The 113,802-nt window shown below is 71.1% G+C and carries 105 protein-coding genes, 2 pseudogenes and 1 riboswitch (1 of these 108 only partly in view); of the genes and pseudogenes, 64 read left to right on the top strand and 43 right to left on the bottom strand.

Features of this window, described 5'->3' with window-relative positions:
• Together IEZ25_RS07645 and corA are read right to left on the bottom strand one after the other, a co-directional pair.
• On the bottom strand, window positions 1-168 hold the beginning of the coding sequence (locus IEZ25_RS07645) for an MFS transporter (protein WP_318152102.1). The gene continues 1,101 nt to the left of window position 1, outside the view; 168 of the gene's 1,269 nt are visible here — the first part of the coding sequence; it begins with the start codon at window positions 166-168; the stop codon falls past the left edge of the window.
• Window positions 165-1,142: a magnesium/cobalt transporter CorA gene (corA, locus tag IEZ25_RS07640; RefSeq protein ID WP_191198826.1), complete on the bottom strand. Its 978-nt coding sequence runs from the start codon at window positions 1,140-1,142 to the stop codon at window positions 165-167. Before corA ends, IEZ25_RS07645 begins: the two co-directional genes overlap by 4 nt.
• A gap of 52 nt (window positions 1,143-1,194) precedes the next feature.
• Here corA and IEZ25_RS07635 point away from each other — a divergent pair, with 52 nt between their 5' ends.
• Genes IEZ25_RS07635 through mshC form a run of 4 tightly spaced genes read left to right on the top strand, consistent with a single transcriptional unit; the run spans window position 1,195 to window position 4,576 of the window.
• On the top strand, window positions 1,195-1,923 hold the full coding sequence (locus tag IEZ25_RS07635) for a histidine phosphatase family protein (protein WP_191198825.1): 729 nt from the start codon (window positions 1,195-1,197) through the stop codon (window positions 1,921-1,923).
• A gap of 10 nt (window positions 1,924-1,933) precedes the next feature.
• Window positions 1,934-2,518, top strand: coding sequence for a DUF3090 family protein (locus IEZ25_RS07630; protein WP_191198824.1), 585 nt, complete (start codon window positions 1,934-1,936; stop codon window positions 2,516-2,518).
• On the top strand, window positions 2,508-3,302 hold the full coding sequence (locus IEZ25_RS07625; RefSeq protein WP_318152101.1) for an SCO1664 family protein: 795 nt from the start codon (window positions 2,508-2,510) through the stop codon (window positions 3,300-3,302). Before IEZ25_RS07630 ends, IEZ25_RS07625 begins: the two co-directional genes overlap by 11 nt.
• A gap of 35 nt (window positions 3,303-3,337) precedes the next feature.
• The gene (mshC, locus tag IEZ25_RS07620) at window positions 3,338-4,576 is read left to right on the top strand and encodes a cysteine--1-D-myo-inosityl 2-amino-2-deoxy-alpha-D-glucopyranoside ligase (protein WP_191198823.1); all 1,239 of its coding nucleotides are present in this window, start codon (window positions 3,338-3,340) and stop codon (window positions 4,574-4,576) included.
• Window positions 4,577-4,871: 295 nt separating this feature from the next.
• Here mshC and IEZ25_RS07615 read toward each other — a convergent pair whose 3' ends face one another.
• Window positions 4,872-5,717 carry a PAC2 family protein gene (locus IEZ25_RS07615; protein WP_191198822.1) on the bottom strand — a complete coding sequence of 282 codons (846 nt, stop codon included), beginning with the start codon at window positions 5,715-5,717 and terminating at the stop codon, window positions 4,872-4,874.
• Window positions 5,718-5,893: 176 nt separating this feature from the next.
• Between IEZ25_RS07615 and metH the strand changes: the two genes are divergently transcribed.
• The 11 genes from metH (at window position 5,894) to IEZ25_RS07560 (ending at window position 21,775) form a co-directional block, all read left to right on the top strand.
• The gene (gene metH / locus IEZ25_RS07610; protein WP_318152100.1) at window positions 5,894-9,661 is read left to right on the top strand and encodes a methionine synthase; all 3,768 of its coding nucleotides are present in this window, start codon (window positions 5,894-5,896) and stop codon (window positions 9,659-9,661) included.
• A gap of 108 nt (window positions 9,662-9,769) precedes the next feature.
• Window positions 9,770-10,906 carry a GtrA family protein gene (locus IEZ25_RS07605; protein WP_191198821.1) on the top strand — a complete coding sequence of 379 codons (1,137 nt, stop codon included), beginning with the start codon at window positions 9,770-9,772 and terminating at the stop codon, window positions 10,904-10,906.
• 9 nt (window positions 10,907-10,915) lie between these two features.
• Entirely contained in the window at window positions 10,916-12,829 is a 1,914-nt protein-coding gene (locus IEZ25_RS07600) for a hypothetical protein (RefSeq protein ID WP_191198820.1), read from the top strand.
• A gap of 51 nt (window positions 12,830-12,880) precedes the next feature.
• A complete protein-coding gene (locus IEZ25_RS07595) occupies window positions 12,881-13,555 on the top strand; it encodes an HAD family hydrolase (protein WP_318152099.1) in 675 nt (224 codons plus the stop codon).
• A 142-nt stretch (window positions 13,556-13,697) separates the two neighbouring features.
• Complete coding sequence (locus IEZ25_RS07590) at window positions 13,698-15,371, top strand: ABC transporter substrate-binding protein (protein ID WP_191198819.1); 1,674 nt, start codon at window positions 13,698-13,700, stop codon at window positions 15,369-15,371.
• An 88-nt stretch (window positions 15,372-15,459) separates the two neighbouring features.
• Window positions 15,460-16,470 (top strand): ABC transporter permease, encoded by a 1,011-nt coding sequence (locus IEZ25_RS07585; protein WP_191198818.1) that lies wholly within the window; start codon window positions 15,460-15,462, stop codon window positions 16,468-16,470.
• Window positions 16,471-16,475: 5 nt separating this feature from the next.
• Complete coding sequence (locus IEZ25_RS07580) at window positions 16,476-17,477, top strand: ABC transporter permease (RefSeq protein WP_191198817.1); 1,002 nt, start codon at window positions 16,476-16,478, stop codon at window positions 17,475-17,477.
• Window positions 17,478-17,481: 4 nt separating this feature from the next.
• A complete protein-coding gene (locus IEZ25_RS07575; RefSeq protein ID WP_191198816.1) occupies window positions 17,482-18,498 on the top strand; it encodes an ABC transporter ATP-binding protein in 1,017 nt (338 codons plus the stop codon).
• Window positions 18,495-19,643 carry an ABC transporter ATP-binding protein gene (locus tag IEZ25_RS07570; protein WP_191198815.1) on the top strand — a complete coding sequence of 383 codons (1,149 nt, stop codon included), beginning with the start codon at window positions 18,495-18,497 and terminating at the stop codon, window positions 19,641-19,643. The genes IEZ25_RS07575 and IEZ25_RS07570 overlap by 4 nt, the downstream gene beginning before the upstream one ends.
• Before the next feature lie 75 nt (window positions 19,644-19,718).
• Window positions 19,719-20,399: a response regulator transcription factor gene (locus IEZ25_RS07565; protein WP_191198814.1), complete on the top strand. Its 681-nt coding sequence runs from the start codon at window positions 19,719-19,721 to the stop codon at window positions 20,397-20,399.
• The gene (locus IEZ25_RS07560) at window positions 20,399-21,775 is read left to right on the top strand and encodes a HAMP domain-containing sensor histidine kinase (protein WP_191198813.1); all 1,377 of its coding nucleotides are present in this window, start codon (window positions 20,399-20,401) and stop codon (window positions 21,773-21,775) included. The genes IEZ25_RS07565 and IEZ25_RS07560 overlap by 1 nt, the downstream gene beginning before the upstream one ends.
• Window positions 21,776-21,791: 16 nt before the next feature.
• Here IEZ25_RS07560 and IEZ25_RS07555 read toward each other — a convergent pair whose 3' ends face one another.
• Complete coding sequence (locus tag IEZ25_RS07555) at window positions 21,792-22,748, bottom strand: TAXI family TRAP transporter solute-binding subunit (protein ID WP_191198812.1); 957 nt, start codon at window positions 22,746-22,748, stop codon at window positions 21,792-21,794.
• Between the two features lie 133 nt (window positions 22,749-22,881).
• Here IEZ25_RS07555 and dctA point away from each other — a divergent pair, with 133 nt between their 5' ends.
• A complete protein-coding gene (gene dctA / locus IEZ25_RS07550) occupies window positions 22,882-24,306 on the top strand; it encodes a C4-dicarboxylate transporter DctA (RefSeq protein ID WP_191198811.1) in 1,425 nt (474 codons plus the stop codon).
• Between the two features lie 79 nt (window positions 24,307-24,385).
• Here the strand turns inward: dctA and IEZ25_RS07545 are convergent, their stop codons facing one another.
• Window positions 24,386-24,760, bottom strand: coding sequence for a hypothetical protein (locus tag IEZ25_RS07545; protein WP_191198810.1), 375 nt, complete (start codon window positions 24,758-24,760; stop codon window positions 24,386-24,388).
• Window positions 24,757-25,698 (bottom strand): RecB family exonuclease, encoded by a 942-nt coding sequence (locus IEZ25_RS07540; RefSeq protein WP_191198809.1) that lies wholly within the window; start codon window positions 25,696-25,698, stop codon window positions 24,757-24,759. The genes IEZ25_RS07545 and IEZ25_RS07540 overlap by 4 nt, the downstream gene beginning before the upstream one ends.
• A 72-nt stretch (window positions 25,699-25,770) precedes the next feature.
• On the opposite strand from IEZ25_RS07540, the gene IEZ25_RS07535 reads away from it, so the two are divergent.
• The 4 genes from IEZ25_RS07535 to IEZ25_RS07520 all read left to right on the top strand — a co-directional run bounded on the left by IEZ25_RS07535 (window position 25,771) and on the right by IEZ25_RS07520 (window position 30,158).
• On the top strand, window positions 25,771-26,940 hold the full coding sequence (locus IEZ25_RS07535; RefSeq protein WP_318152098.1) for a site-2 protease family protein: 1,170 nt from the start codon (window positions 25,771-25,773) through the stop codon (window positions 26,938-26,940).
• A 35-nt stretch (window positions 26,941-26,975) separates the two neighbouring features.
• Window positions 26,976-27,950, top strand: coding sequence for a tRNA (adenine-N1)-methyltransferase (locus tag IEZ25_RS07530; RefSeq protein ID WP_191198808.1), 975 nt, complete (start codon window positions 26,976-26,978; stop codon window positions 27,948-27,950).
• Between the two features lie 98 nt (window positions 27,951-28,048).
• Complete coding sequence (gene arc / locus IEZ25_RS07525; protein ID WP_191198807.1) at window positions 28,049-29,794, top strand: proteasome ATPase; 1,746 nt, start codon at window positions 28,049-28,051, stop codon at window positions 29,792-29,794.
• Window positions 29,795-29,813: 19 nt separating this feature from the next.
• On the top strand, window positions 29,814-30,158 hold the full coding sequence (locus tag IEZ25_RS07520; protein WP_191198806.1) for a hypothetical protein: 345 nt from the start codon (window positions 29,814-29,816) through the stop codon (window positions 30,156-30,158).
• A gap of 166 nt (window positions 30,159-30,324) precedes the next feature.
• On the opposite strand, the gene IEZ25_RS07515 is transcribed toward IEZ25_RS07520, so the two are convergent.
• The gene (locus IEZ25_RS07515; protein WP_191198805.1) at window positions 30,325-30,948 is read right to left on the bottom strand and encodes a class I SAM-dependent methyltransferase; all 624 of its coding nucleotides are present in this window, start codon (window positions 30,946-30,948) and stop codon (window positions 30,325-30,327) included.
• A gap of 3 nt (window positions 30,949-30,951) precedes the next feature.
• Between IEZ25_RS07515 and dop the strand changes: the two genes are divergently transcribed.
• The 4 genes from dop (at window position 30,952) to prcA (ending at window position 34,728) form a co-directional block, all read left to right on the top strand.
• Window positions 30,952-32,472, top strand: coding sequence for a depupylase/deamidase Dop (gene dop / locus IEZ25_RS07510; RefSeq protein ID WP_191198804.1), 1,521 nt, complete (start codon window positions 30,952-30,954; stop codon window positions 32,470-32,472).
• A 170-nt stretch (window positions 32,473-32,642) separates the two neighbouring features.
• A complete protein-coding gene (locus tag IEZ25_RS07505) occupies window positions 32,643-32,840 on the top strand; it encodes a ubiquitin-like protein Pup (RefSeq protein WP_191198803.1) in 198 nt (65 codons plus the stop codon).
• Window positions 32,841-32,845: 5 nt separating this feature from the next.
• Complete coding sequence (gene prcB, locus IEZ25_RS07500; RefSeq protein WP_191198802.1) at window positions 32,846-33,676, top strand: proteasome subunit beta; 831 nt, start codon at window positions 32,846-32,848, stop codon at window positions 33,674-33,676.
• Window positions 33,677-33,696: 20 nt separating this feature from the next.
• Entirely contained in the window at window positions 33,697-34,728 is a 1,032-nt protein-coding gene (gene prcA, locus IEZ25_RS07495) for a proteasome subunit alpha (protein WP_191198801.1), read from the top strand.
• On the opposite strand, the gene IEZ25_RS07490 is transcribed toward prcA, so the two are convergent.
• Together IEZ25_RS07490 and IEZ25_RS07485 are read right to left on the bottom strand one after the other, a co-directional pair.
• Window positions 34,680-35,168 carry a hypothetical protein gene (locus tag IEZ25_RS07490; protein ID WP_191198800.1) on the bottom strand — a complete coding sequence of 163 codons (489 nt, stop codon included), beginning with the start codon at window positions 35,166-35,168 and terminating at the stop codon, window positions 34,680-34,682. The two genes, prcA and IEZ25_RS07490, sit on opposite strands and share 49 nt — an antisense overlap.
• Before the next feature lie 59 nt (window positions 35,169-35,227).
• Complete coding sequence (locus tag IEZ25_RS07485; RefSeq protein WP_191198799.1) at window positions 35,228-35,638, bottom strand: hypothetical protein; 411 nt, start codon at window positions 35,636-35,638, stop codon at window positions 35,228-35,230.
• Between the two features lie 105 nt (window positions 35,639-35,743).
• Between IEZ25_RS07485 and pafA the strand changes: the two genes are divergently transcribed.
• From pafA to IEZ25_RS07430, 11 genes are all read left to right on the top strand, one after another.
• Window positions 35,744-37,105, top strand: a complete 1,362-nt coding sequence (gene pafA, locus IEZ25_RS07480) for a Pup--protein ligase (protein WP_191198798.1) — start codon at window positions 35,744-35,746, stop codon at window positions 37,103-37,105.
• A gap of 92 nt (window positions 37,106-37,197) precedes the next feature.
• Window positions 37,198-38,157: an FKBP-type peptidyl-prolyl cis-trans isomerase gene (locus IEZ25_RS22185; protein WP_191198797.1), complete on the top strand. Its 960-nt coding sequence runs from the start codon at window positions 37,198-37,200 to the stop codon at window positions 38,155-38,157.
• A gap of 82 nt (window positions 38,158-38,239) precedes the next feature.
• Window positions 38,240-39,196 carry a helix-turn-helix transcriptional regulator gene (locus tag IEZ25_RS07470; protein WP_224748666.1) on the top strand — a complete coding sequence of 319 codons (957 nt, stop codon included), beginning with the start codon at window positions 38,240-38,242 and terminating at the stop codon, window positions 39,194-39,196.
• Window positions 39,193-40,185 (top strand): helix-turn-helix transcriptional regulator, encoded by a 993-nt coding sequence (locus IEZ25_RS07465; RefSeq protein ID WP_191198795.1) that lies wholly within the window; start codon window positions 39,193-39,195, stop codon window positions 40,183-40,185. The genes IEZ25_RS07470 and IEZ25_RS07465 overlap by 4 nt, the downstream gene beginning before the upstream one ends.
• Window positions 40,186-40,258: 73 nt before the next feature.
• Window positions 40,259-40,555 carry a Sec-independent protein translocase subunit TatA gene (tatA, locus tag IEZ25_RS07460; protein WP_224748665.1) on the top strand — a complete coding sequence of 99 codons (297 nt, stop codon included), beginning with the start codon at window positions 40,259-40,261 and terminating at the stop codon, window positions 40,553-40,555.
• An 18-nt stretch (window positions 40,556-40,573) separates the two neighbouring features.
• Window positions 40,574-41,410: a twin-arginine translocase subunit TatC gene (tatC, locus tag IEZ25_RS07455; protein WP_191198794.1), complete on the top strand. Its 837-nt coding sequence runs from the start codon at window positions 40,574-40,576 to the stop codon at window positions 41,408-41,410.
• 37 nt (window positions 41,411-41,447) lie between these two features.
• Window positions 41,448-41,840, top strand: coding sequence for a hypothetical protein (locus IEZ25_RS07450; protein WP_191198793.1), 393 nt, complete (start codon window positions 41,448-41,450; stop codon window positions 41,838-41,840).
• Between the two features lie 36 nt (window positions 41,841-41,876).
• Window positions 41,877-42,794, top strand: coding sequence for a diacylglycerol kinase (locus IEZ25_RS07445; protein WP_191198792.1), 918 nt, complete (start codon window positions 41,877-41,879; stop codon window positions 42,792-42,794).
• Complete coding sequence (locus IEZ25_RS07440; protein WP_191198791.1) at window positions 42,791-45,595, top strand: DEAD/DEAH box helicase; 2,805 nt, start codon at window positions 42,791-42,793, stop codon at window positions 45,593-45,595. The genes IEZ25_RS07445 and IEZ25_RS07440 overlap by 4 nt, the downstream gene beginning before the upstream one ends.
• Before the next feature lie 52 nt (window positions 45,596-45,647).
• Entirely contained in the window at window positions 45,648-46,583 is a 936-nt protein-coding gene (locus tag IEZ25_RS07435) for a 5'-3' exonuclease (protein WP_191198790.1), read from the top strand.
• A gap of 10 nt (window positions 46,584-46,593) precedes the next feature.
• On the top strand, window positions 46,594-47,046 hold the full coding sequence (locus IEZ25_RS07430; RefSeq protein ID WP_318152097.1) for an Lrp/AsnC family transcriptional regulator: 453 nt from the start codon (window positions 46,594-46,596) through the stop codon (window positions 47,044-47,046).
• A gap of 138 nt (window positions 47,047-47,184) precedes the next feature.
• On the opposite strand, the gene IEZ25_RS07425 is transcribed toward IEZ25_RS07430, so the two are convergent.
• Both IEZ25_RS07425 and IEZ25_RS07420 read right to left on the bottom strand, forming a co-directional pair.
• Window positions 47,185-48,141, bottom strand: coding sequence for a type IV toxin-antitoxin system AbiEi family antitoxin domain-containing protein (locus IEZ25_RS07425; RefSeq protein WP_191198789.1), 957 nt, complete (start codon window positions 48,139-48,141; stop codon window positions 47,185-47,187).
• A 190-nt stretch (window positions 48,142-48,331) separates the two neighbouring features.
• On the bottom strand, window positions 48,332-49,798 hold the full coding sequence (locus tag IEZ25_RS07420; protein WP_191198788.1) for a KamA family radical SAM protein: 1,467 nt from the start codon (window positions 49,796-49,798) through the stop codon (window positions 48,332-48,334).
• A 153-nt stretch (window positions 49,799-49,951) separates the two neighbouring features.
• Here IEZ25_RS07420 and kdd point away from each other — a divergent pair, with 153 nt between their 5' ends.
• The 4 genes from kdd (at window position 49,952) to kal (ending at window position 53,847) form a co-directional block, all read left to right on the top strand.
• Window positions 49,952-51,019: an L-erythro-3,5-diaminohexanoate dehydrogenase gene (gene kdd, locus IEZ25_RS07415; protein ID WP_191198787.1), complete on the top strand. Its 1,068-nt coding sequence runs from the start codon at window positions 49,952-49,954 to the stop codon at window positions 51,017-51,019.
• Window positions 51,019-52,617, top strand: coding sequence for a lysine 5,6-aminomutase subunit alpha (kamD, locus tag IEZ25_RS07410; protein ID WP_191198786.1), 1,599 nt, complete (start codon window positions 51,019-51,021; stop codon window positions 52,615-52,617). Before kdd ends, kamD begins: the two co-directional genes overlap by 1 nt.
• Before the next feature lie 76 nt (window positions 52,618-52,693).
• Window positions 52,694-53,446: a lysine 5,6-aminomutase subunit beta gene (gene kamE / locus IEZ25_RS07405; protein ID WP_191198785.1), complete on the top strand. Its 753-nt coding sequence runs from the start codon at window positions 52,694-52,696 to the stop codon at window positions 53,444-53,446.
• A complete protein-coding gene (kal, locus tag IEZ25_RS07400) occupies window positions 53,443-53,847 on the top strand; it encodes a 3-aminobutyryl-CoA ammonia lyase (RefSeq protein WP_191198784.1) in 405 nt (134 codons plus the stop codon). Before kamE ends, kal begins: the two co-directional genes overlap by 4 nt.
• 3 nt (window positions 53,848-53,850) lie before the next feature.
• Here the strand turns inward: kal and IEZ25_RS07395 are convergent, their stop codons facing one another.
• Complete coding sequence (locus IEZ25_RS07395) at window positions 53,851-54,753, bottom strand: NAD(P)H-binding protein (protein ID WP_191198783.1); 903 nt, start codon at window positions 54,751-54,753, stop codon at window positions 53,851-53,853.
• Window positions 54,754-54,815: 62 nt separating this feature from the next.
• On the opposite strand from IEZ25_RS07395, the gene IEZ25_RS07390 reads away from it, so the two are divergent.
• From IEZ25_RS07390 to IEZ25_RS07375, 4 genes are all read left to right on the top strand, one after another.
• Window positions 54,816-55,529, top strand: a complete 714-nt coding sequence (locus IEZ25_RS07390; protein ID WP_191198782.1) for a helix-turn-helix transcriptional regulator — start codon at window positions 54,816-54,818, stop codon at window positions 55,527-55,529.
• A 403-nt stretch (window positions 55,530-55,932) separates the two neighbouring features.
• Window positions 55,933-57,474, top strand: coding sequence for an apolipoprotein N-acyltransferase (gene lnt / locus IEZ25_RS07385; RefSeq protein WP_191198781.1), 1,542 nt, complete (start codon window positions 55,933-55,935; stop codon window positions 57,472-57,474).
• 36 nt (window positions 57,475-57,510) lie between these two features.
• Window positions 57,511-58,233 carry a polyprenol monophosphomannose synthase gene (locus tag IEZ25_RS07380; RefSeq protein WP_191199221.1) on the top strand — a complete coding sequence of 241 codons (723 nt, stop codon included), beginning with the start codon at window positions 57,511-57,513 and terminating at the stop codon, window positions 58,231-58,233.
• A complete protein-coding gene (locus IEZ25_RS07375) occupies window positions 58,230-58,793 on the top strand; it encodes an FxsA family protein (RefSeq protein ID WP_318152096.1) in 564 nt (187 codons plus the stop codon). The genes IEZ25_RS07380 and IEZ25_RS07375 overlap by 4 nt, the downstream gene beginning before the upstream one ends.
• 25 nt (window positions 58,794-58,818) lie before the next feature.
• On the opposite strand, the gene IEZ25_RS07370 is transcribed toward IEZ25_RS07375, so the two are convergent.
• The 3 genes from IEZ25_RS07370 to IEZ25_RS07360 form a co-directional block, all read right to left on the bottom strand.
• Window positions 58,819-59,199, bottom strand: a complete 381-nt coding sequence (locus IEZ25_RS07370; protein WP_191198780.1) for an RNA polymerase-binding protein RbpA — start codon at window positions 59,197-59,199, stop codon at window positions 58,819-58,821.
• 234 nt (window positions 59,200-59,433) lie between these two features.
• The gene (locus tag IEZ25_RS07365) at window positions 59,434-60,786 is read right to left on the bottom strand and encodes an MFS transporter (protein WP_191198779.1); all 1,353 of its coding nucleotides are present in this window, start codon (window positions 60,784-60,786) and stop codon (window positions 59,434-59,436) included.
• On the bottom strand, window positions 60,783-61,607 hold the full coding sequence (locus IEZ25_RS07360) for a glycerophosphodiester phosphodiesterase (protein WP_191198778.1): 825 nt from the start codon (window positions 61,605-61,607) through the stop codon (window positions 60,783-60,785). The genes IEZ25_RS07365 and IEZ25_RS07360 overlap by 4 nt, the downstream gene beginning before the upstream one ends.
• Before the next feature lie 44 nt (window positions 61,608-61,651).
• Here IEZ25_RS07360 and IEZ25_RS07355 point away from each other — a divergent pair, with 44 nt between their 5' ends.
• Window positions 61,652-61,903, top strand: a complete 252-nt coding sequence (locus IEZ25_RS07355) for a TFIIB-type zinc ribbon-containing protein (RefSeq protein ID WP_191198777.1) — start codon at window positions 61,652-61,654, stop codon at window positions 61,901-61,903.
• 11 nt (window positions 61,904-61,914) lie between these two features.
• Here the strand turns inward: IEZ25_RS07355 and IEZ25_RS07350 are convergent, their stop codons facing one another.
• Window positions 61,915-63,438: a helix-turn-helix domain-containing protein gene (locus IEZ25_RS07350; protein ID WP_191198776.1), complete on the bottom strand. Its 1,524-nt coding sequence runs from the start codon at window positions 63,436-63,438 to the stop codon at window positions 61,915-61,917.
• An 83-nt stretch (window positions 63,439-63,521) separates the two neighbouring features.
• Between IEZ25_RS07350 and IEZ25_RS07345 the strand changes: the two genes are divergently transcribed.
• Window positions 63,522-64,538 (top strand): zinc-dependent alcohol dehydrogenase family protein, encoded by a 1,017-nt coding sequence (locus IEZ25_RS07345; protein ID WP_191198775.1) that lies wholly within the window; start codon window positions 63,522-63,524, stop codon window positions 64,536-64,538.
• The gene (locus IEZ25_RS07340) at window positions 64,535-66,310 is read left to right on the top strand and encodes an alkaline phosphatase D family protein (RefSeq protein ID WP_318152095.1); all 1,776 of its coding nucleotides are present in this window, start codon (window positions 64,535-64,537) and stop codon (window positions 66,308-66,310) included. Before IEZ25_RS07345 ends, IEZ25_RS07340 begins: the two co-directional genes overlap by 4 nt.
• Here IEZ25_RS07340 and IEZ25_RS07335 read toward each other — a convergent pair.
• A complete protein-coding gene (locus IEZ25_RS07335) occupies window positions 66,297-66,443 on the bottom strand; it encodes a hypothetical protein (RefSeq protein ID WP_191198774.1) in 147 nt (48 codons plus the stop codon). The genes IEZ25_RS07340 and IEZ25_RS07335 overlap by 14 nt on opposite strands.
• Window positions 66,444-66,643: 200 nt before the next feature.
• On the opposite strand from IEZ25_RS07335, the gene IEZ25_RS07330 reads away from it, so the two are divergent.
• Window positions 66,644-67,753, top strand: a complete 1,110-nt coding sequence (locus IEZ25_RS07330; RefSeq protein ID WP_191198773.1) for a DNA glycosylase AlkZ-like family protein — start codon at window positions 66,644-66,646, stop codon at window positions 67,751-67,753.
• A gap of 4 nt (window positions 67,754-67,757) precedes the next feature.
• On the opposite strand, the gene IEZ25_RS07325 is transcribed toward IEZ25_RS07330, so the two are convergent.
• Complete coding sequence (locus tag IEZ25_RS07325; protein WP_191198772.1) at window positions 67,758-68,558, bottom strand: SRPBCC family protein; 801 nt, start codon at window positions 68,556-68,558, stop codon at window positions 67,758-67,760.
• A 10-nt stretch (window positions 68,559-68,568) separates the two neighbouring features.
• Window positions 68,569-69,075: a pyridoxamine 5'-phosphate oxidase family protein gene (locus IEZ25_RS07320; protein ID WP_191198771.1), complete on the bottom strand. Its 507-nt coding sequence runs from the start codon at window positions 69,073-69,075 to the stop codon at window positions 68,569-68,571.
• 141 nt (window positions 69,076-69,216) lie between these two features.
• Here IEZ25_RS07320 and IEZ25_RS07315 point away from each other — a divergent pair, with 141 nt between their 5' ends.
• Complete coding sequence (locus IEZ25_RS07315) at window positions 69,217-71,580, top strand: ATP-binding cassette domain-containing protein (RefSeq protein ID WP_191198770.1); 2,364 nt, start codon at window positions 69,217-69,219, stop codon at window positions 71,578-71,580.
• Window positions 71,581-71,589: 9 nt separating this feature from the next.
• Here IEZ25_RS07315 and IEZ25_RS07310 read toward each other — a convergent pair whose 3' ends face one another.
• The 4 genes from IEZ25_RS07310 to IEZ25_RS07295 all read right to left on the bottom strand — a co-directional run bounded on the left by IEZ25_RS07310 (window position 71,590) and on the right by IEZ25_RS07295 (window position 74,709).
• The gene (locus tag IEZ25_RS07310; RefSeq protein ID WP_191198769.1) at window positions 71,590-72,381 is read right to left on the bottom strand and encodes an Fpg/Nei family DNA glycosylase; all 792 of its coding nucleotides are present in this window, start codon (window positions 72,379-72,381) and stop codon (window positions 71,590-71,592) included.
• A gap of 64 nt (window positions 72,382-72,445) precedes the next feature.
• Entirely contained in the window at window positions 72,446-72,760 is a 315-nt protein-coding gene (locus IEZ25_RS07305) for an ATP-binding domain-containing protein (protein ID WP_224748664.1), read from the bottom strand.
• Window positions 72,761-72,938: 178 nt separating this feature from the next.
• Window positions 72,939-74,048 (bottom strand): threonine aldolase family protein, encoded by a 1,110-nt coding sequence (locus IEZ25_RS07300; protein ID WP_318152094.1) that lies wholly within the window; start codon window positions 74,046-74,048, stop codon window positions 72,939-72,941.
• A 79-nt stretch (window positions 74,049-74,127) separates the two neighbouring features.
• The gene (locus tag IEZ25_RS07295; protein WP_191198768.1) at window positions 74,128-74,709 is read right to left on the bottom strand and encodes a lytic polysaccharide monooxygenase auxiliary activity family 9 protein; all 582 of its coding nucleotides are present in this window, start codon (window positions 74,707-74,709) and stop codon (window positions 74,128-74,130) included.
• A 232-nt stretch (window positions 74,710-74,941) separates the two neighbouring features.
• On the opposite strand from IEZ25_RS07295, the gene IEZ25_RS07290 reads away from it, so the two are divergent.
• The 3 genes from IEZ25_RS07290 to IEZ25_RS07280 are packed head-to-tail and all read left to right on the top strand — an operon-like array spanning window position 74,942 to window position 78,273.
• A complete protein-coding gene (locus tag IEZ25_RS07290; protein WP_318152093.1) occupies window positions 74,942-76,657 on the top strand; it encodes a cation:proton antiporter in 1,716 nt (571 codons plus the stop codon).
• Window positions 76,658-76,679: 22 nt separating this feature from the next.
• Window positions 76,680-77,519 carry an aldo/keto reductase gene (locus IEZ25_RS07285; RefSeq protein WP_191198767.1) on the top strand — a complete coding sequence of 280 codons (840 nt, stop codon included), beginning with the start codon at window positions 76,680-76,682 and terminating at the stop codon, window positions 77,517-77,519.
• A 25-nt stretch (window positions 77,520-77,544) separates the two neighbouring features.
• A complete protein-coding gene (locus IEZ25_RS07280) occupies window positions 77,545-78,273 on the top strand; it encodes a peptidylprolyl isomerase (RefSeq protein ID WP_191198766.1) in 729 nt (242 codons plus the stop codon).
• Between the two features lie 9 nt (window positions 78,274-78,282).
• Here IEZ25_RS07280 and IEZ25_RS07275 read toward each other — a convergent pair whose 3' ends face one another.
• Window positions 78,283-78,726 carry an OsmC family protein gene (locus tag IEZ25_RS07275; protein WP_191198765.1) on the bottom strand — a complete coding sequence of 148 codons (444 nt, stop codon included), beginning with the start codon at window positions 78,724-78,726 and terminating at the stop codon, window positions 78,283-78,285.
• A 71-nt stretch (window positions 78,727-78,797) separates the two neighbouring features.
• Between IEZ25_RS07275 and IEZ25_RS07270 the strand changes: the two genes are divergently transcribed.
• The gene (locus IEZ25_RS07270; protein WP_191198764.1) at window positions 78,798-80,858 is read left to right on the top strand and encodes a carboxypeptidase regulatory-like domain-containing protein; all 2,061 of its coding nucleotides are present in this window, start codon (window positions 78,798-78,800) and stop codon (window positions 80,856-80,858) included.
• 101 nt (window positions 80,859-80,959) lie between these two features.
• Here the strand turns inward: IEZ25_RS07270 and IEZ25_RS07265 are convergent, their stop codons facing one another.
• Complete coding sequence (locus IEZ25_RS07265) at window positions 80,960-81,103, bottom strand: hypothetical protein (RefSeq protein ID WP_191198763.1); 144 nt, start codon at window positions 81,101-81,103, stop codon at window positions 80,960-80,962.
• Between the two features lie 184 nt (window positions 81,104-81,287).
• On the opposite strand from IEZ25_RS07265, the gene IEZ25_RS07260 reads away from it, so the two are divergent.
• The 5 genes from IEZ25_RS07260 (at window position 81,288) to IEZ25_RS07240 (ending at window position 89,642) form a co-directional block, all read left to right on the top strand.
• The gene (locus tag IEZ25_RS07260; RefSeq protein ID WP_191198762.1) at window positions 81,288-82,115 is read left to right on the top strand and encodes a formate dehydrogenase accessory sulfurtransferase FdhD; all 828 of its coding nucleotides are present in this window, start codon (window positions 81,288-81,290) and stop codon (window positions 82,113-82,115) included.
• A 92-nt stretch (window positions 82,116-82,207) separates the two neighbouring features.
• Window positions 82,208-83,407 carry an exonuclease SbcCD subunit D gene (locus IEZ25_RS22180; protein ID WP_191198761.1) on the top strand — a complete coding sequence of 400 codons (1,200 nt, stop codon included), beginning with the start codon at window positions 82,208-82,210 and terminating at the stop codon, window positions 83,405-83,407.
• A complete protein-coding gene (locus tag IEZ25_RS07250; RefSeq protein ID WP_191198760.1) occupies window positions 83,404-86,484 on the top strand; it encodes an AAA family ATPase in 3,081 nt (1,026 codons plus the stop codon). Before IEZ25_RS22180 ends, IEZ25_RS07250 begins: the two co-directional genes overlap by 4 nt.
• Before the next feature lie 240 nt (window positions 86,485-86,724).
• Window positions 86,725-88,245 (top strand): TldD/PmbA family protein, encoded by a 1,521-nt coding sequence (locus IEZ25_RS07245; protein WP_191198759.1) that lies wholly within the window; start codon window positions 86,725-86,727, stop codon window positions 88,243-88,245.
• Window positions 88,245-89,642: a metallopeptidase TldD-related protein gene (locus tag IEZ25_RS07240; RefSeq protein ID WP_191198758.1), complete on the top strand. Its 1,398-nt coding sequence runs from the start codon at window positions 88,245-88,247 to the stop codon at window positions 89,640-89,642. The genes IEZ25_RS07245 and IEZ25_RS07240 overlap by 1 nt, the downstream gene beginning before the upstream one ends.
• A gap of 25 nt (window positions 89,643-89,667) precedes the next feature.
• Here IEZ25_RS07240 and IEZ25_RS07235 read toward each other — a convergent pair whose 3' ends face one another.
• From IEZ25_RS07235 to IEZ25_RS07150, 18 genes and pseudogenes are all read right to left on the bottom strand, one after another.
• The gene (locus tag IEZ25_RS07235) at window positions 89,668-89,946 is read right to left on the bottom strand and encodes a hypothetical protein (RefSeq protein ID WP_224748663.1); all 279 of its coding nucleotides are present in this window, start codon (window positions 89,944-89,946) and stop codon (window positions 89,668-89,670) included.
• Window positions 89,943-91,208: a TFIIB-type zinc ribbon-containing protein gene (locus IEZ25_RS07230; protein WP_191198757.1), complete on the bottom strand. Its 1,266-nt coding sequence runs from the start codon at window positions 91,206-91,208 to the stop codon at window positions 89,943-89,945. Before IEZ25_RS07230 ends, IEZ25_RS07235 begins: the two co-directional genes overlap by 4 nt.
• 1 nt (window position 91,209) lies before the next feature.
• Complete coding sequence (locus IEZ25_RS07225; RefSeq protein ID WP_191198756.1) at window positions 91,210-92,400, bottom strand: SHOCT domain-containing protein; 1,191 nt, start codon at window positions 92,398-92,400, stop codon at window positions 91,210-91,212.
• Between the two features lie 51 nt (window positions 92,401-92,451).
• Complete coding sequence (locus IEZ25_RS21345; RefSeq protein WP_191198755.1) at window positions 92,452-93,486, bottom strand: peptidoglycan-binding protein; 1,035 nt, start codon at window positions 93,484-93,486, stop codon at window positions 92,452-92,454.
• A gap of 32 nt (window positions 93,487-93,518) precedes the next feature.
• A pseudogene (locus IEZ25_RS22455) lies at window positions 93,519-93,668 on the bottom strand (hypothetical protein); the annotation flags it as partial.
• Between the two features lie 208 nt (window positions 93,669-93,876).
• Entirely contained in the window at window positions 93,877-95,145 is a 1,269-nt protein-coding gene (locus IEZ25_RS07210; protein ID WP_191198754.1) for a serine hydrolase domain-containing protein, read from the bottom strand.
• Window positions 95,146-95,161: 16 nt separating this feature from the next.
• Window positions 95,162-97,930 carry an aminomethyl-transferring glycine dehydrogenase gene (gene gcvP / locus IEZ25_RS07205; RefSeq protein WP_224748700.1) on the bottom strand — a complete coding sequence of 923 codons (2,769 nt, stop codon included), beginning with the start codon at window positions 97,928-97,930 and terminating at the stop codon, window positions 95,162-95,164.
• Between the two features lie 157 nt (window positions 97,931-98,087).
• A riboswitch (glycine riboswitch) is annotated at window positions 98,088-98,194 on the bottom strand.
• A 97-nt stretch (window positions 98,195-98,291) separates the two neighbouring features.
• Entirely contained in the window at window positions 98,292-98,861 is a 570-nt protein-coding gene (locus IEZ25_RS07200) for a MerR family transcriptional regulator (RefSeq protein ID WP_191199215.1), read from the bottom strand.
• Window positions 98,862-99,122: 261 nt separating this feature from the next.
• Window positions 99,123-99,590, bottom strand: coding sequence for a bifunctional nuclease family protein (locus tag IEZ25_RS07195; protein ID WP_191198752.1), 468 nt, complete (start codon window positions 99,588-99,590; stop codon window positions 99,123-99,125).
• 51 nt (window positions 99,591-99,641) lie between these two features.
• Window positions 99,642-100,382, bottom strand: coding sequence for a transcriptional regulator FtsR (ftsR, locus tag IEZ25_RS07190; RefSeq protein ID WP_191198751.1), 741 nt, complete (start codon window positions 100,380-100,382; stop codon window positions 99,642-99,644).
• 3 nt (window positions 100,383-100,385) lie between these two features.
• Window positions 100,386-100,913, bottom strand: coding sequence for an FHA domain-containing protein (locus IEZ25_RS07185; RefSeq protein ID WP_191198750.1), 528 nt, complete (start codon window positions 100,911-100,913; stop codon window positions 100,386-100,388).
• Between the two features lie 110 nt (window positions 100,914-101,023).
• Window positions 101,024-101,410, bottom strand: coding sequence for a glycine cleavage system protein GcvH (gene gcvH / locus IEZ25_RS07180; protein ID WP_191198749.1), 387 nt, complete (start codon window positions 101,408-101,410; stop codon window positions 101,024-101,026).
• Window positions 101,411-101,461: 51 nt separating this feature from the next.
• Window positions 101,462-102,238: a DUF881 domain-containing protein gene (locus tag IEZ25_RS07175; RefSeq protein ID WP_191198748.1), complete on the bottom strand. Its 777-nt coding sequence runs from the start codon at window positions 102,236-102,238 to the stop codon at window positions 101,462-101,464.
• Window positions 102,231-102,563, bottom strand: coding sequence for a small basic family protein (locus tag IEZ25_RS07170; RefSeq protein ID WP_129427940.1), 333 nt, complete (start codon window positions 102,561-102,563; stop codon window positions 102,231-102,233). Before IEZ25_RS07170 ends, IEZ25_RS07175 begins: the two co-directional genes overlap by 8 nt.
• Complete coding sequence (locus IEZ25_RS07165; protein WP_191198747.1) at window positions 102,560-103,453, bottom strand: DUF881 domain-containing protein; 894 nt, start codon at window positions 103,451-103,453, stop codon at window positions 102,560-102,562. The genes IEZ25_RS07170 and IEZ25_RS07165 overlap by 4 nt, the downstream gene beginning before the upstream one ends.
• Window positions 103,446-104,045 (bottom strand): CDP-alcohol phosphatidyltransferase family protein, encoded by a 600-nt coding sequence (locus IEZ25_RS07160; protein ID WP_191198746.1) that lies wholly within the window; start codon window positions 104,043-104,045, stop codon window positions 103,446-103,448. The genes IEZ25_RS07165 and IEZ25_RS07160 overlap by 8 nt, the downstream gene beginning before the upstream one ends.
• A gap of 20 nt (window positions 104,046-104,065) precedes the next feature.
• Window positions 104,066-105,127, bottom strand: coding sequence for a hemolysin family protein (locus IEZ25_RS07155; protein ID WP_191198745.1), 1,062 nt, complete (start codon window positions 105,125-105,127; stop codon window positions 104,066-104,068).
• The gene (locus IEZ25_RS07150) at window positions 105,117-106,502 is read right to left on the bottom strand and encodes a hemolysin family protein (RefSeq protein WP_191198744.1); all 1,386 of its coding nucleotides are present in this window, start codon (window positions 106,500-106,502) and stop codon (window positions 105,117-105,119) included. The genes IEZ25_RS07155 and IEZ25_RS07150 overlap by 11 nt, the downstream gene beginning before the upstream one ends.
• 236 nt (window positions 106,503-106,738) lie before the next feature.
• On the opposite strand from IEZ25_RS07150, the gene IEZ25_RS07145 reads away from it, so the two are divergent.
• The 7 genes and pseudogenes from IEZ25_RS07145 to IEZ25_RS07115 all read left to right on the top strand — a co-directional run bounded on the left by IEZ25_RS07145 (window position 106,739) and on the right by IEZ25_RS07115 (window position 113,682).
• Window positions 106,739-108,250 (top strand): sulfatase family protein, encoded by a 1,512-nt coding sequence (locus tag IEZ25_RS07145; RefSeq protein ID WP_191198743.1) that lies wholly within the window; start codon window positions 106,739-106,741, stop codon window positions 108,248-108,250.
• A 5-nt stretch (window positions 108,251-108,255) separates the two neighbouring features.
• Window positions 108,256-109,344 carry an ArsB/NhaD family transporter gene (locus tag IEZ25_RS07140; RefSeq protein ID WP_191198742.1) on the top strand — a complete coding sequence of 363 codons (1,089 nt, stop codon included), beginning with the start codon at window positions 108,256-108,258 and terminating at the stop codon, window positions 109,342-109,344.
• A gap of 32 nt (window positions 109,345-109,376) precedes the next feature.
• Window positions 109,377-110,309, top strand: a complete 933-nt coding sequence (locus IEZ25_RS07135; protein WP_191198741.1) for a threonine/serine dehydratase — start codon at window positions 109,377-109,379, stop codon at window positions 110,307-110,309.
• 1,032 nt (window positions 110,310-111,341) lie between these two features.
• A pseudogene (locus IEZ25_RS22450) lies at window positions 111,342-111,428 on the top strand (NAD(P)-binding protein); the annotation flags it as partial.
• A 264-nt stretch (window positions 111,429-111,692) separates the two neighbouring features.
• A complete protein-coding gene (locus tag IEZ25_RS07125; RefSeq protein WP_191199282.1) occupies window positions 111,693-112,553 on the top strand; it encodes an FAD-dependent oxidoreductase in 861 nt (286 codons plus the stop codon).
• Complete coding sequence (locus IEZ25_RS07120; RefSeq protein WP_191198740.1) at window positions 112,550-113,062, top strand: MarR family winged helix-turn-helix transcriptional regulator; 513 nt, start codon at window positions 112,550-112,552, stop codon at window positions 113,060-113,062. The genes IEZ25_RS07125 and IEZ25_RS07120 overlap by 4 nt, the downstream gene beginning before the upstream one ends.
• On the top strand, window positions 113,059-113,682 hold the full coding sequence (locus IEZ25_RS07115) for a VC0807 family protein (RefSeq protein ID WP_191198739.1): 624 nt from the start codon (window positions 113,059-113,061) through the stop codon (window positions 113,680-113,682). The genes IEZ25_RS07120 and IEZ25_RS07115 overlap by 4 nt, the downstream gene beginning before the upstream one ends.
• Window positions 113,683-113,802: the final 120 nt, after the last annotated feature.

Genomic DNA, 113,802 nt, shown 5'->3' with positions numbered 1-113,802 from the left:
GGCCTCGCCCGCCCCCGTCACCAGCCCGACGACGAGTGCGGAGGCGCCCAGCGCGGCCAGGACGGGCCCGTAGACCGAGCGGGCTCCCTCGTAGACCATGTCGGCGGCCAGGCTGACGAAGCCGAACCACCAGACCACGCGCCACGCGCTCGGAGGCGTGCGGCTCACAACCACCCGGACTTCTTGAAGAACCACAGCAGCACCGCGGACGCCGCCACCATCAGGAGCAGGGCATAGGGGTAGCCGTAGGTCCAGTGCAGCTCGGGCATCCGGTCGAAGTTCATGCCGTAGACGCCGGCGATGAGGGTCGGCACCACCACGAGGGCCGCGCCGGCGGAGATCTTGCGCATGTCCTCGTTCTGCTGCACCGAGATGCGAGCGAGGTGGGCGTCGAAGGCCGTGGACAGCAGCTGGTCGAGGTTGTCGATGACCTCCGAGACCCGCTGGAGGTGGTCGGCGACGTCGCGGAAGTACGTCGCGGTCTCGGCGGGCACGTGCTCGCCCGGCATCGCGAACTTGCGCATCGGCTCACGCAGCGGCAGCACGGCGCGCCGCACCTCGGCGATCTCGCGCTTGAGGACGTAGATCCGGGTCGAGTCGTCGGTGCGAGCGGGGGAGAAGACCGACTCCTCGACCTCGTCGACGTCCACCTCCAGGGCGTCGCCGACCTTCTCGTACTCGTCGACGACCCGGTCGCAGATGGCGTACATCACCGCCATCGGTCCGTGCTCGAGCACCTGAGCGCGCTGCTCGAGGTCGCGGCGGGAGGCGGCCAGGTCGATGCCCTCGCCGTGGCGCACCGTCACCACGAAGTCGCGGCCGATGAACATGTTGATCTCACCGGTCTCGACCGCGTCGTCCTCGTCGACGTACCAGAGCGTCTTCAGCACCAGGAAGAGCGTGTCGCCGTAGCGCTCGAGCTTCGGCCGCTGGTGGGAGTCACCGGCGTCCTCGACGGCGAGCGGGTGCAGGTCGAAGGTGGCGGCGATCAGGTCGAGCTCGTCGGGGCTCGGGTCGTGGATGCCGATCCACTGGAAGTCGCCCGGGTCGCACGGCACGCGCGCGTGCCCCAGGCTCTGGTCGTCCCCGTCGCCGACCGGGACCCGCCTGCCCTGGTGGTAGAGCGCGTTGTCGACGATCACAGGCCGAGGCTAGTCCCACTCCGGCCTAGTGGGGGGCGACTAGGGTCGTGACGTGCCCACTCTCATCCTTGTCAGACACGGCCGTTCGACGGCGAACACCGCGGGTGTGCTGGCCGGGCGGACCCCGGGCGTCCACCTCGACGAGGCCGGGGTGAAGCAGGCCGTCGCGGTCGGCGAGCGGCTCGCCGGCGTACGCCTCGCGGCGGCGGTCACGAGCCCGCTGGAGCGCTGCCGGGAGACGTCGAAGGAGATCACCTCCCGCCAGGCCGAGCGGCTCCGGGCGAGCGCCGACAAGCAGCTGTCGGAGTGCGACTACGGCGAGTGGCAGGGTCGACCGCTCAAGGACCTGGCCAAGGAGAAGCTCTGGAAGACGGTGCAGGCCCAACCGTCGGCCGTGACGTTCCCCGGCGGGGAGTCCATGAGAGCCATGCAGGACCGCGCCGTCGCCGCCGTCCGCCGCCACGACGCCCGCATCGCCGCCGAGCACGGGGAGGACGCGGCCTGGCTCGCCGTCAGCCACGGTGACCTCATCAAGTCGATCCTGGCCGACGCCCTCGGCACCCACCTCGACCTCTTCCAGCGCATCCATGTCGACCCGGCGTCGGTGTCGATCATCCGCTACACCGAGAGCCGCCCGTTCGTGATCGGCACGAACACCCACGCCGGCGACCTGGCCTGGCTGACGCCGCCGAGGAAGTCGCGGCGCCGATCGACGCGTGCCTCCTCCGACGCCGCCGTCGGTGGGGGAGCGGGCCCCGGGGCCCAGACGGCGACGTCCTAGGGTGAGTGACATGCCTGTCGTGCACCGATTCGACCCACCTGAGCGCTTCGTCGCCGGCACCGTTGGCGAGCCCGGCCAGCGCACGTTCTTCCTCCAGGCCCGCGAGGGTGCCCGCCTGGTCAGCGTCTCCCTCGAGAAGCAGCAGGTCGAGGCCCTGGCCGAGCGGATCGACGAGCTCCTCGACGAGCTGATGCGCGCGGCGGGCGACGAGCTGCTGATCCCGGCGATCGCGCCGCGCGACCTCACCGACGGCCAGCCGCTCGAGCAGCCGATCGAGGAGGAGTTCCGCGCCGGCACCATGACGCTGTCCTGGGACGGCGCCGACGAGCGTGTCGTGATCGAGGTCTTCCCGTTCACCGAGGCCGCCGTGGTCTCGCCCGAGCAGCTCCAGGAGGACCTCGAGGACCTGCTCGAGCCGGAGCCCGAGGAGATCTTCCTCGTCCGCATCACCGCCGCCTCGGCGCGGTCCTTCGTCGAGCGGTCGCGCAACGTGATCGGCGCCGGACGTCCCGACTGCCCCTTCTGCGGCGAGCCGGTCGACCCCGACGGACACCTCTGCGTCCGTGCCAACGGCTTCCGGCGCCGTGATCCCTGAGTCGTCCCTGCCGGGCGGCATGCCCGACGGCTTCCCCACCGGCGAGCTCACGCTCCACGGCCGGGTGCTGCCCGCCTCCAACGCGACCTTCGTCGGCGAGATCGCCGGTGTGCGCGTGGTCTACAAGCCGATCGCGGGGGAGAAGCCGCTGTGGGACTTCCCCGACGGCACGCTCGCCGCGCGGGAGGTGTCGGCGTACGCCGTCTCCCAGGCGCTGGGCTGGGACGTCGTCCCGCCCACGGTGCTCGGTGACGGACCTCACGGACCGGGGATGGTGCAGCTGTGGCGCGACGAGGTCGACGACCAGTCGCCGGTGGACATCGTCGCGGAGGGACAGGTGCCCGCCGGCTTCCGCCACGTCTTCGACGGTCTCGACGCGCACGACCAGCCGGTGTCGCTGGTCCACGAGGACTCCGACGCCCTGCGCCGGATGGCGCTGTTCGACGTGGTGGTCAACAACGCCGATCGCAAGGGCGGGCACGTGCTCCCGATGGCCGACGGCCACCGCCACGGTGTCGACCACGGCCTGACCTTCAACCTGGAGCACAAGCTGCGCACCGTGCTCTGGGGATTCGTGGGGGAGCCCGTCACCGAGGACGAGGCGGCCGGCCTGGGTCGGCTGGGTGCCGCGCTCGACGGCGAGCTCGGTGCGAGGCTCGTGGAGATGCTGTCCGAGGACGAGGTCGCCACGACGGCGAAGCGGCTCGCCCGCCTCCTGGGTCGCGGGACCTTCCCGGAGCCCGCCTCCTCCCGCTACCCCGTGATCCCCTGGCCGCCCTTCTGAGCAGGCACGTGACACCCGGCCGATAGGCTGCGGTCATGCGCGCCTGGTCGTCCCCCGACGTTCCCCCTCTGCCCGTCACCGGCCCCGCCGTGCGGGTCCACGACACTGCCAGCGGGAACCTCGTCGAGACCACGCCCGAGGGCCCGGCCCGGATGTACGTCTGCGGCATCACCCCCTATGACGCGACCCACATGGGCCACGCGGCGACCTACGTCGCCTTCGACCTGCTCAACCGGGCGTGGCGCAACGCCGGCCACGAGGTCACCTATGTCCAGAACGTCACCGACGTCGACGACCCGCTCCTCGAGCGGGCCACGAAGGTCAAGGTCGACTGGGTGGAGCTGGCCGAGCGCGAGACGCAGCTCTTCCGCGACGACATGGAGGCGCTGCGGGTGCTCCCGCCGGCCCACTACATCGGCGCGGTGGAGTCGATCCCGCAGGTCATCGAGCTGATCCAGCGACTCGACGAGGCGGGCGCGGTCTACAAGGTCGAGGACGATCTCTACTTCTCCGTCACCGCCGACGACGCCTTCGGGTCGGTGTCCGGCTTCGACCGCGAGACGATGCTCGAGATCTTCCCCGACCGCGGCGGCGATCCCGACCGCGAGGGCAAGAAGGACCCGCTCGACTGCCTGCTGTGGCGCGCCGAGCGTCCGGGCGAGCCCGCGTGGGAGAGCCCCTTCGGCCCGGGCCGGCCCGGGTGGCACATCGAGTGCACCGCCATCGCGCTCGACCACCTCGGCACGGGGTTCGACGTGCAGGGCGGCGGCAGCGACCTGGTCTTCCCGCACCACGAGATGTCCGCGGGCCACGGTCAGGTCGCCCACCCGGGCCACAGCTTCGCCCGCACCTACGCCCACGCCGGGATGGTCGCCTACGACGGCGAGAAGATGTCGAAGTCCAAGGGCAACCTGGTCTTCGTCTCCGCGCTCCGGCTGAGCGAGGTCGACCCGATGGCGATCCGGCTGGTGCTGCTGCGGCACCACTACCGCAGCGACTGGGAGTGGACCGACGACCAGCTGTGGAACGCCGTCGACACGCTCGCCGACTGGCGTCGTGCCCTGGCCCTCGGCTCCGGAGCCGACGCCGCGCCGGTCGTGTCCGCCGTGCTCGCCGCCCTCGCCGACGACCTCGATGCCCCGACCGCCGTCGATGCCGTGCAGGCGTGGGTCGACGCGACCCTCGGCACCACCGGACTGGCCGACACCTCCGACCGCGACGCCGCGACGACCGTCCACCGCCTCCTCGACGCGGCTCTCGGCCTGTCCCTCTGACCTACGCCGCGCCCGTGGGCGGTGCGTGAGACAGGTTCTCGGGCGCAAAACATGTCCCACTCACCGGCCTGACCAGGCGCCTGCTCCGAGCGGTCCGTGAGACACCTTCGCGGGCCAAAAAACATGTCCCACTCACCGCTCGGCCGCGCGGGAGGTGGTCCACCTACATGTCAGCGCTCGCGAAGGTCGCTTGGTCACCGCTCGCCTGCGTGTCGGTGTACGCCGCGCCCGTGGGCGGTGGGTGAGCCACATCCGAGCGCTCAGGAATGTGGCTGGACCACCGCTCGGAGGTGCGTCAGTCGGTGTCGCGGCGCTTGAGGTAGCGCTCGAACTCGCGCGCGATCGCCTCTCCCGAGGCCTCCGGGAGGTCGGCGGTGTCGCGGGACTCCTCGAGCGCGCGAACGTAGTCGGCGACGTCCTCGTCCTCGGCGGCGAGCTCGTCGACACCGCGCTCCCACGCCTTGGCGTCCTCGGGAAGGTCGCCGAGCGGCATCGGCGTCTCCAACAGCTCCTCGAGGTGCCCGAGGAGCGCGAGCGTGGCCTTCGGGCAGGGCGGCTGCGCGACGTAGTGGGGGACCGCGGCCCAGTAGGACACCGCGGGGATGTCGAGCTGGAGGCAGGCGTCGTTGAATACCCCGACGATGCCGGTGGGCCCCTCGTACGTCGACTGCTCCAGGTCGAGGCGGTCGACCAGCTCGGGCTCGGAGGCGGTGCCGGTCACCGGGATCGGGCGCGTGTGCGGGCTGTCGGCCAGGAGCGCACCCAGGGTGACGACGAGCTCGGCGCCGAGGTCGTCGCAGGCCGCGAGCAGCTCGGCGCAGAACTGGCGCCACTTCATGTTGGGCTCGATCCCGCGCACCAGGATGATGTCGCGGTCCAGGCCGGCGGGCCGGGCGACGGCGATCCGGGTGGTCGGCCACGTCAGGCGACGATGCCCGTTCACGTCGGTGGAGATGATCGGCCGGTTCACCTGGAAGTCGTAGAACTCCTCGGGGTCCACCGCGCCGATCACCTCGGCGTTCCACTGCTCGATGAGGTGGTCGACGAGGCCGGACGCGGCATCCGCAGCGTCGTTCCAGCCCTCGAATGCTGCGATCACCACAGGGGACACGAGGTCCTGCACGTCGTCGAACTCGATCACCTGCCCAGCCTAGGGCGATCCACCCAGCGCCACGTCGGGTCGGGGTCGACGAGACGGCATCGTGATGATTTCGCCGCCGCTCGACCGGGTGCCACGATGTGGGAACCCAGTCCACGCACCGGACGGCCTTCCTAGGCTGACTCGTACGTCGGCACCGACAACAGGAGGGCACACCCGTGCAGCCGCAGCACCGACCGGACGCCACCGACGCCCTGACGTCGATCCTCAGCGAGCGGATCATGGTGCTGGACGGCGCGATGGGCACCGCGATCCAGCGGGACCGACCCGACGAGGCGGGCTACCGCGGGGAGCGGTTCGCCGACCACCCGAGCGACCTGGTCGGCAACAACGACCTGCTGACGATCACGCAGCCGCAGATCATCCGGACCATCCACGAGGAGTACCTCCGCGCCGGGGCGGACGTGATCGAGACGAACACGTTCAACGCCAACGCCGTGTCGCTGGCCGACTACGGCCTGGAGGAGCTGGCCTACGAGCTCAACTACGAGTCGGCCCGACTGGCCCGTGCGGCCGCCGACGCCGTCGCCTCCGACGGTCGACCCCGCTGGGTCGCCGGCGCGCTGGGCCCCACGACCCGCACCGCCTCCATCTCGCCCGACGTCAACGACCCCGGTGCCCGCAACGTCTCCTTCGACCAGCTGGCCGACGCCTACCTCGTCGCCGCTCGCGGCCTCGTCGACGGCGGCTCGGACCTGCTGATGATCGAGACGATCTTCGACACGCTCAACGCCAAGGCCGCGATCTTCGCGGTGGAGACGCTCTTCGAGGAGCAGGGGCGCCGCTGGCCGGTGATCATCTCCGGCACGATCACCGACGCGTCCGGTCGTACGCTCTCGGGCCAGGTCACCGAGGCGTTCTGGGACTCGGTGCGTCACGCGCGCCCCCTGGCCGTCGGCCTCAACTGCGCCCTCGGGGCACGCGACATGCGCCCCTACGTCGCCGAGCTCTCGCGCCTCGCCGACTCGTTCGTCAGCGTCTACCCCAACGCGGGGCTGCCCAACGCGTTCGGCGAGTACGACGAGACCCCCGACCAGACCGCGGCGGTCCTCGCCGAGTTCGCCGAGGCCGGCTTCCTCAACCTGGTCGGTGGCTGCTGCGGCACCACTCCCGACCACATCGCTGCCATCGCCGGTGCGGTGGCGGGCCAGGACCGACGTGACCCGGTCGCCCATGAGCCGGTGATGCGCCTGTCGGGCCTCGAGCCGCTGACCATCACCCCGGAGAGCCTCTTCGTCAACGTCGGCGAGCGCACCAACATCACCGGCTCCGCCCGCTTCCGCAAGCTGATCAAGGACGGCGACTACGACGCCGCTCTGGCCGTCGCCGCGCAGCAGGTCGAGGCCGGGGCGCAGGTCATCGACGTCAACATGGACGAGGGCATGATCGACGGCGTCGCCGCGATGGACCGCTTCCTCAAGCTCATCGCCGCCGAGCCCGACATCAGCCGCGTGCCGGTGATGGTCGACTCCTCGAAGTGGGAGGTCATCGAGGCCGGCCTCAAGTGCGTCCAGGGCAAGGCGATCGTCAACTCCATCTCGATGAAGGAGGGGGAGGAGGCGTTCCGCGCCCACGCGCGGCTGTGCCGCAAGTACGGCGCGGCGGTCGTGGTGATGGCGTTCGACGAGGACGGCCAGGCCGACAACCTCGAGCGCCGCAAGGCGATCTGCGAGCGGGCCTACCGGATCCTGGTCGACGAGGTGGACTTCCCGCCCGAGGACATCATCTTCGACCCCAACGTCTTCGCCGTGGCCACCGGCATCGAGGAGCACGCCACCTACGGCGAGGACTTCATCGAAGCCACCCGCTGGATCAAGCAGAACCTGCCCGGCGCGAAGGTCAGCGGCGGCATCTCGAACGTCTCCTTCTCCTTCCGCGGCAACAACCCGGTCCGTGAGGCGATCCACGCCGTCTTCCTCTTCCACGCGATCCGGGCCGGTCTCGACATGGGCATCGTCAACGCCGGTGCGCTGACGGTGTACGACGAGGTGGACGCCGAGCTGCGCGAGCGCGTCGAGGACGTCGTGCTCAACCGGCGTCCCGACGCCGCCGAGCGGCTGCTCGAGATCGCCGAGCGCTACAACGTCGCCGCCGACGCCGTGGAGCAGACCGAGGACGAGTGGCGCGCCCTCCCGCTCCGCGAGCGGATCACCCACGCACTGGTGAAGGGCATCGACGCGCACGTCGAGTCCGACACCGAGGCCCTGCGAGCCGAGATCGCCGAGGCGGGCGGTCGTCCGATCGAGGTCATCGAGGGCCCGCTGATGGACGGGATGAACGTCGTCGGCGACCTGTTCGGCGCCGGCAAGATGTTCCTCCCGCAGGTCGTCAAGAGCGCCCGGGTGATGAAGAAGGCGGTCGCCTACCTCATCCCCTACATCGAGCAGGAGAAGCTCGACAACCCGGCACTGGCCACGGCCAAGGACACCAACGGCACGATCGTGATGGCGACCGTCAAGGGCGACGTCCACGACATCGGCAAGAACATCGTCGGCGTGGTGCTCCAGTGCAACAACTACGAGGTCATCGACCTCGGCGTCATGGTGCCGGCCCAGAAGATCCTCGACACCGCCACCGAGGTGGGCGCGGACATCATCGGCCTGTCCGGTCTCATCACGCCCTCGCTCGACGAGATGGTCAACTTCGCCACCGAGATGCAGCGCCAGGGCCTGACGATCCCGCTGCTGGTCGGCGGGGCCACGACCTCCCGGGCCCACACGGCGGTGAAGGTCGACCCGAAGTACGACGGTCCCGTGGTCTGGGTCAAGGACGCGTCCCGGTCGGTGCCCACCGCCGCCGCGCTGCTCCACGAGACCGGCCGCGCGAAGCTGATGGCCGACGTCCAGGCCGACTTCGACTCCCTGCGCACCCGTCACGCCGCGAAGAACGACCGGCCGATGACGACGCTGGAGCAGGCTCGGGCCAACGCCACCCCGGTCGACTGGACCGACTACCAGCCGCCGGCCCCGCGGCTCCTGCTCAATGACCCCGGCACGGACGTCGGCACCCCGGCCGGCCGGCACGTCCGGGTGCTCCGCGACCACGACCTGTCGGTCCTGCGGGGCTACATCGACTGGCAGCCGTTCTTCAACGCCTGGGAGATGAAGGGCTCGTTCCCCGACATCCTCAACAACCCGAGCTCCGGGCCTGCCGCCCGCAAGCTCTACGACGACGCCCAGGCCATGCTCGACCGGGTGATCGAGGAGAAGTGGATCCGCGCCCACGGCGTGGTGGGCTTCTTCCCCGCCGCGTCGGTCGGTGACGACGTCGAGCTCTACCTCGACGACGACCGCAGCCAGGTCCACGCCACGCTGCGCCACCTGCGTCAGCAGGGCCAGCACCGCGACGGCGTACCCAACCGCTCCCTGGCCGACTTCGTCGCGCCGAAGGAGACCGGGCTGCGCGACCACGTCGGCGGGTTCGCGGTCACGGCCGGCGACGGCCTCCACGAGCGGGTCGCGGCCTTCCGGGCCGAGCTCGACGACTACAACGCGATCCTGCTGGAGTCGCTGGGCGACCGGCTCGCCGAGGCCTTCGCCGAGCACCTCCACGAGCTCGTCCGCAAGGAGCTGTGGGGCTACGCGCCCGACGAGCAGCTCGACAACGTCGGGCTCATCAAGGAGCAGTACGACGGCATCCGGCCCGCGCCGGGCTACCCGGCGTGCCCCGAGCACACCGAGAAGAGCACTCTGTGGGACCTGCTCGACGTCCGGGAGCACACCGGCATCGAGCTCACCGAGTCGATGGCGATGTGGCCGGGCGCCTCGGTGAGCGGCTTCTACTACTCCCACCCGCAGTCGCAGTACTTCGTCGTCGGCCGGCTGACCCGCGACCAGGTCGCCGACTACGCCGAGCGCAAGGGCTGGACCCTGGCCGAGGCCGAGCGCTGGCTCTCGCCGAACCTCGGCTACGACCCCGAGGACTGACACACCCGCCCGCGTCGATCGCTGCAACGGCCGACTCCCACGATAGTGTCGGGCCTTCCATTACAGACCTGAAGCAAAAGGGATGAGTCGTCCCTCGGGGGCTTGGCCGTGAACTACCTGTCGTCGTACGCCGTCGTCGTGCCGTCGCTCCACCCGGTCCGCAAGCACTTCTTGCCGTTTCTCGAGGAGCTCGTGCGGAAGTCACCCGGTGCGGTGGTCGTCATCGACGACGGATCGGGCGAGGAGTACCGCCCGATCTTCGCGCAGGCCGAGAGCCTCGGCTGCATCGTCCTGACGCACCCGGAGAACAAGGGCAAGGGTCGCGCCCTGAAGACCGGGCTGCGGCACTGCGTCGACCAGCTTCCGCATCTCTCCGGCGTCATCACGGCCGATTCAGACGGCCAGCATGCAGTGGACGACATCGAGCGAGTGGCAGCGGAACTGGACCGGCTCGCAGGTGCCGGGACTCCGGCAGTCGTATTGGGCTCACGCACCTTCGACGCCGCCGACGTCCCTCCCCGGAGCCGGATGGGGAACACCATGACGACCTCGGTCATCAAGGCCCTGTTCGGTCGCAGGGTGTCGGACACCCAGACGGGGCTCCGCGGTCTTCCACTTGGCGTGGCCGCGCGAGCGGTCGACATCAAGGGGGAGAAGTTCGACTACGAGATGAACCAGCTCATCTGGCTCATCACGATCCGCCACCAGGTGGTCGAGGTGCCGATCCGGACGATCTACCACGACACGGACAACAGCATCAGCCACTTCCGTCCGATCCGTGACTCGCTGTGGATCTACTTCCTGATCCTGCGCCAGTTCCTGGTTTTCATCGGGGTCTCCGCGGCGTCGGCCATCATCGACCTGGCCGCCTACTACGTCCTAATCGACTTCGTCTTCGGTCCCGGTCGCACCACGGCGCACGTCGCCGTCGCCGTAGCCCTGGCGAGGGTCCTCAGCTCGGTGGTCAACTTCGTGCTGAACCGGACTGTCGTCTTCCACGACCCGTCCGCCGCCGTCCCGGCGGCTCGCCGCTACTACCTGCTGGCGGTCGTCATCATGATCGCCTCGAGCGCGGGAACGGCCGTGCTGTCGGTTCTCTCCGGCGGTCACGACATGTGGGCCAAGATCGTGTGTGACGTCGTCCTGTTCTGCGCGAGCTACGCCGCCCAGCAGAGGTGGGTGTTCGCCAAGACGCCGCCCGCGGCCACCGCTGCCCGCCCCGCCGTGTCTATGCGTCGACGATAGGCCCGCCCGATGCTCCTCATGCTCCTGGCCGTACTAGTCGCCGCTCTGGCGATGTCCGCGCTGCTCCGTTGCCCGGTGCCCGTCGCGGCTCCAACCGCGATCTTCGTAGTCGTCCTCGTTCTGTTCGCGTTCGGTGCCGTCGACCTGCTCTTCGTCGGCCTTGTGCTGACCGTTGTGCTCTCGGTCGTGGGCGCGGCGTACGGCGTGGTCGCACGGTGGCGTGCCGGCGGACTGCGAAACGTCATCTCTTGGGTGTTCGCGCCCGCCACGGTCGTCTATCTGCTGATGCTGTCGGTCTTCGGTCTGGCCAGTCGCGGGCTCATGTTCTCCAGCTGGGACGAGTTCTCCCACTGGGGACGGGTGGTCTCAGCCATGGTCAGCAGCGACGCGCTGCCGCCGTACGCGAGTGCCGACCTGCTCTTCGCGTCGTACCCACCGGCCCTCCCGATATGGGAGTACTTCCTCACGCGGATGCAGCCGAGCTTCGTCGAGAGCCACGTGTTCATCGCTCACCACGCGATGGCGTTGGCGCTCCTCCTCCCGTTCGCCTCGCAGTTCCGGTGGCGCCAGCCGGCGCGACTCTTGTTCCTGACCGTCACGGCGACCCTGCTGATGACGAGCTTCTTCACCCTCGACGCCGTCCTCATCGATCCTGTCCTGGCCATGACGTTCGGCTACTGCCTCGCGATCGTGCTGCTGGGAAGCCGCGATGTCGGTTCGATCTGGCGACACCTGGGTCCAGCCCTGGCCGTGCTGGCGCTGCTGAAGGACACAGGGGTGCTGTTCGCGTTGATCGTGGTCGTCGTGCTCACGATCAGGGTTGGGCTCGGGCAGCGGCTACTTGTCCGCCTCGGGCGTGGTCGGACCTGGCGCGTCCCTTCAAGTCTCGGGCACGGCGCAGCCGGCCTTGCGTGCGTCCTCGTGCCCACGGTGATCTGGCGGGTGATCCTCGACCTGACCGAGACGCGTAGCACCTGGGAGGGCGGCACCTCCGTGGGTGGGGCCCTGGCAGACCTCGCGCAGAACGGTAGTTCCTACCGTCGCGACACCACGACGTCGTTCATCACCGCGCTCCAGGACCAACCGCTCACCAGCATTCCAGTCCCGCTCGCCTTCTGGGGTTGGTTCGCGCTCGCGTTGCTGCTGCTCGTGCTGACGGACCACGTGCGGGTGCAGATCAGCTCAGCTCGACCTGTCGAGAAGGGCACCAACCTTCTCGCGACCACAACGTTGCTGGCGGGCTCGTTGGTCTACGTAGTGGCGATGTGGCTCACGTACATGACGGCCTTCACCGAGTACGAGGCCACCAATCTCGCGTCCTTCGCGCGATACCTTGGGGGCTACTGGCTCGCCGTAGTGTTCGTCTGCGTCGCCGTGGCCCTCGCCTCCCTCGGGTCGAGGACGACGAACGCCGCGGCTCCGGGCTTCGAGGTCTCGCGGGTCCACACTGTGGTCGTCCTGGCGGTGCTCCTGTCCGTGGGCAACATCGCGAACGTCGCGGTGGTCCTCACCCGCCAGCACGTGGGAAGCGCGGCGGCTGTCCGCGCTCCCTACAGTGCCACCGCAGCGGCGGCGCGCGACGCCGGCATAGCGGCGGGTGACTCCGTCTGGATCCTGGACGAGCACACGACCGGGTTTGGCTACCACGTGCTCAGCTACGAGCTCGTCGACTCCCACACCACCGGATGGTCGGTGGGTCCGCTGAAGGACGAGGCGGACGTGTGGACCCAGGACCTCACGGTCGACCAGTGGGCGAACGCGCTCATGGACATGGACTACCTGCTGATCCACCACACGGAGCCTGCCTTCGTCGAGCGCTTCGCGTCCCTGTTCGAAGACCCCACGGCGATCGAGGACCGCTCCGTGTTCGCGGTGGAGCCCGACGGTGCTGGAAGCGTCCGTCTCGTCGAGGTAACCGGGTAGGCCCCAGGCGTGCATCGCGCTTCCACAGAGGCTCTCTGTAGGCTCGCCCGCGTGAACGAGCCGGGAGTCGTCGATCGCACCCCGGCCGCGGTGCTCTGGGACATGGACGGCACGCTCGTGGACACCGAGCCCTACTGGATCGACACCGAGTACGCGATGGCCGAGAAGTACGGCGGCACCTGGTCCCAGGAGCACGCGATGAACCTCGTGGGCAACGCGCTGCTCGACTCGGGCGACTACATCCGCGTGCACATGGGCATCGACCGGACCCCGCAGCAGATCGTCGACGAGCTGCTCGACGGCGTCGTGGCGCGGGTCGAGGTCGACGTGCCGTGGCGTCCCGGTGCGCTCGAGCTGCTGACGGACCTCCACGAGCACGGCATCCCCTGTGCGCTCGTGACCATGTCGTGGCAACGCTTCGTCGAGCCCATCCTCGCTCGGCTGCCCGGCGGCACCTTCGCCACCGTCGTGACCGGCGACCGGGTCGAGTTCGGCAAGCCACACCCCGAGCCCTACCTCACCGCAGCGGCCGAGCTCGGCCTCGACCCGGCCGCCTGCGTCGCGATCGAGGACTCCAACACCGGTGCCAAGTCCGCCGTCGCCGCCGGCTGCACCGTGCTCTGCGTGCCCCACCACGTGCCGATCCTCGAGGGAGAAGGGCGCGTGTTCGCCGAGACCCTGGTCGGCCTGGACGCCTCCGCGCTCGCCGCGCTCGCCCGCGCGTAGTCCGCACCCCGTCCGACGTCGTGGTGGCGAGGTGCCACCACCCGTGACAGGACCGTGATGTTCCCGGTGTGGCCCGGCTCACGTCCACCGGTCTAGGGTGACTGGCCATCCCCAGTACGTATACCGGACGGAAGGACCTCGGATGTCCCCCAGACGCACCATGGCGACGTTCACTGCAGCGATCCTTGCAGGAGCAGCCCTCGCGGGTTGCGCGGAGAGCCAGCGCGACGACGAGAGCGGGGGTGGCAACGGCGACGACGGCACCTTCGTCTTCGGCGCGGCCGGAGCCCCGGAGATGTTCGACCCCTTCTACGCCACGGACGGCGAGACCTTCCGGGTCACGCGGCAGATCTTCGAGGGTCTGGTCGGCATCAAGCCCGGCACCGCGGAGATCGTTCCGGAGCTCGCCACCGACTGGGAGCCCAACGACGACGGCACGGAATGGACGTTCAACCTGCGCGACGACGTGAAGTTCCAGGACGGCACGGACTTCAACGCGGAGGCCGTGTGCGCGAACTTCGAGCGGATGTTCGACCAGAACGAGGCCGGCCAGACCGCCGGTGAGTACTGGGGCTACGTGATGGGGTCGTTCAAGAGCGACGCTGCGAACTCCCTCTACCAGGGCTGCGAGGCGGCCGACGACTACCAGGCGGTCATCTCGATCAGCGGCCCGACCTCGGGCTTCCCGACGATGCTGTCGCTCGCGTCGCTGTCGATGCAGTCGCCCACAGCCATGGAGGAGGGCGACGCCAACGGCATCGCCGCCGAGGGCGAGGGCTTCAGCTTCCCCGACTACGCCGACAACCCGGTCGGCACCGGGCCGTTCACCTTCGGTGACTACGACGAGGCCAACGGCACGATCACCCTGAAGCGCAACGACGACTACTACGGCGACAAGGCCGGCGTGAGCGAGCTCGTGTTCCGGGTCATCCCCGACGAGAGCACCCGGCGCCAGGAGCTCGAGGCCGGCAGCATCAACGGCTACGACCTCCCCAACCCGGTCGACTGGGCCGGGTTGGAGTCCGACGGCAACGACGTCGAGATCCGCGACGCCTTCAACATCCTCTACCTCGGGTTCAACCTCGACGGGAACAACCCCGAGCTGAAGGACCCGAAGGTCCGCCAGGCGCTCTACCACGCCCTCAACCGTGACCAGCTGGTCCAGACCCAGCTTCCCGAGGGCGCCACCGTCGCCACGCAGTTCATGCCCGACACCGTGAGCGGCTACAACACCGACCTCGAGCCCTACGCCTACGACCCCGAGGAGGCCAAGCGGCTGCTGTCGGAGGCCGGGGCGGAGGGCATGGAGCTCACCTTCGCCTACCCGACCGAGGTCAGCCGTCCCTACATGCCGGACCCGGAGAAGATCTACGAGGCGCTGCGCACCGACCTCGAGGCCGTCGGCGTCAAGGTCAACGTCAAGACCGCTTCCTGGAACGGTGGCTACCTCGACAACGTGACGGCCGGTCGCTACGACGCCTACATCCTCGGTTGGACCGGCGACTACGACTCGCCGTTCAACTTCATCGGCACGTTCTTCGGCAACCTCAAGGAGAACGACTTCGGCACCAAGGGCATGCCGTGGGGCAAGCAGCTCGCCGACGACCTCAAGTCCGCCGACGCCATCGTCGACGAGGACGAGCGCGCCGCGGCGTTCGAGAAGGTCAACCAGCAGATCATGGAGGACTACCTCCCGGGCCTGCCGATCAGCCACTCGCCGCCGGCGCTCGTCGTCGGTCCCGGGGTCGAGGGCGTCGAGCCCAGCCCGCTGACCGCCGAGGAGTTCGACTCGGTCACCGTCGAGGGAGGCCAGTAGCTCCCACCCGCTGACCCGAGACGTGCGTGACGTCCGGGGGTCGTCCAGGCGGCCCCCGGACCCGCGCAGGCGTGTGTGAGGAGAACCCTTGATCCGCTTCGTCGTACGACGACTGCTGCAGATGTGCGTGGTCGTCCTCGTCCTGTCGATGCTCGTCTTCGCCTGGCTGCGATCCCTGCCGGGCGGGCCGGTGTCGGCGATCCTGGGGGAGCGCCAGACCCCCGAGCGCCGGGCCGCGCTGGAGGCCGCGCTCGGCCTCGACCAGCCGCTGCCCGTGCAGTACCTGAAGTTCCTGGAGCGTGCCCTGCAGGGCAACTTCGGCGTCTCGACCAAGGTGCTCCCCGGTGAGGACGCCCTCCAGGTGTTCCTCGACCGGCTTCCCGCCACGATCGAGCTCTCCTTCGTCGCCATGGTGCTCGCGATCGCCCTCGGCATCCCGCTCGGCTACCTCGCCGCACGGCGTCGAGGGTCGGTCATCGACAACGGCGCGGTGATCTTCTCCCTCGTCGGGATCGCCGTGCCGGTCTTCTTCACCGCGTTCCTCCTCAAGTACTTCTTCGCCGTCGAGTGGAACCTCCTGCCGGTCTCGGGTCGCCAGAGCACCGGACTCGACGCGACGCGGATCACCGGCATGTTCGTCCTGGACGGCATCCTGACCCGGGAGTGGGACGCCGCCTGGGACGCCATCAAGCACCTCATCCTGCCCGCGGTGGCCCTCGCCACGATCCCGTTCGCGGTGATCTTCCGGATCACCCGGGCAGCCGTGCTCGACGTGCTCGACGAGGACTACGTCCGCACGGCCGAGGCGAAGGGCCTCACCACGCGCGTCATCCGCGCGCGGCACGTGCTGCGCAACGCGATGCTGCCGGTGGTCACCACCATCGGTCTCCAGATCGGCGGTCTCCTGGCCGGAGCCGTGCTCACCGAGACGGTCTTCTCCTTCCGCGGCGTCGGCGACGCGCTCGCCACGGCGTTCCGCGACAAGGACTACCCGGTGCTGCAGGTGCTCATCTTGGCTGCGGCGGTCATCTACGTGCTGGTCAACCTGCTCGTCGACATCGCCTACGCCGTGATCGACCCCCGGATCAGGACGAGGTGAGCCGGATGTCCGAGGACCGCGACGGCCGCACGCCCACGCCGCCCGACGGCGGGCGCGCCAGGCGTCCCTCCTACGGCCAGGTGCGCAGGGACCGGATCGACGCGCTGGCCACGGCCGGCACGGTCGACGACGAGCCCGGCGTCTCCCTGATCCGCAGTGCGTGGAAGCGCCTGCGGCGCAACCCGATCTTCCTGCTCGGTGCCGCCATCACCCTCGCGTTCATCGTGCTGGCGATCATCTCGCCGTGGATCGCGCCGTGGGACGTCACCGCGCGACCGCTGCTCGACCAGGTCCGTCCCCAGACCAACCCGGTGCCCGGTCCCGAGCCGGGGCACCTGCTCGGCGGCGACGACCGCGGTCGCGACCTGTTCTCGCGGCTGCTCGTCGGCAGTCGGCAGACCCTCATCGTCGGCGTCTTCGCCACGCTCTTCGGACTGGCCGGGGGCATCACGCTCGGCACGGTGGCCGGCGCGATCGGCGGCTGGGTCGACTCCCTCGTCATGCGCATCGTCGACGTGATGCTCTCGGTCCCGTCGCTGCTGCTGGCGTTCACGATCGCCTCGCTCGCCCGCTCTCCCAGCCAGTGGACCCTGATCGTGGCCATCGCAGTCATCCAGGTGCCGATCTTCGCGCGACTCCTGCGCGGCTCGATGCTCGCGCAGCGGGGGAGCGACCACGTGCTCGCCGCGCGGTCCCTCGGCGTACGTCCGCGTGCGATCGTGTTCCGGCACATGCTGCCCAACTCGCTCGGGCCCGTCATCGTGCAGGCGACGCTGTCGCTGGCCGTCGCCATCATCGACGCCGCGGCGCTGTCCTTCCTGGGGCTCGGCAACCCCGACCAGAGACAACCCGAATGGGGACAGATGCTCGGCCTCGCCCAGAAGTACATCTCCGAGGCACCCCACCTGGCGTTCTACCCGGCCGGCTGCATCATCGTGGTCGCGCTCGGCTTCACGCTCATGGGCGAGTCGCTGCGCGAGGCCCTCGACCCGAAGACGCGGAGGTGACGCGATGACGCAGGCACAGGCCACCCGCCATCCGAGGGGCGCGAGCGAGCCACTGCTCTCGGTGCGCGACCTGAGGGTCACCTTCCAGCGCCAGGGCGACGCGGCGTTCAAGGCCGTCGACGGCGTCAGCTTCGACGTACGTCCAGGACAGACCGTGGGTCTGGTCGGCGAGTCCGGCTGCGGCAAGTCCGTCACGTCGCTGGCGATCATGGGCCTGCTGCCCGAGCGCGGCAACACGGTCGAGGGCAAGGCGGTCTTCGACGGCGAGGACCTGCTCACGCTGTCGCCGTCGGCGATGCGGGACCGGCGCGGAGCGGAGATCGCGATGATCTTCCAGGACCCGCTCTCCTCGCTGAACCCGGTGATCACCATCGGCCGCCAGGTGACCGAGGTGATGGAGCGTCACCAGGGACTCAGCCGCAAGCAGGCGACGCCGAAGGCACGCGACCTCCTCGAGCGGGTCGGGATCCCCGACCCGAAGGCGCGACTGGTCAACTACCCCCACCAGCTCAGCGGTGGCATGCGACAGCGTGCCTTGATCGCGATGGCGCTGGCCTGCAACCCACGGCTGCTGATCGCCGACGAGCCGACCACCGCGCTCGACGTCACGATCCAGGCGCAGATCCTGGCCCTGCTCAAGGAGCTCGTCGTCGACACCGGCACCGCGCTGGTGATGATCACCCACGACCTCGGCGTCGTGGCCGGGTTGTGCGACGAGGTCAACGTCCTCTACGGCGGCAAGGTGGTCGAGCGCGGTGGGCGGCACGGCCTGTTCAAGCGCCCGAGGCACCCCTACACCGTGGGCCTGCTCAACTCGATCCCGCGACTCGACGCGCCCCTCGGGGAGAAGCTCGACCCGGTGCCGGGGTCGGTGGCCGACAACCTGCCGTGGGCGTCCGCGTGCGCCTTCGCGCCGCGCTGCTCGCAGGTCGTCGACGCCTGCACCAGCCACACGCCCGAGTGGGAGGGCGACCACGTCGTCGGCCACCGGTGCTTCAACCCGATGGGAGGTACGCCGTGAGCGAGACCCCGAGCGACACCACCCGCGAGCGAGCTGCCGACGGAGACGTCCTCGTGCAGGTCAGCGGCCTCGAGGTGCACTTCCCGATCAAGAGCGGGATCATCTTCGACCGCACGGTCGGGCACGTCCGCGCCGTGGACGGCGTCGACCTCAGCATCCACCGTGGCGAGACCTACGGCCTGGTGGGCGAGTCGGGGTGCGGCAAGTCCACCCTGGGCAAGGCCATCCTCAACCTCGAGCCGCCGACCGCGGGGTCGGTGGTCTTCGACGGCACCGACATCGCCTCGCTCAAGGGCGAGGACCTGCGGCGCGAGCGCAAGCGCTTCCAGATGGTCTTCCAGGACCCGCTCTCGAGCCTCGACCCGCGTCAGACGGTGGAGTCACTGCTGCTCGAGGGGCTGCACGCCCACGGCCTCGACACCGACACGTCGGCGACGCACACCCGGCTGCGTGAGCTGATGTCGGCCGTCGGGCTGCCACCCGCAGCGCTGAGCAAGTACCCCCACGAGTTCTCCGGTGGTCAGCGCCAACGGGTCGGCATCGCACGCGCGCTGTCGGTGAACCCCGACCTCATCGTCGCCGACGAGCCCGTGAGCGCGCTCGACGTCTCGATCCAGGCCCAGGTCATCAACCTGCTCCAGGACCTCCAGGACGAGTTCGGGCTCACCTACCTCGTCGTGGCCCACGACCTCGCCGTGGTCCGCCACATCAGCGACCGGATCGGCGTGATGTACCTCGGCGCGCTGGTGGAGGAGTCGCCCGCACGTGAGCTCTACGACGTGCCGCTCCACCCCTACACGCGGGCGCTGATGTCCGCGGTGCCGGTGCCCGACCCCGTGGTGGAGGACTCGCGCGAGCAGATCCTGCTGACCGGTGACCTGCCCTCACCCGCCAACCCGCCGTCCGGCTGCCGCTTCCACACCCGCTGCCCGTGGCGGCAGGAGACCCTCTGTGACACCGAGCGGCCGCAGCTGCGGGTCGTCGAGGTGGCCGGCGCCTCCAGCGGCCACCGCGTGGCCTGCCACTTCGCCGAGCAGATCGCGGCGGGTGAGGTCACCCCGCACGAGGTCGAGGCGGAGATCGTCCCGGAGGGCATCGCCGCGCCCGAGGTGAGCACGCCCGACCTGCCGCCCGAGGCGTACTGACAGCCCGCGGCGCAGGAGCAGGCGCCCACCGACGACCCGGCAGGGCGCAGCGGTCCCACTGACTAGGGTGTCGGCGTGCGGGTGCTGGTGGTGGAGGACGACGACCGGGTCGCGCGCGGCCTGATCCGTGCGCTCCTGCGCCATGGCTACCGCGTGCTGCGAGCCGCCTCCGTCGCGGAGGCCCTGGAGCTCATCGACGAGGAGTCGCCGGACGTGGCGCTCGTCGACATGGGCCTGCCGGACGGTGACGGCGGCGATGTCGTACGACGTCTGCGTGACCAGCCCGCCACCGCGACGATCGTGGTCACCGCCCGCGGCGAGGAGCACGAGCGGGTCATCGGGCTGCGCGCGGGCGCGGACGACTACGTGGTGAAGCCGTTCAGCCTGGCCGAGCTGGTGGCGCGGGTCGAGGCGGTCTCCCGGCGCACCCGCGCGCTGCGCCGAGCACCGACCTCGACGACCGTCGTCACCGGTCCGGTCGAGCTCGACGTCACCGGCCAGGTGGTCCGGCGCACGGACGTCGCCTGGGAGGCGTCGCTGACCGGGATCGAGACCCAGGTGCTGCAGCTCCTCGTCGAGGCCGACGGCGCCGTCGTGCCCCGCCAGCGGTTCGTCGACCAGATCTGGAACTCGGTCACCGAGGGCGGCTCCCGCACCCTCGACACCCACATGGCGTCGTTGCGCTCCAAGGTCGGCGGCCAGGTGTCGATCACGACCGTCCGCGGTGCGGGCTACCGCCTGGCCACGGAGTCCTGATGCGGCGACGCCTCCTCGTCGCCGTCGCACCCCTCCTGATGCTGCTGGTGCTCGCGGTCGCGATCCCGGTGGCGGGCACGGTGGCGGACCGGCACACCGCGGACCTCGGGTCGGACCGGCTGGGTGACGGGTCACGCTTCACCGTCGCGGCCCTGACCGCGCTCGCCGCGGAGGACGACAGCTCGTTGCAGCGACTTCGCGCCGAGCTCGACGCCTACGCAGACCTCTACGACTCTCCCGTCTGGCTCGTCGACCGCGAGGCCACCGTCCTGCACGGCACCACGGGCGGCGCGCCGCCCGGGAGCGTGGAGGACTCCGTGCAGGACGTCCTGGCTGGCCAGTCACCTACGCTGCCCGCGCGGATCCTGCCGTGGTCCGCGGCGACCACGCACGTCGTGGTGCCCGTGGGGCGCGACTCGCAGGTGATCGCCGCCCTCGTCATCGAGGCTCCGACGGCGTCGGTGCGGACGGCCGTGCTGCGCGAGTGGGGACTGATCGCCGCACTGCTGACCGTCCCGGCCGCGCTGCTGGTCCTCGGGCTGTGGCCGTTGTCGCGCTGGCTGATGAGGCCGGTCGAGGACCTGGAGCTCTCGGCCGTGGCGGTGGCGCGCGGCGACCTCGACGCACGCGCTGCCACCGCCTCGGGACCACCTGAGCTGCGCGGGCTGGGACACACGTTCAACCGCATGGTCGAGTCCGTCTCGACGACCGTCCAGCGGCAGCAGGAGTTCCTCGCCGACGCGTCGCACCAGCTGCGCAACCCCATCGCGTCCACGAGGCTCGCGGTGGAGAACCTGCAACCACACCTCGAGGACGATCCCGTCGCCGAGCAGACCTACCTGGACGCGATCGACGACGTCGATCGGATGACCGCGGTCGTCGAGGGACTGCTCGCCGCCACGCGCCTGCAGACCCGACCGGCACAGGTGTCGAGGATCGACGGTGCGCTGGGCTCCCGCGAGCGACACTGGCGCTCGGCGTGCGACGACGCCGGCATGGCGCTCGTCGTCGCCGTGTCCGATGCCCACCGATGCGTCCTCGAGCCGACAGGCGGTCTGGCCGCGGCCGTCGACGAGCTGGTGTCCAACGCCGTACGGCTCTCAGGCGGCAGCTCGGTGCGGGTGGAGGGCACCTCCCGCCCCGAGGGCTACCGGCTGGCCGTGGTCGACGACGGTCACGGGCTGACCGCGGACGAGCGCGGGCGCGCCACGCAGCGCTTCTGGCGCTCCGCCCGCGTGCAGAACGTCACCGGCACGGGTCTGGGCCTCACGATCCTCACCCAGGTGCTGGAGGACGTCGGCGGCCGACTGGTGCTCGAGGAGACGCCCGGCGGTGGCCTGACCGTCGTCCTGCTCCTCCCACCGGCGGAGGAGTAGCCGTTCCGCGTCGGCGTCACGGCTTCGCGGACCGGAAGTAGTCGGCGGCACCGGGGTGGAGCGACACGGGGACGGTCGACGACGCCGTGCGTGCGTTGATCTGGCCCGCCTCCGGCCGGACGTCGGAGAGCTCGGGGGCATGCTCCATCAGCACGCGTGCGACGGTGCGTGCGACATCGAGTGGCAGGTCGGACCGGCACGCCAGCAGGCTCGGCACCGTCAGGGTCGTCGCGGCCGACAGTGGCGGATACATCGACGACGGGATGGTCACCGTGAAGTATTCCTCGGGGTAGCGCCGCTCGAGCTCGCGGGTCTCCCTCCCGAGATCCAGCAGGCGGGTACCGCCACCGTCGTCGAGGGTCGTGGTGGCCAGCGTCCGCACGGCCGGTGTCGGCATGCCGGTGAGGCTGAAGGCTGCCTCGACGCTGCCCTCGCGGAGGGCTCGCACCGACGCCTCCTGGGTGTAGCTGCGCAGGACGGGGCGCACACCGGTGACGTCGACGAGCCGGTCCACCAGGTAGCGGGAGCCGGACTCGCGCAGGCCGGCTGCGACCGGCCGGCCGTCCAGGTCGGCGAAGGTGCGTACGTCCGAGCGCTGCGCCACCACCACGTGCAGCACCGAGTCGAAGACCCTGGCGAGGGCCGTCAGGTCGCCCCGGTGCTCACGCGCCACGTCCACGTTCACGAAGCCCAGGTCGGCCTCGCCCGCCACCAGCAGGTCGGCGTTCTCCGACGACGCGGCGGTCTCGTCCACGCGGACGCGGCACCCCGGCCACTCACGCTCCAGCAGCGGGGCGAACGCGCGGCCCACCTCGCGGAACACCGCACCGGGCGGCCCCGTGGCCAGGCGCAGTGCTCGGGGCGCAGGGAGTCGCGGGGAGCAGGCGGCGACGAACGGCGTCGTCACGCCCAGGAACCCCAGGCCGCCCAGTCGAAGGGCGCCGCGCCGGTCGAGCTCGACGGGCGGAGGCATTCCTCGACCCTAGGGCATGCCCGAGCATCGTCTCCCTGTCCCAAGGCCGTCTGAAGAATCGCGCCGCCCGGTGGTGACGGGCGCCACAGGCCAGCAGAGTGACGTCTCCCACACGCCGACCAGGAGGCACCGCATGACTGACGCAACGACCACAGCGCAGGCGCCACCGCGTCGGCAGAAGCGGATCTGGCACCAGCTCTACTTCTGGGTCCTCGTCGGCATCGCCTGCGGTGTGGTGGTCGGCATCACGATGCCCGAGGTGGGCGCCAGGATGCAGTGGCTCGCGACGTTGTTCATCGGCCTGGTCAAGGTCGTCATCGCCCCCACGATCTTCGCCACCGTCGTGGTCGGCATCGCCGGCCTCGGCAACCTCGCCAAGGTCGGCGGGCTCGCGCTGCGCACGATCGTCTACTTCAACGCCACCACCGTGGTCGCCCTGGGCATCGGGCTCGTGACGATCAACCTCCTGCGGCCCGGCGCCGGCCTGGGCTACGACGTCGAGTCGTTCGACGGCTCGGCCGCCGAGAAGACCATCGAGAGCGCGAACGCCGCTGCCGGACAGGGATTCACCGACTTCGTCCTCGGCCTCGTGCCGACCTCGTTCATGTCGGCCTTCGTGGACGGACAGCTCCTGCAGGTGCTGCTGCTCGCGATCCTCGTCGGTGTCGCGATCACGATGCTCGGACCGCGCGGCGACAGCGTCGTCTCGGCGCTCGACACGTTCGTCAAGGTGATGTTCGGGGTCATCAAGCTCGTCATGTGGGTCGCCCCGATCGGCGCCTTCGGCGGCATCGCGTTCACGATCGGCGAGCACGGCAGCGCCATCCTCGGCAACCTCGCCATGTTCATGGGGACCTTCTGGCTCACCTGCCTGGCGTTCGTGTTCCTGTTCCTCGGGCCGATCTGCTGGCTCTCCGGCTTCAGCATCTTCAAGTACGTCCGCTACATCAAGGACGAGCTGCTCATCGTGCTCGGCACGTCGTCGTCGGAGACCGTGCTGCCGCGGATGATGACCAAGCTGGAGGCCGCCGGGACGCCCAAGCACGTGGTCGGCCTGACGATCCCGACGGGGTACTCGTTCAACCTCGACGGGACCGCGATCTACATGACGATGGGTGCGCTCTTCATCGCGCAGGCCTTCGACGTCGACGTCCCGCTCAGCACCCAGATCGGACTGCTGCTGTTCATGCTGGTGTCCTCCAACGGTGCCGCCGGTGTCTCCGGCGCCGGCCTGGTCACCCTCGCGGCGTCGATCGCGGCGTTCGACCACATCATCCCGATGGTCGGCCTGGCCCTCATCGTGGGCATCGACCGCTTCATGTCCGAGGGTCGCGCCCTGACCAACCTCACCGGCAACGGGATCGGCACCCTGGTGATCGCGCGCTGGACCGGCGACCTGGATCGCGAACGCCTCGCCGAGGTGCTCGACAACCCGACGGCCGTCGACGTCGAGCAGCTCATGGCCGAGGAGAACGAGCGTCCGCGGGGTCTCGACCTCTCCGCCGAGGCGTCGGAGCGCAAGGCCTCGATCGCCTCGATGGGTCGCGACGGCGCGTGAGGCACGAGTGACGTCGCGGGCCCGCACGAGCGGGCCTGCGACGTCGGGGCGCGTGCGAGGTCCTCGTCGGGGTGGAGGGTCAGCGCCCCATCGCGGCGAGAGTCATCACGATCGGGACGCCGAGCAGCAGGAGCAGGCCGACCAGCCCGCACGCGAGCATCCACCAACCGAGCCACGGGGAACGGCTCGACGGGGACCTGCCCCGCGCCGAGCCGTCGGATGGTGCCCAGGACTGCTGCGGAGCGCCATTGACCGGAGGCGGGCTCAGAGGGCGACCCGCGTGCGCCGCCGCCTGGTCGTAGGGAGACCGGACGACGGACTGGCGAGCCAGTGCCTCGCGCGCGCCCGGGGCGTCGGGATGCTCGTCGGCGAAGAACTGTGTGAACCGCTCGCCGTCGAACCAGCGCTGGCGACCGGTCTCGGCGTCGTGCTTCCACCCGTGGGACGTCGTCATGCGTGGAACGTATCCACGGCGGTCTCGCCGCCACCATCCTCGTTTCCGGTGGGGTCATGCGTGCCGCCCGACCTCGCGACGGTGTGGTCCGCTGCGGGTAGGGGTGGGATCGTGCCGCCCTTCGTCGGGCAGAACTCGTGGAACGAGCACCAGTCGCACAGGCGGCTCGGGCTCGCCCGCCAGTCGCCGGTCTCACGAGCGAGCTGGATGGCTCGCCACAGAGCCTCGACCTTGCGCTCGGTGGCACGCAGGTCGTCCTCGTCGGGGGAGTAGCGCAGGACCTCACCGTTGCCGAGGTAGATCAGCTGCAGCACCGAGGGCACGGTGCCCCGCAGTCGCCAGATGACCAGCGCGTAGAACTTCATCTGGAACAGCGCCCTGGCCTCGTAGTCGACGTGAGGCGACCTGGATGTCTTGTAGTCCACCACCCTGATGCGTCCATCCGGCGCCACGTCGACGCGGTCGACGAAGCCGCGCAGCAGCAGCTTCGAGTCGAGCAGCGCCTCGACGTAGAGCTCGCGCTCGGCCGGCTCGAGCCGGCGCGGGTCCTCGAGGTCGAAGTAGCGCTCGAGCACCGTGTGGCACGAGGCGAGCCACGCCGCCAGGTCGGGCCCCTCGTCGCCGAACATCGCGGACAGCTCGGGCTCGGCCTCGAGGATCGTCTCCCAGGCGGGGACCAGCATGGCGGAGGCCTGCTCCGGCGTGCGGTCGGAGGCCGGCAGGTCGAAGAGGTCCTCGAGCACCTTGTGGACGACCGTGCCACGCACGGCGTCGGGGGAGGGCCTCTCGGGGAGACGGTCGATGGTGCGGTAGCGATACATCAGGGGGCACGCCATGAAGTCGCCCGCGCGGCTCGGCGAGAGCGCGCCGAGGACGTCGACGCCGTCGACGGGGGTCGACACCCGGTCGGCGGGTGAGGGAGCGGCAGGGATCGACATGGCGCGCCTCACCCTAGGCGAGGGGTCCGACAGCCTGCGGGAGGCGTCGGTGGCGTTGGCTAGGGTCGACCCGTGCCCGAACCCACCGATCCAGCGCCCGTCCAGGGCCGTTCGCCGCGTGCGCCCAGGCGTCCGGGCACCGTGCGGATCGGGTCGATCGTCGGCATCGACGTGCTCATCACGAGCTCGTGGCTCATCGTGGCCCTGCTGATCTCGTTCGCCTTCGCTCCCCGCATCGAGCAGGTCGAGCCCGGGCTGGGCATCTGGAAGTACGTCGCCGGCTTCGTCTTCGCGGTCGTGCTCTACCTGTCCGTGCTGCTCCACGAGGCCTCGCACGCCGTGGTGGCCCAGCGCCTCGGCTACGGCGTCAACTCGATCACGCTCCACTTCCTCGGCGGCATGACCGAGATCGAGGGCACCTCCCGCAAGCCGCGGCACGAGTTCTGGATCGCAGTCGTCGGTCCGCTGACCTCGGTCGCCGTCGGCGTGGCCGCGGTCGGCCTGTGGTTCCTCGTGCCCGCGGGCCTCGTCCGGGTGGCGATCGAGGGCCTGGCCGGTGCCAACCTGGTCATCGGCGTGCTGAACCTCGTGCCCGGGCTGCCGCTCGACGGCGGCCGCGTGCTGAAGGCCCTCGTGTGGGGAGCCACCGGCAACCAGCACCGGGCGACGATCGTCGCCGGCTGGGGCGGTCGGTTGACCGCGCTCGCACTGCTGGCCTGGCCGATCGTGCAGGAGCGGGTGACCGGCGTGGAGCCGACGATCCTGGACCTGGTCCTGGTGTTCATCCTCGGGCTGTTCCTCTGGACCGGTGCGACGGCGGCCATGGCGCACGCGCGGATCCGCGAGCGCCTCCCTGCGCTCGTCGCACGCCCGCTCGCCCGACGCACGCTCACCGTCCCCGCCGACCTGCCGCTCGCGGAGGCCGTCCGACGAGCCCAGGACGCCCAGGCAGGCAGCATCGTCACCGTCTCGCGCGACGGTGCGCCGCTCGGCATCGTCAGCGAGGCCGCCGTCACGGCCATGCCCGTCGAGCGTCGGCCATGGGTCGCGGTCTCGACCGTCACCCGCTCGCTCGAGGACGGGCTGACGCTGCCTGCCACGGTCGCCGGCGAGGAGCTCGTCCAGGCGATCAGCAGCCACCCGGCCGACGAGTACCTCCTCGTGGAGACCGACGGCCGGATCTACGGCGTTCTCGCCACCGCCGACGTGGACCGCGCGTTCCGGGCGAACGCTCGTCGCTGAGGGATTCCGGCGTTCTGGCCACTAGGGTTCGCGGCATGTTCGAGCGTTCCACCGATGACCCAGCCGACGTCCCCGCCGAGGCCTGGTCCGGCGTCCACCGCGGGCCCCTGCGCGAGGGCGAGTGGGTGCGCCTGGTCGACAACAAGGGCCGCAAGCACAACTTCGAGCTCGTCGCCGGCAAGCGGTTCTTCTCCAACAAGGGCCACCTCGACCACGACGACATGATCGGGCGCGAGGAGGGGTTCACCCTCGTCTCCTCCGCCGGCGGCCAGTACCTGGTCTTCCGGCCGCTGCTCAACGAGTTCGTGGTGTCGATGCCGCGCGGCGCCGCGGTCGTCTACCCGAAGGACGCCGCCCAGATCGTCGCTCTGGCAGACATCTACCCCGGGGCGCGCGTCGTCGAGGCCGGCGCCGGCTCGGGCGCGCTCACCTGCTCGCTCCTCCGCGCCGTCGGCCCCTGGGGACGTGTCACGTCCTTCGAGCTGCGTGAGGAGTTCGCCGAGGTCGCGCGTCGCAACGTCGACCAGTTCTTCTCAGCGCCCGACGGCCAGACACACCCCGCCTGGGACCTGCGCCTGGGCGACCTCAAGGAGGGCCTGCCGTCCCTGGGCGCGCAGGTCGACCGGATCATCCTCGACATGCTCGACCCCTGGAACTGCGTCGACGCGGTCGCCGACGCGCTGGTGCCCGGCGGCATCGTGTGCGCGTACGTCGCCACGACCACGCAGCTCTCACGCGTCGTGGAGACCCTGCGGGTCCACGGTGGCTTCACCGAGCCGCAGCCGTGGGAGTCCCTCGTGCGCGACTGGCACGTCGAGGGTCTCGCCGTGCGCCCCGGTCACAAGATGATCGGCCACACCGCCTTCCTGGTCACCGCGCGGCGGATGGCGCCGGGGGAGACGCCGCCCCGCAATACCCGCCGGCCCGCCCCCGGTGCCTACGGTCCCGACTACACCGGCCCGCGCCCCGCCGACGTACCTCCGCCCGAGACGGAGCGCGACGACGCCTGAGGCTCCGGGCCGCCGTTGCCAAACGGTGACCAACACGGCGAGATATCCACTTCCGTCCCTCCGGTTCATGGGTAGTGTCATGAAGCAGGAGGTGCGAGATGTCTGAGCCGACACGCGAGCAACTTGCCACTCAGGTGCGTTACCTGGAGGCCGAGGTCACCGACCTGCGCCGCCGCCTGGACGACGTGCCCGGACAGTCCCACGGCCTGGAGAAGCGTCTGAGCGACGCCCAGCGCTCGCTGGCCGCGGTCTCGAGCCAGAACGAACGGCTCGCGCAGACGCTGCGCGACGCCCGCGACCAGATCACCACCCTCAAGGAGGAGGTCGACCGGCTCGCCCAGCCGCCGGCCGGCTTCGGCACCTTCCTCGCCCGCAACGACGACGACTCCGTCGACGTCTTCACCGGCGGCCGCAAGCTCCGGGTGAGCGTCAGTCCGGCGGTCGAGCTCGACGCCCTGGTGCGCGGGCAGGAGGTCATGCTCAACGAGGCCCTCAACGTCGTCGCCGCGCTCGACTTCGAGCAGGTCGGCGAGGTGGTCATGCTCAAGGAGATCCTCGCCGACGGCGAGCGTGCCCTGGTGATCGCCAACGCCGACGAGGAGCGCGTCGTCCGCCTCGCCGAGCCGCTGCGCGCCGAGGACATGACGATCCGCGCGGGCGACTCGCTGCTGCTCGACACCCGCGCGGGCTACGTCTACGAGGTCGTGCCGAAGTCCGAGGTCGAGGAGCTCGTCCTGGAGGAGGTGCCCGACATCGACTACACGCAGATCGGCGGGCTCACCACCCAGATCGACGCGATCCGCGATGCGGTCGAGCTGCCCTACCTCCACCCCGAGCTGTTCAAGGACCACGAGCTCAAGCCGCCGAAGGGCGTGCTGCTCTACGGCCCGCCCGGCTGCGGCAAGACGCTGATCGCCAAGGCGGTCGCCAACTCGCTGGCCAAGAAGGTCGCCGAGCGCACCGGCGCCTCGGGGAAGTCCTACTTCCTCAACATCAAGGGCCCCGAGCTGCTCAACAAGTACGTCGGTGAGACCGAGCGCCACATCCGGCTGGTCTTCCAGCGGGCGCGGGAGAAGGCCTCGCTCGGCACCCCCGTCATCGTGTTCTTCGACGAGATGGACTCCCTGTTCCGCACGCGCGGGTCGGGCGTCTCCTCCGACGTGGAGAACACGATCGTGCCCCAGCTGCTCAGCGAGATCGACGGTGTCGAGGCGTTGGAGAACGTGCTGGTCATCGGCGCGTCCAACCGCGAGGACATGATCGACCCGGCCATCCTCCGCCCCGGTCGCCTCGACGTGAAGATCAAGATCGAGCGGCCCGACGCCGAGTCGGCCCGCGACATCTTCTCCAAGTACCTCACCCAGACGCTGCCCCTTCACGCCGACGACCTCGCCGAGTTCGGCGAGGACCGCGCAGCGACGGTGAACGCGATGATCCGGGCGACGGTCGAGCGGATGTACACCGAGACCGAGGAGAACCGCTTCCTGGAGGTCACCTACGCCAACGGCGACAAGGAGGTCCTCTACTTCAAGGACTTCAACTCGGGGGCGATGATCCAGAACATCGTCGACCGCGCGAAGAAGATGGCGATCAAGGACTTCCTCGACAGCGACCTCAACCCCGCCCAGCGCGGCCTCCGGGTCCAGCACATGCTCCAGGCGTGCGTGGACGAGTTCAAGGAGAACGAGGACCTGCCCAACACGACCAACCCCGACGACTGGGCGCGGATCTCGGGCAAGAAGGGGGAGCGGATCGTGTTCATCCGCACCCTCATCACCGGCAAGCAGGGCACCGAGCCGGGACGATCGATCGACACCGTCGCCAACACCGGCCAGTACCTCTGAGGCCGGTCGGGCACGCGCGATGGCTCGCGAGGAGGAGCTCGGGCACAGCGACATCGAGGCCGCGCTGGCGACCCGCCGCGAGCTCGGCGCGCGCTACGACGCCGAGCTCGTCGACGGGTTCGCCGACCGGATCGAGCGGGTCGTCGAGCAGCGCGTCGCCGAGCAGGTCGCCCTCCAGCAGCAGCGCACGTCGGCGGTCGCCGGCGCGGGTGCACGCCAGCTGGCGCTGGCGATCATCTCGCTGGTCGCGTGCATCCCGATCAGCATCGTGCTGGGCGTCAACGAGCAGTTCGTCGCTCTCCTGGTGACGCTCGCCGGCATCGTCGCGGTCAACATCGCGCACGCGTGGCAGTCGCGTCCGTGAGCGAGCCCGGACGCGCCGTACCCCTGCGGAGGGAGTGGCGCGGCTCACAGGAGGCGTAGGTTGGTCGCATGCGATCCATCATCATCATCGTCGTGATCATCGTCGTCGTGCTGTTCCTGCTGGGGTTCCTGCGCCGCGGCCGCTGAGCCTCCGGCTCCGGCGTGCCTCACACGGCGCGCAGGCGGGTCACGAACACCCACGGGCGCGACGCCGACGGCCCCGGCAGGTAGTCCTGCTCGAGGTCCTCCACCTCCCAGCCCGCCGCAGCGACCATCGCCGGGACGTCGCGGGTGAGGTGACAGCCGCCGGCCACCGCGCGCTGCAGCGGCTCGAGCCGTCGTTGCCAACGGCGCACGGGCTCGTGCGGTGCCAGACCGTGCTCGAGCACGTGCAGGCGACCACCGCCGCGCACCACCCGCCGGGCCTCGCGCAGCGCGAGCAACGGGTCGGGGATCGTGCACAGGCTGAAGGTGACGAGGGCCGCGTCGTGGGAGTCGTCGGGCAGTGCGAGCCGCTGGCCGTCGAGGCCTGCGCGATGGATCGGCAGGTGCGTGCGGGCGCGCCGCCGCGCGGACAGCTGCCAGCCGAGGTCGGACGGCTCGATGGCGGTGACCGCGTCGACCTCCGGCGGGTACCACCGCACGTTGAGGCCGCCGCCGAACCCGACCTCCAGCACCCGGCCGGTCAGGCCCGCGCACGTCACGTCCCGCAGCTCGCCGACCTCGTGGCCGCGCAGGCTGAGGTCGACCAGACGGGGAACGACCCGCTCCTCCCACACCCGTAGGCTCATCACATGAGCGTACGACGGGTGATGGGCACCGAGGTGGAGTACGGCATCTCGGTGCAGGGACAGCCCGCGGCCAACCCCATGGTCGCCTCGTCCCAGATCGTCAATGCCTACGCCTCCTCGACCGCGCGGGCACGTCGGGCCCGCTGGGACTTCGAGGAGGAGTCGCCTCTGCGCGACGCCCGCGGGTTCGACATGGCCCGCCAGGTCGCCGACCCCAGCCAGCTCACCGACGAGGACCTCGGCCTGGCCAACGTCATCCTCACCAACGGTGCCCGGCTCTACGTCGACCACGCGCACCCGGAGTACTCCTCGCCCGAGGTCACCACCCCGCTCGACGTCGTGCGCTGGGAGAAGGCGGGGGAGCAGGTCATGCTCGACGCCTCGCGCATGGCGGCGCAGGTCCCCGGCAGCACGCCGATCCTGCTCTACAAGAACAACACCGACAACAAGGGCGCCTCCTACGGCGCCCACGAGAACTACCTGATGCGGCGCTCGACGCAGTTCGCCGAGATCGTGCGCCACCTGACGCCGTTCTTCGTCTCCCGCCAGGTGGTCACCGGCGCCGGCCGCGTCGGCATCGGCCAGGACGGCCGCGACACCTCCCCGGAGCGCGGTTTCCAGATCAGCCAGCGCTCGGACTACTTCGAGGTCGAGGTGGGCCTGGAGACCACCCTCAAGCGCCCGATCATCAACACGCGCGACGAGCCGCACGCCGACCCCGCGGTCTACCGCCGTCTCCACGTGATCCTCGGCGACGCCAACCTCGCCGAGATCTCGATCTACCTCAAGGCCGGCACGACCGCGCTCGTGCTGGCGATGATCGAGGACGGCTTCATCGATCGTGACCTGAGCGTCGAGGGCGCCGTGAACTCGCTCCGGGAGGTCTCCCACGACCCGACCCTCCAGCAGCTCATCACCCTCCGCGACGGCCGTCGGATCACGGCCGTGCAGCTGCAGCTGGAGTACCTCGAGCTCGCCCGCAAGTACGTCGAGGACCGCTACGGCGCCGACGCCGACGAGCAGACCGTCGACGTGCTGGCGCGCTGGGAGTCGGTGCTGACCCGGCTCGAGCGCGACCCGATGGAGTGCGCCGCCGAGCTCGACTGGGTCGCCAAGCTCAAGCTCCTCAACCAGTACCGCGACCGCGACGGCCTCGACTGGGACGACGCCAAGCTGCACCTCATCGACCTGCAGTACGCCGACCTCCGGCCCGACAAGGGCCTCTACCACCGGCTCGCGGGGGCGGGTCGGATCCGGCGCCTGCTCGACGACGCCGCCATCGAGGCAGCCATGCACGACCCGCCGGTCGACACCCGCGCCTACTTCCGCGGCCGGTGCCTCGACAAGTACGCCGACTCGGTGGCCGCCGCGTCGTGGGACTCGGTGATCTTCGACCTGCCCGGCCGCGAGTCGCTCCAGCGGGTCCCGACCATCGACCCGCTCCGTGGCACCCGCGCCCACGTCGGCGAGCTGATCGACCGCAGCGAGACCGCACAGGCGCTGGTGGCCGCGATCACCCGCTGACCCACCACCGGTCGAGCAGCGAGCGCCGGACCCGTTGGTGGAGCAGCGAGCGCCAGCAAGCAGGTGCGCCGCTGGTTGAGCAGCGAGCGCCAGCGAGCGTGTCGCAACCAAGGCCACCCCACGGTGGGCATCTCCCTTGTGACGTCGGTGCGAGTGGATAGGGTCGAGACATGGCCCAGGAGCAGAAGCAACCGCGCAAGTCCTCCCAGGAGGAGACGGCGAGCGAGGAGGTCGTGGAGACCGACGTCGCCGAGCGCAAGGAGACGATCGACGAGGACGTCGATGCGATCCTCGACGAGATCGACGAGGTGCTCGAGACCAACGCCGAGGACTTCGTGAAGTCGTTCATCCAGAAGGGCGGTCAGTGACCCCGATGAGCGAGTCCCGTCTGCCCACGTCGTTCATGACGCCCGGCACGTCGAGCTTCGCCGACTTCCTCGGGGTCCAGGCGCCCGACCTGCTGCCCTCGCGCCGCGCCGTACCGTCGGGCGACGCCGGTGACCTGGCGCCCCACGGCACCACGATCGTCGCCGCGACCTTCGCCGGCGGTGTGGTCATGGCCGGCGACCGTCGAGCGACGATGGGCAACATCATCGCCCAGCGCGACATCCAGAAGGTCTTCCCCGCCGACGAGTTCTCCGTCGTCGGCATCGCGGGCACCGCCGGCCTCGCCGTCGAGATGGTGCGCCTGTTCCAGACCGAGCTGGAGCACTACGAGAAGATCGAGGGCACCACGCTGTCGATGGATGGCAAGGCCAACCGCCTCGCCGCCCTCATCAGGGCCAACCTCGGACTGGCGATGCAGGGCCTGGCCGTGGTGCCGCTCTTCGCGGGCTACGACCTGGTCGCCGAGCAGGGCCGGATCTTCAGCTACGACGTGACCGGCGGGCGCTACGAGGAGACCGCGTTCCACTCGGTCGGCTCGGGCTCGCTGTTCGCCCGCGGCTCGCTGAAGAAGCTCTACCGCGAGGACCTCGACGCCGAGGGCGCCGTGACCGCTGTCATCCAGGCGCTCTACGACGCAGCCGACGACGACTCCGCGACCGGCGGGCCCGACATCACGCGACGCATCTTCCCGGTCGTCCACGTGATCACCGCCGAGGGCGGTGCGCGGATGCCCGACGAGGAGGTCTCGGCCATCGCGGACCGGATGCTCGCCTCGCGGATGCAGCGACCCGACGGCCCCGCCGCGCCCCTCACCTGACGACGTAGGAGCCACCTCACATGTCCATGCCGTTCTACGTCTCGCCCGAGCAGCTGATGAAGGACCGCGCCGACTTCGCGCGCAAGGGCATCGCCCGCGGTCGCTCCGTCGTCGCCGTGCAGTATGCCGACGGCGTGCTGTTCGTCTCGGAGAACCCGTCCCAGGCGCTGCACAAGGTCAGCGAGATCTACGACCGGATCGCGTTCGCCGCGGTCGGTCGCTACAACGAGTTCGAGAACCTCCGCATCGCCGGCGTCCGCCTCGCCGACATGCGCGGCTACGCCTACGACCGGCGCGACGTGACCGGACGCGGCCTGGCCAACGCCTATGCCCAGACCCTCGGCACGATCTTCTCCTCGGGCGGCGAGAAGCCCTACGAGGTGGAGATCTTCGTCGCGGAGATCGGCGACGCCGCCGAGGACGACCAGCTCTACCGCCTCACCTACGACGGCCAGGTGGCCGACGAGCACGGCTTCGCCGTCATGGGCGGGGCAGCCGACGTCGTCGCCGCTCACCTGCAGGAGCACTACGTGCCCGGCGCGCCCCTCGAGGACGCGCTCCGGGTGGCCGTGGCCGCACTCGGGCACACCGAGTCCGAGGACCGGGTGATCCCTGCCGGTGCGCTCGAGGTCGCCGCCCTCGACCGCACGAGGTCGCAGCCGCGCAAGTTCCTGCGGCTGCGTGAGTCGAGGCTGGCGGAGATCCTCGGCGAGCGCGGTCCGACGGAGGCCGACGCGCCGTCGGCCGAGGACCGGGTCGCCGGCTCGGGCCCGCACCAGTCCGGGGTCGACGACCCCGCGGACCCGACCGACCAGGTCTCGGGTGCCACCGCTCCGCTGGAGGACCCCGTCACGGGCGAGCCCCCGGTGGCACCGCCCGTCGCGCCGCCCACCGCCCCGCCGGGCGAGGAGCAGGCACCCGTCGATCCGGCGTCACCGGGCGAGGCGCAGCCGCCCGCGCCGCAGCCGTCCGCCCCTGAGCCGGGCCAGGAGCCCGGGACGGGTCAGCCTCCGGCTCCTGGCACCCCGCCCCCGGGGCCGGGCGAGGTCTGAGACTGCTGCTCGTCGGCGGGCCCGCGGGCAGCACGCCGACGATCGACGACGCTGATCGCCAGCGAGGCTCCGGCCGCAGCGACGCCCATCCACATCCGCGGACGACGTACGCCTCGTGCGGCGAGGGTGCGCTCCGTCCACGCGTCCGCCGACTCGGCTCCGCGGCTCACGACACCGACGAGAGTGCCGACCGCGATGCTCGTCGCCACGGTCGTGGCCGTCCCCGGCCGCACCGCGGGAGCGCCGTCCGGGCCCGGCGAGCCGTCCATCCGGCTCAGGGAGAGTGCCGTCGCGGCGCCCGTGACGGCGCCCGTGCCTGCGTGCACGAGCCATCGTGACGGGCGTGACCAGCGGTGCGTCGCCACGCGGGAGGTGATCACACCTGTGCCGATGGCCAGGGCCGCCTGCGCGGGCCAGGAGTCGAGGGTGTTGTCGTCCATGCCCGCACCGTAGGGGAGCCGCCCAAGGGCCCGCGGGCGTCGCGGACGGTGCCCTCCGGTCAGCGGAGATGGAGCCCCGGCCAGTCCGTCGTGGGCTCGGTCGGGATGCCGCCGAGCCGGCGGCGGTAGCGCACGAACGGGCCGAAGTCGTCCAGGGCGCGCCACATCCGCTGGTGCGCGGCCCACGGCAGTGGCCCCGTGGGCTTGACGTTGCCGTCGGGGCCGAACTCGTGCCAGGCATCGCCGAACCCGACCCACACCGGGGTCCAGGTGGCCGCGTCGTCCCACTCGCCGCGTCGCTGCTCGACCAGGCGCCGGCGCAGCTGGAACTCCATCCGGGCGCCGTCGACGACGACCGGCGCGCTGCGCACCGGCCAGAGCCACAGGTCGTCGGTCATCACCCGGAGCTCGAGGTCCGCCACGGTCCGGGGCTCGACCAGCGCGGTCGCGACGAGGTGGCGGGGTCCCATGGATCCACGCTCACCCGAGCCTCGTCCAGCCGTCAAGACCGACCAGCCCGGTGTCGGATCGCCGAAGTCCGCTGCGTTCAACCGCGGCGTGACTACGCTGGGGGTGTGGACCGGCGGATCTTCGGCATCGAGAACGAGTACGGCGTCACGTGCACGTTCAAGGGCCAGCGGCGCCTGAGCCCCGACGAGGTGGCGCGCTACCTCTTCCGCAAGGTCGTCAGCTGGGGCCGCTCGTCCAACGTCTTCCTCCGCAACGGGGCACGGCTCTACCTCGACGTCGGCAGCCACCCGGAGTACGCCACGCCCGAGTGTGACGACATCGTCGAGCTCGTCACCCACGACAAGGCGGGGGAGCGGATCCTCGAGGGCCTGCTGCTCGACGCGGAGGCTCGCCTCCACGAGGAGGGCATCTCCGGCGACATCTACCTCTTCAAGAACAACACCGACTCCGCCGGCAACTCCTACGGCTGCCACGAGAACTACCTCGTCGGTCGCGCCGGTGAGTTCAGCCGGCTGGCCGACATCCTCATCCCGTTCCTGGTGACCCGGCAGATCGTCGTGGGCGCCGGCAAGGTCGTGATGACCCCGCGCGGCGCGTCGTACAGCGTCAGCCAGCGCGCCGAGCACATCTGGGAGGGCGTCAGCAGCGCCACCACCCGCAGCCGACCGATCATCAACACCCGCGACGAGCCGCACGCGGACGCCGAGCGGTTCCGCCGCCTGCACGTGATCGTCGGTGACTCCAACATGAGCGAGACCACCACGATGCTCAAGGTGGCCTCCTGCGACCTGGTGCTGCGCATGATCGAGGAGGGCGTGGTGATGCGCGACCTCACCATGGAGAACCCGATCCGGGCTATCCGCGAGATCAGCCACGACCCGACCGGGCGTCGCAAGGTGCGCCTGGCCAACGGCCGCGAGGCCAGTGCCCTGGAGATCCAGGGCGAGTACCTCGCCAAGGCGCGTGACTTCGTCGACCGGCGCCAGATCTCGACGCCCACGATCGAGCGGGCGCTCGACCTGTGGGAGCGCGGCCTCAAGGCGGTGGAGTCCGACGACCTGGGGCTCGTGGACCGGGAGATCGACTGGGTCATCAAGCTCAAGCTCATCGAGCGCTACCGCGCCAAGCACGGCTTGTCGCTCGGCGACGCGCGCGTCGCGCAGCTCGACCTCGCCTACCACGACATCCACCGTGGCCGCGGGCTCTACTACCTGCTCGAGAAGCGCGGCGCCGTGGCCCGGGTCAGCAGCGACCTCAAGATCTTCGAGGCCAAGAGCGTGCCGCCGCAGGACACCCGGGCGCGGCTGCGCGGGGAGTTCATCCGCAAGGCCCAGGAGCGCCGCCGTGACTTCACCGTCGACTGGGTGCACCTCAAGCTCAACGACCAGGCCCAGCGCACGGTGCTGTGCAAGGACCCCTTCAAGGCCTACGACGAGCGTGTGCAGAGGCTCATCGACGGGATGTGAGCCCGCGTGCGGCGGTGCCGTCGCCCGCGGGTAGGACCCGCTGGATAGGGTGACCCGGCAAACGCCCCTGTCGATTGATGAGGAAGATCCACGTGTCCCGTGTACGTTCCGCTGCCCTCAGCAGCGTCCTCGCCCTCAGCCTGCTCGGGCTCGCCGCGTGCGGCTCCGAGTCCAGTGACTCCTCGCAGGGCACCGCCACGCTGAGCTCGGTGAAGATCGAGGGCAAGCAGGGCGAGGAGCCCCAGGTCACCTTCGACGGCCGTCTCGACGGCTCGAAGGAGGAGACCGAGGTCCTCGTCGAGGGTGACGGTGACACCGTGGAGGACGGCCAGACCGTAGAGGCCAACTGGTGGATCGGCAACGGCTTCACGCAGAAGGAGGCCCAGAGCACCTACGACGAGGATGGCGCGACGCAGTCGGTCGAGCTCTCCGAGGACATCCTCCCGTTCCTCCGCGACGCGATGATCGGCAAGAAGGTCGGCGACCGCGTCGTCATGCTGACCTCCGCGGAGAAGGCCTACGGCGAGTCGGGCAACCCCACCATCGGCATCGGCAACAAGGACTCCGTCCTGGCGGTCGTCGACATCCTCGGCGCCAAGGAGACCGTGCCCCCGCTCGACGGCCCGCAGGGCGAGGACAAGGAGCCTGCCGGCTGGGCGCCGACCCTCATCGAGAAGGACGGGGTGATCACCGGTCTCGACTTCAGCACCGCTCACGAGCCGTCCGGCAAGCTGATCGCCACCACGCTCGTCAAGGGCGACGGCGCCAAGGTGAAGTCCGGCCAGACGCTGACCGTCAACTACCTCGGTCAGGTCTACAACGCCGACGAGCCCTTCGACGAGTCCTACAGCAAGGAGCCCGCCGAGTTCCCGATCGGCGTCGGCCAGGTCATCACGGGCTGGGACGAGCGCCTGGTCGGCCGCACCGTGGGCTCCCGCGTGATCCTCGAGATCCCGCCGGCCGACGGCTACGGCGAGCAGGGCAACGAGCAGGCCGGCATCAAGGGCACCGACACGCTGTTCTTCGTCGTCGACATCCTCGGCGCCAGCTGACCACGCCGGTCCCACGGGTCGCACCGGCGCACGCACGAGCAGGAGGGAGCAGTCGATGGCGCAGCCACGGGCAGAACGCCTGATGAACCTGCACATCCTCCTGCTGGGGGCGCGTCGCTTCATCGGCAAGGACGCGATCCGCGAGGCGGTCTATCCCGAGCACGCCCGCGGCCCGGCGGGCGACGAGGCCTTCGAGCGCGCCTTCGAGCGTGACAAGGACGCCCTGCGTCAGATCGGGGCGGTGATCGAGGTCGGCAGCGCGGACGCGTTCTTCGACGACGAGATCGGCTACCGGATCCCCACCGAGCAGACCTCGCTGCCGGAGATCCGCTTCGAGTCCGACGAGGCCGCGGTGCTCGGGCTGGCGGCGCAGGTCTGGCAGCAGGCCACCCTCGCCAAGGCGACCGGTCGGGCACTGGCGAAGCTCAAGGGCCAGGGCGTGGAGATCGACCCCGGCCGCCTCGAGGTCGTCGCGCCCGCGATCAGCGCGGACGAGCCCGCCTTCGAGCCGCTGTGGGACGCGGTCGGCAAGCGCCGGCAGGTCAGCTTCGCCTACCGGCGCCCGAGCGAGACCGAGCCGACCACGCGGCGCCTGCAGCCGTGGGGGCTGGCCCGCTCGTCGGGACGGTGGTACGTCGTGGGCCTCGACGTCGACCGCGGCGCCGAGCGGGTCTTCCGCCTGTCGCGCATCGTGGGACCGGTGCGTGCCAGCGGCAAGTCGGCGGCGTACGACGTCCCGGCGGGCACCGACGTGCGCGCGGTCGCCCGGCGGCTCTCGCCGTCGTTCCCCTCCGTGCGCGCGGAGATCTGGCTGCGGCAGGGGACCGGTGTGGGCCTGCGCCGACGCGCGGAGTCCACCGCGCCCCTCTCCGACCGCGAGGGCTGGGACCTGCTCGTCGTGGAGGGACCGGTGCACGAGCTCTCCGACGAGGTGCTCACCTACGGCCCCGACGCGGTCGTCCAGTCGCCGCCGGAGCTGCGCGACGACGTCGTCGCGCGCCTGCGTGCGGTCGCGCAGTCCGCGGGGGGTGCGAGATGACCACCTCGCCCGGTGACACCGCTCCCGACCAGGTGGCCCGCCTGCTCGCGCTCGTTCCCTACCTGCTGGCGCGTGGCGAGGTGCGCCTCGACGACGCCGCGGCCCACTTCGGCACCGACGCCGACCAGATCGAGCGTGACCTGCGACTGTTGTTCATGACCGGCATCTCGCCGGGGCTGCCCGGGGACCTGATCGAGGTCGACCTCGAGGCGTTGGAGGGCGACCGGGTCATCCGTGTCGACAACGCCGACTACCTCGCCCGACCCGTCCGGTTCTCGCCGGCGGAGGCGACGGCCCTCGTCGTTGCCCTGCGCACGATGGTCGAGGCCGCACCGCACGAGGCGCGCGACGTCATCGCACGCACCCTGACCAAGCTCGAGCAGGCGGCGGGCGCCGAGGACGAGGGACTGCTGCGGCTCCACGTGACGCCGACCCCGCTCGAGACCAGCGCGGTGCTGCCCGTGCTCGAGGCGGCGATCGCGCACGGCACGCAGGCGGAGATCACCTACCACGTGCCCTCGCGCGACGAGGCGTCGCGACGCGTGGTCGACCCGAGGGGCCTGGCGCGTGTCGAGGAGGTGCTCTACCTCGACGCCTGGTGCCACACGGCCGAGGGCGACCGGGCCTTCCGGGTCGACCGCATCCTCTCGGCTCACGAGCTCGACACGCCCGTCGCCGACCCCGGGGCCCGCGCCCGCGACCTCACGGGAGGTTGGTTCACCGACGCGGAGACCACCACGGTCACCCTGCGGCTCGCGCCACCGGCACGCTGGGTCGTGGAGTACTACCCGGTCACCGGGCAGCGACCCGGCCCCGACGACACCGTCGACGTCGAGCTCGAGGTGGCCAGCGAGCAGTGGGTGCAGTCGCTCCTGCTCCGGCTGGCCCCGCACGCGACCCTCCTCGCCCCGGCCGCCTACGCGACGGCGTTCACGGAGGCCGCACGGGCGACCCTTCGTCTCTATCAGGTGGACGGCGTAGACTCCTGAAGGTCCCTGACGGACCACCGCACCTCGACCCCGTCACCCCTCCCATGACCCCGAAGATGATGGAGTGAGTTCCATGTTGAACCCGATGATCGGCATGCCGCAGGGTGCTGAGTGGCTGGTGATCCTCGCGATCGTCGTCCTCGTGTTCGGTGCCGCCAAGCTCCCCGACCTGGCCCGCAGCTCGGGTCAGGCCCTCCGGATCTTCAAGACCGAGACCAAGAACCTGCGCGACAACGATGACGACGACGACCCCAAGTCGCCCGAGCAGCGCGAGATCGAGCTCCGCAACGAGGCCCAGGCGCAGGCCGAGGCCCGCTCGGAGACCCCGGGCGAGGTCCTGCGCGAGCGCCGCGACGACACCACCGCCTGACCGCCGAAGTCTCGACGAGTGAGGATCGCCGGTCTTGTCGGCCTGTTCAGCGGCCGACCGCGCCAGGAGGTCGGCCCCGATGGTCGGATGGCGCTGGGTGACCACTTCCGGGAGTTCCGCGCCCGGCTGCTGAGGTGCATCCTGGCGTTCGTCATCGTCTTCGGGCTGGCGCTGTGGTTCCGCCACTTCCTCCTCGACGCGGTCTACGGTCCCTACGAGGACGCGCAGGCCAAGCTGCCCGAGGGCACCACGATCGCCACCACCAGCGGCGCCGGCGCCGGTCTGCTGCTGTGGCTCACGCTGTGCGGGTTCGCCTCCGCCGTGCTCACCGCGCCCTACTGGCTCTACCAGATCTGGGCCTTCGTCCTCCCAGGGCTCTACGCCCAGGAGCGGAAGATGACGCGCGTGTTCGTCGCCATCGCCGGCCCGCTCTTCCTGATCGGGGTCGCGCTGGGCTACGTGACCCTGCCGGTCGCGCTCGACGTGCTCATCGGGTTCAACCCCGAGGGCGTCACCAACCTGATCGACTTCAACGGCTACCTGCAGTTCTTCACCCGGACCCTGCTCGTCTTCGGCCTGGCGTTCAACATCCCGGTCTTCGTCGTCCTGCTGAACTTCGCCGGGGTCGTGAAGGGCCGCCACCTCCAGGCGTACCGACCGTGGATCATCATCGGCACGTTCGTGTTCGCCGCGGTGGCGACGCCGTCGGCCGACCCGTTCACCATGACGCTGATGGCGGTGCCGATGGTGCTGCTGTTCTTCATCTCCGAGGCGATCGCCCGCACCAACGACCGCCGCAAGGCGCGAGCCCGCGGCGGCGACGGCCTCTCGCCCGACGACCTGTCGCCGATCTGAGCGTCGGCGCCTGCCGAGGCTCTGACAGGCTGTTCCCATGCCGGCCGCGATCAAGGACCTCGATCCGTTCGACCTGCCGGAGTGGCTCGGCACCCACGACGTGGTGTGGCGCGCGGACGCCGGACTGGGCACCGGACACCTGGTGCGCGGACGGCTCTCCGCTCCCGGCGAGGACGACCTGCCCTGTGATCTGCTCGCGGTCGACGAGGCGTACCCCGCACCTGTCATCGACGACGCCTCGCGGCTCAGGGTCCACCAGGCCTGGCGGCACGGACAGGTCGTGACCGGCGAGCTCGACACCCGGATCGTGCTCGCGGTCCCCGGCACCGGCTTCGAGCCCGACCGCGTCCTGGAGGCGCTGGCCCGGCTCGCGCGGGCCGTCGGTGCCCATGAGGGGCGCTGGGCCGCGCTGCTGCGCCTGAGTCGCTGACGTACGCCGTCGGCGCCGGGGGATAGGGTCGCGCTCATGCACGACCCGGCTGGGCCCGATCACCCTGTGCGTGGGCGCGAGATCGCCCTGCTGACCAATCCCGCCTCCGGGCGGGGCAGGGGAGCGCGGCACCGCGACGCCGCCCTGGCCCGCCTCCGTGAGAGCGGTTTCGTCGTGCGCAACCTGCAGGGGCGTGACGCCGACGAGGCGGCCGACCTGGCGCGCGGCTGCGTGTCCGACGGGGTCGAGGCGCTCGTGGTGTGCGGGGGCGACGGGCTGGTCCACCTCGCCGTCCAGGCGGTCGCCGGCACCGACGTACCCCTCGGTGTGATCCCGAGCGGCACCGGCAACGACGTGGCTCGCTACCTCGACCTCCCGCGCGCGGACCCGGTGGCAGCCGCCGACCGCGTCATCGCCTCCCGGACGCGCACGATCGATCTCGCCCGCAGCGGCGACCGCTGGTTCGTCACGGTGCTCGCCGCCGGCTTCGACGCCGTCGTCAACGAACGGGCGAACACGATGACCTGGCCGCGCGGCCAGATGCGCTACAACCTGGCCACCCTGGCCGAGCTGCGCACCTTCCGGCCGATCCCCTACGTCCTGCACCTCGACGGTGGGTCCCGGACCGAGACCGTCGAGCACGAGGCGATGCTCGTCGCCGTCGGCAACGGCCCGTCCTTCGGGGGTGGACTGCGGATCACCGAGGGCGCCTTGCTCGATGATGGTTTGCTCGACGTCGTGGTGATCACCCGGATGAGCAAGCCCAAGCTGGTCAGGTCCTACCCCCGGCTCTTCACCGGCAGGATCGACGGCCTCGCCGAGTACGTCCACCACCGGGTGCGGTCCGTGACGATCGCGGCGCCCGGCATCGTGTCGTACGCCGACGGCGAGCGTTTCGGACCGCTGCCGCTGACCGTCGACTGCGTCCCCGGCGCGTTGCAGGTGATCGCATGAGCGAGGAGCAGCACGAGCAGTCGCCCGCCGAGCGCTACGCCGCCTTCCAGAGGAAGAAGCCCTACCCGATGCTCCAGGACTTCGCCGGCCTCTACGGCTTCGAGCTCGACGACTTCCAGGTCCGCGCGTGCCAGGAGATCGAGAGCGGCCGCGGCGTGCTCGTCGCCGCGCCCACGGGCTCCGGCAAGACGATCGTCGGTGAGTTCGCCATCCACCTCGCCCTCCAGACCGGGCGCAAGGCGTTCTACACGACCCCGATCAAGGCGCTGTCGAACCAGAAGTACCACGACCTGGTCAAGCGCTACGGCGCCGACAACGTCGGCCTGCTCACCGGTGACAACGTCGTCAACGGCGAGGCGCCGGTGGTCGTGATGACCACCGAGGTGCTGCGCAACATGCTCTACGCCGGCTCGCGCACGCTGGTGGGCCTGGGCTACGTCGTGATGGACGAGGTGCACTACCTCGCCGACCGGATGCGTGGCGCGGTCTGGGAGGAGGTCATCATCCACCTGCCGGAGTCGGTGACGCTCGTGTCGCTGTCGGCGACCGTCTCCAACGCCGAGGAGTTCGGCGAGTGGCTCGAGACCGTGCGGGGTGAGACCACCACGATCCTGGAGGAGAAGCGGCCCGTCCCGCTGTTCCAGCACGTGATGGTCGGGCGCCGGCTGCTCGACCTCTTCGCCTCCAGCGACGTCGACGCCAGCGCCGGTTTCGTGAAGGAGGGCGCACCGGTCAACGACGAGCTGACCCGGATCGCCCGCGACGACTGGGCGAGCTCGCGGCTGATGCGAGACCGTCGTTCGCCGCGCAAGGGAAAGCCGGGATCGTCGAAGAACCCGCGCGCCGTCGGCAACGGTCGTCGGGTCTGGATCCCGAGCCGCGTCGACGTCGTCGAGCGGCTCGACCGCGAGGGACTGCTGCCCGCCATCATGTTCGTCTTCAGCCGCGCCGGCTGCGACGCCGCCGTGTCCCAGCTGGTGCAGGCCAACGTCCGGCTCACCACCGCCGCCGAGCGCGACGAGATCTTCGAGCGCGTCGAGACGGCCTCGCGGACCCTGCCCGAGGAGGACCTGCACGTCCTGGGCTACCACGAGTTCCTCGACGGCCTCACCCGCGGCGTCGCCGCCCACCACGCCGGGCTCCTGCCGGCCTTCAAGCAGGTCGTGGAGGGGCTCTTCCAAGAAGGCCTGGTCAAGGTCATCTTCGCGACCGAGACCCTCGCGCTCGGCATCAACATGCCGGCGCGCACCGTCGTGATCGAGAAGCTGTCGAAGTGGAACGGCGAGACGCACGCCGACCTGACGCCGGGGGAGTACACCCAGCTGACCGGCCGCGCCGGTCGACGCGGTCTCGACATCGAGGGCCACGGCGTGGTGCTCTACCAACCCGGGATGAACCCCGCAGAGGTCGCCGGCCTGGCCTCCACCCGCACCTATCCGCTGCGCTCCTCGTTCCGGCCGTCGTACAACATGGCGGTCAACCTCGTGCACCAGTTCGGACGCGAGCGATCGCGCGCGCTGCTGGAGCAGTCCTTCGCCCAGTTCCAGGCCGACAAGGCCGTCGTCGGGCTCGCACGGCAGGTGCAGAAGGCCGAGGAGGCGCTCGACGGCTACCGGGACGCGGCGACCTGCCACGTCGGTGACTTCATGGAGTACGCCGCCCTCCGCAGGAGGATCTCCGACCTCGAGAAGGGTGCCGCGCGGGAGCGGCGCCAGGACCGGCGCGGCGAAGCGGCCGCCTCGCTCGGCAGGCTGCGACCCGGCGACGTGATCCAGGTGCCGGCCGGCAAGTTCAGCGGGCTCGCCGTGGTCATCGATCCCGGAGCCAACGGGGACGAGCCGCGGCCCTACGTCGTCACGGCCGACCGCCAGGCGCGGAGGTTGGCGATGATGGACTTCCCGGTGCCCGTCGAGTCCATCGGGCGCCTGCGGATCCCGAAGTCCTTCAACGGCCGCAACCCCGGCCAGCGGCGCGAGCTCGCCAACGCCCTGCGCGCCCGCGCGGACGCGTTCGACGCGCCCGCCCAGCGACGTACGAAGCAGCGCGACTCGTTCAGCGACACGCCCACCGACCGGGAGATCGGGCGGCTGCGCGCCGACCTCAAGTCGCACCCGTGCCACCAGTGCCCCGAGCGCGAGGACCACGCCCGGTGGGCCGAGCGCTACTTCAAGCTCGAGCGTGACACCGAGACCCTCAAGCGACGCGTGGACAACCGCACCAACACCGTGGCGCGGACCTTCGACCGCGTCTGCGACGTGCTGACCGCGCTCGGCTACCTCGAGGGCGACCAGGTCACCGAGCGGGGCTCGCACCTGCGCCGGATCTACACCGACATGGACCTCGTCGCCGCCGAGGCGATCCGTGCCGGGCTCCTCGACGAGCTGGCGCCGTCCGAGCTCGCGGCGGTGCTCTCGGCCCTGGTCTTCGAGGCGCGGCGCGCCGACGACGCCTCCTCGCCCAAGATGCCGGGCGGCCAGGTGCGTCCGGTGCTGGGCGAGCTCGTGCGGGTGTGGGGCCAGCTCGACGCGCTCGAGCGCGACCACAAGCTCGACTTCCTCCGCGAGCCCGACATGGGGTTCGCGTGGGCGGCGTGGCGCTGGGCCGAGGGTGACGACCTCGACGACGTGCTCATGGCCACCGGGCTGTCGGCAGGAGACTTCGTGCGCCGGATGAAGCAGCTGCTCGACCTCTGCGGACAGGTGGCCGACGCCGCCGGCGACGGCCCGCTGCGCGAGACCGCCCGGGCCACGGCCAGGAAGCTCAAGCGGGGCGTGATCGCCTACAGCGTGCTGTCGGAGTAGCGGCGCCTGCGGCACGGGGGTGCGTGTGGGCGGCGTGTGGAAGGCTCACGCCATGGCCACCGGCGACCGCCTCCTGCTGCTCGACACCGCTTCGCTCTACTTCCGCGCGTTCTTCGGCGTGCCCGACTCGGTGAAGGCACCCGACGGCACCCCCGTCAACGCCGTGCGTGGGCTGATGGACTTCATCAGCCGACTGGTGGGGGAGTACGACCCGAGCCACCTGGTGTGCTGCTGGGACGACGACTGGCGCCCGCAGTGGCGCGTCGACCTCATCCCGTCCTACAAGGCGCATCGCGTCGTCACGGAGGTCGCCGGCCCGAAGCCGGACGTCGAGGAGGTGCCTGACCCCCTCGAGGCGCAGATCCCGGTCATCCTCGCCGTGCTCGAGGCCTTCGGCATCGCGGTCGTCGGGCACCCCGAGATGGAGGCCGACGACGTCATCGGCACGCTGGCCACCAATGCCGGGATGCCGGTCGACATCGTCACCGGCGACCGCGACCTCTTCCAGCTCGTCGACGACGAGACCGAGGTCCGCGTGCTCTACGTCGCGCGCGGGGTCAGCAAGCACGAGCGCGTCGACAACGCCTGGATCCGCGGCAAGTACGGCGTCGACGCGCGCCACTACGCCGACCTCGCCACGCTGCGCGGTGACACCTCCGACGGACTGCCGGGAGTGGCGGGTGTCGGCGACAAGACGGCAGCCACCCTCATCAACCGCTTCGGAGACGTCGACGCGATCGTCGCGGCCGCCGGCGATCCCGAGTCCGACATGGGGCCCGGTCCGCGGGGCAGGATCAAGGCCGCGCTCGACTACCTCGACGTCGCACCCCAGGTGGTCGCCGTACGCCGTGACCTGGACCTGGGTGCGCCCGACCTGACCCGTCCACGCACGCCGGCCGACCAGGACGCGCTGATGGCCCTCGACGAGCGCTGGGGCCTCGGCTCGTCGGCGGTGAGACTCGTGCAGGCGCTGTCCGGGTCGGACTAGGGTGCGTGCCGTGAGCTCTCCCGAGGTCGAGTCCAAGGACCGGCAGATCCTGTCCCTCCTGGCCGCCGACGGCCGGATGTCCTTCACCGACCTCGGCAAGGCGACCGACCTGTCGACCTCGGCGGTGCACCAGCGGGTCAAGCGGCTCGAGCAGCGCGGGCTGATCACCGGCTACGGCGCGACCGTCGACCACGACCAGCTCGGGCGCCCGCTCACCGCCTTCATCTCGATCACCCCGATCGACCCCTCGCAGCCCGACGACTACCCCGACCGCCTCTCCGGCATCCCGGAGATCGAGTCGTGCTGGTCGGTCGCGGGCGAGGAGTCCTACATCCTCAAGATCCGCGTCGCCACCCCCCGCGACCTCGAGGACCTCCTCGCTCGGATCCGAGGCGTCGCCACCGTCTCGACCCGCACGACCATCGTGCTCTCGACGCCGTACGAGAACCGTCCGATCGCCTGACGGTCCGCGCCCGCACCCCTGCGTCCCCGCCCCGCCCCCGCCCCCGCCCCTTCCTTCACTCGAACCCCCGCCCCTGCGGGGGATCGCCAACCTCGGGGGGCGTGCACACCCGTAGAAGTTCGCAGTACGCCCGTGATGTCAGGCGCCGATAGGACGCCGGTTGCTCTCGAGCACGTTGCGGATGCGGGTGCACGTGGACACAGGTCGCTCGAGGTCGGCCCAGCCGATCCGCAGACATACCCAGCCGGTGAGCTGACAGATGCGCTCCTCCCGCTTCTTCTCGCGCATCAGGAACGCCTCGAGCGTCTCTCCCTCGCGTCGATAGCGCTCGTACTTGATCCGTCCGTCGAACTCGAGGAACACACCGAGCTCGGGCCAGGCGAAGTCGACCCGGGCGAACTCACGTCCGTGCTCGTCGAGCACTGGCACCTGCGGCGTCGGCCGCGGCAGCCGGTAGGTGCGGCACATGAAGTAGGTCCGGGTCTCGGCGACCGACTCCAGACGTTCGTCGGCCATCGCCACGACCCGGTGTGCCGACAGCGTGTGCGGCCAGTGCTTCATCGTGGTGGCCGCAGCGACGAGCTCCTCCCGCGAGATGTGCTTGGCATGGAGGAGTCCGTTGGCGACGACGAGCGCCGCCTCCGGCGTGGCCGTTGCGATGACCTCGACAGCGGATCGCGCGGCCGGTCCCACGCGCACGCCGTTGACGACCCGGACCTCGCTCTCGCTGAGCTCGCCGACGTGGTGCACGACGCCGGCTTCGCGTCGCCCACCCTTTCCGTCGGTGCGGGTCGTGTGCACCTCGTCCAGCGGGATGTTCCACACCGGGACGCCCAGCTCGACGATGGTCGACACGTGGGTCAGAGCCGTCAGGGGATGTGCCCTGAGCAGGACGGCCCGCGCCAGCACCCGGTGCCGGTCCTCGGACGACAGGCGGCGCCACAGCGCGGCGTCGACGTACGCTCCGCGTCGCACGCGGTGCAGCAGCCCGCTGCGGACGAGCATCGCCAGCTGGTGGTCGGTGTACCCGTCGGCGACCAGCTCATGACGCAGCCGTACGACGTCGGTCAGATCGGGTGGTGGCGGCGTCTGCATGGCGCCACCATCCCCGCGCGTACGACCGCGCGAAACCGCCGTGCGGCAATCTGTGGATGACCTCAGGCCGTACGAGACCGGACTTCTCGTGCCTTCCGCGAACTTCTCACCGCGTGCACGCCAGGTGATGTTGGGGATCCCCCGCTGAAGCGGGGGTTCAAGTGAGGCGAGGGTCCTCAGGCCCGCGAGGTCACCAGGCCTGCAGGGCAGCCGTACGCCGCGACGCCTCGGCCATCTCGGCGGCCTTGAGCGAGGCCTCGTCGAGGCGACCGTGCTCCTCCCACCACTGCTGGCCGGAGGCGGGGAGGGTGTGGATCGGGTCGTAGTACTCGTAGAGGCGCGAGAGCGCCTCGGCGTCGTCGGCCTCGATCGAGGTGCGGTAGTTCTTCGTCCAGAACGAGATGCCGCGCTCGGTGTCGTAGTCGGCGTTCTGGTGCACCCAGCGCTTGCCGACGAACGGCACGTCGCACACGATGCGCGGCGTCGCGAAGCCCGGGAGGTAGCCCATGATGTGGTGCTGGAGGCGCTGGGCGTCGGCGAGCGAGACCCGCCAGTGCTCCGAGAACGGGATCATGTCGCACATGTAGAAGTAGTAGGGCATGATCTGCGCGCCGTCGAGCAGCCGGAAGCACAGGTCGAGCAGGGCGTGCGGGTCGGCGTTCACCCCGTTGAGCAGCACACCCTGATTGCGTACGTCGCGCAGGCCGGCGTCGAGCATCGCCCGGGTCGCCTCGGCGACGATCGGTGTCACGGAGTTCGCGTGGTTGGCGTGGGTGTGCATCGCCAGGGAGACGCCGCGGGCGCGGGCGACCGTCGCGACGCGGTGCACGCCCTCGACGACGTCGGGCTGGAGCCAGTGCTGAGGGAGGCCGACGAGCGCCTTGGTGGCGAGCCGGATGTCGCGGATGTTGTCGACCTCGAGCACCGACATGAGGAACGACTCGAGGCGCGGCCACGGCATGTTGGCGACGTCGCCGCCGGAGACCACGACGTCGCGCACCTGGGGCGTGCGACGCAGGTAGTCGAGCATGTCGCCGATGCGGTCGTTGGGCTTGCCGGCGAACTTCAGCTTGTCGATCACGACCGTCGAGTTGCCGACGAGGTCCATGCGCGTGCAGTGGCCGCAGTACTGCGGGCAGGTCGGCAACAGCTCGGCGAGCACCTTGGTGGGGTAGCGGTGCGTGAGGCCCTCGGTGGCCCACATGTCGTGCTCGTGGAGCGAGTCACGCGTGGCGTGGGGGTGCGAGGGCCAGTCGGTGCGCCGGTCGCTGAACACCGGGATCATGTAGTGGCGCACCGGGTCGGCGTAGAAGGCCTCGGTCATCGAGCCGGCCCCGGCGGGCTCGAAGGTCGGGACCATCGTGTTCATCATCTGCGGCGGCACCAGCATCGACATGGTGGCGCGCTCGGCCTGGTCGCGCTCGAGGTCGGCGTAGAACCGCTCGTCGAGCAGGTCGCCGGTCAGCTCGCGCAGCTGCTTGAGGTTCTTGACGCAGTGGGCACGCTGCCACTGCACCGAGGCCCAGTCGTCGGCCGTGACGTCGGCCCAGCCGGGGAAGCGGGTCCAGTCGGGCTCGACCAGCTCGACCTTCCGATAGGGATAGGGCTGGCCGGCGGAGATGGCCTGTCCCAGCGGGCTGGCGGTCTCGATGCTCATGGGGTCTCCTGTGATCAGAGATGACGCGGACGGACGCGCCGGTTGTGTGTGCGGCGACACATCTGGGATGCTACGTGGAGAACGTGCGGCGCGTCCAATGCCGCGCCGGAAGATTTACGGCTCAAGCGCATCAGACAAGAAGGATGGCCCGCATTGTCCCTCCCGACGGATGTCCGCACCGGTGATCCGACCGGCCTGCACCGGGTCCTCGACGACCGCTTGGTCCTGCCGCAGGCCGCGCAGCGCCTGGACGCCCGGGCCGACCTGTGGCCCGACGAGGTGCGCGTGCGCGTGGAGCGGCTCAACCTCGACGCGGCGTCCTTCCGGCAGCTCGAGCGGAAGCACACCAAGTACGGCGAGACCAGCGGCGACGGCGTGCGCGCCGAGGTGCTCGACATCGTCGCCAGCCGCGGGAAGATGCAGAACCCGGAGACCGGCTCCGGTGGCATGCTCGTCGGCACCGTCGAGGAGGTCGGTCCCGAGTCGCCGCTCGGCCTCGCCGTGGGCGACCGCGTCGCGACGCTGATCAGCCTGACGCTGACGCCGCTCGTGATCGAGGACGGACTCTCCGGCTGGGACGGCCGCAGCGAGCAGGTCCCGTGCGACGGCTACGCCATCCTCTTCGGCCGTTCGATCGCCGCGGTGATCCCCGACGACCTCGACCCGGCGCTGTCCCTGAGCGTGATGGACGTCTGCGGCGCGCCCGCGCTCACCGCGCGCGTCGTGGGGGAGTACGCCGCCCGCGGGCAGGACCCGACGGTCGTGGTGATCGGCGGCGCCGGGAAGTCCGGCTCCCTCAGCCTGGCCGCCGCCCGCCGGTCCGGCGCCGGCCGCACGATCGGGCTGGTCCCGCACGACGCCGAGCGTGATCTGCTCGACGAGGCGGGCCTCGCCGACGTCGTCGCCGTCGCCGACGCCCGGGACCCGATCGCCCTGCGTGACGCCGTCACCGCCGCCGGCGGCCCCGCCGACATCACCGTCGTCTGCGTCGACGTGCCCGGCTGCGAGGGCGGCGCGATCCTCTCCACCGATGAGGGCGGCACCGTCATCTTCTTCTCGATGGCCACCAGCTTCAGCGCAGCGGCGCTCGGTGCCGAGGGACTGGCCGCCGACGTGCGGATGCTCGTCGGCAACGGCTACGTCCCCGGCCACGCGGCGTACGCCATGGAGCTGCTCCGCGCCGACGCGGGCGTCCGGTCCCTCTTCGAGCGGCGCCTGTGATGGCCGCGGCCCGCAGGCCCTCCAATCAGCTCGGCCTCGACCGCGCCGACGTCCGACGCGCGCGCACGCTCGCCCGGCAGGTCGGCAAGCCCATCGTCGACCTCGCCACCCAGCACACGACCGTCTCGGTCGAGCGGGCCACGCTGCGCCTGGCGGGTCTGGGCGGCGCGGACCCGGACGGCACGCCGTGGGTGAACCGCCTCGCCGACGCCGTCCGCGCCGACACCGGGCTCGAGCACGGCGTCAGCCTGCCTGTCTGGGACGCCCTGATCCGGGGCGAGGGCGACGACCTGCTGACCCTGGCGCAGAAGGCGGCGGCCGGCTCGGTGACCTTCCGCGTCCCCGAGGGCAAGGACGCCACCCGCGCGACGGCAGCCTCGCGCAAGGCCGTCGCCGTGGGCATCAAGCAGATCGATCGCCAGCGAGCCGCCCGCGACAAGCTGATCGCGAAGGTCGGCGACGCCCCCAGCAAGCCGTGGATCTACCTCATCGTCGCCACCGGCGACATCCACGAGGACATCCCGCAGGCGCAGGCCGCGGCCCGCGAGGGTGCCGACGTGATCGCGGTGATCCGCTCGACCGGCCAGTCGCTCCTCGACTTCGTGCCCGAGGGGGCCACCCGCGAGGGGTTCGCCGGCACCTACGCCACCCAGGAGAACTTCCGCCTGATGCGGGCGGCGCTCGACGAGACGTCGAAGGAGCTCGGCCGCTACGTCCGGCTCACCAACTACGCCTCCGGGCTCTGCATGCCCGAGATCGCCGCGCTCGCCGGCCTCGAGCGGCTCGACATGATGCTCAACGACTCGATGTACGGGATCCTCTTCCGCGACATCAACCCGATCCGCACCTTCGTCGACCAGCGCTTCAGCCGTCAGGTCCACGCACGGGCCGGGATCATCATCAACACCGGCGAGGACAACTACCTCACCACCGCGGACGCCGTCGAGGCGGCGCACACCGTGACGACCAGCCAGCTGCTCAACGAGTACTTCGCCAAGGAGGCCGGGCTCGAGGACTGGCAGCTCGGCCTCGGGCACGCCTTCGAGATCGATCCCGAGGTGCCCGACTCGTTCCGCCTCGAGCTCGCCCACGCGATGCTCGCGCGCGAGCTGTTCCCCGATGCCCCGCTCAAGTGGATGCCGCCCACCCGCCACATGACCGGCGACATCTTCAAGGGCTACCTGCTCGACGGCTTCTTCAACCTCGTCGGCGCGATGACCGGGCAGGGCATCCTCCTGGTCGGGATGATGACCGAGGCGGTCGTGACCCCGTGGATCTCCGACCGCGACCTGGCGCTGCAGAACGTCCGCTACGTGATGAACGCCGCCGGCAACCTCCACGAGGACTTCCGCCCGTCGCCCGAGGGCTTCATCGCGCGCCGCGCACGCGAGGTGCTCGGCGACGCGATCGGGCTGCTCGAGGAGATCAAGGACGACCGTACGGTCGCCGGGCAGCCGCCGCTGCTGTCCGCGATCGCCGACGGCACGTTCGGGCTGATGAAGCGGCCCGCCGACAAGGGCCGCGGACTCGACGGCGTCGCCCGCAAGGCTGCTGACTACTACAACCCGGCCACCGAGATCCTGGAGGGCGCCACGTGAACGAGCGAAGCGAGCGAACAGTCCAGTGCAGCGCCCCTCGTGCCTCGTGGGCGCACGGAGCGAAGCGAGTACGTCCATGAGCCTGATCCGGCCCTACGGCGACACCACCGGCGACGGCATGGTGCAGCTGTCCTTCACCCTCCCCATCGAGCACTCCAAGGTCGCCGACGGCGCCGCGGTGCAGCTGGCCAACAAGATGGGCATGGACCCCGCGCTGGTCGTGCACTCCAAGCCGATGGGGGAGGGCTTCACCTTCTTCGTCGTCTACGGGCGGGTCAACCACCTCGTCGACCCCAGCACCGTCGAGGTCGTCGAGCGCGACTACCCGCTGCTGACGCCCAAGGAGGCCAACGCCGCGATCAAGCGGTCGCTGCGCCGGCGCCTGGTCGTCGTCGGCGGCTGCATCGGCACCGACGCCCACACCGTCGGCATCGACGCGATCCTCAACATCAAGGGGTTCGCGGGGGAGAAGGGCCTGGAGTACTACCGCGAGCTGAAGGTCGTGAACCTCGGCGCCCAGGTCTCCGTGCCGCAGCTCGTGGAGGCGGCGCGCGAGGAGAAGGCCGACGCGGTCCTGGTGTCCCAGGTGGTCACCCAGCGCGACGCCCACCTGCTCAACACCCGCGAGATGTCCGCGGCCTTCCGCGAGGCCTACCCGGCAGCCAGGCGCCCGCTCCTCGTCGTTGGCGGCCCGCGATTCGACGAGACCATGGCCGACGAGCTCGGGGTGGACCGGGTCTTCAGCAGGGGTACGACGCCGGGCGAGGTCGCCTCGTTCATCGTGGACCGCCTCGCCCGCCCCACCGCACCGAAGGAGACGGCCTCATGAGCCAGTCGAGCGACGCGAGCCGCGTCGGCACGACCGTCACGCACCGGCGCTACGTGCCGTACTCGCACGCCCACTACGCCGGCAACCTCGTCGACGGGGCCTACAGCCTGGGTCTCTTCGGCGACGTGGCCACCGAGATGTGCATCCTGCTCGACGGCGACGAGGGCCTCTTCGCGTCCTACTCCGACGTCCAGTTCACCGCCCCTGTACGCGCCGGCGACCTGCTCGAGATCACCGCCACCCTGGCTCGGGAAGGCACCCGCAGCAGGGTGATGGACTTCATCGTCACCGTGGTCGGCCGGGGTGCTCCGACGGCTGACGCGCCGGGTGCTGCGGCGCTCCTCGACCCGCCGGTCGTGGCCACGACCGCCACCGGCACCGTCGTCGTACCGCCGCGCTGACCTTCAGTCCGTGGAGAGTGCCGGCCGCAGCACCTCGTAGGCCCACGCACCGAGCGTCGTCGGTGTGGTCGTGGTGGCGTCGCGTGGCTGCTCGGGGACGAAGCCGTCACGCATGCCCGTCGACATGCCCAGCACGGCCTCGACCTGCTTCGCACCCATCCCCGCCCCGGTCAGGCTCGCGCGCATGTCGTCGTCGCTGATCCGTCGGGGACGTACGTCGTGCCCGGTGGCGGCCGAGACGATCGCCAGTGCGTCCGCCCAACCGAGGTCGGCCGGTCCGTGGACGGCCTGCACGTGCCGGCCGGACCAGTCCGCGCGCAGCAGCCACGACGACGCGACTGCCGCGATGTCTGCGGGAGCCACCCAGGCGAACGGATGGTCGACGGGGAGCACCACGGGCACCTCGCCGGCTCGCAGCGCGTCGAGCTGCATCAGGAGGTTGGTGAAGAAGAATCCGCAGCGTAGGTGGAGCGTCGACGCGGGCGTCGCGTCGAGCAGCTCCTCCACCCTGGCGAGACCGTCGATATCACCGGCACCGCGGCGCAGCTCGGCCCCGATGCTGCTCTGCAGCACGACGTGGGAGACCCCCGCCTCTTCGACGGCTCTGGCGACCGAGGCGCCGAAGGCCTCGTAGTCGGCCAGCGGGTCCTCCGACAGCAGTGCCGGCACGGTGAGGAAGAGGGCGCCGACCCCGTCGAGTGCTGTGGTCAGGGCCGATGCGTCGGCGAGGTCGACGACGACGACCTCGACGTGGTCGTCCAGGCCGGCGGGAACGCCGTCGCGTCGGTGCGCGAGCACCCGCGGCCGTACGCCGCCTCGCACCAGGTCGTGGACGAGGTGCCGGCCGACGTTGCCGGACGGAGCAGTGGTGGCGATCTGGTTCGTGGAGGTGTGTGTCGGGGTCATGTCGCTGACGCTAGCGCCGGATGTGGCCGAATCCTGTCCACAATCTGTGCGACGGTGGTCCCATGGCCACGTCCGACCCCACTGTGCGCACACTCGAGCTGCTGGTGCTGCTCCAGGCCCGCGCGACCTGGCCCGCCACCGAGCTCGCGGAGCGTCTGGGCACCAGCGCGCGGACCTTGCGCCGCGACCTGCACCGGCTCGGGTCCCTCGGCTACGAGGTGGTCGGCAAGCCCGGACCGGGTGGGCACTACCAACTGGTCGCGGGGTCGCGGATGCCGCCGCTGGTGCTCGACGACGACGAGGTCGTCGCACTCGTGACCGGGTTGCGGATGGTCGAGGGCGACCTGGGCTCTGACGCCGGCTCCCGCGCCCTGGTCAAGCTGCAGCGGGTGCTCCCTCGCCGGCTCGCCGACCGTGTCGCGCAGGTCGCTGGTGCGAGCGAGGTCGTCGCCCTGGGAGAGCCGACCACCCCGGCCGGACGTGACCTGTCCGTGCTCACCCGGGCGTCGGTCGACGGGGCGCTCGTCCGCTTCGACTACAACGACCAGCACGACGTGCGGACCCACCGGACCGTCGACTCGATCCGGTGTCTCTACGCGCGCGGCCGCTGGAGCGTGCTGGCGTTCGACCACGACCGGGCGGACTGGCGGCTCTTCTCCCTCGAACGGATGGACAGCGTCGCGACGGGCGGACCCGCCGAGCGGCGGTATCCGCCGGCGCCGGACCTGGCGGAGTGGCTCCGGACCGACTTCGGACGGGCTCGCGACCGCAGCTGACACACACGGTCGGCGTGTCCGCGGCGACACGCCGAAAGCTGTCAAAATTGTCTGGTCGACTTTCGTGCAGACGCCCCCGCGCTGACCTGCAGTTTCGCGCATCGGCGCAGGTCAGGACCGTGTTGACACCATCCGCGTCGCGCGGGAGGGTTCCGGGGTCCGCCTGTGCAGCCCGCGGATCGCGCCACCGGCAGTGGGGAGTACGACATGGGGATCGTGGAGCCAGCGATGCCCCAGGTCGCGCGACTCGTCGGCGGTGCTCCGCGGGGGCTGGATGCGGGAGGAACCACGGGGCCGTAGACAACTCCGTGCGATCGTCAGCCAGGCGGTCGTGCGTTGGTCCGAAGTCCCGCCGTTCCTCCCGCACCGCTGCAGGCTGAGGGCGGTCGGCTACGGTTCGATCGTGCCGCTGCGCTGCCTCCTCGCCCTCGTGGGCGGACTCCTCCTGGCAGCCGCGTTCGAGCCGATCGGCTGGGCCGCACTGCTGCCCGTCGGCATCGCCACGCTCATGCTCACCGTGCACGGCCTGCGTCCGGGACGCGCCTGGATCCCGAGCCTGGTGTTCGGCGTCGGGTTCGTCTACGCCGTCATGGTCTGGATGCGCTCGGTCGGCACGGACGCCTGGATCGCCATGTGCGCCGTCGAGGCGGCGTTCTTCGTCCCGCTGGGTCTCGGCCTCGCCTGGAGCATGCGCCTGCGGCTCTGGCCGGTGTGGGCCGCCCTGTGGTGGACCGGCATCGAGACCTGGCGCAGCGGGTGGCCGTTCAGCGGCATGCCGTTCGGCCGGCTCGCCTACGCGACCGCCGACACACCGTGGGCCGACGCACTCCCGTGGATCGGGATGACCGGCGTGACCTTCCTGGTCGCACTGACCGGTACGACGATCGCGTGGCTGCTGATCGAGCGTCCGCGTCCCTCCCGCCGCGTCGTCGGCGCCGTGGGATCACTCGTCGTCGTCAGCCTCCTCCCGGCGATCTTGTCGTTCCCCGTCGACGAGACCGGCACGTCCACCGTCGCGGCGGTGCAGGGCGACGTCCCCGGCACGGGCCTCAACGTCCCGGCCGTCCACCGCGAGGTGACCGCCAACCACGTGCGCCTGACGGAGGACCTCGCGGACGCGGTCGCCGCAGGTGACCAGCCGCTGCCCGACTTCGTCGTGTGGCCGGAGAACTCCACCGCCGTCGACCCCTTCCTCGACACCCAGGTGCACGCCGGCATCGTCGCGGCCTCAGACGCGATCGGGGTGCCGATCGTCGTCGGCGGCACCAACACCAACCCGCTCGACGACACCCAGGTGCTCAACCAGGGAATCGTCTTCCAGCCGGGCCTGGGCGGTGGCGACCGCTACACCAAACGGCACCCGGTGCCCTACGGCGAGTACATCCCCTTCCGCGGCAACAGCCTGATGCCCTCGACCTATGGCCGGCTCAACGAGGTGCCGCGCGACATGGTCCGCGGCACCAGCCTGGAGCCCCTCCGAGTCGCGGGGCTGCGGATCGCCGACGCCATCTGCTTCGACGTGGCCTACGACGAGGGGATCGGCGGGCAGGTCGCCCGCGGCGCCCAGCTGGTCACCGTGCAGACCAGCAACGCGATGTTCAGCCGCACCGGCCAGCTCGCCCAGCAGTTCGAGATCAGCCGGCTCCGCGCGCAAGAGACCGGACGCTGGGTGGTCGTCGCGGCCATCAACGGCATCTCGGGCGTCGTACGTCCGGACGGCAGCGTCGTGGCGTCGGTGCCCGCGCGGGGCCAGGAGGTCCTGGTCGAGCAGGTGGGGCTCAGCTCGACCATCACGCCGGCGGTGCGCCTCGGGGTGTGGCCCTCGCGACTGGTGCTGATGTTCCTCGTCGTGCACACGGCGGTCGTCACTTTCACCTATCGTCGTCGGCGACGTCGCAGCCGCAGCGTCGTCCCCACCACCCCCATCAGCACCGGATCGAGGTAGTCCCACGTGAGTGTCGAAGGGCTCGGCCGCGTCGTCATGGTCATCCCGACCTACAACGAGTCCGACAACCTCGAGTGGATCGTGGGTCGGCTCCGCGCAGCCGAGCCGGGGGTCGACGTGATGATCGTCGACGACAACAGCCCCGACGGCACCGGTGACATCGCCGACAGGCTGGCCGCCGGGGACGACGCGATCTCGGTCGTGCACCGCACGGAGAAGGCCGGACTCGGCGCCGCCTACCTCAACGGCTTCGCCGTGGCCCTCGACGCCGGCTACGACGTGATCGGCGAGATGGATGCTGACGGTTCCCACCAGCCCGAGCAGCTGCACCGCCTCCTCGAGGCGCTCCACACCGCCGACCTGGTGATCGGCTCCCGCTACGTGCCCGGCGGGTCGGTGGTGAACTGGCCCCTCCAGCGACTGGCCCTGTCGCGCGGGGGCAACCTCTACGTCCGGCTCCTGCTCGGGATCAAGGTCAAGGACGCGACCGCGGGTTTCCGGCTCTTCCGGCGCACCACGCTCGAGGCCATCGACCTTGGGTCGGTGCTGTCTACTGGATACGTGTTCCAGACCGACCTCGCCTACCGCACCGTCACGCGCGGCCTGCGGCTCACCGAGGTGCCGATCGAGTTCATCGAGCGCGTCCGCGGCGACTCCAAGATGAGTGGCCAGGTCGCGAGCGAGTCGCTCAAGCTGATCACCCGCTGGGGGCTCTCCGAGCGGCGCGCCCAGCTGGGCAGGAGGAGGCGCACCGCGTGAGCCAACCCCAGGTGCCCCGAGGCGTCCCGCAACGGCGCCGCCGTGGATGGGTACGTCCGGTGGTCGCCCTGGCGCTCGTCGCCGTGCCGCTCGCCGAGATCTGGACGATCGTGCAGGTCGGCGGCCTGGTCGGCCCGTGGTGGACCATCGCCCTCCTGCTGGCCGGCTCGGTGCTCGGCGCGTGGCTCGTCAGGCGCGAGGGCGGCCGTGCCTGGCGCGCGCTGCGCGAGGCGCTGCAGGCCGGACGGATGCCCGCACGGGAGATCGCCGACGGCATGCTGGTGCTGCTCGGAGGCGGGCTGATCCTGCTGCCCGGCTTCCTGCTCGACGTGGTCGGACTCGTGCTGATCCTTCCCTTTACCCGACCGGTGGCGCGTCGGCTGCTCACCTCGGTGGTGGAGCGGCGCCTCGTCGAGGCGCCGACGCTCGGGGGACCGTTCGGGGCCGGCTTCGGCCCCGGCTTCCGGCCCGGGTTCGGCCCGGGTGCAGCGCCCGGAAATGGCGATCGCCCCGGACCGGGTGGCGATGGGCCAGTGGTCCGGGGCGACGTCGTCGAGTGAGGCGCGATCACCTCACCGAGAGGATCTAGCTGACGCGCTTCTTCTTGTTGGCGCGGTGCAGGTGCGCGGGGCCGATCTCGCCGCCGCGCAGCAGCTCCAGGCGCTCCTTGAGGATGTCCTCGAGCTCCTTCTCCGAGCGACGCTCGAGGAGCATGTCCCAGTGCGTGCGGACCGGCTTCTCGGCCTTCTCTTCCGGAAGGATGCCCGCCGTGCTGAGTGCCTCGGCCCCACACCGGGGGCACTCCCACTTCGCGGGGATGTCGGCCTCGACCGACATCGTCACCTCGAACTCGTGCCCGTGCTCGCAGCGGTATCCGACCTGCTGACGCGCCGCGAACTCGATGCCGCGCTCGTCCTCAAAGCTCTGGCCGCCCAGCCTTGCGCCACGTAGTGTGCGCTCCGCCACCGTGCCCACCTCCAGTTGTTTGCTGACCCCGTTGTGTTGTGTTCGGGATGACCGGGCCGATCGGATTGCCGCTCGTGGCGACGGGTGTCACGGCCCTGCTGATCCTTCAACGGTAGCGGGGCGGCCCACATTCCGCGGATTCACGGGCGGACGCGCCACGCTCAGGCGAGACCAACCTCACCCCCAGGGGTGCACCCAGCCTGAGCCACCCTCGTGAGCGGGCGGCCGCGGACGTCAGATGACCGCCGGCACCGCGTTGCCGGCGTCGCGGATCCCACGCGCCGTGTCCACCCGCATCAACAGCAGGCCGCCCAGGACGAAGAAGGCGATGAGCGCGAAGATCGCCGGCCGGTAGGAGTCGGTGAGCTGGTAGACGAGACCGAACACCAGCGTGCCGAACCAGGAGGTCCCTCGGTCCATCGCGTGGTAGAAGCTGAAGTACTCCGCCTCCTTGCCCTTCGGGATCAGCAGCGAGTAGTAGGACCGTGCCAGCGCCTGGGTGCCGCCGAGCACGATGCCGATCGCGAAGCCCAGCAGCAGGAACGGGATGAGCGACTCCCGCGGGAGGAAGAGGGCGGCGGTCACGATGACCATCCAGACCACCAGGCCACCGAGGATCGTGTGCTTGGCACCGAACCGGCCGGCCAGCCGACCGAAGATGAGCGCGCCGCCGAAGGCGACGAACTGCACGAGGAGGATCGTGGCGATGAGCACCGACTGTCCGAAGCCGAGCTCCTCCGAGCCGTACGTCGACGACGACGCGATCACGGTCTGGATCCCGTCGTTGAAGAACAGGTAGGCGAGCAGGAACGTCAGTGCCATCGGGTAGTTCTTCATGTCGCGCAGCGTGGCGAAGAGCTGACCGAAGCTGCGCGCGACGACGTTGCCCTCGACGCGCTCGACGTCGGCCGGCGGGTGGTCCTGGAGCCGCAGGTAGGGGATGAAGGTGAACCCGGCCCACCACACGCACGCCGAGAGCATGCTGATGCGGGTGGCCTCGCCCTCGGTCAGCCCGAACGGCAGCATCGTGAAGAGCGCCAGGTTGACCACCAGCAGGAGGCCGCCACCGAGGTAGCCCCAGGCCCAGCCGCGGGAGGAGACCCGGTCGCGGTTCTCCTCGTCGGAGATGAGCGGCAGGATCGAGTCGTTGACGACCATGGACGCGGCCAGGCAGAGGTTCGCCCCGATGATCGCGACCGCGCCGATCTGCCAGTTGCCGTCCCGGCAGAACCAGAGCAGCGACCCGAACGCCGCGCCGGTCCAGGCGAAGCCACCCAGCCACCTGCGCTTGTTCGGGGTGCGGTCCATCAGCGCGCCGAGCGGCGGCAGCAGGAGCGCGGAGAGGATGGTGGCGAACGTGATGAGGAACGAGGGCAGCGCCCCGGGCGCGACCGAGATGCCGACCAGCGAGACGCGGTCGTCGACGGCGGCGTCCTTGGCCACGGAGATGATGTAGGGCGCGAACATCACCGTGCTGACGGTCGTCACGAACGCGCTGTTGGCCCAGTCGTACCAGTACCAGGCCTTCTGCTCCCGCGCCTGCGCCAGCGGCTCGAGGTTCGCAATGCTGCCGGTCACGTCGTTCATGCCTCACCCTTCTCGCGGCCCTCGGCCGGACCGTGCCACTGTCCGCGCGCGCGGAGCACGTCCCTGAGTATGTCCGTGCGATCAGTCATGATGCCGTCGACACCGCGGTCCAGGAGGGTGTTCATCTCGATCGGGTCGTCGATCGTCCACACGTGCACCTGCAGGCCGCCCGCGCGGGCGCGGCGGACGAGCCCGCGCGTGACCACCACGAAGCGCCCGCGACGGTGCGGGACCTGCAGCGCGACCGGCTTGCCGCGGGTCAGCAGCCGGGCCAGGCGGCCGCTGGGGGAGATGACGAACGCGACGACCTCGAGCGGGTGCGCGGACGTGGCGACACGCCCGTCCGTGCGGCGCCGGAAGGCCTCCATCCGACGCGGGGAGAACGACCCGACCAGCACCCGGTCCCACGCGCCGCGCTCCTCGATGAACGACGCGAGCCCCTCGACCGCGCCCTCGGACTTGAGGTCGATGTTGAATCGGGCGTCCGGGAAGGCGTCGAAGAGCTCGGCCAGGGTCGGCACGGGCTCGCGGCCGCCGATGAGCGCCTGCTGCACCTCGGCGTACGTCGCGTCCCCGATGCTGCCGGTCCGGTCGGTCACCCGGTCGAGCACGGTGTCGTGGAAGGCGAGCAGCACTCCGTCCCTGGTGACGTGGACGTCGGTCTCGAGAAAGCCGTAGCCGAGCGAGACGGCGTGACGGAAGGCCGCCAGGGTGTTCTCCAGGCCCTCGATGTCGGGGTGATAGGCCCCACCGCGGTGGGCGAACGCGAGGGGCCGGGGCGCGTCGAGGTACCCCGATGTGGGTGGGGCCGGTGAGTTCACCCGAGAAGTATGGGCCCGGGCGGTACCGTCATGGGATGGAGAGCATGAGCTGCCCCCGATGCGGTGTCGAGATGGCCGAGCGGACCCTCGGCCAGGCCACGGTCGCTCAGTGCCCCGAGGGTCACGGAGTGTTCCTCTCGCGCGCCGACCTCGGCCTCCTGGTCGAGGCGGAGAACGACTGGCACCGCAATGCCGGCCAGCACACCGCGCCGATGCCGAGGATCACCGCCGACATGACCGCGCCCCCGACCGTGGGCAAGCAGTCGCGCGCCTGGGTGGAGACCTTGTTCGGCTGAGCCTCGAGACCTCAGATGTCGCGGAAGGTCTCGATGTTGGCCCCGAGCTCGTTGAGCCGCTCGGCGAGGTCCTCGTAGCCGCGGTGGATGACGTACGTCGAGCGCAGCACGCTGCGGCCCTTCGAGGCGAGCATCGCGATCAGCAGCACCACGGCCGGGCGCAACGCCGGCGGGCAGACGATCTCGGCACCTGAGAAGTGCGTCGGTCCCTCGACCAGCACCCGGTGTGGGTCGAGCAGCTTGACCTGGGCGCCGAGCTTGTTGAGCTCGGTGAGGTAGATCGCGCGGTTCTCGTAGACCCAGTCGTGGAGCAGGGTCTGCCCGTCGGCCACGGCGGCGATGACGGCGAAGAACGGCAGGTTGTCGATGTTGAGGCCCGGGAAGGGCATCGGGTGGATCTTGTCGAGCGGCGCGCGCAGCTCGGAGGGATGCGTGGTGATGTCGACCAGGCGGGTCTCCCCGTTGGAGGCGACGTACTCCTCGGACCGGTCGTAGCGGAACCCCATCTCCTCCAGCGTCGCCAGCTCGATCTCGAGGAACTCGATCGGGACCCGCCGGATGGTGATCTCGGACCGGGTGACGATGGCGGCGGCCAGCAGCGACATCGCCTCGATCGGGTCCTCGGAGGGGGCATAGTCGACGTCGACGTCGATGGACTCCTTGCCCGTGACCGTGAGCGTCGTCGTGCCGATGCCCTCGACCTCGACGCCGAGCCTCTGGAGGTAGAAGCACAGGTCCTGCACCATGTAGTTCGACGAGGCGTTGCGGATGACCGTGGTGCCCGGGTGCAGCGCGGCGGCCATGAGCGCGTTCTCGGTGACCGTGTCGCCGCGCTCGGTGAGCACGATGGGCCTCCCGGGCTCGATGGCGCGGTTCACGCGCGCGTGGTAGGCACCGTCGGTCGCCTTCACCTCGAGGCCGAAGGGACGCAGGGCCGACATGTGGGGCTCCACGGTGCGGGTGCCGAGGTTGCAGCCGCCGGCATAGGGCAGCTCGAACTCCTCGACGCGGTGCAGGAGCGGGCCGAGGAACATGATCACCGAGCGGGTGCGACGGGCGGCGCCCTCGTCGATCTGGGACAGGTCGAGCTCTGCCGGCGGGATGATCTCGAGGTCGTTCTCGGTGCCGACCCAGCGGGTCACGACTCCGAGGGAGTTCAGCACCTCGAGGAGCCGGTTGACCTCCTCGATCCGGGCGACCTTGCGCAGCGTGGTGCGGCCCTTGTTGAGCAGCGAGGCACACAGCAGCGCGACACCGGCGTTCTTGGAGGTCTTGACGTCGATCGATCCCGAGAGCGTCGTCGGGCCGTCGACGCGCAGGTGGGTGGGACCGGCGCCGAGCGCGACGATCTCGGAGTCGAGTGCGGCGCCGATGCGCGCCAGCATCTCGAGCGACAGGTTCTGGTGGCCCTTCTCGATGCGGTTGATGGCACTCTGGCTCGTGCCGAGGAGGTCGGCGAGCTGGTGCTGGGTGAGACCGCGGTGCTTGCGGGCGTCGCGGATGAGGTTGCCGATGCGACCCTTGTAGTCAGCCATGCCGACCAAGGTATCTCAGATATGAGATAAAGCCAGTCGGCCTGCTGGCGGGTCGCGCAGGTGGTCGTGGCAGGATCGCCGACATGCGCGCAACCACGATCCACGCCCCCGGTGACATCCGCTTCGAGGAGGTGCCGGATCCCACCATCGAGGAGCCGACCGACGCGATCGTGAAGGTGGTCGCCGGCTGCATCTGCGGATCGGACCTGTGGCCCTACCGTGGCGAGAACCCGGTGCGGGCCGGCAGCACCATCGGGCACGAGTGCGTGGGCATCGTCGAGGAGGTGGGATCGGCCGTCTCGTCGACCAGGGTCGGTGACTTCGTCATCGTCCCGTTCTGCCACTGCGACAACACCTGCGCCCACTGCGTGGCCGGCGTGCAGTCCGCCTGCACCAACCTCGGCATGACCCAGAGCGGCCAGGGGGAGTACGCCCGGGTGACGCAGGCCGACGGCAGCCTGGTCGCCACCGACGGGATGCCCGACGACCACCTGATCCCGTCGCTGCTCGCCCTGTCCGACGTGATGGCCACCGGCTGGCACGCCGCCGTCGCGGCCGGGGTGAGGCCCGGCGGCACCGCGGTCGTCGTGGGGGACGGTGCGGTCGGCCTCAGCGGCGTCCTGGCCGCCGCCCAGATGGGCGCCGAGCGGGTGATCGCGATGTCGCGCCACGAGTCGCGCCAGGAGATCGCCCGAGCCTTCGGGGCCACCGACGTCGTCGCCGAGCGCGGCGAGGAGGGCGAGGCGATCGTCGCCGAGCTCACCCGCGGCGTCGGCGCCGACGCGGTGCTCGAGTGCGTCGGCACCGACGCCGCCATGTCGACCGCCTTCGCCGTCGCCCGGCCGGGATCGACGGTCGGGTTCGTCGGCGTGCCGCACGGCGTGGAGCCGCCCGTGCGCCGGATGTTCCAGAAGAACATCGGCCTCGCCGGGGGCGTGGCGCCCGTGCGCCGCTACCTCCCCGACCTGCTCGAGCGGGTGCTCTCCGGTGCGATCGACCCGGGCCGGGTCTTCGACCTCACGCTGCCGATGTCCGAGGCGGCCGAGGGCTACCGCGCCATGGACGAGCGCCGCGCGATCAAGGTCCTCCTCCAGCCGTGAGCGGCTCCTCGGGCGGCAGCGCGCTCGTGCTCGGCCCGCTGCTGAGGTACGTCGACGACACCTCCGCGGCGATCTGGGTCGAGACACGCGACCACACGACCGTCACCGTGACCTGTGGTCGGTCCACCGCTAGCGCGCGGACCTTCGCCGTGCACGGTCACCACTACGCCCTGGTCGAGCTCGACGGACTCACGCCCGGGTCGAGCGAGCCCTACACGGTCGACATCGAGGGCGCGATGGTGTGGCCCGACCCCGGCTCCGACTTCCCGGCACCGGTCATCTCGACGCTCGAGCCCGGACGCCCGCTCAGCCTGGCCTTCGGCTCCTGCCGCACGTCGGTGTCCCACGACGCGAAGGGCAACGACGAGCACGGCGTCGACGCGCTGCGCGCCTGGGCACTGCGCGTGGCCGACCACGTCGATCCGACCGATCCCGACGACCCCGACCTCGCTCCGGATCGGCTGCCGGACCTGCTCCTGTTCCTCGGCGACCAGGTCTACGCCGACGAGACGACCGACGAGATGCGCGCCTTCATCGAGTCGCGCCGCGACATCGAGCAGCCGCCCTGGACCGAGCTGCGCGACTACGAGGAGTACGCCCACCTCTACGCGCTCGCGTGGTCCGACCCCGCGAACCGGTGGCTGCTCTCCACGGTGTCGACGGCGATGATCTTCGACGACCACGACATCCGCGACGACTGGAACACCTCGCAGGCGTGGCGTGAGGAGATGGAGGCGACCTCGTGGTGGCACGGTCGCATCGTCGCCGGCCTCGGCTCCTACTGGGTGCACCAGCACCTCGGCAACCTCTCGCCGGCCGAGCGACGCGAGGACGAGCTGTACGCCAAGATCCTGGCGCACGAGGGTCACGACGAGCTCGACCTCGGCGAGGTCATCGACGCGTTCGCCGAGCGGGTCGACCAGCAGCCGGAGACCTACCGCTGGAGCTACACGCGCGAGTTCGACACCCAGGCGCGCCTGGTGGTGGTCGACTCGCGCGCAGCCCGCCAGCTCGACCCCGAGCGTCGTGCGCTGCTCGACGACGACGAGGCGGCCTGGCTCGACGAGCAGCTGCGCGGTGACGTCGACCACCTGCTGATCGGCACGTCCCTGCCGTTCCTCCTCGCCCGCGGCCTGCACCACCTCGAGGCGTTCAGCGAGGCGCTGACCGAGGGCACCTGGGGCGATCGAGGCGCACGCTTCGGCGAGAAGATGCGCACGCTGGTCGACCTCGAGCACTGGGGCGCCTTCCAGGCCAGCTTCCAGGCCGTCGCGCGCCAGGCGATGGAGGTCGCGGCGGGGGAGCGGGGCACGGCACCGTCCACCGTGACGTTCCTGTCCGGCGACGTGCACCACAGCTACGTCAGCGAGGCCCGGCCGGCCCGCCGCGGCAGAGCGCTGCGCTCGACCGTCCTGCAGGCGGTCTGCTCACCGATCCGCAACCCGCTCTCGCGCAACATGCGCTTCGCGACGGCCGTGCTGTCGTACGGCGTCGCCGGCCCGCTCGGGCGGCTCGTGTCGAAGTCGGCGAAGGTGCCCGACCCGCCGCTGCACTGGCGATACGCCGAGGGCCCGTGGTTCGACAACAACCTGGCCTGTCTCCAGCTGGCCGGCCCGAGCCTGCGCATGTGGTGGGTCACCGGGACGGTGGAGGACGACCACGAGCGACCCCGGCTGGCCAAGGTGGCGACCTACGAGCTCGACGAGCAGGGCAAGCCGCCCCCGCACGAGAACGCGGGGCAGAAGCTGCGCCGGCGCCTCAGACGGCGCTGAGCACGCGGTCGCGGCCGTGCGCGCAGTCGCACGTGTCCGAGCACGGCAGGTAGGTGTGCCGGCCGTGGCCGCACCCGGTGCACGGCAGGTCGTGCGAGAGGTGCTCCCTGCTGGTCTCGACGGTGTCCCACATGGTGAAGCCCCCACAGCTTGGTGATCCGAGAGGTGAACGTCTTCCCGTTCACTGGTTGTTCGTCCTCGAGGGTGGCACCGGATGGGCGAGCCGGGGACCGAACCACGTCAGGATTGCCTGATCTGGGGCATGAACCACCCGATCGGGCCATGCCGGCCTGGCCCGGTCATGCAGGCGCAGGTTCCACCTAGGATCGCCCCATGGCTGACGACCTCGTGCTGTCCCCGGCGCAGGCGCGCCGGATCGCCGTACGGGCCCAGCTGCTCGACGCACGTCGTCCCACCGACGTCCTCGAGACGGTGCGTCGCCTCGGCTTCCTGCAGGTCGACCTGACCCGGGTCGTCGCCCCGCACGTCGACCTCGCCCTGTGGAGCCGGATCGGCGACCGCTTCGAGCCCGAGGACCTCGAGGAGCTCGTGGGCAACGGCGCCCTCGTCGAGCACAAGGCCATGCTCCGGCCGAGCGAGGACATCGCCCTGTTCGCCGCCGACATGGCCGCCTGGCCGGGTGAGCCGCCGCTGAAGGAGTGGCAGGAGGACGTCCGGGACTGGGTCGCAGCCAACGACGACTGCCGGCGCGACGTCCTGGCCTTCCTGCGCGCGGAGGGGCCCACGGCGGCGCGCGACCTCCCGGACACCTGCGAGGTGCCGTGGCGCTCGAGCGGGTGGACCAACAACAAGAGCGTCATGAAGCTGCTCGAGTGCCTCGAGTCGCGCGGTGAGGTGGCGGTGGCCTCACGCGAGGGTCGGGAGCGACGGTGGGACCTGGCCGAGCGAATCCACCCGGGTGATCCCGCCGTGCCCGCCGAGGAGGCCCACCACACGTTGGCGGCGCGCCGGCTGCGCGCGCTCGGTGTCGCGCGGCCGCGGGCGCTCGAGGCGTGGGAGGAGCCCTACGACGTGCGCGGCACGGGCGTCGCGGCCCGCGTCGACGGCGTGCGGGGGACCTGGCGCGTGGACCCGGACCGCCTCGACGACCTCGGGTCGTTCGAGGGCCGCGCCGCGATCCTCTCGCCGTTGGACCGGCTGGTGTTCGACCGGTTGCGGATGGAGGAGCTCTTCGGGTTCGACTACCAGCTGGAGATGTACAAGCCTGCCGCCAAGCGACAGTGGGGCTACTGGGCGATGCCCGTCCTCGACGGGGACGAGCTCGTCGGCAAGATCGACGCGACTGCGGACCGCGATGCCGGCGTGCTCGTGGTGGACGCGATCCACGAGGACGGTGAGTGGTCGAAGGCCCGCCGTCGGCGGGTCGACCGCGAGCTGAGGGCGCTGGCCGCGTGGCTGGGCCTCGCGGTGTCGCGAGGCTGAGGCACTACGTCGCCGGTGCTCCGAGCGCATCAGCGAGCCCCTCGGGGTCCGCGACCGAGACGGTCGCGTTGGGGTGCGTGATCGATGCTGTGGGGTCGATGGCGGACACAGGTTCGTGGAAGGTGAGGCAGACGGCACGCTCGCCGTTGGTGGTGAAGGAGATCCCGCGGTCGGCGAACGACAGGTGGGGCGGTCCGGCCGTCTTCGGCCAGGCGAAGCCACCCGTCACCTCGGTGGAGGCGATGTTGGCGCGCGGCGTGACCAGCCGCCACGGCCCGTAGCGCACGTAGAGCCACGCGGGCCCGACCTCGACGGTGGTCGTGCGCGGTGTGATGCCGAACGGCCGCGCGGCAGCGGCGTACGACGGGGCGAAGGCGAAGTCGAAGGTCGCGACGCTCTCCTCAGGCGCGCCGAGCCCGTTGCGGTCGCGCACCAGTCCGCGAAGCGCCGCGGCCGCGGGGAGCCGGTAGGGCTGGAGCAGGGTCGCGGACGGACCTGGAACCCGCAGGAACGCCCGGCAACCGACACCGGCGGCGGCCACCACGTGATGATCCATGACCGTGGTGACGGGCCCCCGCCCGACGCGCCAGGACCAGGAGCGCAGCTCCGCGTCGAGACGGGTGACCTCGAAGTCCACTGCGACACCTGCGGGTCCGTGCACACGCCCGGCGGTGCCGACCTCGAGGTGCTCGTCGGAGGCGTCGACCCCGCGGATCAGTGGCGCCCAGACCGGCCACGTGGCGGGGGTGGTGAACCGTCGCCACGCCTCATCGGCGCTGGCCGGTCCGTGCGCCTCGACGAGCACCGGACGCCTCTCAGAGCGCGACGGTGTCGTTGTCGCCCAGGTCGGGCGTGCCGCGGCCGACGAGACCCTTGGCGATCTCGATGACCGAGGTGACCTTGCCGGGGGTGTCCCAGTACTCCGCGGAGGTGCCGGTGACCTCGAGCAGCACGTTGGACTCGTCCTCCGGGCCGCCGGTCATGAACGCCCCGGCCGACAGGTCCCACAGCTGCTTCAGCTTCTCGCGGTCCTCGTTGACGCGGGCGGTGCCGGTGAGGGACACCCAGCCCTCGTCGCTGGCATAGGCCACGTTGACCCGCGGGTCGGCCTGGATCGCCCGCACCTTGTCGGTGTCGCGCTCGGTCAGGAACCACACGGTGCCCGGGTGCTCGAAGTCCTGGGTGCCCATCGGGGTGGAGACGAGCGAGCCGTCGCCTGCGAGGTAGGTGAGCACCGCGATGCGGGTGTCCTTCATGATCTCGGCGACGGTGCCGATCTGGTCCTCGTGCTGGTCGTGGTGCTGGTCGTCGTGAGTCGTCATGGCCTCGACACTGGCACGCGCGCCAAACCTCCTGCCCCATCCCCACGGAGGTGGCCGGTCACACCGGGTGCCCCCCGTTCGTCGTGGTGGCAGGATTGCCCGCGCCAGCGGGCGGACGAGACACCCAGGAGACGCGCAGCGATGAGCACCACGCACCCGGCCGACGACCACGACCTGATCCGGGTCGAGGGCGCGCGGGAGAACAACCTGAAGAACGTGTCGGTGGACCTGCCGAAGCGGCGGTTGTCGGTCTTCACAGGCGTGTCCGGGTCCGGCAAGAGCTCGCTGGTCTTCGCGACGATCGCGGCGGAGTCGCAGCGGATGATCAACGAGACCTACAGCGCCTTCGTGCAGGGGTTCATGCCCTCGCTCGCCCGGCCCGACGTCGACCACCTCGAGGGCCTGACCACCGCGATCATCGTCGACCAGGAGCGGATGGGGGCGAACCCACGCTCGACGGTCGGCACCGCGACCGACGCCAACGCGATGCTGCGGATCCTGTTCAGCCGGCTCGGTGACCCGTACGTCGGGCCGCCGACGGCGTACTCCTTCAACGTCCCGACCCGCAAGGCGAGCGGGATGATGACCACCGAGAAGGGCGGCCGCACCGAGCGACGGATCGCCAAGCAGGAGGTCTACCTCGGCGGCATGTGCCCGCGCTGCGAGGGGATGGGGAAGGTCAACGACATCGACCTCACCGCGCTCTACGACGACGAGAAGTCGCTCAGCGACGGCGCGCTGACGGTGCCCGGCTACTCGATGGACGGCTGGTACGGCCGGCTCTTCGAGGGCATGGGCCTGCCGATGGACAAGCCGATCAAGTCGTTCACCAAGAAGCAGCTCGACACGATGCTGTGGTCGGAGCCGACCAAGCTCAAGGTCGAGGGCGTCAACCTCACCTTCACCGGCATGATCCCGCAGATCCAGAAGTCCATCCTCTCCAAGGACCCCGAGGCGATGCAGCCGCACATCCGGCGCTTCGTCGACCGGGCGGTGACCTTCCAGACCTGTCCCGACTGCGAGGGCACCCGCCTCACGCCCGAGGCGCGCTCGTCGAAGATCGCCGGCGCGTCGATCGCCGACCTCTGCGAGATGCAGATCAGCGACCTCGCCGACTGGGTCCGCGACCTGGACGAGCCCTCGGTCGCACCCCTGCTCAAGGGCCTCCAGCACCTGCTGGACTCGTTCTCCGAGATCGGGCTCGGCTACCTCTCGCTGGACCGTCCGGCCGGCACCCTCTCGGGCGGCGAGGCCCAGCGCACCAAGATGATCCGCCACCTCGGGTCGTCCCTGACCGACGTCACCTATGTCTTCGACGAGCCGACGATCGGCCTGCACCCGCACGACATCGAGCGGATGAACGACCTCCTCCTCCAGCTGCGAGACAAGGGCAACACGGTGCTCGTCGTGGAGCACAAGCCCGAGACCATCGCCATCGCGGACCACGTCGTCGACATCGGTCCGGCCGCCGGTTCCGGTGGCGGTGAGATCTGCTTCGAGGGCGACGTCGAGGGTCTGCGAGCGAGCGGCACGGTCACCGGCCAGCACCTCGACGACCGCGCCCGGCTCAAGGACGTCGTGCGTGAGGCCACCGGGCAGATGGAGGTGCGAGGCGCCAGCACGCACAACCTCAAGGACGTCGACGTCGACGTCCCGCTCGGGCTGCTGACCGTCGTCACCGGTGTGGCGGGGTCGGGAAAGAGCTCGTTGATCCACGGCTCGCTCGCCGGTCGCGAGGACGTCATCGTGATCGACCAGGGTGCGATCAAGGGCTCCCGCCGCAGCAACCCGGCGACGTACACCGGGCTCCTGGAGCCGATCCGCAAGGCGTTCGCCAAGGCCAACGGCGTCAAGCCGGCGCTCTTCAGCTCCAACTCCGAGGGTGCCTGCTCCACCTGCAACGGCGCCGGCGTCATCTTCACCGAGCTCGGTCCGATGGCGACGGTGGAGTCGCCGTGCGAGGAGTGCGAGGGCCGGCGGTTCAAGGCAGAGGTGCTGGAGCACACGCTGGGCGGCAAGGACATCGCCGAGGTCCACGAGATGTCGGTGACCGACGCGCTCGCGCACTTCAGCGACGGCGAGGCGAAGATCGCGGCAGCGGTGAAGATCCTCGAGCGTCTCGTCGACGTCGGGTTGGGCTACATCACCCTCGGACAGCCGCTGACGACCCTGTCCGGCGGCGAGCGGCAGCGGCTCAAGCTCGCCGTGCAGATGGGCGACAAGGGCGACGTCTACATCCTCGACGAGCCCACCACCGGCCTCCACCTCGCCGACGTGGCGAACCTGCTCGGCCTGCTGGACCGGCTCGTCGAGTCCGGGAAGTCGGTGATCGTCATCGAGCACCACCAGGCGGTCATGGCGCATGCCGACTGGATCATCGACATCGGTCCGGGCGCCGGCCACGACGGCGGCACGGTGGTCTTCGAGGGATCGCCCGCGGCGATGGTCGCGGCGAAGAGGCCGACGCTGACCGGCAAGCACCTCAAGGCGTACGTCGCCGGGTGACGGCAGGCGTCAGGCCTGGCAGACCGGGCACCAGAAGAGCCGGCGGGCGGCGATCTGGGCGTCCACGACGGGAGTCCCGCAGATGCGACAGGGGAGCTCGGAGCGTCCGTAGACGTAGTGCGCGTCGACCCTGAGTGGACGACCGGCGGGGCGCTCACGGTCGGCGGGCAGGGTGGTGACGATGCGCCCGGCCCGCACACCGGCACGCAGCAGCACGACGAGGTCGTCCCACACCGCGTGGAGGACGGCCGAGTCGTGCTCGCGCCCGGGACGGAACGGGTCGAGGCGCTGTCGGAACAGCACCTCGGCGCGGTAGATGTTGCCGACGCCTGCCACGACGGACTGGTCCATGAGGAGCGTGGCGATCGGCGCGCGGCTGCGCAGCACACGAGCGACGAAGGCGTCCACGTCGGGCCGCCGACGCAGCGGATCGGGGCCGAGCCGGCCCAGGACCAGCGTCCTCTCCTCGTCGGTCAGCACCTCGCAGGCCGTGGGGCCGCGCAGCTCGAGCCAGTGGCCGCCGCCGAGCAGCCGGAGCCGGAGCGCGCCGCGGGGGAGTGGAGCGGGGAGCGACCCGTCGCGGAACTTGCCGTAGAGACCGAGGTGGACGTGCAGCCACAGGTCGTCGTAGCGGTGGAACAGGTGCTTGCCCCAGGCGTCCGTCGCCGCGAGCTGGCGGCCGTCCAGCAGCGCGGCGCCGTCCTCGAAGCGCCCCTGCGGACTGTCGGCGGACACGTGGTGTCCGCCGAGCAGCCGGGCGTGGCGGCGGGCGAGGCGGTGGATCGTGTGTCCCTCGGGCATCGCACGATGGTCGCGGACCGGCCGTGCGGCCGACACACCCCTCGGGTGCCCGTCGGCCGCCAGGTCAGTCGGTGAGCACCACGAGCTGCTGGGTGGCGCGGGTCATCGCGACGTAGCGGTCGACGGCGCCGGTGATGCCGCCGCCGAAGGTCTCCGGCTCGACCAGGACGACGAGGTCGAACTCGAGACCCTTCGCCAGCTCGGGCGGGAGCCACCGCACCCGTGCCCCGGACCGCAGCCCGGCTCGGTCGTCTCTCGCGGAGATCACCACCGCCGTGCCCTCCGCGTTCTCGGCCAGCCACGCCTCGAGGACCGCGTCGAGGTCGGCGACGGGTGAGTGGCGCACCGGCACCCCGTTCTGCCGGATCGACGTGGGCACGTTGGCGCGCGCCGGAACCAACAGATCCGTGACGACAGCAGACCGTGGAGCTCCTGGGTCACCGGATGGCTCAGGGGCTCCACGATGTCAGCGCGCCTCATTCCTGCCTGACCATATCGCCGATAACTGACATTATGTCATTATCCGTGAGTTCGCCGATACGGTTAGGCGGCTCGCCTCATCCCCCGTCACGCACCAGCTCCTCCTCGAGCGCCGCCAGGAAGTCGTCGACGTCCTGCTCGGTCGTGTCGAACGAGCACATCCAGCGCACCTCGCGCCGGGCGGCGTCCCAGTCGTGGAACGCGAACCGCTGCCGCAGGCGGTCCGCCACGCCCGGCGGCAGGATCGCGAAGACCCCGTTGCTCTGCGTCGGCTGCGTCACCTCGACGGCCGGCAGGAGGTCGACCCCACGCCGCAGGCGGGTCGCCATCGCGTTGGCGTGGCGGGCCGAGCGCAACCACAGGTCGTCGTCCAGCATCGCGAGGAGCTGCGCCGCCACGAACCGTGACTTCGACGCGAGCTGCATGTCCATCTTGCGCAGGTAGCGCAGGGACTCACCGAGCCCCGGGTCGAAGGACACCACGCACTCACCGAACACCAGGCCGTTCTTGGTGCCGCCCCAGGTCAGGATGTCGACACCGGCGTCGGCGGTGAAGGCCCGCACGGGTACGTCGAGCCAGGCGGCCGCGTTCGCCAGGCGGGCACCGTCCACGTGGACCTTCATGCCCAGCTCGTGCGCGTGCGCGGCCAGGTCAGCGATCTCGTCCGGGCGGTAGCAGGTGCCCAGCTCGGTGGTCTGGGTGATCGAGACGGCCAGCGGCTGCGCGCGGTGCTCGTCGCCCCACCCCCAGGCCTCCCGATCGAGGAGCTCGGGCGTGAGCTTGCCGTCCGGCGTCTCCACCGGCAGCAGCTTCATCCCGCCGACGCGCTCGGGAGCACCGTTCTCGTCGACGTTGATGTGGGCCGTGCGCGCACACACGACCGCGCCCCACCGCGGCAGCAGCGCCTGCAGGGCCAGCACGTTGGCGCCGGTCCCGTTGAACACCGCGAAGATGTCGACGTCCACTCCGAAAACGTCCGCCAGCTCGGCCTGCAGGCGCTGCGTGTAGACGTCGGCGCCGTACGCCGGCTGGTGGCCGCCGTTGGCCTGCGCGAGGGCCCGGAGCACTTCGGGGTGCACTCCCGAGCTGTTGTCCGAGGCGAAGCCCCGCCGGGAGGGGTCGTGGAGCCGTAAGCCGTCGAGGACGGCGTACGTCTCCTCCCCCGTCTCGTCATGCAGCTGCGGCACCCTCGTCCTCGTCTCACGTGCGGAGTCCGTGCAGCCGGGCGTGTCCGGCTGCCTCGTCGAGGATGTCTATCAGGTCGACTCAGTCGTTCTCCAGGCCGTTGCCCACGCCGGTGCCGACGTTGACGTCGACGCAGCTGTAGAAGGCGTTCACGGTGTCGGCGACGTTCCACCGGGCCAGGATCGTGTGGCGACCGGGCGTCAGGCCGCTGATGGTGTGACTCACGTCCGACGGGGGCTGGGTGTTGCCCTGGTCGACTGTCTCGTGGAGCTCGCCGTCGACGAAGTACTCCCAGGTCGAGGTGCGGTGCGCCGCCGTGAGCCGCCACTGGAGGGTGACGGTCTGGCCGACGTCGGTGACCGGCCACGGCAGCGAGCTGTCGTCGAGGATGGCGTACTGGCTCCCTCCGCTGCAGGAGGTCGCACCCTGCGGCGCCTCGACGCTCTGCGGTTCGTAGCTGATGGGGCCGCAGTCGAACGACGTCGCCCCGCTCGCACAGCTGTCCTGCCGGCTCGGCGGCGAGGTGATCCACCCGTGCGCGGACGCCGGGCTGCTCAGCGCCGCCGGCACCAGGACGGCCCCGGCCATCGTGGCGACCGCGAGGCCGATGCCGTGCCGCAGTCTCGTGGAGCTCGCGTCGGACGGCGTGGTCGAGGTGTTCATCGTGATCCTCCCGAGTGGATGGACGAAGGCGCGTGGCCAGGCCACCCGACCGTAGGAACCGCCTGCGGGGCACGCCAACACCGCAATTCGCCCGGTCCCTGACAAACCCCACGGACCACCGACCCCGAGAACGCCCGTTGACGCTGGTCACACGCGCGGCGGACCTCCTCGCGGTCGGCCGTCCGAGGGGTCTCGCCAGGTGAGACGTCGCCGCGCGCCCTAACCTGACCTCGTGGAACTGCTCACCCTCGCGATCGCTGCCCTGATGGCCATCGTCGTGGCGGCGGTGCTCTCCAGACGCACCGGCATCGCCACTCCCCTCGTGCTCCTCGTCGTCGGCATCGTCTTCAGCCTGCTCCCGGGCACGCCCGACTTCGAGCTCGAGCCCGACTGGATCCTCCTCGGCGCGCTGCCACCCCTGCTGTACGCGACCGCCGTGCAGGTGCCGGTCATCGACCTCCGGCGCAGCTTCGGCATGATCACCTGGCTCTCGGTCACGCTGGTGGTCGTGTCGGCGCTCGCGGTCGGTGCCGTGGTCCACCTCATCGCGCCCGACGTCTCGTTCGCGGCGGGCGTCGCCCTCGGCGCCGTGGTCAGCCCCACCGACGCGGTAGCCGCCAGCGCGATCGGCAAGCGGCTCGGACTCCCCCACCGCCTGATGACGGTCCTCGAGGGCGAGAGCCTGCTCAACGACGCGTCGGCGCTGGTGGTGCTGCGCACCGCGCTCCTCGCGATCACCGCCGGCTTCAGCCTGGGTGACGCCCTCTTCGACTTCGCGCGCGCCGTGGTGCTCGCGCTCGTGATCGGCTACGCCGTGGGCCACGCGACCGTCTGGCTGCGCAGCAAGCTGGCCGACCCGGTGCTGATGACGGCGGTCAGCTTCATCGTCCCGTTCCTCGCCTTCCTGCCGGCCGAGGAGGCCGAGGCCTCGGGCGTCGTGGCGGTGGTGGTCGCCGGCCTCGTCACCGGTCACCACGCACCTCGCAGGTTCAGTGCGCGCGAACGGCTCACCGAGCGCACGAACTGGCTCACCCTCCAGTTCCTCATCGAGAACGGCGTCTTCCTGCTGATGGGACTGCAGCTCGAGTCACTGCTGCGCGACCTGGACCAGTCCAACAGCACCGTCCCCGAGGTGCTGGGGCTGGCGGCGGTGGTCTTCGTCCTCCTGGCCGTCCTGCGGGTCGGCTTCGTGGGCGTGCAGGTCCTCAGCGCTCGTCGCCAGCAACCCAAGCTCGACGCCATGCGCGAGCGCCTCGACCAGATCAGCGACCGCGTCGACACCATGGAGGAGAAGGGCAACGCGCGCACGGCGACCGAGCGCGGCCAGCAGCGACTCTCCCAGTTCCGTCGTCGGGTCGCGCGCGGCAAGGCCGACGTCGACTACCAGGAGAGCGAGCCGATCACCGCTCGCGGCGGCGCCGTGCTGTCGTGGGCCGGCATGCGCGGGGTGGTCACGCTCGCCGCGGCGCTCACCATCGGCACCGAGGTCGACGAGCGCACCCTGCTGATCACGGTGGCCTTCGTCGTGGCCGTCGCCTCCCTCCTGATCTACGGTGGCACCCTCCCCCTCCTCATCCGCGCGCTCGGCGTCTCCGGCGTCGATCCCGACCGACAGCGCAGCGAGGTCGCCGAGCTGATGGGCGACATCAGCGACACCGCGGTCGCCTCCATCGGTCCGACGGACGCGATCGTGATCGACGGGCAGAAGATCGACCCGAACGTGGCCGAGGAGATGTTCGGCTGGCTCGACCGGGCTCGCGAGTTCGGCGGTGACACCACTCCGGAGGCGCTGACCCAGGCCTCCCAGCGCATGCTGCTCCAACGGCAGTTCATGTCGCTGATGCGCGACGCCCTCCACGAGGAGCGGGCCATCGGCGCCTACAGCACCGCCGCGCTCGCACAGGCCTCGTCCCTCATCGACGCCCAGGAGCTCCGGCTCGAGCGCTGACGTGCGGGGCTACGTTGGGGGCATGGCTGACATCGCGACCTACGACCTCAACGACGGCACCACGATCCCGGCGATCGGCTTCGGCACCTATCCGCTCAAGGGCGAGGCCGGCACGTCGGCCATCGTGAGCGCCCTCGAGACGGGCTACCGGCTCATCGACACCGCGGTCAACTACGAGAACGAGTTCGAGGTCGGCGAGGCGATCCGCCGGTCCGGACTCCCTCGCGACGAGGTGCTGGTGGCCAGCAAGATCCCGGGCCGCCACCACGCGTACGACGATGCCATCACCTCCGTGCGCGAATCGCTCGACCGGCTGGGGCTCGAGCACACGGACCTGCACCTCATCCACTGGCCGAACCCCTCTCAGGGGACGTACGTCGAGGCGTGGCGCGCCCTGGTGCAGCTGCAGAAGGACGGGCTGGTCCGCTCCATCGGCGTCTCGAACTTCACCGAGGAGCACCTGCGCCGCATCATCGACGACACCGGCGTCGCTCCGGCGGTCAACCAGGTCGAGCTGCACCCCCGGTTCCCGCAGGAGCACATGCGCGGTGTCCACGAGCAGATGGGGATCCGCACCGAGGCCTGGAGCCCGATGGGCAAGCGCCGCGCGCCCCTGGACGAGGACGTCGTGACCGCGGCCGCCCGGTCCCACGACGTCTCCCCCGGCCAGGTGATCCTGCGCTGGCACGTGCAGCTCGGCTCGCTCCCGATCCCCAAGTCCGCCGACCCGCAGCGCCAGGCCCAGAACCTCGACGTCTTCGGCTTCGAGCTCACCGACGCCGAGATGAGTGCGATCAGCGGCCTCGCCGAGGACGACGGCCGGCTCTTCGGCGGTGACCCGGAGACCCACGAGGAGATGTGAGGACGCGCTGGTTAGAGTCGGCCGCATGCTGAAGCGACTCGCCACCGTGGCCGCCTGCCTGTCCGTGCTCGTCCTCGCCGGGTGCGGCGACGACTCCGGCGGGGGTGACTCGGCGAGCGACTCCTCGAGCCCGTCCACCTCGGAGTCCGCCTCCTCCTCCGACTCACCGGACGCGGCCGGCAGCGGCAAGACCACGACGTGCGAGTACTCCTCCGACGGGCAGGAGCCCGCGAAGAAGGTGGACCCGCCGGCCGAGGAGGCGCAGGCGGACGGCACCGTCTCGGCGACGATCACGACCAACTTCGGCGACATCGGCCTCTCCCTCGACGCGGCCAAGGCGCCCTGCACCGTCAACTCGTTCGTGTCCCTGGCCGAGCAGGGCTTCTACGACGACACCCCGTGCCCGCGCATCGGCGACCAGGACGGGTTCGGCATCCTCCAGTGCGGCGACCCCACGGGCACCGGCTCGGGTGGCGCCGGCTACTCCTTCCCCGACGAGCTGAGCGGTGACGAGACCTACCCCGCCGGGACCCTGGCGATGGCCAACGCCGGTCCCGACACCAACGGCTCGCAGTTCTTCCTGGTCTTCCGCGACTCGCAGTTCCCGCCGAGCTACAACGTCTTCGGCACGATCGACGAGGCCGGGCTCAAGGTGCTCGACGCGATCGCCAAGGAGGGCAACGACGGTGCGCACCCCGCCGGCGGCGGCGCCCCCAACAAGGACGTGACCATCGAGAAGGTCACCGTCGGCTGACCTGAGCGGTCAGCGGGGCACGTCCGGGTAGACGACGTCCTCGCCGAGCTGGACGGTCCGCGAGACCGTGCAGAGCCGGTCGCGTGACATCGCGATCGCGCTCTGGACGCGCTCGCGGGCCGTGTCGCCCTCGGCCCCTTCGGGGAACTCCAGGCTGAACGAGACCTGCAGGCCCGTCATGTGGTTGCCGTGCTCGTCGCGGACCTTCCGTCCCTCGGCGTGGACCTCGAACGACGTGCTGGTCGTGCGCTTGTGCGTGATCGCCTCCACGTCGAGCGCGCTGCACCCCGCGATGGCCGCGAGCAGCAGCTCGACGGGCGTGAAGTCGGGATCCTCTCCCCCGGTGCCGAAGAACGTCTCCCCGCCGCGGGCGTTGGTCGCCTTGAAGCGTGCCGGGCCGATCCTGGTGAGCTCGACGCTGCGGAGGTCCTCGTCACGGGTGTCATCGGTCATGCGGTCCACCCTGCCAGAGGCCGGGTCGGGTTACGCTCCCCCCAGATACGGTCCGTCTTGGGGGAATTCGCATGTCACGCAGAGCCGCTCTTCTCGCCATCACCGCACTGCTCGTCGCCATGGTCGCGGCGCCCGCGCTCGCGCTCGCCGACAGGTGGGCCGCCTGGGGGCCGATCCAGGGGTCCTCCAACGCGTTCCGCACGACGATGACCCAGCAGCCGGGCTTCCCGGCGGCGACCGTCACCTCGGACTCCCGGTCCCCCGTGTCGCTCCCGGCCGGCGCGAGCACCTTCCTCGGAGCGTCGACGCCGCCCGGCCAGAAGTACGGCTCCAGCGCCGGCAACGCCTACCTGCTCCTGCGCCCCAAGGCCGACACCGCCACGACACCCTCCACGACGACGTACACCTTCGACTCCCCCACGCCGGACATCGGCTGGGCCTTCGTGCTCGGCGACATCGACTCCGACGCCGTGCGGGTCAGCGCCACGGACGCGAGCGGCGGCGCCGTGCCGGCGGCGACGATCGCGAGCTGGTGGCGCGGCGCGTTCAACTACGCGGGAGGCACGGACGTGCCGACCTTCGACGCTGCCGACGCCACCCTCACCGGCAACGCCACCGCCGCTGACACCGACGGCGCGAGCGGCTGGTTCGAGCCCACCACCCGACTGACCAGCCTCACCTTCACCTTCACCCGGCGTGCGGGGTTCCCGGTCTACCAGACCTGGTTCGTCAGTCGGGCCCGTCCCATCGGCGGGACCGTCAGCTCGCCGCCCGGCAACGCGTGCAGCCCCGCCCAGGCCACGCTGACCCTGGTCTCCCCCTTCGGGGAGCCCCTGGCGACGACGCAGCCGGCCGCCGACGGCACGTACTCGTTCGGCCAGTTCGCGACCCAGGCGGGCTACGTCGTGCGGATCAGCGTGCCGGACACCTGCGCGATCGTCGGTGCCGCGCAGAAGCCGGCCGACAACCGCGGCAACGACAACAGTCCCGCGTCGCGAGCCGACTTCGCGATCCGCGAGATCATCCCGCAACCGATCAGCGGACGCGTCGTCGAAGGTGACCCGACCGATGCGGCCGCTCCCGGCGTCGCCGGCGTCGTGGTCACGCTGACCCCGCCCGGCGGCGGACCGACGCGAAGCACGACGACGGATGCCGACGGCTCGTACCTCTTCGACTTCAACGACGACACCGACGCGGCGGGCTACACCGTCTCGATCGCCGTCCCCACCGGTTACGTCGCGGGGCCACAGGGCACGAGCATCGGCGGACTCGTCATCCAGGGCCAACCGTTCGAGAACCAGAACTTCGGCATCGTCGCGCTGCCCTCGGTCTCCGGGACGGTCACCGGCGGGGGTGTGGGCATCGGTGGAGTCCAGGTGGTGCTGACGCCCACCACCGGTCCTCCCATCACCATCGCGACGCGCGGTGACGGGACCTACGAGCTCACCGCCGTCCCGCCGGGCGACTACACGCTCTCCGTCGTCGCCCCGGACGGGTTCACCGCTCCTCCCCCGAGGCCGATCACCGTCTCGCCGGCGGGGCTCACGGGACAAGACGTCGCCCTCGAGCGGCCCGGAGCCGTCGGCGGCACCATCACCCGCGACGGGTCGCCGGTGGCAGGCGTCGAGGTCGTCGTCGAGGGACCGGGTGGACCGCAGGCCGTCCGCACCGACGCGGACGGCCACTACTTCCTCGACCAGCTAGGCCCCGGCACCTGGACCGTGACGGTCCGTGCGCCCGACGGCACGGTCGTGGTCGGCGCGGCCTCGCAGACCGCGACGATCACGGCGGCGGGAGAGATCCGAGGTGGGCTGGACTTCGTCCTGGCCGCGACACCCACGACGCCTCCTCCGACCACACCGACGGGTCCGCCCACGGCGACGCCCTCCCCCACACAGACACCGACCCCGACGCCCACCCCGACCGACGAGCCCACCGACGAGCCCACCGAGTCGCCGAGCGACGAGCCGACGGTGGCGCCCACCAGCACGAACGGTGGCGATGACGGCGGCGGCGGCGTCCTGCCCGACACGGGTGGCCCGTCGGTCTGGCTCGGCGCGACGAGTGCCGCGGCCGTGCTCGCCGGGCTCGTCCTCGTCGCGCTCTCGAGGCGGCGCCCGCGCCGGCCATGAAGAACACCCTGCCAGTGGGGTGACTGACAGGGTGTCCGGTCCCGCGGCGCAGGCGCCGCGAGGTCACGCCCGACGCTGGGTCGGACGCTCGTCGTGCTGGGTCAGCGTGGGGTGCGACGCGCAGCGCGACGGGCTCGGCGCTCCTCACGCAGGGCGATCTCCACGTTGCGCAGGAGGGCGCGGTCCTCGTCCGAACGGGCGCGCGCGTCGACGAGCCTCATGGCGAGGTGCAACTGCGGGTTCATGGTGATCTGTCCTTCCGAGGGCGTCCTGCCCTCTCGTGGTGAGTCTCGAACTGGTAAGAGGTAGCCGCTCCGATGCGGCCCTTACATTCTACGGACGCAGAAGGCGGCGGAGCGCATCCACGGCGGGGTGATCTCGGCCACCAGCCGCCCCCGTCCGCTGCCGGACGACGGCTAGGCTCGTCGGGTGACGACGGAGCGAGCGCGACGCCCAGGACCCTCGGTCAGGACGAGGGTCGTCGAGCACCGGGGCGACGCGGAGATAGCGCGAGAGGACCGCCTCATCACCGAGGAGCCCCTCGAGATCCGGGTGCGTGCCGGCGCTCTCGAGCCGCGACGCGCCTGGGTGACCATGCGGACGCCGGGACACGACTTCGAGCTCGCCGCCGGCTGGCTCGTCCACGAGGGACTGGCCACCCCGCAGGCCATCACCCAGGTCGCCTACTGCACCGACGACGACCTCGCACCCGACCAGGAGTTCAACGTCGTCACGGTGGCGCTCGCCGACGCCGCCGACCTGCCGCACCGGCACGTGGCCGCCTCGGCCGGGTCCTCGGCGTGCGGGGTCTGCGGCAAGGACAGCGTGGCGGAGGCGCTGCAGACGCGGACCGCCGCACCGTGGACGGGTGCGCGCCCGGACGCCGACGTCGTACGCCGCCTCCCCGACGCGCTGCGCCAGCGTCAAACGCTCTTCTCGAAGACCGGCGGCGTCCACGCAGCGGGTCTCGCGGATGCCGACGGGACCCTGCTCGTGGTCCGCGAGGACGTGGGCCGGCACAACGCCGTGGACAAGGTCGTGGGCTCGCGCGTCCTCTCGGGCGATCCCACTGCGGTCGCGTGCCTGGTGCTCAGCGGGCGCGTGGGCTTCGAGCTGGTGCAGAAGGCCGCGGCGAGCGGCATCGGCTCCATCGTCGCCGTCGGTGCCCCGACGAGCCTCGCGGCCCGGTTGGCCGCCGACGCCGGGATCGAGCTCTGGGGATTCACCTCGCCGCACCGCAGCGTCCGCTACTGCTGAGACCCGACTCGACCCGACCCCGACCTGACCCGCCACGGCTCGTCCCGGCGTGGGGCCCCGTCGGTGTCGGTGCCGCGTCATAGCGTCGTCCCGTGCGCATCCTCCACACCTCCGACTGGCACCTGGGGAGGTCCTTCCACCGCGAGGACCTGCTGGGCCACCAGGGTGCGTTCGTCGACCACCTCCTCGAGGTGGTGGCCACCGAGCAGGTCGACGTCGTGGTCGTCGCGGGCGACGTCTACGACCGCGCCCTCCCCCACGTCGACGCGGTGGCGCTGGCCGACGAGACGTTCGCCCGCCTCGCGGCCTCCCGCGCCCAGGTGGTCGTCAGCAGCGGCAACCACGACAGCGCCCAGCGGCTCGGGTTCGGCTCGCGGCTGATGGACGCCGCCGGCGTCTTCGTGCGCACCGATGCCTCGTCGGTCGGCACCCCGATCGTCCTCGGCGACGAGCACGGCGACGTCGCCATCCACGCCATCCCCTACCTCGACCCGTCGGCCCTCCTCGAGCCGTGGGCGCTGAGCCACCGCAGCCACGAGGCAGCGCTGGCCCAGGCGATGACCCGCGTCCGCGCCGACCTGACCCGCCGCAGCGCCGGCACCCGGTCCGTCGTGCTCGCGCACGCCTTCGTCGCCGGCGCCGAGCCGTCGGAGTCCGAGCGCGACATCAGCGTCGGCGGCGTCTCGCGCGTGGCCACCAGCATCTTCGAAGGCGTCGACTACACCGCGCTCGGCCACCTCCACGGTCCCCACACGCTCTCGCCCGCTTTGCGCTACTCCGGCTCCCCGCTCGCCTACTCCTTCTCGGAGGCCGACCAGGTCAAGGGCTCCTGGCTCGTCGAGCTCGACGCCCGCGGGCTCGGCGGTGCCACGTGGATCGACGCGCCGGTCCCCCGGCGCCTGTCCCGTCTCACCGGGACGCTCACCGACCTGCTGCTCGACCCGGCGCTCGAGCCGCACGAGGCCGACTGGGTGCAGGTCACCCTCACCGACCCCCAGCGTCCGGCACGTGCGATGGAGCAGCTCCGGCGTCGCTTCCCGCACACCCTCGTCCTCCAGTTCCCGACGCCCGTCGCCGACCCGAGGGCGCCAACCGCACCCGCGCCGGGCACGAGCGACCACGCGATCGCGGTCGACTTCGTGCGCCACGTCCGCGGCACCCCCGCCTCCGCAGCCGAGTCAGACCTGCTGCAGGAGGCCCTCGACGCCTGCTGCCACGACCCCGACCTCGACGTGCTGGTCTCGGCAGCCGGCCCCGTCCGGCAGGCCCCGGCAGGAGGTGGCCCGCGATGAGGCTGCACCACCTCGAGGTGACGGCCTTCGGTCCCTTCGCCGACCGCACCCGGATCGACTTCGACACGCTGTCCGACGCGGGTCTGTTCCTGCTCAGCGGGCCGACCGGCGCGGGCAAGTCCAGCATCCTCGACGCCGTCTGCTTCGCGCTCTACGGCGACGTCCCGGGCGACAGGTCGACCGCCAAGCGCCTGCGCTCCGACCACGCCGGCGACGACGTCGTCCCGCGGGTCGTGCTCGAGGCGACGCTCTCCGGTCGCCGGTTCCGGATCGACCGCTCCCCCGCGTGGGTGCGCCCCAAGAAGCGCGGCTCCGGCACGACCACCGAGCAGGCGCGTGTGGTGATCTCCGAGCGTCGCCCCACGGCCGGGTCGTCCGGTCCGGACGGGGGAGGCGGACACCAGTGGCACCCGCTCAGCACCCGGCTCGACGAGACGGGTCACCTCGTCACCCGGCTGGTCGGGATGACCCTGCCGCAGTTCTGCCAGGTGGCCCTGCTCCCCCAGGGGCGGTTCCAGGCGTTCCTGCGGGCACGGTCGGAGGACCGTCACGCCCTCCTCCAGCAGGTCTTCCAGACCGGACGCTTCGACCGCACGGAGCGGTGGCTGCGCGAGCGCCGCGTCGAGCTGCGCCGTGCCTCCGACGCGCACCATCGTGCGGTCGCCGACCTGGTCAGCCGGGTCAGCGAGGTGGGGTGCGACACCTCGCCCGACCAGTGGTCGGTCGAGCCGGCCGTGCTCGACCAGTGGCTCGACTCCCTGGCCACCTCCACGGCCGCGGAGCACGACGAGCAGGCGGCCACGCTCGAGGTGCTCGTGGCCGACGAGCGGGAGGCAGCCGAGACCCTTGCCGCCGGCACCCGCCTGGCGGGGCTCCAGGCACGGCGTGCGGCGGCCGAACGTGATCGGGCCGCACTGCTCACCGCGTCGGACGACCACGTCCGTCAGCGCCGTCGCCTCGACGAGGCGCACCGGTCCGCGCCGGTGCGGCCGCTCCACCTCCTGGCCCTCGACGCGCGCCGCACGGTCGACGACCTCGATCGCCGCGTCGACGCCGCTCGCGGCGCGCTGGTCGACCTCCTGGCCGAACAAGCCGGACCGGCGCTACCCGACGACGCCGGACTGCTCGGCGACCAGCCCCTCGACGGGCTGACGATCCCCGCCGCGCCGCTCGACGACCAGGGTGTCGCCGACCTGCAGCGCGAGGCCACGCGGATGCTCACCGACATCGCCCGGGTCCGCCCTCTGCAACACCAGGCGCTCGACCTCGAGCGGCAGCTCGTGCGGGTCGGGCGCGACCGGGACCAGCAGGTCGACGACCTCCTGGCGGTCGAGGTCCGCCTGGCCCAGCTGCCCGACGTCATCGAGGCGCTAGGCCCGGCTCTGACACGTGCCCGTGCCGCCCGTGCGCGCGCCGAGACCCTGGCCCTCGAGCTCGGCGTCCTCGACGAGCGGCTCGCCGCCGCCAGGACGGCCGAGGAGCTCGAGGTCCTCGTGGCCGCCGCCGAGCGCGAGCTGCGTGAGGTGCAGGAGTCGCGACTGATCGCCCGCGAGGCGCTGGTGGAGATCCGTGAGCGCCGGCTCGACGGCATGGCCGCGGAGATCGCCTGCCAGCTCGCGGTCGGGGCGAGCTGCCCGGTCTGCGGCTCGGCCCAGCACCCTCGTCCGGCCTCACCCACTCCCGGCGCACCCGACGAGTCGGCCGAACGCGAGGCCCGGCGAGCCGTCGACGACCTCGAAGGCGTCGTCGAGGCCCATGCCCAGCAGGTGCGCGGTCTCGCAACCCGACTGGCGGCATCCCGTGCGGAGGCGGCCGCGCCCGTCGATCAGCTCCTCGCCCGGACGGAGGAGGCCCGCGGGTGCCTGGACCAGGCTCGGGGAGAGGCGGACGGACTCGAGGACCTGACCGCTCGTGAGGCGCAGCTGCGCGCCGAGGTGCAGAGGCTCTCCGCGACGCGTCACGACCTCGCGACTGCGGTCGCACAGCACGACACCGAGACCGCCGTCCTGGCCTCGCGAGTGGACGACCTGCGGACCCAGGTCGCCGCCGTGGCCGGCGAGGGCGCCGACCTCGACGCACTCGCCCGCTTCCACCAGGAGGTGGAGCGGCTCACCCATGACCACCGCACCGTGACCGCGGACCTCGCCCGGGCCCGGGCCACGGCGACCCAGACCCAGCAGGCTGCCGACGAGACCGCCATGGCTGCGGGGTTCCCCTCGGCCTCGGCGGCGGCGGAGCGCTGGCTCACCGAGTCCGAGGTCGACGCCGCGCAGGCGGCCGTCGATCGACACGACCGTGAGCTCGCGCGGGTCGAGGAGGTGCTGGCGGACCCGGAGCTGGCGCACGCGACCACGTCCGAGCCGCCCGACCTCGACGGGCTCGCCAGCGCGCACGCCGAGGTCCGGCAGGCCGCGGCCAGCGCCCACCAGCGCACCGTGGGCCTGCGTGAGCGCGCCAGCCGGCTGCGCGCCCTGCGCGACGAGGTTCGCGCGGCGGTCGCCGCCTGGGCGCCGGTGCGCGACGACCTCGACCTCGTCGCCGACCTCGCGTCGCTGGTCGACGGCAAGCACCCCGACAACCGCATGCAGATGCGTCTGTCGGCCTACGTCCTCGCCCACCGACTCGGCCAGGTCGTCGACGCCGCCAACCTCCGCCTGTCCACGATGAGCGACCAGCGCTACTCCCTCGTCCACACCGGTCAGCGCGGCGCCGGCGAGACCCGCGGCGGCCTCAGTCTCCTGGTCCGCGACGACTGGACCGGCGACAGCCGTGACCCCGCCACGCTGTCCGGGGGCGAGACCTTCGTCGTGTCCCTCGCCCTGGCGCTCGGGCTCGCCGACGTCATCACGCAGGAGGCCGGGGGCACCGACCTCGACACCCTCTTCGTCGACGAGGGGTTCGGCTCCCTCGACGCCGAGACCCTCGAGGACGTCATGGACACCCTCGACTCCCTGCGCGACGGCGGTCGGGTCGTCGGCGTCGTGAGCCACGTCCCCGAGCTCCAGACCCGCATCCCGACCCAGCTCCGCGTGCTGCGCGGTCGCCACGGCAGCCGCGTCGCCCTCCGCCTCGCCTGACGACCCGCACCTCGCCCGGTCCCGCACCTCGACCGGGCGCTACGTCGCGGGGCCGCGGCGTCGCCGGACGTCATGGCCCCTGGCCGCTGGGACGACCGCCCGCCAGGACGTCGACGACGTACGTCATGGGCACCGGCCGTCGCGACGACCACCCGCCATGACGTCTGGTGAGCCCTCACCGGCGCCGACAGACCCGCACCTGCTCGTGAGCGACGACCCCGCTCGGATAGGTTCGACCGCATGAGTTCGACCGGGCTCGACCCGACCTTCAGCGACCTGCCGCACCGCCACCTCGGAGAGGTGGCCCTGGCCCGTGCCCAGGAGCTCGGCGTCACGCACGCGGACTTCCGCCTCGAGCGCAACCGCTACCAGTACCTCGGTGCCCGCGACGGCGTGCTCCAGACCGCGAGCGACGCCGAGGACCTCGGCTTCGCGGTCCGGGTCGTGCACGGCGGCGCGTGGGGCTTCGCGTCGGGTGTCGTGCTGACCGACGACGAGGCCCGGCGGGTCGCCGAGACGGCCGTGGCCGTCGCCAAGGTCGCGGCGGCGATGACGACCACCCCGGTCGAGCTGGCCCCGGAGCCGGTCCACGACGACGTCACCCGGATCTCGGGCTACGACGTCAACCCGCTCGACGTGCCCACCCGCGAGAAGGCGGACCTCCTGGTCGACTGGACCGAGCGCCTGCGCACGGGCTCGGCGGTCGCCCACGCGACGTCGTTCCTCCAGCAGGTGCAGGAGAACAAGTACTACGCCGACCTCTCCGGCACCCGCACCACCCAGCAGCGGGTCCGGCTGCAGCCGGGCTTCGAGGCGACCGGCGAGGACGCCGACACCGGCGTCTTCGACTCCATGGCCTCCGTCGCACCTCCCGTGGGCCGTGGCTGGGAGTACCTCACCGGATCCCACTGGGACTGGGACGCCGAGCTCGCCGAGGTCCCCGAGCTGCTCGCCGAGAAGCTCACGGCGCCCAGCGTCGAGGCCGGGTCCTACGACCTGGTCGTCCACCCCTCCAACCTGTGGCTCACCATCCACGAGTCGATCGGCCACGCGACCGAGCTCGACCGCGCGCTGGGCTACGAGGCGAACTACGCCGGCACGTCGTTCGCGACCTACGACCAGCTCGGCACCCTCCGCTATGGCTCTCCCGTGATGAACGTCCAGGGCGACCGCACGACCGAGCACGGGCTCGCCACGGTCGGCTACGACGACGAGGGCGTGCAGACGCAGGCCTGGGACATCGTCCGCGACGGCGTGCTGGTCGGCTACCAGCTCGACCGCTCGATGGGTCACCTCAAGCCCGAGCTCAACGAGGGCCGGTCCAACGGCTGCGCGTACGCCGACTCCCCCGGCCACATCCCGATCCAGCGGATGGCCAACGTCTCGCTCCAGCCCGGCACCGACGGGCTCTCCACCGACGACCTCGTCTCGCGCGTGGAGCACGGCATCTACGTCGTCGGTGACAAGTCGTGGTCCATCGACATGCAGCGGTTCAACTTCCAGTTCACCGGGCAGCGCTTCTACAGGATCACCGACGGTCGACTCGACGGGATGCTCCGCGACGTCGCCTACCAGGCGACCACGACCGACTTCTGGGGGTCCATGGAGGCCGTCGGCGGCCCCGAGACCTGGGAGCTGCACGGGGCGTTCAACTGCGGCAAGGCCCAGCCGGGTCAGGTCGCGGCCGTCAGCCACGGCTGCCCGACCGCTCTGTTCCGCGGCGTCAACATCCTCAACACGACCGACGAGGCAGGCCACTGATGACCACCCGGATCAGCACCGCCCAGCAGCTGGTCGAGCACGCGCTCGCCACGTCCACCGCCGACGACTGCATCGCGATCGTCCGCGACGTCACCAGCGCCAACCTGCGCTGGGCCAACAACACCCTCACCACCAACGGCGTGATGACCGAGGTCTCGGTGACCGTCGTCAGCTTCGCCTCGGTCGCGGGCGGGATCGCCACCGGCTCGGTGTCCGGCAGCGCGGCCACCACCGAGCAGGTCACCGCCCTCGTCGAGGCGGCCGATGCGGCGGCTCGTGCGGGCTCACCCGCCGAGGACCGGGCCGACCTGGTGGCCGAGCGGACCTCCCCCGACTGGGACGACGAGCCGGTGACCACCGACATCGGGGTCTACGACGCCTTCGCGCCCGCCCTCGGCGAGGCCTTCGTGCAGGCCACGGCCGAGGACCGGCTGCTCTACGGATTCGTCAACCACGACATCGCCACCACCTACCTCGGCTCGAGCCGAGGGCTGCGGCTTCGGCACGTGCAGCCGACCGGCCACTACGCGTGCACGGCCAAGGACACCTCCCTCACCCGGAGCGCCTGGGTCGGCGGCGCCACCCGCGACTTCGGTGACGTCGACGCGGCGTCGATGGCCGCGACCGTCGCCCAGCGCCTCGCCTGGGCCGAGCGGCGAGTCGACCTCCCCGCAGGTCGCTACGACACCATCCTCCCGCCGTCCTCCGTGGCCGACCTGATGATCGACGCCTACTGGGGTGCCGGCGCCCGGGTGGCGCACGAGGGAGAGTCGGTCTACAGCCGCCGCGGCGGCGGCACCCGCATCCACGACAAGGTCGCCGCGCCCGGGGTCAACCTCTTCTCCGACCCGGCGTACGCTGGTCTGGAGTGCGCGCCGTTCGTGATGGCCGGAGCATCCGACAACACCGACTCGGTGTTCGACAACGGCCTGCCGCTCGAGCGCACCGACTGGATCCGCGACGGCCTGCTCACCGGCCTGATCCAGACCCGTCACTCCGCGGGCATGACCGGCCAGCCCGTCACTCCGATGATCGACAACCTCGTCCTCGAGGTGGGAGATGGCGCCGGGTCGATCGACGACCTCGTCGCCGGCACGCAGCGCGGCCTGCTGCTGACCTGCATGTGGTACATCCGTGAGGTCGACCCGCAGACGATGCTGCTGACGGGGCTGACCCGCGACGGTGTCTACGTCGTCGAGGACGGTGAGATCGTCGGTGCGGCCAACAACTTCCGCTGGAACGAGAGCCCGGTCGACCTCCTCGACCGGTTCAGCGCGGCCTCGGCGACCGTGCCCAGCTTCAGCCGCGAGTGGGGCGACGACTACTTCTCACGCACCGCCACCCCCGCCCTGCGCATCCCCGACTTCAACATGTCGAGCGTGTCACAGGGCGTGTGACCCCGCCCCTGGTTCGAGGCCCGGCTCAGCGGAGCCGCTGCACCCGCGCCCGGTGCTTGCGGCTGTTGTCGCCGTCGATGCTGGACATCCGGGTCCGGGAGATGTGGTCGATCTTCTCCCGCCCGCCCTGCACCGGCTTCGCCTCGATCAGGGTGTCGCGCTCGAAGGCGTGCGACTTGTCGGTGTTGCGGTAGTAGCGGTAGAGCGCCCAGTACGTCGCCACCGCACCGGCCGGTCCCGCTGCCAGCAGCCATACCGGTGGGCCGTCGCTGGAGGCCAGCACCGTGAGCATCAGGTCGATCATGACCACGCCACCAGGAGGAAGCCGGCGATGCCCTCGAGCACCGTGCCGACGGTCATCGCCGCCAGCACGAGACGCCACTGCGAGACCGGCACGCTGCCCATCGTCTCCCCGGTGCGCGCGTTGACCGCGATGTAGTGCAGCATCCCCGTGCTCTCCTGTTGGTAGGAGTAGAGCCAGACGGGCAGGTACATCGAGACCCAGCGCGATCCGCCGACGTCGAGCTGCTCCTGCTCCCAGCGCACCCCACGGTCGAACTCCCGCAACGATCCCTCGACCTGCGAGCGCCCGATCGAGAGCAGCTGGTCCTCCAGCACCGGGTGCAGTCCGTCGACGTCGAGGTCGCGCTTCTCGCTCGTGAAGCCCACGAGATAGCTCGAGTTCCACTGCACCGCGTTCTTGGTGTCGAAGGGCAGGATCGTGTTGATGATGTTGTTGGTGGTCGACGAGTCGAAGTTCGCCCGGTCGGCGGCGCCCTCGATGGTGAGGTCGTCGACCGTGAACGACACCGAGCGGTCGACGCGGAACACGTCGGCGGAGTAGTAGGTGACGGTGTTGTCCCCCTTCTTCTCCGTCCAACGCCGCGTCTGGACCTCGCCGCGCCCCGTGTAGGCGGCCTCGGCGCGCGCGTCGATCACCAGGTAGGGCAGGTAGACGCCGAGCACGTTCTCCGGGACGAACTCCTTCTTGAAGCGCGGGTGCGCGAAGAGGCGACGCTTGGAGGCGAACTCGCGGATCCGTTCCACGGCCTCGGCGTGGGTGAGCCGGAAGGGCAGCACCGCGTCGGGCACGGCCCCGTTGGACGTCTGCTGGTTGACGTTCAGCGTGTGACGGCACCAGTGGCAGCGGGCGTTCATCGCGTGGGCGGTGTCGACGACGACCTCGGCACCGCAGCCGCCGCACTTCATGGTGATCACGTCGCCGGCGTCGGCCGAGATGTCCCGCGCGCCGCCGGCGATCACGGTGCCCTGGAGCTCGTCGATCCCCTCGCCGAGGCCGAACTCCTCCTCGACACGCGACTCCTGCCACTCGTTGCGGCAGAACAGGCACACCAGGTTGCCGGTCGACCCGCGCAGGCGTACGTCGGTGGACCCGCACTTCGGACAGCGGTTGACCCCGTCGGCGAGCGCTTCGTTGACGGTCGCGATGTCAGGGCCGGGCTCGGGCTCGGCCCGGGCGGCGGCGAGCTCCTCCTCCAGCGACAGCGGCGGGCCGTCAAAGGGGGACGAACGCTTCTCCCCCGGTGGCTGGGCGTCGTGCGTCATCTCAGAGACCGAGCGCCTTGGCCTTCGCCGCGTCGTAGTCCTCCTGGGTGATGAGGCCGGCGTCGAGCATGTCCTTGGCCCGCTTGAGCACCGCCATCGGGTCGTCCGCCGCGGGCGCAGCCGGCGCGGCGGGCTCTGCGGCTGGGGCTGCCGCCGCCGGCGCCGCCTGGGTCGGCTGCTGCAGGCCCCCCAGCCCCATCCCGCCGGTGGCCATGCCCATCCCGATGACGCCACCGGGGCCGGCGTTCTCCCCCGCCGCCTCGATGCCCGCGGCGACGGACGCCTGCAGGTTGGAGTTGCCGCGGGAGCCCGACAGGGCGTCGGCACGCTGGACGTTCTTGAGGAGCTCGCGGGTGTTCTCGTCGTACTCGATCGAGATGATCGCGGTCTTGACGATCTCCAGGCCGCGGTCGCTGCGCCACTGGTAGTTCTCCTCGACGGCGGCCGAGAGCGACTGCGCGAAGCCGATGGAGTCCTGCTGGAGGCGGCTGATCCGGTTTCCCTTGGCAGGGTCGTTGGTGTACATCGAGAACGCCGGCGCGAGTGAGCCGACGACCTCGTTGAAGAGCTGCTCGCCGGCCGGGTTGTCGATGTCGGTGAAGTCGAAGACCCCCCGGCCGTTGATGACGTCGGCCGAGACGAAGTTGCGGATGAAGGTGAGCGGGTCGGCGATCTTGAGCGTGTAGGTGCCGCGGGTGATCGCGCCGACCTGGGTGTTGAGGAACGCATCGTCCCAGTAGATCTCCGACTGGGTGCCGAACTTGTTGTTCGGCAGCTCCTTGAGGTTCACGAAGATCGCGGTCTGCTGCGACCCGGGGCGACCGCCGAACTTGAACCTCTCCCAGCTCTGCTTGATGAGCGAGTCGACCAGGCCGCCGCCGGAGAAGACCGACTGTGACGCGGTCTCCTCGGAGTCCCAGATGTAGCCGCCGGGCTCGGCCGCGAAGCCGGTGAACGCCCCGTCCTCGACCAGCACCAGGCCGTAGCCCTCGGGGACCACGATCTTGGAGCCGTTGGTGATGACACCGTCGGAGCCGCGGGTGTTGCTGCCGCGACCGGCGTTCTGTCCCTTGGCGAGCGCCGGGAACAGCGCCGCGGTCGCGGGAAGCCCGTCCGGCACGCCGTAGAAGTCGATCCACTGGTCGGCGAGCGTGCCTCCGATGGCGCCGCTGACAGCCTGGAACAGTCCCATGTCATTCCCCTCTGACGGATGCGGTGCGCCATGGATGCGCCCGCAGCAACACTAGACCCCAGCACGTCGCCGAGGCAGGTGAAACCCACTGCGAGACGCCGGTCGGCGCGCGCCAGTCTGGAGCGCCTTCCAGGTGTCGGTCGTGACGACCCCGGTGGGGTCGAGGCCGACCCGCCGCTGGTAGCGCGCGACCGCCCGGGTGGTGCGGTCGGTGACGACGCCGGTGACCTTCACCGATCCGAACCCGGCGGCCCGCAGCGAACGCTCGAGCCGCAGCGCCGCGTCACCGGACGAGCCCACCTTCACCAGTGGCTTCGATCCCTGGGCGAACAACGCGGTCCACGTCGCGGGATCGGTCCTGCCGCTCTGGCGCAGGTCGTGCCGACGCTGGAACTTCCGCACGGCACGCGCCACCTGGGCGTCGTACCGCCCGTCGAGGCGACTGCGGTAGCCGGCGTGCTTCCTCAGCAGGCACTGCAGTGCCTCCACGGCATCGCCCCTGCGACCGGTGCGGAGCCGGGGGTAGGACCGGAGGTCGAGGTCCGTGCGGCCACACGCGAGGAGGGTGCGCGGCGCCTGCGAGCCACCGTCGAGCTCGAGGAAGTTGCGGTCGATCGTCAGCGCGACACCGCCGTACGCGGCGTCGGTGTGCAGCTGGTACTGGTGGACGCGCTCACCCTCCCAGCTGTCCGTGCGGACCCAGCGCTGGTCGACGTCGACGTTCGCGCGGTTGTTGTCCCACGCGAACCAGACCTGGTCGGGCATCTGGTAGGACCCGGGCGAGAGGTTGTCGGCGTTGTCCAGCGTGTGGATGCCCGCCGAGATGCTGGAGTAGACGCCCGAGCGGTAGCGGAGGTCGTGCAGCGCCTCGGTCCAGCCGCTGAGGAACCGCAGGGCCGAGCGCCTGCAGTCCTCGTCCGTGACATCGAAGCCGCCCTCGAGGTCGTACCAGAGCGTCGTGCGCGGCTTGATGCCGAGCTCACGTGCGCGGACGACGGCGGCGGTCGCCTCGGCGCGGCCGCGCGCGTCAGCGGCTGCGTAGTCCCCCCGGGGTTCGGATCGATCAGGTCGGCGTACGACGAGCACGCCGCCTGCGGGCCCACCCAGATCGGCAGCACGCGCCAGCCGGCCGACCTCTGGCGCGACACCCAGGTGGCGTCGAGGTGCGGCTGGCCGGGGTCGGTCGCGCCGGTCTGGCACGACGCCGTCGATCCGCCGATGTAGATCCCGACGCCCCAGAACGGTGACGACGTCAGCCAGGCGTCCATCTGCTCCTGCGTCGGCGCGCAGCGTGCGTCGAAGGCGTAGCCGGTGAGGCCGTCCTTGCTGCGGGCGGCCTCCGCACCGCCTCCGACGAGCAGCGTGGCGCAGAACGCGAGGACGACCGCCGCGACGACGGTCAGGCGGGCCGGACTGGCTGGTGCGTGCATGGATCTCCCCCGAGAGTGCTGGATGGCCGACCCTAGTCGCCCCCCGTCAGGTCTGGTGCAGGGTGTCGTAGGGCTTCGGGGTGTAGACGAACGTCGCGCACTCGAGGTTGCGGATCGACCCGTCCGGATGTCGTACGACGTCCAGGTGCTCGCCGCGGTGGTAGCCCAGGACGCCGACCAGGCGGCCGTCGACGAGCTCGAACCGGTCGCTCACGGCCCCGCCGCGCGCGATCGGGCGCAGCTCGAGCCCTGAGTTGTGCCACCGCACGTCGTAGGCCGAGTTGCCCCAGAACCACAGGCCCGGCACCCCGACCACCTCCGGCGGCAGCACGACGGTCGGGCGCCACGGGGGTGGGCGCTCGTCCCCGGCGTCGGGGTCGCCCTCGATCAGCGAGACGGCGAGGACCCGCGGGTCGATCCCGGTCGTCGCGTTCGTGAGCACCACGGCCCCGATCCCGCTGTCGGGGTCGACGTGGAGGGCCGCCAGGAAGCCGGGCATCGAGCCGTTGTGCCCGACCAGCCGCCCTCCCGGGTGCACGCCGAGCATCAGGCCGAGCCCGTAGTCCGCCGTCACCGGCCGCTGCATCTCCGCGAGCGTGTCCGCGGGCAGCACGTCGGGGCGTGCGCCGCCGAGCACCTGGCCCCAGGTCACCAGGTCACCCAACGTCGACCAGAGCTGCCCGGCCGCGGCCATCGCGCCGGTGTCGGCGAGCGGCTCGTGCACCCGGATGCCGGTGAAGTGGTCCACGCTCCACCCCGGCTGCGCCCCGGGACGGGGGAGGTACGACGTCGCCCGCATGCCGAGCGGCTGGAGCAGGCGCTCGGAGACGAGCACGCGCCACGGCGCGCCGAGGCGCCGAGCGACGACCTCGCCGAGGAGCCCGTAGCCGAGGTTGGAGTAGTGGAACCAGTCGCCAGCGGCGCCCACCCGACCGCTTCCGTCGTTCGCGGCGACGAGCGAGGCGAAGTCGGAGCCGCGCGTGCGCTCCCACCACGAGCCGCGCGGCTCGCTCTGCATGCCGGAGGTGTGCGCGAGGACGTCGCGGACGGTGGTCTCGCCGTAGCCGATGTCGCCCAGGTGCGCGGACAGCGGGTCGGCGAGGTCGAGCAGCCCTGCGTCCCGCGCCTGCATCACCAGCGCCGCGGTGAGGGTCTTGGTGATCGACCCGATCCGGTACTGCCCGTCGAGGCCGGGCGCGTCCCCCGCGCCTCCCGCCCACACGGCGCCGTATCGGTCGAGGACCGCGCCGACCACGGAGGTCAGCCGGCCCTCGGCCTGGGCGACGTCCAGCAGCCTCTGCCGTTGGTCGCTCATGGGCAGACCCTAGCGATCAGTCCTGCGCGAACGCCTCCGGCGGGGGGCAGGCGCACACGAGGTTGCGGTCGCCGTAGGCCTGGTCGATGCGCGCCACCGGCGGCCAGTACTTGTCGGGGTCGATGCCCTGGGGGAAGACCCCGACCTCGCGCGAGTACGACCGGTCCCACTCGCCGACGAGCGCGCGGGCCGTGTGGGGCGCGTGGCGCAGCGGCGAGTCCTCCGGCGTCCACTCCCCCGCCTCGACGCGCGCGATCTCACCGCGGATGGCGATCATCGCGTCGCAGAAGCGGTCGATCTCGGCGAGGTCCTCGGACTCGGTCGGCTCGACCATCAGGGTCCCGGCGACCGGGAACGACATCGTCGGCGCGTGGAAGCCGTGGTCGACGAGGCGCTTGGCGACGTCGTCCACGCTGACGCCGCTGGCCTTGGTCAGCGGGCGTAGGTCGAGGATGCACTCGTGCGCGACCAGGTCGCCGTGGCCTCGGTAGAGCACCGGGAAGTGCTCCTGCAGCCGGGTGGCGATGTAGTTGGCCGACAGCACGGCCACGGCCGTCGCGCGGGTCAGGCCCTGCGCGCCCATCATCCGGACGTAGGCCCAGGTGATCGGCAAGATGCCGGCCGAGCCGTAGGGAGCGGCGCTCACCGGGCCGATGCCGTCGCGCTTGCCGGCCTCCGGGTGCGCCGCGTGCGACGGGAGGAACGGCGCGAGGTGCGCGCGTACGGCGACGGGGCCGACGCCGGGGCCGCCTCCGCCGTGGGGGATGCAGAACGTCTTGTGCAGGTTGAGGTGGGAGACGTCCCCACCGAACTCGCCGGGGCGGGCGTAGCCCAGGAGCGCGTTGAGGTTGGCCCCGTCGACGTAGACCTGGCCGCCGTGGTCGTGGACGATCTTGCACAGGTCGGTGATCGAGTCTTCGTAGGCCCCGTGCGTGGAGGGGTAGGTGACCATGATCGCTGCCAGGGTCTCGGCGTGCTGCTCGCACTTCGCCAGCAGGTCGTCGAGGTCCACCGAGCCGTCGTCGGACGCCTTGACCACGACGACCTTCATGCCGGCCATGACCGCGGAGGCGGCGTTGGTGCCGTGGGCCGAGGACGGGATCAGGCACACGTCGCGGGCGGTGTCGCCGTTGGCCTGGTGGTAGCCCCGGATCGCGAGCAGGCCGGCGAGCTCGCCCTGCGAGCCTGCGTTGGGCTGCACCGACACCCGGTCGTAGCCGGTGACCTCGGCCAGCCACCCCTCGAGGTCGTCGACGAGCTCGCGGTAGCCCGCAGCGTCCTCGGCCGGTGCGAACGGGTGCAGATCGGCGAAGCCGGGCAGGCTGACCGGCTCCATCTCGGTGGTGGCGTTGAGCTTCATCGTGCAGGAGCCGAGCGGGATCATGCCGCGGTCCAGCGCGTAGTCGCGTCCGGAGAGCTTCGCGAGATAGCGCAGCATCTGGGTCTCGCTGCGGTGCGAGCTGAACACCTCGTGGGTCAGCAGCTCGGTGGTGCGGCGCAGCGACTCGGGCAGCCCGGAGGGTGCCGCGTCGTCACCCGGCGTGAGGCCGAAGGCACGGAGCACGGCGCCGACCGTGGCCGGGCTGGTGCGCTCGGAGGTGGAGATCCCGACGTGGTCCTCGTCGACCAGGCGCAGGTGCAGTCCCACGGCACGGGCCGCGGCCACGACCTCGCCCGCCCGACCGGGCACGGCCACGGTGAGCGTGTCGAACCACGTCTCGTTGACCACCTCCACTCCCCCGGCCCGCAGCGCAGCGGCGATCCGGCTGGCGTGGTCGTGGGTGCGCTGCGCGATCCGGCGCAGGCCCTCGGGGCCGTGGTAGACGGCGTACATCGACGCGACGACCGCCAGCAGCACCTGCGCCGTGCAGATGTTGGAGGTGGCCTTGTCCCGGCGGATGTGCTGCTCGCGGGTCTGCAGGGCGAGGCGGTAGGCAGGGCGCCCCTCCGCGTCGACGGACACCCCGACCAGGCGTCCGGGCAGGTGGCGCTCGAGCCCTGCGGCGACGGACATGAAGCCCGCGTGGGGCCCGCCGTAGAAGAGGGGTACGCCGAAGCGCTGCGACGAACCGACGACGACGTCGGCGCCGAGGGTGCCGGGGGCCTCGAGCAGGAGCAGGGCGAGGATGTCGGCGGCGACCACGGCCAGCCCCCCGCGCTCGTGGACGGCGTCGATGACCGACCGGGGGTCGCAGACCGCGCCGGAGGCGCCGGGGTACTGCACCAGCACGCCGCAGAGGTCGCCCTCGGGCAGACCGTCGGACAGGTCGGCGACGACGACGTCGATCCCCATGCCCTCGGCGCGGGTGCGGATCACGTCGATCGTCTGCGGGAGCGCGTCGGCGTCGACCACGAAGGGCCCGGAGGCGTTGCGCTGCGCCCGACGCACGAGGGTCATCGCCTCCGCGGCGGCCGTGCCCTCGTCGAGGAGCGAGGCGTTCGCGGTCGGTAGGCCGGTGAGGTCGGCCACGACGGTCTGGAAGTTGAGCAGCGCCTCGAGCCGCCCCTGGGAGATCTCAGGCTGGTACGGCGTGTACGCGGTGTACCACGACGGGTCCTCGAGCACGTTGCGCCGGATCACCGCCGGCGTGATCGTGCCGTGGTAGCCCAGGCCGATCATCGCCTCCGCCGGCCGGTTCTGCGAGGCCAGCGTGCGCAGGGCACGGGCGGTGGCCTCCTCGTCGAGGGCGTCGGGGAGGTCGAGTGCGGCCGCCGTGCGGATGCCGCCCGGCACGGCCGCGGACATCAACGACTCCAGCGACTCGTGCCCCACCGCCTGGAGCATCCGGGCCACGGCGTCGTCGTCGGGTCCGATGTGGCGTGCGACGAACTCGCCGAGCGTGGCGTGGTCGTCGGAGGGAGTCGAGGTGGTGTCCGGCACGGGCACTCCTTGAGGTCACGAGGATGACCTCCCCTCTGTCGGCCAGGTGGCCTCCAGAGTGCCAACCCACGCGGTCCTGGTGCCTGAGAGGTTCCGGGAGGATTTGCCCCTTCGGCGCACTGCGGCCGGTCCGGGGACCGGTCGCAACGACTCTCCCGCGCGGGATGTCGGCGTGGCCAGTTTAGCGATACGCAACAGAATGGGACGAAGCCGCCCCGGATGGGGCGGCTTCGTCGGAGGGTCTGCGCGTGGTGCCGGAGTCGGGTCAGCCGGTTTGTCGGGCTGCGCGACGCGCGGCGAGCTCGTCGCCCTCGACCGGAGAGGCAGGCTCCTCGGCGGCACGCTCGCTGGGCAGCTCGGCGAGCGTGCCCTCGATCTCACGCCACACGCCACCGATGGCGATGCCGAAGACGCCCTGCCCGCCCTGCAGCAGGTCGATGACCTCGTCGTTGCTGGTGCACTCGTAGACCGAGGCACCGTCGCTCATGAGCGTCACGCGGGTCAGGTCGTCCGTGCCGCGCTCGCGCAGGTGAGCGGTGGCGGTGCGGATCTGCTGGAGCGAGATGCCCGCGTCGAGAAGGCGCTTGACGACCTTGAGGATCAAGATGTCGCGAAAGGAGTAGAGACGCTGCGAGCCGGAGCCGGCGGCACCGCGCACGCTCGGCTCCACCAGGCCTGTGCGAGCCCAGTAGTCGAGCTGGCGATAGGTGATACCGGCCGCGTTGCATGCGGTGGGACCGCGGTAGCCGGTGTCCCGGGGCAGCGGGGAGACGTCGTCGGCGAAGAGCAGACCCTGCTCCTCGGCGAGCTCAGCGGCCTCGGCCGCTGCCGTGATGCCGGCAGCGTCGGCGCCGTGCTCGTTCTCGTTGCTAGCCACAGTGACCCTCCAGGTCAGTTCCTCCGCTGAGCGGTAACTCCTGGGGGAAGGGCCCGTCCGGCGCCGGCGGAGCCGGCAACCACAACGGTGGAGTTACAACAGAGACAGTTCAAGGTAGGCCTGCGCGGGAGGGTTGTCCATCCACCGGCTCGGCGTGTCGCCAACCCTCGACGTCAGGTCGAGGGTGAGAGTTTCGACGGTCGAGGGACCGTCCGTGCGTCACGGTGCCTCGAAGTCGTCGGGCGAGACGTGGTCGAGGAACTCGCGGAAGCGCTCGACCTCGTCCTCCTGCTCGGCCGGGACCGCGAGGCCGGCCTCGTCGAGCACCGCTTCGGCGCACACGATGCGGGTCCCCGTGCGCAGGGCGAGCGCGATGGAGTCCGAGGGCCGGGCACCGACCTCGACGCCGCCGTCGAAGACGAGCTGGGCGAAGAAGATGTTGTCCTGCACGGTGACGATCCGCACCTCGTCGAGGCGCTGACCCGTGGCGGCCAGCACGTCACGCATCAGGTCGTGCGTCAACGGCCGTGGCGGCGTCACGCCCTGCTGGGCGAAGGCGATGGCGGTCGCCTCGACGGCCCCGATCCAGATCGGCAGGTAGCGCTCCCCCGTCACCTCGCGCAGGAGCACGATCGGCTGGTTGGAGGGCATCTCCACACGTACTCCGACGACGTCCATCTCGCGCATGCCACCACCCTACTCAGGCGCCCTCACCTGCCAGCCCGCGGCTCCGGGTGCTCAGCCGCGGTCGAGCCCGACCTTGACGAGCGTGGCATGGAGCCGCACGGAGAGAGCCGCGATCTCGGCGGTCGCCTCGTCGGCGCGACCGCGCGCGGAGGCGTCGCGTCCGCGCGCGATCGGGGCGACGACCTGCTGGACCAGGCCCACCTCGCGGTCGGCGGCGGTCTTGAAGGCGCGCAGGTGGCGCGGCTCGAAGCCGAAGTCGGCGAGCTCCTTGGCGGTCCTGGCGACCACCAGCGCGTCGGAGTCGAAGTGCCCCGTGCCGGTCCGGGCAGCGACCAGGCCGAACTGCTCGAGCTGGTCCAGCAGCTCCTCGGAGATCTCGGCCACCTTCAACAGCTCGCGCCGCGACAGCCGCAGGTCACTGGTGCGCCGGAACGACTCCGGGCTCGGGAGGCCGTCGGCACTGAGTGCGACCCGGGGCACCGTCGGGACGACGCCGTCGATCGCGGGCGGCTCGAGGCCGCGGTCGATCGCGTCGAGGTGCTCCCCGATGACCTTGTGCGGGAGGTAGTGGTCGCGCTGCATCGTGAGGACGTAGCGGAGCCGGTCGACGTCCTCGTCGGAGAACTTCCGGTAGCCGGCGGGCGTGCGCTCGGGCTTCACCAGTCCCTGGTCCTCGAGGAACCGGATCTTGGAGATCGTCACCCCGGGGAAGTCGGGTCGGAGCTGGTCGAGCACCTGCCCGATGTTGAGGCGGGCGCCGCGACTCGCGCCCGCGGGCGTCGAGGCACTCACGGATCAGCTGTCCGGGTGGGAGGAGAAGAACACCAGGCGGTACTTGCCGATCTGGACCTCGTCGCCGTCGTTGAGCTCGACGGAGTCGATGCGGTCACGGTTGACGTAGGTGCCGTTGAGGCTGCCGACGTCGCTGACGGTGAACCCGGCACCGCTGCGCCGGAACTCGGCGTGCCGCCGCGACACGGTGACGTCGTCGAGGAAGATCTCGCTGTCGGGGTGGCGACCGGCGCCGACCACCTCGATGTCCAGCAGGAAGCGGCTGCCCGCGCTGGGGCCGCGCTGGACGACGAGGAGGGCGTGACCCTCGGGCAGTGCGTCGACCGCTGCCGCGTCGACGGGGCTCAGCTGCCGGTCGGACGACTCGCGCTGGTCCGGCGCCCCGAAGGTGATGGTCGCAGTGGTCTCGGTCGGGCTCACCCCGACCGGGGTGGCACCGGTGTCCTCCCCGGCGACCAGCTTGGTGCCGCACTGGGCACAGAAGCGCGCGTCATCGGGGTTCTGCTTGCCACAGGCGGTGCAGAACGGCATGAATGCTCCTCGACGGATCGACGCCCAACCCTCAGCCGAGGGTTGAGGTTGACGGTTTCCCCGAACCTACCAGCCCGGCGATGGCCCGGTGGGCGGTACGGACGGGGCGATCAGCCCTCGAGCCCGGCCTGGTAGGCAGCGGCGTCGAGGAGGCCGTCGAGCTGCGAGGCGTCGGCGACGCCGACCTCGAAGAGCCAGCCGGCCTCGTAGGGGTCACTGTTGACCAGCTCGGGCGTGGAGTCGAGCGCGCCGTTGACCGCCAGCACCTCGCCGGTGACCGGGGCGTAGATGTCGCTGACGGACTTGGTCGACTCGAGCTCGCCGCAGGTGTCCCCCGCGTTGACCTGGTCGCCGACCTGCGGCAGGGAGGCGTACACGATGTCGCCGAGCGCGTCCTGCGCGAAGTCGGTGATGCCCACCCGCACCGAGCCCTCGGCGTCTCCGGGGGTCCGCACCCACTCGTGCTCGCAGGTGTACTTCAGGTTCTCCGGATACACGTCGACTCCTCGTCGAACTCGTTGGCTGGCGGGACTGAGGTGTGCGGCAGGCTACTGGCCCGTGCCGGACTCTGCATACTCAGGTCGAGGGGGCTCGCGGACGCTGGTGATCTCGATGGAGTCGGGCTCCTCGATGGTGACGGTGGCGCCGTCCAGGGTCTGCAGCGTCTCGACCGGACCGGTCGAGAAGGTCAGCGCGGTGCGGAGGTTGTGGGGGTCGCCGATCACGTCGAGGACGTACGGCGGCTCGAGCAGCTGGTCGTCGAGCTCGATGCCTCCGACGGCGTTCTCGAAGGAGCTGTCGGCGCCGATCCGGATCGAGTCGTTGAACTCCATGGCCTCCGCGCCCGCGGTGCGCAGCTCCTGGATCGTGTCCAGCAGCGACCCGACGCTCACCCTGCTGGTCGACTCCGTGATCGTCACCCGCAGGCCGGGGCCGGAGACCGGCACGAGGCCCGCGATGATGTTCAGGGTGCGCACCCGCTGCTCGGCCTCGTCCAGCGCGGCCGCGCGGGCCTGGGTCTCGTTGCTGAGCTCGTCGCGGCGCCCCTCGAGCCGGTCGACCTCGCGGCGCGCCCGCTCGGCCGTGCCGGTGAGGCCGTCGAGCACCTGGATCAGCTCGCTCTCCCGCAGGCCGGCGTAGGTGTCGTTGGCCGCGGTGTCGCGGACCTGCACCACGAAGGCGAACCCCAGGACCGCGAGCAGGACCGCCACCACGGCCTGGCGTCCTGAGGGGCGCAGCAGCGCGTGGCGGAGTCGGTCGCGACCGGGACTCTCCTCGGGCTCGGGTGTGGACCGGGGTGTGGGCTCGGGCGTCGAGTCAGGCATGGAACACGTGCCTGCGGATCGCTGCGACGTTGGAGAAGATCCGGATGCCGAGCACGACGACCACGCCGGTCGTCAGCTGGGCACCCACGCCGAGCTGGTCACCGAGGTAGACGATCGCGGCGGCGATCACGACGTTGCTGACGAAGGAGACGACGAAGACCTTGTCGTCGAAGATCCCGTCGAGGTAGGCCCGCAGCCCACCGAACACGGCGTCGAGCGCGGCGACGACGGCGATCGGCAGGTAGTTCTGCAGAGCCAGCGGCACGTCGGGCGCGAACACCAGCCCGGCGATGATGCCGATGAGGAGCCCCAGGGCGGCGATCATGGCGCGGTGGTCCCTCCTCCAGGTGTGCCATCGGGGTCGACGTCGTCCTCGATCACACCACGCAGGGGCCGTTCGGGCGCAGCCGGCAGGCGGATGTCGTCCACATTCTGCGGCGTGTAGACGAACCCGAGGCCGTTGACCAGGGCGAACCACTCCTGTCCCTCGGACGACTCCAGCAGTCGTGCCTGCAGCGTCTTGTTGTCGCCGATCACGGAGACGACGTAGGGGGCGTTGACCGGTCGACCGTTGACGTGGATGGCGCGGCTGGTGTTGCGGATGCCGCCGAGGGCGTTGATCCGCTGGTCGTTGATGGCGATGGCCTCGGCCCCCGCCTGGAAGAGCCCGTCGACGAGGACGGCGAGGTCCTCGTCGCGGATCTCGCCGTTGACGTCGACGCCCGGACGGTTGTCGACGGTGATCCGCACCCCGGGGCCGTGGACGGGTGTGTAGCCGGTCCAGAGCTCGGCCCGCCTGACCCGGGTCTCGAGGTCGTCGAGCTGGCTCTGCACGGTGACCCCCTTGCTGGCCGCGGCCGCGTTCGACCGGGTCAGGTCCGCGACCCCGTGCTGGAGGTCGCGCACCTCGGCGCGGCGAGCGTCGATCTGCTCGATGAGCGCGGCACGGCTGAGCTCGGTGACGGCCGCCTCACGGTCGGTCTGCGCCGCCACCACGGCGGCCAGGACCCCCAGCACGCCGATCGCCACCAGGCTCGCCCAGTGCGGTCGGGACCTGGTCGCGGTGGCGGGCGCCACCCCTGCCGCCGCCTTCTTGCGGGCGACGTGGGCGTAGTCCTCGTCCATCGACCGTGCCGTGATCAGCGTCAGCAGGGGCGTGGTGACGTGCTCGGGAAGGTCCCGGGTCCTCGGCTCGGCGGTGCGGGTGTCAGGCATGGTCGGTCGCCGGCGAGGAGCGCCGCGGTGTCTCACGCAGCAGCTTGCGGACCTGCCAGGCGTAGAGCACCCCGGCCCACCAGTAGAGACCGATGCCCCACCAGGCGAAGGCCCACCCGAACGTGCGCGCCAGTGTGGCGACGATGCCGTCACCCTCGCCGAGGAGGAGGAGCGGGAAGGCGTAGAGCAGGTTGAAGGTGGCGGCCTTGCCGAGGAAGTGCACCGGGAGGGCGGAGTAGCCACGGGTGCGCAGGATCGGCACCAGCCCCCACAGGAGCAGGTCGCGCAGCGGGAGGGCGACCGCGACCCACCACGGGATGATGTCGCGCATGAAGAGACCGACCACCACGGCGAGGATGTAGAGCCGGTCGGCGACCGGGTCGAGGATCTCGCCGAGGCGGGAGTACTGGTCGAGCCGGCGGGCGAGCCAGCCGTCGAGGAAGTCAGTGAAGCCGGCGACCATCAGCACGACGAGCGCGATCGCGTCGGCCTCGGGTCCGAGCACGAGCCAGAGGAAGAGGGGCACGCCGGCGAGCCGCACCACACTGATGATGTTGGGCACGGTCCAGACGCGGGTCGCTTCCTCGGACACGGACGAACCCTACCGAGAGCTCATGCGTCCACCGGTGTCACGTCGTGGTGAGCCGCGTCGCGGATCTCTCCGACGAGCTCCTCGAGCACGTCCTCGAGCGTGACCAGGCCCACCACGAGGCCGTCGCGCTGCACCACCCGGGCCATGTGCGCCCCCTTCGCCTGCAGGCTCTCGAGCGCGTCGTGCAGGAGGTCGTCGGGGTGGACGGTGGCGAAGGGACGGATCCACTTGTCCTCGATGACCCGCGACCGCTTGTCGTCGTCGGTCTCGAGGGCGTCCTTGATGTGGAGGTAGCCGACCAGCTCGCCGTCCGCGGTGGCCACCGGGAACCGGCTGAAGCCGGTCGAGGCACACACGGCCTCGACGTCGGCGACCGTCGAGCCGGGCGCGACCGTGGCCAGCGTGTCGGGGGCCATGACGATCGACGTGACGGACTTCTCGGTGAAGCCGAGTGCGCCGGCGAGTCGGTCGTACTCCTCGGCCTCGATCAGCCCCTCGCCGCGCGACTCCTCGACGAGCGCAGCGACCTCCTCGCGCGTGAAGCTCGAGTGCACCTCGTCCTTCGGCTCGATGCGCAGCAGCCGGAGCACCCCGTTGGCGACCATGTTCATCGCGCCGATGACGGGGCGGAGCACCGTGACGATGACCATCATGGGCGGGCTCAGCACGAGGGCGGCGCGGTCGGCGCCGGCGAGGGCGATGTTCTTGGGCACCATCTCGCCGAGCACCACGTGGAGGTAGACCACGATCGACATGGCCACCACGAAGGACACCGGGTGGAGCAGGTTGTCGGGCAGGTGGGCCTGGTGGAAGAGCGGCTCGAGCAGGTGCGCGACGGCCGGCTCGCCGATCGCGCCGAGGCCGAGCGAGCACACGGTGATGCCGAGCTGGGCGCCGGCCATCACGAGCGAGACGTTCTCCATCGCGCGCAGCGTGGTGCGGGCCGCGCGCGAGCCCTCCTGGGCACGCGGCTCGATCTGGCTGCGCCGCGCGGCGAGCAGGGCGAACTCCGAGCCGACGAAGAAGGCGTTCAGGGCGAGCAGGACGACGGCGAGGCCGACACCGAAGAGGTCACCGTTCACCGGAGGCCCCCTGGGACGCAGCGGCGGCCTCGGCAGCAGCCTCGGTGGCCACGACCCGGAGGTCGAGCCGATCGATGCGCAGGCCGTCCATCCGCTCGACGGTGAGGGTCACCAGGCGTTCGCGCACCTCGTGCGGTGAGCTGCGGTCGGGCACGGGCACCTCGACGCGGTCACCCGGCGCGGGGATCTTCCCGAGCTCGCGCATGACGAGCCCGGCGACGGTGTCGTAGTCCTCGTGGTCGGGCAGCTCGACGTCGGTGACGTCCTCGACCTCGTCGGGACGCAGGAGGCCCGACAGCGTCCAGCTGCCGTCGCGCCGCTGGCGGATGCGGGCGCCGAGGCGGTCGTGCTCGTCGGAGATGTCACCGACGATCTCCTCGACCACGTCCTCCAGCGTCACGATGCCGGCGTGGCCGCCGTACTCGTCGAGCACGACCGCCATCTGGAAGCCGTCCTGGCGCAGGAGTGCGAGGAGAGGGTCGAGCCGCAGGCTGTCGGGCACGACCACGGGCTTGACCATGACGTGCTTGATCCGGGTCGTCGCGCGCTCGTGGACCGGCACGGCGACGGCGTGCTTGACGTGGACGGTGCCGACGACGGTGTCCTCGCCGTCGAGCACCGGGAACCGCGAGTGGCCGGTCTGGCGGGCCAGCTCGATCACCGCCGAGACTCGGTCGCCGTCCTCGACGGTGGTCGTCCGCACGCGCGGGGTCATGATCTCCCCCGCCGTGCGGGAGCCGAACTCGACGGACCGCTCGACCAGCTCGGCCGTGTCGGCGTCGAGGGTGCCCTGGTCGGCCGAGCGCTGGACGAGCGACGACAGCTCCTGGGAGCTGCGCGCGGAACGGAGCTCCTCCTGGGGCTCGATGCCGAGCCGCCGCACGATCGCGTTGGCCGATCCGTTGAGCGCCCGGATGGGGCCGCGGGTCAGCGCGGTGAAGCCGCGCATGAAGCCCTGGGTGGACCGAGCGGTCTCGAGCGGTCGCGCGATGGCGATGTTCTTGGGCACCATCTCGCCGAAGATCATCGTCACGACGGTGCCGATCGCGAGCCCGAGCGCGAGCGAGAGCGGGGTGACCGCACCGTCGGGCACGCCGGCGGCACCGAGCGGGTCGCGGATGAGGTCCGAGATCGCCGGCTCGGCCAGGAAGCCGATCGCCAGGTTGGTCACGGTGATGCCCACCTGGGCGCCGGAGAGCTGGGTCGACAGCGAGCGCAGCGCGAGCTGGACGCCACGGGCACCCTCGTCCCCGGACGCGGCGGCGCGCTCGACGCTCGGCCGGTCGACGGTGACGAAGGAGAACTCGGCTGCCACGAAGAGTCCGCAGGCGGCCACGAGGGCCAGCGCGACGAGCAGCAACAACAAGGGGGTCACGACGCGCACCCGAGGTTCAGTGCGGTCGTGCTGGGACTTTGACTACCGTCCATGGTCGGCGCTGGTGCTCTTCCTGGTCGTGGATCCGTGCGTCGGCGAGGCCTCAGCGTAACGGGTCGGACCAGGTTGGCCCCACTCGTCGTGTCGCTTTGGGGAGCCCCACCCCGGCCACCTACTCTTGCCGCACACTGGGGCGAGAGACAGGTCCACCACGGACCCGGCGAGGAATGACGTACATGCGAGCGTGGGCACGGTCGGTCGCGGCTGCACTGCTGGTCGTCCTCGTGGCCACCCTCGCGACGGTCACGGCCTTCGAGGACGACGCCGATGATGCGGCAACCGCGGCGGTGCGCATGGCGCAGGGCACCCAGGCGCCGTCCGCCACGGAGGAGCCGGAGCGACCCAACATCGTGTTCGTCCTCACCGACGACATGCGCGACGACGACCTCGACCACATGCCGATCACGCAGTCGCTCCTGGTCGACCAGGGCATGGAGTTCACCGACGCGATCTCGCCGCACCCGCTGTGCTGCCCGGCTCGCGCGCAGCTCGTCACCGGGCAGTACGCCCAGAACAACGGCGTCCAGCACAACCGCGGGGTGCACGGCGGCTTCCAGGCCCTCGACCCCACGCAGGAGGCCAGCACCTGGTTCCGCGACGCCGGCTACCACACCAGCTTCACCGGCAAGTTCCTCAACGGCTACGGCCCCCACGACGTACGTCCGGCCGGGTGGACCCGCTGGGACGCGCTGACCCGCGGGGTCTACGACTACGTGAACTTCTCGATGACCGGCGACGGCACGCCGACTCGCTACGAGGGCGACTACATCACCTCGGTCATCGAGGACCACGCCAACCGGGCCATCCGCGACTTCGCCGCCACCGACGACCCGTTCGTCGTCTACGCCTGGCACGTCGCGCCGCACTACCGGATCACCCCCGAGGGCGGCCGCAGCCTGCCGCCGGCCGCGCCGCAGGACCGCGGGACGTTCCGCCACCAGCGACCCGCCTCGTTCGACGACCCCGCCTTCAACGAGGTCGACGTCAGCGACCAGCCGCGCTACCTCCGCAACGCGGATCCCGTCCTGCCCGAGGAGGTGGAGGCCGAGGACACCGCGCGACTGGAGGCGCTGCAGTCCGTCGACCGTGCCGTCGGGTCCCTGGTGCGCACGCTCCAGGACGAGGGCGAGCTCGACCACACCTACATCGTCTTCTCCTCCGACAACGGCTACTCGCTCGGGGAGCACCGCTACGTCGGCAAGGACGTGCTCACCGACGAGGCCCTGCAGGTCCCGCTCGTCGTCCGTGGCCCCGGCATCGCCCCGGGCACCACCTCCGACCTGCCGGTGACGCTGGTCGACCTCCCGGCCACGCTGGCCGACCTCGCCGGCGTACGCCCGCAGTGGACGATCGACGGCACCTCCCTGGCGCCCACCCTCCTCGGCGACGGCAGCCAGGAGTTCCGGGACACCACGCTCGTCCAGACCGGCCGGACCCTCGGTGACGGGTGGTCGCACCGCGGCGTGCGCACCGAGCGCTACGTCTACGGCACCGACGGCCACGACGCCTTCCTCTACGACCACCTCGTCGACCCCGACGAGATGACCAACGTGGTCGACGACCCCCGCTACGCCGGCGTACGAGACGCGCTCGAGCAGAGGCGGACGCAGATGGTCGCCTGCGCGGGCACGGCCTGCAACCAGATCTGGGGCCCCCTCCCCGATCCCATGCCCGAGCCGTCATCCTGATCACCGTGCCGTCCGAGGTCCTCCACCCCGTCGTCGCCCAGGTCCTCCCCGTCGCGGTCTTCCTGCTGGCGATCACCGTCACCGCCGAGATCGCCCAGCTCGCCGGGGTCTTCGACGTCGCTGCGCACGCGATGGCCCGGCGCGCGCGGCACCGGGTGCTGCTGCTCTGGCTCACCTTCGCCGCGCTCGCCGTGGTGTGCACGATCGTGATGAGCCTCGACACGACCGCCGTGCTCCTCACACCCGTCGGGCTGGCGATCGCCCAGCAGACCGGGATCGCGCCGATGCCGTTCGCCCTCACCACGCTCTGGATCGCCAACACCGGCTCGCTGCTGCTCCCCGTCTCGAACCTCACCAACCTGCTCGCCGTGCACCGCTTCGCGGACCTCGGGGCCGGGCACGGTGACTACGTCCGGACCGCGGCCGTGCCGGCCGTGACCGCGATCGTGGTCACCCTGCTGCTCATCGCCGTCCTCCAGCGACGGGCGCTGCGCGGGACCTACGCCGTGGACCCGCCGGCCGAGCCCCACGACCGCGTCCTGCTCGTCGTCGGCGGCGTCGTCTGCCTGGCCATCGGGCCGCTGTTCGCCATCGGGCTGGAGCCCGCCGCGGTCGCCACGGGATCTGCGGTCGTCCTGCTGGCCGCCACGGCCTGGCGGTCCCCCGCCATGCTCCGCGAAGTACGCCCACCGTGGCTGATGGCGGGCGTCTTCCTCGTCGTCGCCGGCCTGCTGAGGATCGCCCAGGCCGAGGGGCTCCTCGACTGGTTGCGACCTGCCTTCGGCACCGGCCTGCGGACGCTCGACCTGCTGCACCTCTCCGGCGCCTCCGCGGTGACGGCCAACCTCGTCAACAACCTGCCGGCCTACCTGCTCGTCGAGCCCGCGGCCGCCGACGACGTACGCCGTCTCGTGGCCACGCTCATCGGCGTCAACGCCGGCGCCCTCGTCACCCCCTGGGCCTCCCTCGCCACGCTGCTGTGGCTCCAGCGGTGCCGCTCGGCCGGCCTGCGGATCCCGCTGCTGCGACTGGCCGGGTGGGGCGCGATCTGCGCGGTGCTCGTGGTCACGACGGCGACCCTGACCCTGCGCTGACAGCACGTGCCACGCCTCGGGATACTGCACCGGTGACTCTCACCCGGGACGACGTCCTCGCAGCGCAGGCCCGGATCGACGGCCGCGTGCGCCATACTCCCCTGCTCGCTCCCGCCACTGGTGCTCCCAGCCAGGTGTGGCTCAAGCTCGAGCACCTCCAGCACTGCGGTGTCTTCAAGACCCGCGGCGCGTTCAACCGACAGCTCGCGGCGCGCGAGCGCGGAGAGCTGGGCGAGGCGGGCGTCGTGGTGGCGTCCGGCGGCAATGCGGGACTGGCCCAGGCCTTCGCCGCCCGCGAGCTCGGGATCCGCGCCACCGTCTTCGTCCCCGAGACCGCGCCCGCGGTGAAGATCGCCCGCATCGAGGGCTACGGCGCCCTCGTGCGGCGGTCGGGCCGTGAGTACGCCGAGGCCTACGGCGCCGCGACCGCGTTCGCGGACGTCCAGGGAGCCACCTTCGCGCACGCCTACGACCAGCCCGACGTCGCGGCCGGCGCCGGCACCCTCGCGGAGGAGATCCTCGACGACGAACCGACCATCGACACGATCGTGGTCGCCGTCGGCGGTGGAGGGCTGTACGCCGGCATCGCCGCCGCAGTCCGCGGACGGGCGCGCGTCGTGGCCGTCGAGCCCGTCCTGGCTCCTACGCTGCACCGCGCGATCGCCGCCGGGCGCCCCGTCGACGTCGAGGTGTCCGGCGTGGCCGCGGACTCGCTCGGCGCCCGTCGCATCGGCGACCTGGCCTTCGAGGCGGCGCTGGCCGACGCCCCGGTGTCGGTGCTGGTCGACGAGGACGACATCGTCGCCGCACGCCAGCGACTCTGGGACGACTTCCGCGTCGCCTCCGAGCACGGCGCCGCCACCACCTACGCCGCCCTGCTCTCCGGTGCCTACGTCCCCTCCTCCGGCGAGCGCGTCGCCGTCGTCGTGTGCGGCGCCAACACCGACCCGGCGACGCTCATCTGACACCACCTGCACACTCCATCGTCCGCCCGCCGGTTGAGCAGGTCGCGCACATCCCGCCCGCCCCTCTTCCCGCACGGAGTGCGGAGCGGTCCGCACCATCCCCGGGCCACGAGTCTGGACGGGGCCTCCGGACCACCGGCACCTTCAGACATCCGCCCGAGCAGCATCTCGGGCGGGACGCTCACGTCCTCATCCAGAGCGTTGCAGCCGCGTCTGGTGACCGTCGGTCTTCCCCGAGGCGACAGGTGCAGCATCGGCTTGCGCCACGTGTTCGTGATGTCAACATGCCACCTGGCTGGTCCGCTCACGAACGAAGAAGCCCCTGACCCACGTCTCCGCAGGTCAGGGGCTTCCACTCGGTCGGGCTGACAGGATTTGAACCTGCAACCCCCTGACACTCAACGCGCACTTTCGACGGCCGTCCATCTTTTGACTTCTCTTGCGGGAGAGGGCCCTGACCTGCGAAGACGCGGAACGCCGGCGTCAGGGCGGCCCGTTTGCGTTGACTGAATCGGTCGCAGTTTGAGCATTTTCGAGAGTGTTTACGGTCCATAAACGGTCCACGACTCAAGTCGCACGCGCTCCCCCGCCACTCATCCCGCTGTCGGTTCCGATCCAGGTCGAACTCGACCACCGGCAGGTGCAAGGCGGGGGGTCGTACGAAGGCCCCGCGCGACGCCCGCGGACCCGCCAACGTCGCCAATCACCGCGCTCCTGTCCGTGACCGCGATGAACGTCCGCATCCTCCAATTGCGGAAACGCGGTGGCCTCTCCCGCGCCCGCCGAGCTACCTTCCATCAGACCTTGCCCTAGGCGGTGGCTGCACCCCACAGCGCCGCCCAGCACGCGGAGAGGGAGGCTGCCCGTTCGAGCCGGGCCAGGGTGGGCTCACCGCCTTGCACCTGGGCGAGCGACCGGATCTGCCGATGTCCGGATGTGCGTGCGCCGCGACGGCTGTGAGCGGTGAGTCGCGACCAGTGGCGATCTGAACCGCTCTCGACAGTTTCAGCATACTGAAACTATCGTGTGAGGATGCGAGTCGTCGTGGTCGGTGCCGGCATCGGTGGGCTTGCGCTCGCGCAGGGGCTTGTCAGGCGCGGACTCGACGTTGTCGTGCTCGAGCGAGACACCGACCTCGCGCACACGGGTGGCTATCGCCTGCATCTGGGCACGAGCGCAGTCGATTCCCTCGCGCGCGAGCTGCCGCCCATGGTGTGGCAGTCCCTGCGCGCTGCCAGCGCGGGGCCGGAGTCGTTCACGGCGATGCACCTCGCGGATCGGCAGCTGCGCCTGCTCGGGCGCGTGAAGCCCGAGGGGGGCCGGCACATGCTGGTTGGCCGACGCCCGCTGCGTGTCACGCTCGCGACAGGCCTGGACGCCCACGTGAGGCTTGGTGAGGAAGCCACCGGCTTCGTCCGAGAGGGTTCGTCGGTCCGCGTGCTCGCGCGGTCCGGCACGGAGGTCGCCTGCGACTTGATGGTCGCTGCTGACGGGGTCGGCTCGGCGATCGCCAGCCAGGCTGCCGGCCGCCCCACGTCTGCACCGATCGGTCTCGTGGGCCTGGCCGGCCGCCATCTCGACGTCGCAGCCATTGACCGCAAGGCGCCGCCGTACCTCACCGCGGGGCCCGCTCTTGCGTTCGGTCCGCGGGGCGTCGGGCTGTTCCTCAGCCGCCATGACCCCGCGACAGCAGACGTCGATCCAGGAGCGGGCCCGGCACACATCGAGGAGCCGTCCTGGATCTGGGGTCTCATCCTGACCCGGGCCGCGTCCGAGCGCCGGCTGCCAGACCTGGTCGAGGCCGCAGCACGCACTCGCGGGTGGGCGCCGTGGGCACGGCACCTGATGTCCACCACCCCGCCCGACCAGATCGGCACCTACCGCTTCCACGCCTCCGACCCGACCGCGCCGACGTTCGGGTGGCCGGCGTCGAACGTCACCGCCCTCGGCGACGCGGTCCACGCCATGCCACCCACCGGTGGCCAGTCCGCCGCGACCGCCATCGAGGACGCCGCCGACCTCCTTGGTGTCGTAGACCGGGTCACGTCTGGCGCGGTGACCCTCCCGGTCGCTCTGGCGGACTACCACCACGTGGTGGATCGGCGCGCACGCCCCCGGATCCGCGAATCCCTCGGACCGGCCACGTGGGTGGCCCGCACCAGCGGACCAGCCGCCGGGATGGCACTCACCGCCGCGACGAACCTCATCCACGGCTACCGCACCCTGACCCGGAGCACCACGTGACCGGACAGTCCCGACCCGCGGCGCAGTCAACGACCGGGCCGTCCGCGGTCTGGCCGCCGGTGCTGTGGCCGGTCGTCCAGGTCGGGCACCTGGCACGCCGCCGCTTCGACACCATCTTCGCCGTTGAGGGGCTGAACGGTCAGCAGTTCGGTGTGCTGAGCGCGCTGGCCGACGGCGACGACTTGAGCTCGTCCGACCTCGCCCGTGCCATCCTCGTCCGCCCCCAGTCCATGGCCGCGCTCATCGACTCGCTCGTCCAGCGCGGACTCGTCGAGCGTCACGGCCCTCGAGGACGGGGCCGTCGGGCACCCATCCGACTCACCCGCGACGGTCACGACGTGCTGACCCGCGTACGCCCCCTGGTCGCCAGCCTCGCTAGCAGGGATGTGATCGGCCTCGACACGGACGAGACGACCCAGCTGCGCCACCTGCTCGCCAAGCTGCGTAGCGCCCTCGTCGCGCAAGAGCCTGGGACAGAACCCGAGCCCGAGTCTGGCTCAGAACCGTGAGCCGTCGGCCGGAGTGGGTCGGCACCGCGGTGGGCGTCGGGCAGAACGTCGTCCTGCCCATCGCCTCCTACCTGCTGCTGGTGGCTGCCGGGTGGTCACCGGTCTGGGCGCTGGCCGGTTCTGCTGCTGTCAGTGTGCTGGCACTGGCCGTCGACCGGCTTCGCGGGCAACCGTTCAACGCGCTCGGTGGCCTGGTCCTGCTGCGGTTCGGGCTGTCGTTCGCGTTGGCGTGGCTCACCGGCAACGCGCGCGTCCTCCTCGTCAAGGACGGCGTCATTACGCTCGTCATCGCCGCGTTCGCCCTGTGGTCGCTGACCTGGAGCCGTCCCCTCATCGCACGCATCCGCCGCGACCTGTCCGCCGACCGCCACGCATTCGACGCTCGCCTCGACACTGACCCCGCCCAGCGGCGTCTGCATGCACGTCTGACCCTGATGTGGGCGGCCGGCCTGGCGGTCGAGGCCACCACCTCGATCCTTATCTCGCTCCTCGCGCCCATCACCGCAGCCGTCGTCATCACCAACATCACCGGACCAGCAACCATCGTCGCCCTCATCGCGATCACCGAGTACGCCGCGCGCAGTCACCGAGCCACGCCACCCAACACGCCCACCACGTGAGTGAACCGCCCCGGAATTTCCGGAGGCTGTGTTTGGTGGCTCAGCCGGTCGGCGTGAGCTGGTTTCTTGCAGCGTAGTGAAGTTCTTCGGCCTCGACTGGGGTCAGGTCGTCGATGGCCT

This window comes from Nocardioides hwasunensis (genome assembly GCF_014779665.1).
GTDB classification, from domain to species: Bacteria; Actinomycetota; Actinomycetes; order Propionibacteriales; family Nocardioidaceae; genus Nocardioides; species Nocardioides hwasunensis.
Note: the sequence above shows the minus strand (reverse complement) of the source record. Positions and strands in the feature narration are given on the sequence as shown.

Coding starts and splice junctions, on each gene's coding strand:
- IEZ25_RS07630 (WP_191198824.1), top strand. CDS start 1,934: ATGCCTGTCGTGCACCGATTCGACCCACCTGAGCGCTTCGTCGCCGGC.
- mshC (WP_191198823.1), top strand. CDS start 3,338: ATGCGCGCCTGGTCGTCCCCCGACGTTCCCCCTCTGCCCGTCACCGGC.
- IEZ25_RS07600 (WP_191198820.1), top strand. CDS start 10,916: ATGCTCCTCATGCTCCTGGCCGTACTAGTCGCCGCTCTGGCGATGTCC.
- IEZ25_RS07590 (WP_191198819.1), top strand. CDS start 13,698: ATGTCCCCCAGACGCACCATGGCGACGTTCACTGCAGCGATCCTTGCA.
- IEZ25_RS07580 (WP_191198817.1), top strand. CDS start 16,476: ATGTCCGAGGACCGCGACGGCCGCACGCCCACGCCGCCCGACGGCGGG.
- IEZ25_RS07575 (WP_191198816.1), top strand. CDS start 17,482: ATGACGCAGGCACAGGCCACCCGCCATCCGAGGGGCGCGAGCGAGCCA.
- IEZ25_RS07560 (WP_191198813.1), top strand. CDS start 20,399: ATGCGGCGACGCCTCCTCGTCGCCGTCGCACCCCTCCTGATGCTGCTG.
- IEZ25_RS07555 (WP_191198812.1), bottom strand. CDS start 22,748: ATGCCTCCGCCCGTCGAGCTCGACCGGCGCGGCGCCCTTCGACTGGGC.
- dctA (WP_191198811.1), top strand. CDS start 22,882: ATGACTGACGCAACGACCACAGCGCAGGCGCCACCGCGTCGGCAGAAG.
- IEZ25_RS07545 (WP_191198810.1), bottom strand. CDS start 24,760: ATGACGACGTCCCACGGGTGGAAGCACGACGCCGAGACCGGTCGCCAG.
- IEZ25_RS07540 (WP_191198809.1), bottom strand. CDS start 25,698: ATGTCGATCCCTGCCGCTCCCTCACCCGCCGACCGGGTGTCGACCCCC.
- IEZ25_RS07530 (WP_191198808.1), top strand. CDS start 26,976: ATGTTCGAGCGTTCCACCGATGACCCAGCCGACGTCCCCGCCGAGGCC.
- arc (WP_191198807.1), top strand. CDS start 28,049: ATGTCTGAGCCGACACGCGAGCAACTTGCCACTCAGGTGCGTTACCTG.
- IEZ25_RS07520 (WP_191198806.1), top strand. CDS start 29,814: ATGGCTCGCGAGGAGGAGCTCGGGCACAGCGACATCGAGGCCGCGCTG.
- IEZ25_RS07515 (WP_191198805.1), bottom strand. CDS start 30,948: ATGAGCCTACGGGTGTGGGAGGAGCGGGTCGTTCCCCGTCTGGTCGAC.
- dop (WP_191198804.1), top strand. CDS start 30,952: ATGAGCGTACGACGGGTGATGGGCACCGAGGTGGAGTACGGCATCTCG.
- IEZ25_RS07505 (WP_191198803.1), top strand. CDS start 32,643: ATGGCCCAGGAGCAGAAGCAACCGCGCAAGTCCTCCCAGGAGGAGACG.
- prcB (WP_191198802.1), top strand. CDS start 32,846: ATGAGCGAGTCCCGTCTGCCCACGTCGTTCATGACGCCCGGCACGTCG.
- prcA (WP_191198801.1), top strand. CDS start 33,697: ATGTCCATGCCGTTCTACGTCTCGCCCGAGCAGCTGATGAAGGACCGC.
- IEZ25_RS07490 (WP_191198800.1), bottom strand. CDS start 35,168: ATGGACGACAACACCCTCGACTCCTGGCCCGCGCAGGCGGCCCTGGCC.
- IEZ25_RS07485 (WP_191198799.1), bottom strand. CDS start 35,638: ATGGGACCCCGCCACCTCGTCGCGACCGCGCTGGTCGAGCCCCGGACC.
- IEZ25_RS07470 (WP_224748666.1), top strand. CDS start 38,240: ATGAACCTGCACATCCTCCTGCTGGGGGCGCGTCGCTTCATCGGCAAG.
- IEZ25_RS07465 (WP_191198795.1), top strand. CDS start 39,193: ATGACCACCTCGCCCGGTGACACCGCTCCCGACCAGGTGGCCCGCCTG.
- tatA (WP_224748665.1), top strand. CDS start 40,259: ATGTTGAACCCGATGATCGGCATGCCGCAGGGTGCTGAGTGGCTGGTG.
- IEZ25_RS07450 (WP_191198793.1), top strand. CDS start 41,448: ATGCCGGCCGCGATCAAGGACCTCGATCCGTTCGACCTGCCGGAGTGG.
- IEZ25_RS07445 (WP_191198792.1), top strand. CDS start 41,877: ATGCACGACCCGGCTGGGCCCGATCACCCTGTGCGTGGGCGCGAGATC.
- IEZ25_RS07440 (WP_191198791.1), top strand. CDS start 42,791: ATGAGCGAGGAGCAGCACGAGCAGTCGCCCGCCGAGCGCTACGCCGCC.
- IEZ25_RS07435 (WP_191198790.1), top strand. CDS start 45,648: ATGGCCACCGGCGACCGCCTCCTGCTGCTCGACACCGCTTCGCTCTAC.
- IEZ25_RS07425 (WP_191198789.1), bottom strand. CDS start 48,141: ATGCAGACGCCGCCACCACCCGATCTGACCGACGTCGTACGGCTGCGT.
- IEZ25_RS07420 (WP_191198788.1), bottom strand. CDS start 49,798: ATGAGCATCGAGACCGCCAGCCCGCTGGGACAGGCCATCTCCGCCGGC.
- kamD (WP_191198786.1), top strand. CDS start 51,019: ATGGCCGCGGCCCGCAGGCCCTCCAATCAGCTCGGCCTCGACCGCGCC.
- kamE (WP_191198785.1), top strand. CDS start 52,694: ATGAGCCTGATCCGGCCCTACGGCGACACCACCGGCGACGGCATGGTG.
- kal (WP_191198784.1), top strand. CDS start 53,443: ATGAGCCAGTCGAGCGACGCGAGCCGCGTCGGCACGACCGTCACGCAC.
- IEZ25_RS07395 (WP_191198783.1), bottom strand. CDS start 54,753: ATGACCCCGACACACACCTCCACGAACCAGATCGCCACCACTGCTCCG.
- IEZ25_RS07390 (WP_191198782.1), top strand. CDS start 54,816: ATGGCCACGTCCGACCCCACTGTGCGCACACTCGAGCTGCTGGTGCTG.
- IEZ25_RS07380 (WP_191199221.1), top strand. CDS start 57,511: ATGGTCATCCCGACCTACAACGAGTCCGACAACCTCGAGTGGATCGTG.
- IEZ25_RS07365 (WP_191198779.1), bottom strand. CDS start 60,786: ATGAACGACGTGACCGGCAGCATTGCGAACCTCGAGCCGCTGGCGCAG.
- IEZ25_RS07355 (WP_191198777.1), top strand. CDS start 61,652: ATGAGCTGCCCCCGATGCGGTGTCGAGATGGCCGAGCGGACCCTCGGC.
- IEZ25_RS07350 (WP_191198776.1), bottom strand. CDS start 63,438: ATGGCTGACTACAAGGGTCGCATCGGCAACCTCATCCGCGACGCCCGC.
- IEZ25_RS07345 (WP_191198775.1), top strand. CDS start 63,522: ATGCGCGCAACCACGATCCACGCCCCCGGTGACATCCGCTTCGAGGAG.
- IEZ25_RS07335 (WP_191198774.1), bottom strand. CDS start 66,443: ATGTGGGACACCGTCGAGACCAGCAGGGAGCACCTCTCGCACGACCTG.
- IEZ25_RS07330 (WP_191198773.1), top strand. CDS start 66,644: ATGGCTGACGACCTCGTGCTGTCCCCGGCGCAGGCGCGCCGGATCGCC.
- IEZ25_RS07320 (WP_191198771.1), bottom strand. CDS start 69,075: ATGACGACTCACGACGACCAGCACCACGACCAGCACGAGGACCAGATC.
- IEZ25_RS07315 (WP_191198770.1), top strand. CDS start 69,217: ATGAGCACCACGCACCCGGCCGACGACCACGACCTGATCCGGGTCGAG.
- IEZ25_RS07310 (WP_191198769.1), bottom strand. CDS start 72,381: ATGCCCGAGGGACACACGATCCACCGCCTCGCCCGCCGCCACGCCCGG.
- IEZ25_RS07295 (WP_191198768.1), bottom strand. CDS start 74,709: ATGAACACCTCGACCACGCCGTCCGACGCGAGCTCCACGAGACTGCGG.
- IEZ25_RS07285 (WP_191198767.1), top strand. CDS start 76,680: ATGGCTGACATCGCGACCTACGACCTCAACGACGGCACCACGATCCCG.
- IEZ25_RS07280 (WP_191198766.1), top strand. CDS start 77,545: ATGCTGAAGCGACTCGCCACCGTGGCCGCCTGCCTGTCCGTGCTCGTC.
- IEZ25_RS07275 (WP_191198765.1), bottom strand. CDS start 78,726: ATGACCGATGACACCCGTGACGAGGACCTCCGCAGCGTCGAGCTCACC.
- IEZ25_RS07270 (WP_191198764.1), top strand. CDS start 78,798: ATGTCACGCAGAGCCGCTCTTCTCGCCATCACCGCACTGCTCGTCGCC.
- IEZ25_RS07265 (WP_191198763.1), bottom strand. CDS start 81,103: ATGAACCCGCAGTTGCACCTCGCCATGAGGCTCGTCGACGCGCGCGCC.
- IEZ25_RS07250 (WP_191198760.1), top strand. CDS start 83,404: ATGAGGCTGCACCACCTCGAGGTGACGGCCTTCGGTCCCTTCGCCGAC.
- IEZ25_RS07245 (WP_191198759.1), top strand. CDS start 86,725: ATGAGTTCGACCGGGCTCGACCCGACCTTCAGCGACCTGCCGCACCGC.
- IEZ25_RS07240 (WP_191198758.1), top strand. CDS start 88,245: ATGACCACCCGGATCAGCACCGCCCAGCAGCTGGTCGAGCACGCGCTC.
- IEZ25_RS07235 (WP_224748663.1), bottom strand. CDS start 89,946: ATGATCGACCTGATGCTCACGGTGCTGGCCTCCAGCGACGGCCCACCG.
- IEZ25_RS07230 (WP_191198757.1), bottom strand. CDS start 91,208: ATGACGCACGACGCCCAGCCACCGGGGGAGAAGCGTTCGTCCCCCTTT.
- IEZ25_RS07225 (WP_191198756.1), bottom strand. CDS start 92,400: ATGGGACTGTTCCAGGCTGTCAGCGGCGCCATCGGAGGCACGCTCGCC.
- IEZ25_RS07210 (WP_191198754.1), bottom strand. CDS start 95,145: ATGAGCGACCAACGGCAGAGGCTGCTGGACGTCGCCCAGGCCGAGGGC.
- gcvP (WP_224748700.1), bottom strand. CDS start 97,930: ATGCTCCAGGCGGTGGGGCACGAGTCGCTGGAGTCGTTGATGTCCGCG.
- IEZ25_RS07195 (WP_191198752.1), bottom strand. CDS start 99,590: ATGCGCGAGATGGACGTCGTCGGAGTACGTGTGGAGATGCCCTCCAAC.
- IEZ25_RS07185 (WP_191198750.1), bottom strand. CDS start 100,913: ATGCCGTTCTGCACCGCCTGTGGCAAGCAGAACCCCGATGACGCGCGC.
- IEZ25_RS07175 (WP_191198748.1), bottom strand. CDS start 102,238: ATGCCTGACTCGACGCCCGAGCCCACACCCCGGTCCACACCCGAGCCC.
- IEZ25_RS07170 (WP_129427940.1), bottom strand. CDS start 102,563: ATGATCGCCGCCCTGGGGCTCCTCATCGGCATCATCGCCGGGCTGGTG.
- IEZ25_RS07165 (WP_191198747.1), bottom strand. CDS start 103,453: ATGCCTGACACCCGCACCGCCGAGCCGAGGACCCGGGACCTTCCCGAG.
- IEZ25_RS07145 (WP_191198743.1), top strand. CDS start 106,739: ATGCGAGCGTGGGCACGGTCGGTCGCGGCTGCACTGCTGGTCGTCCTC.